Source organism: Pseudoalteromonas sp. MT33b, from assembly GCF_014117385.1.
GTDB classification, from domain to species: domain Bacteria; phylum Pseudomonadota; class Gammaproteobacteria; order Enterobacterales; family Alteromonadaceae; genus Pseudoalteromonas; species Pseudoalteromonas lipolytica.
This window is the reverse complement of record NZ_CP059831.1, coordinates 382,672-498,014: the sequence shown is the minus strand read 5'-3', so window position 1 is coordinate 498,014 and position 115,343 is coordinate 382,672. Positions and strand designations below refer to the sequence as shown.

General features: G+C 42.4%; 118 protein-coding genes, 5 tRNA genes, 1 other RNA gene and 1 riboswitch (2 of these 125 only partly in view). Of the genes, 46 read left to right on the top strand and 78 right to left on the bottom strand.

Annotated elements, in window-relative coordinates; all coding sequences use genetic code 11:
- Nucleotides 1-2,563 carry the 3' portion of a M1 family metallopeptidase gene (locus tag H3302_RS02410; RefSeq protein WP_182396103.1) on the top strand. The gene continues 8 nt to the left of window position 1, outside the view, so 2,563 of the gene's 2,571 nt are visible here — the last part of the coding sequence; the start codon falls outside the window, past its left edge; it ends in the stop codon at nucleotides 2,561-2,563.
- Between the two features lie 164 nt (nucleotides 2,564-2,727).
- On the opposite strand, the gene H3302_RS02405 is transcribed toward H3302_RS02410, so the two are convergent.
- Together H3302_RS02405 and H3302_RS02400 are read right to left on the bottom strand one after the other, a co-directional pair.
- On the bottom strand, nucleotides 2,728-3,093 hold the full coding sequence (locus H3302_RS02405; RefSeq protein WP_065978156.1) for a hypothetical protein: 366 nt from the start codon (nucleotides 3,091-3,093) through the stop codon (nucleotides 2,728-2,730).
- 64 nt (nucleotides 3,094-3,157) lie between these two features.
- Complete coding sequence (locus H3302_RS02400) at nucleotides 3,158-3,988, bottom strand: hypothetical protein (protein WP_182396102.1); 831 nt, start codon at nucleotides 3,986-3,988, stop codon at nucleotides 3,158-3,160.
- A gap of 207 nt (nucleotides 3,989-4,195) precedes the next feature.
- Here H3302_RS02400 and H3302_RS02395 point away from each other — a divergent pair, with 207 nt between their 5' ends.
- From H3302_RS02395 to yjjG, 3 genes are read left to right on the top strand one after another with little or no spacing between them, the layout of a single operon-like run.
- Complete coding sequence (locus H3302_RS02395; protein WP_036971173.1) at nucleotides 4,196-5,095, top strand: phosphoribulokinase; 900 nt, start codon at nucleotides 4,196-4,198, stop codon at nucleotides 5,093-5,095.
- A gap of 49 nt (nucleotides 5,096-5,144) precedes the next feature.
- Nucleotides 5,145-5,684, top strand: a complete 540-nt coding sequence (gene yjjX, locus H3302_RS02390; protein WP_065978158.1) for an inosine/xanthosine triphosphatase — start codon at nucleotides 5,145-5,147, stop codon at nucleotides 5,682-5,684.
- A gap of 12 nt (nucleotides 5,685-5,696) precedes the next feature.
- On the top strand, nucleotides 5,697-6,371 hold the full coding sequence (yjjG, locus tag H3302_RS02385; RefSeq protein ID WP_182396101.1) for a pyrimidine 5'-nucleotidase: 675 nt from the start codon (nucleotides 5,697-5,699) through the stop codon (nucleotides 6,369-6,371).
- Between the two features lie 114 nt (nucleotides 6,372-6,485).
- Here yjjG and lpxC read toward each other — a convergent pair whose 3' ends face one another.
- The 16 genes from lpxC to mraZ form a co-directional block, all read right to left on the bottom strand.
- Entirely contained in the window at nucleotides 6,486-7,397 is a 912-nt protein-coding gene (gene lpxC, locus H3302_RS02380; protein WP_036971181.1) for a UDP-3-O-acyl-N-acetylglucosamine deacetylase, read from the bottom strand.
- Nucleotides 7,398-7,499: 102 nt separating this feature from the next.
- The gene (gene ftsZ, locus H3302_RS02375; protein WP_036971183.1) at nucleotides 7,500-8,750 is read right to left on the bottom strand and encodes a cell division protein FtsZ; all 1,251 of its coding nucleotides are present in this window, start codon (nucleotides 8,748-8,750) and stop codon (nucleotides 7,500-7,502) included.
- A 21-nt stretch (nucleotides 8,751-8,771) separates the two neighbouring features.
- Nucleotides 8,772-10,004, bottom strand: coding sequence for a cell division protein FtsA (gene ftsA / locus H3302_RS02370; RefSeq protein ID WP_036971185.1), 1,233 nt, complete (start codon nucleotides 10,002-10,004; stop codon nucleotides 8,772-8,774).
- A complete protein-coding gene (locus H3302_RS02365; RefSeq protein WP_065978161.1) occupies nucleotides 10,001-10,780 on the bottom strand; it encodes a cell division protein FtsQ/DivIB in 780 nt (259 codons plus the stop codon). Before H3302_RS02365 ends, ftsA begins: the two co-directional genes overlap by 4 nt.
- Before the next feature lies 1 nt (nucleotide 10,781).
- Nucleotides 10,782-11,702, bottom strand: coding sequence for a D-alanine--D-alanine ligase (locus H3302_RS02360; protein ID WP_182396100.1), 921 nt, complete (start codon nucleotides 11,700-11,702; stop codon nucleotides 10,782-10,784).
- The gene (gene murC / locus H3302_RS02355; protein WP_206770699.1) at nucleotides 11,699-13,135 is read right to left on the bottom strand and encodes a UDP-N-acetylmuramate--L-alanine ligase; all 1,437 of its coding nucleotides are present in this window, start codon (nucleotides 13,133-13,135) and stop codon (nucleotides 11,699-11,701) included. Before murC ends, H3302_RS02360 begins: the two co-directional genes overlap by 4 nt.
- Nucleotides 13,136-13,149: 14 nt before the next feature.
- Nucleotides 13,150-14,226 (bottom strand): undecaprenyldiphospho-muramoylpentapeptide beta-N-acetylglucosaminyltransferase, encoded by a 1,077-nt coding sequence (gene murG, locus H3302_RS02350; RefSeq protein ID WP_036971193.1) that lies wholly within the window; start codon nucleotides 14,224-14,226, stop codon nucleotides 13,150-13,152.
- Nucleotides 14,223-15,398 (bottom strand): cell division protein FtsW, encoded by a 1,176-nt coding sequence (ftsW, locus tag H3302_RS02345; protein ID WP_036971195.1) that lies wholly within the window; start codon nucleotides 15,396-15,398, stop codon nucleotides 14,223-14,225. The genes murG and ftsW overlap by 4 nt, the downstream gene beginning before the upstream one ends.
- Nucleotides 15,395-16,720, bottom strand: coding sequence for a UDP-N-acetylmuramoyl-L-alanine--D-glutamate ligase (murD, locus tag H3302_RS02340; RefSeq protein WP_036971197.1), 1,326 nt, complete (start codon nucleotides 16,718-16,720; stop codon nucleotides 15,395-15,397). The genes ftsW and murD overlap by 4 nt, the downstream gene beginning before the upstream one ends.
- Nucleotides 16,721-17,803 carry a phospho-N-acetylmuramoyl-pentapeptide-transferase gene (gene mraY, locus H3302_RS02335; protein ID WP_036971198.1) on the bottom strand — a complete coding sequence of 361 codons (1,083 nt, stop codon included), beginning with the start codon at nucleotides 17,801-17,803 and terminating at the stop codon, nucleotides 16,721-16,723.
- Nucleotides 17,797-19,185, bottom strand: coding sequence for a UDP-N-acetylmuramoyl-tripeptide--D-alanyl-D-alanine ligase (gene murF, locus H3302_RS02330; protein ID WP_182396099.1), 1,389 nt, complete (start codon nucleotides 19,183-19,185; stop codon nucleotides 17,797-17,799). Before murF ends, mraY begins: the two co-directional genes overlap by 7 nt.
- A complete protein-coding gene (murE, locus tag H3302_RS02325; RefSeq protein WP_182396098.1) occupies nucleotides 19,182-20,660 on the bottom strand; it encodes a UDP-N-acetylmuramoyl-L-alanyl-D-glutamate--2,6-diaminopimelate ligase in 1,479 nt (492 codons plus the stop codon). Before murE ends, murF begins: the two co-directional genes overlap by 4 nt.
- Nucleotides 20,653-22,470, bottom strand: coding sequence for a penicillin-binding transpeptidase domain-containing protein (locus H3302_RS02320; RefSeq protein ID WP_036971205.1), 1,818 nt, complete (start codon nucleotides 22,468-22,470; stop codon nucleotides 20,653-20,655). The genes murE and H3302_RS02320 overlap by 8 nt, the downstream gene beginning before the upstream one ends.
- Nucleotides 22,467-22,793 carry a cell division protein FtsL gene (gene ftsL, locus H3302_RS02315; protein WP_065978166.1) on the bottom strand — a complete coding sequence of 109 codons (327 nt, stop codon included), beginning with the start codon at nucleotides 22,791-22,793 and terminating at the stop codon, nucleotides 22,467-22,469. Before ftsL ends, H3302_RS02320 begins: the two co-directional genes overlap by 4 nt.
- Nucleotides 22,793-23,728 (bottom strand): 16S rRNA (cytosine(1402)-N(4))-methyltransferase RsmH, encoded by a 936-nt coding sequence (gene rsmH, locus H3302_RS02310; RefSeq protein WP_036971210.1) that lies wholly within the window; start codon nucleotides 23,726-23,728, stop codon nucleotides 22,793-22,795. The genes ftsL and rsmH overlap by 1 nt, the downstream gene beginning before the upstream one ends.
- Nucleotides 23,729-23,757: 29 nt before the next feature.
- The gene (mraZ, locus tag H3302_RS02305) at nucleotides 23,758-24,216 is read right to left on the bottom strand and encodes a division/cell wall cluster transcriptional repressor MraZ (RefSeq protein ID WP_036971213.1); all 459 of its coding nucleotides are present in this window, start codon (nucleotides 24,214-24,216) and stop codon (nucleotides 23,758-23,760) included.
- A gap of 470 nt (nucleotides 24,217-24,686) precedes the next feature.
- Between mraZ and H3302_RS02300 the strand changes: the two genes are divergently transcribed.
- From H3302_RS02300 to H3302_RS02285, 4 genes are all read left to right on the top strand, one after another.
- On the top strand, nucleotides 24,687-25,025 hold the full coding sequence (locus H3302_RS02300) for a DUF883 domain-containing protein (protein ID WP_074988822.1): 339 nt from the start codon (nucleotides 24,687-24,689) through the stop codon (nucleotides 25,023-25,025).
- A gap of 5 nt (nucleotides 25,026-25,030) precedes the next feature.
- Nucleotides 25,031-25,477 carry a hypothetical protein gene (locus H3302_RS02295; protein WP_075594465.1) on the top strand — a complete coding sequence of 149 codons (447 nt, stop codon included), beginning with the start codon at nucleotides 25,031-25,033 and terminating at the stop codon, nucleotides 25,475-25,477.
- The gene (locus H3302_RS02290) at nucleotides 25,474-25,734 is read left to right on the top strand and encodes a hypothetical protein (protein ID WP_371915648.1); all 261 of its coding nucleotides are present in this window, start codon (nucleotides 25,474-25,476) and stop codon (nucleotides 25,732-25,734) included. The genes H3302_RS02295 and H3302_RS02290 overlap by 4 nt, the downstream gene beginning before the upstream one ends.
- 92 nt (nucleotides 25,735-25,826) lie before the next feature.
- The gene (locus tag H3302_RS02285) at nucleotides 25,827-26,402 is read left to right on the top strand and encodes an AAA family ATPase (protein WP_075594466.1); all 576 of its coding nucleotides are present in this window, start codon (nucleotides 25,827-25,829) and stop codon (nucleotides 26,400-26,402) included.
- Nucleotides 26,403-26,430: 28 nt separating this feature from the next.
- On the opposite strand, the gene H3302_RS02280 is transcribed toward H3302_RS02285, so the two are convergent.
- The 3 genes from H3302_RS02280 to H3302_RS02270 all read right to left on the bottom strand — a co-directional run bounded on the left by H3302_RS02280 (nucleotide 26,431) and on the right by H3302_RS02270 (nucleotide 29,311).
- A complete protein-coding gene (locus tag H3302_RS02280; protein ID WP_182396097.1) occupies nucleotides 26,431-27,408 on the bottom strand; it encodes a glutathione S-transferase family protein in 978 nt (325 codons plus the stop codon).
- Between the two features lie 9 nt (nucleotides 27,409-27,417).
- Nucleotides 27,418-28,260: a pirin family protein gene (locus H3302_RS02275; protein WP_036971229.1), complete on the bottom strand. Its 843-nt coding sequence runs from the start codon at nucleotides 28,258-28,260 to the stop codon at nucleotides 27,418-27,420.
- Between the two features lie 82 nt (nucleotides 28,261-28,342).
- Complete coding sequence (locus H3302_RS02270) at nucleotides 28,343-29,311, bottom strand: YihY/virulence factor BrkB family protein (protein ID WP_075594467.1); 969 nt, start codon at nucleotides 29,309-29,311, stop codon at nucleotides 28,343-28,345.
- A gap of 122 nt (nucleotides 29,312-29,433) precedes the next feature.
- Between H3302_RS02270 and H3302_RS02265 the strand changes: the two genes are divergently transcribed.
- Together H3302_RS02265 and H3302_RS02260 are read left to right on the top strand one after the other, a co-directional pair.
- Complete coding sequence (locus H3302_RS02265; RefSeq protein WP_036971234.1) at nucleotides 29,434-30,507, top strand: mechanosensitive ion channel family protein; 1,074 nt, start codon at nucleotides 29,434-29,436, stop codon at nucleotides 30,505-30,507.
- Between the two features lie 182 nt (nucleotides 30,508-30,689).
- Nucleotides 30,690-32,150 (top strand): Gfo/Idh/MocA family protein, encoded by a 1,461-nt coding sequence (locus H3302_RS02260; RefSeq protein WP_074988818.1) that lies wholly within the window; start codon nucleotides 30,690-30,692, stop codon nucleotides 32,148-32,150.
- A 130-nt stretch (nucleotides 32,151-32,280) separates the two neighbouring features.
- On the opposite strand, the gene H3302_RS02255 is transcribed toward H3302_RS02260, so the two are convergent.
- From H3302_RS02255 to rsmI, 4 genes are all read right to left on the bottom strand, one after another.
- Complete coding sequence (locus H3302_RS02255) at nucleotides 32,281-34,965, bottom strand: M14 family metallopeptidase (RefSeq protein ID WP_065978174.1); 2,685 nt, start codon at nucleotides 34,963-34,965, stop codon at nucleotides 32,281-32,283.
- Nucleotides 34,966-35,136: 171 nt separating this feature from the next.
- The gene (locus H3302_RS02250) at nucleotides 35,137-35,379 is read right to left on the bottom strand and encodes a YdcH family protein (protein ID WP_036971241.1); all 243 of its coding nucleotides are present in this window, start codon (nucleotides 35,377-35,379) and stop codon (nucleotides 35,137-35,139) included.
- Nucleotides 35,380-35,564: 185 nt separating this feature from the next.
- Nucleotides 35,565-35,930: RNase P RNA component class A (gene rnpB, locus H3302_RS02245), an RNA gene on the bottom strand.
- Between the two features lie 42 nt (nucleotides 35,931-35,972).
- Entirely contained in the window at nucleotides 35,973-36,830 is an 858-nt protein-coding gene (gene rsmI / locus H3302_RS02240) for a 16S rRNA (cytidine(1402)-2'-O)-methyltransferase (protein WP_036971244.1), read from the bottom strand.
- A 61-nt stretch (nucleotides 36,831-36,891) separates the two neighbouring features.
- Between rsmI and H3302_RS02235 the strand changes: the two genes are divergently transcribed.
- The 4 genes from H3302_RS02235 to dolP are packed head-to-tail and all read left to right on the top strand — an operon-like array spanning nucleotide 36,892 to nucleotide 40,351.
- Nucleotides 36,892-38,769 (top strand): penicillin-binding protein activator, encoded by a 1,878-nt coding sequence (locus H3302_RS02235; protein ID WP_065978175.1) that lies wholly within the window; start codon nucleotides 36,892-36,894, stop codon nucleotides 38,767-38,769.
- Nucleotides 38,770-38,794: 25 nt separating this feature from the next.
- Complete coding sequence (locus H3302_RS02230; protein ID WP_036971250.1) at nucleotides 38,795-39,166, top strand: YraN family protein; 372 nt, start codon at nucleotides 38,795-38,797, stop codon at nucleotides 39,164-39,166.
- Between the two features lie 31 nt (nucleotides 39,167-39,197).
- Complete coding sequence (locus tag H3302_RS02225) at nucleotides 39,198-39,785, top strand: SIS domain-containing protein (protein ID WP_036971252.1); 588 nt, start codon at nucleotides 39,198-39,200, stop codon at nucleotides 39,783-39,785.
- Nucleotides 39,785-40,351, top strand: a complete 567-nt coding sequence (dolP, locus tag H3302_RS02220; protein WP_036971254.1) for a division/outer membrane stress-associated lipid-binding lipoprotein — start codon at nucleotides 39,785-39,787, stop codon at nucleotides 40,349-40,351. Before H3302_RS02225 ends, dolP begins: the two co-directional genes overlap by 1 nt.
- Nucleotides 40,352-40,419: 68 nt before the next feature.
- Here the strand turns inward: dolP and H3302_RS02215 are convergent, their stop codons facing one another.
- The 8 genes from H3302_RS02215 to zapE form a co-directional block, all read right to left on the bottom strand.
- On the bottom strand, nucleotides 40,420-40,860 hold the full coding sequence (locus tag H3302_RS02215; protein WP_036971255.1) for a ClpXP protease specificity-enhancing factor: 441 nt from the start codon (nucleotides 40,858-40,860) through the stop codon (nucleotides 40,420-40,422).
- Complete coding sequence (gene sspA / locus H3302_RS02210; protein ID WP_036971257.1) at nucleotides 40,860-41,486, bottom strand: stringent starvation protein SspA; 627 nt, start codon at nucleotides 41,484-41,486, stop codon at nucleotides 40,860-40,862. Before sspA ends, H3302_RS02215 begins: the two co-directional genes overlap by 1 nt.
- A 79-nt stretch (nucleotides 41,487-41,565) precedes the next feature.
- Nucleotides 41,566-42,303, bottom strand: coding sequence for a cytochrome c1 (locus H3302_RS02205; RefSeq protein ID WP_036971260.1), 738 nt, complete (start codon nucleotides 42,301-42,303; stop codon nucleotides 41,566-41,568).
- On the bottom strand, nucleotides 42,300-43,565 hold the full coding sequence (locus H3302_RS02200) for a cytochrome b N-terminal domain-containing protein (protein ID WP_036971263.1): 1,266 nt from the start codon (nucleotides 43,563-43,565) through the stop codon (nucleotides 42,300-42,302). The genes H3302_RS02205 and H3302_RS02200 overlap by 4 nt, the downstream gene beginning before the upstream one ends.
- Nucleotides 43,565-44,155, bottom strand: coding sequence for a ubiquinol-cytochrome c reductase iron-sulfur subunit (gene petA, locus H3302_RS02195; RefSeq protein ID WP_036971266.1), 591 nt, complete (start codon nucleotides 44,153-44,155; stop codon nucleotides 43,565-43,567). The genes H3302_RS02200 and petA overlap by 1 nt, the downstream gene beginning before the upstream one ends.
- Before the next feature lie 690 nt (nucleotides 44,156-44,845).
- Nucleotides 44,846-45,238 carry a 30S ribosomal protein S9 gene (rpsI, locus tag H3302_RS02190; protein WP_095209788.1) on the bottom strand — a complete coding sequence of 131 codons (393 nt, stop codon included), beginning with the start codon at nucleotides 45,236-45,238 and terminating at the stop codon, nucleotides 44,846-44,848.
- Between the two features lie 8 nt (nucleotides 45,239-45,246).
- A complete protein-coding gene (rplM, locus tag H3302_RS02185) occupies nucleotides 45,247-45,675 on the bottom strand; it encodes a 50S ribosomal protein L13 (RefSeq protein ID WP_036971273.1) in 429 nt (142 codons plus the stop codon).
- Between the two features lie 332 nt (nucleotides 45,676-46,007).
- Nucleotides 46,008-47,096 carry a cell division protein ZapE gene (gene zapE / locus H3302_RS02180; protein WP_036971276.1) on the bottom strand — a complete coding sequence of 363 codons (1,089 nt, stop codon included), beginning with the start codon at nucleotides 47,094-47,096 and terminating at the stop codon, nucleotides 46,008-46,010.
- A gap of 177 nt (nucleotides 47,097-47,273) precedes the next feature.
- Here zapE and H3302_RS02175 point away from each other — a divergent pair, with 177 nt between their 5' ends.
- The 3 genes from H3302_RS02175 to H3302_RS02165 all read left to right on the top strand — a co-directional run bounded on the left by H3302_RS02175 (nucleotide 47,274) and on the right by H3302_RS02165 (nucleotide 50,374).
- A complete protein-coding gene (locus H3302_RS02175; protein ID WP_036971279.1) occupies nucleotides 47,274-47,717 on the top strand; it encodes a YhcB family protein in 444 nt (147 codons plus the stop codon).
- A 123-nt stretch (nucleotides 47,718-47,840) separates the two neighbouring features.
- Complete coding sequence (locus H3302_RS02170; RefSeq protein ID WP_074989677.1) at nucleotides 47,841-49,193, top strand: Do family serine endopeptidase; 1,353 nt, start codon at nucleotides 47,841-47,843, stop codon at nucleotides 49,191-49,193.
- Between the two features lie 98 nt (nucleotides 49,194-49,291).
- Complete coding sequence (locus H3302_RS02165; protein ID WP_036971284.1) at nucleotides 49,292-50,374, top strand: trypsin-like peptidase domain-containing protein; 1,083 nt, start codon at nucleotides 49,292-49,294, stop codon at nucleotides 50,372-50,374.
- A 53-nt stretch (nucleotides 50,375-50,427) separates the two neighbouring features.
- Here the strand turns inward: H3302_RS02165 and murA are convergent, their stop codons facing one another.
- The 7 genes from murA to H3302_RS02130 are packed head-to-tail and all read right to left on the bottom strand — an operon-like array spanning nucleotide 50,428 to nucleotide 55,084.
- Complete coding sequence (gene murA, locus H3302_RS02160) at nucleotides 50,428-51,687, bottom strand: UDP-N-acetylglucosamine 1-carboxyvinyltransferase (protein ID WP_036971287.1); 1,260 nt, start codon at nucleotides 51,685-51,687, stop codon at nucleotides 50,428-50,430.
- A 15-nt stretch (nucleotides 51,688-51,702) separates the two neighbouring features.
- The gene (locus tag H3302_RS02155) at nucleotides 51,703-51,960 is read right to left on the bottom strand and encodes a BolA family protein (protein ID WP_065978178.1); all 258 of its coding nucleotides are present in this window, start codon (nucleotides 51,958-51,960) and stop codon (nucleotides 51,703-51,705) included.
- A gap of 5 nt (nucleotides 51,961-51,965) precedes the next feature.
- Nucleotides 51,966-52,259: a lipid asymmetry maintenance protein MlaB gene (locus H3302_RS02150; RefSeq protein ID WP_036971292.1), complete on the bottom strand. Its 294-nt coding sequence runs from the start codon at nucleotides 52,257-52,259 to the stop codon at nucleotides 51,966-51,968.
- A complete protein-coding gene (locus H3302_RS02145; protein ID WP_074989675.1) occupies nucleotides 52,252-52,929 on the bottom strand; it encodes a phospholipid-binding protein MlaC in 678 nt (225 codons plus the stop codon). Before H3302_RS02145 ends, H3302_RS02150 begins: the two co-directional genes overlap by 8 nt.
- Before the next feature lie 2 nt (nucleotides 52,930-52,931).
- Nucleotides 52,932-53,480, bottom strand: a complete 549-nt coding sequence (mlaD, locus tag H3302_RS02140; protein ID WP_036971296.1) for an outer membrane lipid asymmetry maintenance protein MlaD — start codon at nucleotides 53,478-53,480, stop codon at nucleotides 52,932-52,934.
- Between the two features lie 13 nt (nucleotides 53,481-53,493).
- On the bottom strand, nucleotides 53,494-54,273 hold the full coding sequence (gene mlaE / locus H3302_RS02135; protein WP_065978179.1) for a lipid asymmetry maintenance ABC transporter permease subunit MlaE: 780 nt from the start codon (nucleotides 54,271-54,273) through the stop codon (nucleotides 53,494-53,496).
- On the bottom strand, nucleotides 54,266-55,084 hold the full coding sequence (locus H3302_RS02130) for an ATP-binding cassette domain-containing protein (protein ID WP_074989679.1): 819 nt from the start codon (nucleotides 55,082-55,084) through the stop codon (nucleotides 54,266-54,268). The genes mlaE and H3302_RS02130 overlap by 8 nt, the downstream gene beginning before the upstream one ends.
- A gap of 248 nt (nucleotides 55,085-55,332) precedes the next feature.
- On the opposite strand from H3302_RS02130, the gene H3302_RS02125 reads away from it, so the two are divergent.
- From H3302_RS02125 to mgtE, 12 genes are all read left to right on the top strand, one after another.
- Nucleotides 55,333-56,301, top strand: a complete 969-nt coding sequence (locus H3302_RS02125) for a calcium/sodium antiporter (RefSeq protein WP_036971303.1) — start codon at nucleotides 55,333-55,335, stop codon at nucleotides 56,299-56,301.
- Between the two features lie 3 nt (nucleotides 56,302-56,304).
- Entirely contained in the window at nucleotides 56,305-57,276 is a 972-nt protein-coding gene (locus tag H3302_RS02120) for a KpsF/GutQ family sugar-phosphate isomerase (protein ID WP_036971306.1), read from the top strand.
- Between the two features lie 2 nt (nucleotides 57,277-57,278).
- Nucleotides 57,279-57,830 (top strand): 3-deoxy-manno-octulosonate-8-phosphatase KdsC, encoded by a 552-nt coding sequence (gene kdsC / locus H3302_RS02115; protein ID WP_036971309.1) that lies wholly within the window; start codon nucleotides 57,279-57,281, stop codon nucleotides 57,828-57,830.
- A complete protein-coding gene (gene lptC, locus H3302_RS02110) occupies nucleotides 57,827-58,381 on the top strand; it encodes an LPS export ABC transporter periplasmic protein LptC (protein WP_065978180.1) in 555 nt (184 codons plus the stop codon). The genes kdsC and lptC overlap by 4 nt, the downstream gene beginning before the upstream one ends.
- Nucleotides 58,371-58,892 (top strand): lipopolysaccharide transport periplasmic protein LptA, encoded by a 522-nt coding sequence (gene lptA / locus H3302_RS02105; protein WP_036971315.1) that lies wholly within the window; start codon nucleotides 58,371-58,373, stop codon nucleotides 58,890-58,892. The genes lptC and lptA overlap by 11 nt, the downstream gene beginning before the upstream one ends.
- A complete protein-coding gene (gene lptB / locus H3302_RS02100) occupies nucleotides 58,889-59,614 on the top strand; it encodes an LPS export ABC transporter ATP-binding protein (RefSeq protein ID WP_036971319.1) in 726 nt (241 codons plus the stop codon). Before lptA ends, lptB begins: the two co-directional genes overlap by 4 nt.
- 114 nt (nucleotides 59,615-59,728) lie before the next feature.
- Complete coding sequence (locus H3302_RS02095) at nucleotides 59,729-61,225, top strand: RNA polymerase factor sigma-54 (protein ID WP_036971323.1); 1,497 nt, start codon at nucleotides 59,729-59,731, stop codon at nucleotides 61,223-61,225.
- A gap of 26 nt (nucleotides 61,226-61,251) precedes the next feature.
- Nucleotides 61,252-61,539 (top strand): ribosome hibernation promoting factor, encoded by a 288-nt coding sequence (gene hpf / locus H3302_RS02090; protein ID WP_036971325.1) that lies wholly within the window; start codon nucleotides 61,252-61,254, stop codon nucleotides 61,537-61,539.
- 3 nt (nucleotides 61,540-61,542) lie between these two features.
- Entirely contained in the window at nucleotides 61,543-61,995 is a 453-nt protein-coding gene (ptsN, locus tag H3302_RS02085) for a PTS IIA-like nitrogen regulatory protein PtsN (protein ID WP_036971327.1), read from the top strand.
- Nucleotides 61,996-62,844: an RNase adapter RapZ gene (gene rapZ, locus H3302_RS02080; protein ID WP_036971328.1), complete on the top strand. Its 849-nt coding sequence runs from the start codon at nucleotides 61,996-61,998 to the stop codon at nucleotides 62,842-62,844.
- A gap of 9 nt (nucleotides 62,845-62,853) precedes the next feature.
- Nucleotides 62,854-63,126 carry an HPr family phosphocarrier protein gene (locus H3302_RS02075; protein WP_036971331.1) on the top strand — a complete coding sequence of 91 codons (273 nt, stop codon included), beginning with the start codon at nucleotides 62,854-62,856 and terminating at the stop codon, nucleotides 63,124-63,126.
- 215 nt (nucleotides 63,127-63,341) lie between these two features.
- Entirely contained in the window at nucleotides 63,342-64,700 is a 1,359-nt protein-coding gene (gene mgtE, locus H3302_RS02070; protein ID WP_036971332.1) for a magnesium transporter, read from the top strand.
- A gap of 40 nt (nucleotides 64,701-64,740) precedes the next feature.
- On the opposite strand, the gene H3302_RS02065 is transcribed toward mgtE, so the two are convergent.
- Complete coding sequence (locus H3302_RS02065) at nucleotides 64,741-66,918, bottom strand: YgiQ family radical SAM protein (RefSeq protein ID WP_065978184.1); 2,178 nt, start codon at nucleotides 66,916-66,918, stop codon at nucleotides 64,741-64,743.
- Between the two features lie 121 nt (nucleotides 66,919-67,039).
- Nucleotides 67,040-69,235 carry an EAL domain-containing protein gene (locus H3302_RS02060; protein WP_182396096.1) on the bottom strand — a complete coding sequence of 732 codons (2,196 nt, stop codon included), beginning with the start codon at nucleotides 69,233-69,235 and terminating at the stop codon, nucleotides 67,040-67,042.
- A gap of 254 nt (nucleotides 69,236-69,489) precedes the next feature.
- Between H3302_RS02060 and H3302_RS02055 the strand changes: the two genes are divergently transcribed.
- Both H3302_RS02055 and H3302_RS02050 read left to right on the top strand, forming a co-directional pair.
- A complete protein-coding gene (locus H3302_RS02055) occupies nucleotides 69,490-69,996 on the top strand; it encodes an SRPBCC family protein (RefSeq protein ID WP_075594346.1) in 507 nt (168 codons plus the stop codon).
- Nucleotides 69,965-70,852, top strand: a complete 888-nt coding sequence (locus H3302_RS02050; protein ID WP_065978187.1) for a TIGR03899 family protein — start codon at nucleotides 69,965-69,967, stop codon at nucleotides 70,850-70,852. The genes H3302_RS02055 and H3302_RS02050 overlap by 32 nt, the downstream gene beginning before the upstream one ends.
- A gap of 17 nt (nucleotides 70,853-70,869) precedes the next feature.
- On the opposite strand, the gene H3302_RS02045 is transcribed toward H3302_RS02050, so the two are convergent.
- The 9 genes from H3302_RS02045 to H3302_RS02005 form a co-directional block, all read right to left on the bottom strand.
- Complete coding sequence (locus H3302_RS02045) at nucleotides 70,870-71,637, bottom strand: TIGR04219 family outer membrane beta-barrel protein (protein WP_075594345.1); 768 nt, start codon at nucleotides 71,635-71,637, stop codon at nucleotides 70,870-70,872.
- Nucleotides 71,638-71,641: 4 nt separating this feature from the next.
- Nucleotides 71,642-72,628 carry a DUF2333 family protein gene (locus tag H3302_RS02040; RefSeq protein ID WP_065978189.1) on the bottom strand — a complete coding sequence of 329 codons (987 nt, stop codon included), beginning with the start codon at nucleotides 72,626-72,628 and terminating at the stop codon, nucleotides 71,642-71,644.
- A gap of 8 nt (nucleotides 72,629-72,636) precedes the next feature.
- Complete coding sequence (locus H3302_RS02035; protein ID WP_075594344.1) at nucleotides 72,637-73,143, bottom strand: copper chaperone PCu(A)C; 507 nt, start codon at nucleotides 73,141-73,143, stop codon at nucleotides 72,637-72,639.
- A gap of 80 nt (nucleotides 73,144-73,223) precedes the next feature.
- Entirely contained in the window at nucleotides 73,224-73,550 is a 327-nt protein-coding gene (locus H3302_RS02030; protein WP_182396095.1) for a hypothetical protein, read from the bottom strand.
- Nucleotides 73,551-73,559: 9 nt separating this feature from the next.
- Nucleotides 73,560-73,766: a PspC domain-containing protein gene (locus H3302_RS02025; protein WP_036971358.1), complete on the bottom strand. Its 207-nt coding sequence runs from the start codon at nucleotides 73,764-73,766 to the stop codon at nucleotides 73,560-73,562.
- A gap of 10 nt (nucleotides 73,767-73,776) precedes the next feature.
- A complete protein-coding gene (locus tag H3302_RS02020) occupies nucleotides 73,777-74,451 on the bottom strand; it encodes a PspA/IM30 family protein (protein ID WP_036971361.1) in 675 nt (224 codons plus the stop codon).
- Between the two features lie 241 nt (nucleotides 74,452-74,692).
- The gene (dusA, locus tag H3302_RS02015; protein ID WP_075594343.1) at nucleotides 74,693-75,670 is read right to left on the bottom strand and encodes a tRNA dihydrouridine(20/20a) synthase DusA; all 978 of its coding nucleotides are present in this window, start codon (nucleotides 75,668-75,670) and stop codon (nucleotides 74,693-74,695) included.
- Between the two features lie 223 nt (nucleotides 75,671-75,893).
- The gene (locus H3302_RS02010) at nucleotides 75,894-76,373 is read right to left on the bottom strand and encodes a hypothetical protein (protein WP_075594342.1); all 480 of its coding nucleotides are present in this window, start codon (nucleotides 76,371-76,373) and stop codon (nucleotides 75,894-75,896) included.
- 95 nt (nucleotides 76,374-76,468) lie between these two features.
- Complete coding sequence (locus H3302_RS02005) at nucleotides 76,469-77,089, bottom strand: MarC family protein (RefSeq protein ID WP_036971394.1); 621 nt, start codon at nucleotides 77,087-77,089, stop codon at nucleotides 76,469-76,471.
- A 95-nt stretch (nucleotides 77,090-77,184) separates the two neighbouring features.
- On the opposite strand from H3302_RS02005, the gene H3302_RS02000 reads away from it, so the two are divergent.
- From H3302_RS02000 to H3302_RS01990, 3 genes are all read left to right on the top strand, one after another.
- Nucleotides 77,185-77,619: a transcriptional repressor gene (locus tag H3302_RS02000; RefSeq protein WP_036971396.1), complete on the top strand. Its 435-nt coding sequence runs from the start codon at nucleotides 77,185-77,187 to the stop codon at nucleotides 77,617-77,619.
- 77 nt (nucleotides 77,620-77,696) lie between these two features.
- A complete protein-coding gene (locus tag H3302_RS01995) occupies nucleotides 77,697-78,164 on the top strand; it encodes a chemotaxis protein CheX (RefSeq protein WP_065978232.1) in 468 nt (155 codons plus the stop codon).
- Nucleotides 78,161-78,586, top strand: a complete 426-nt coding sequence (locus H3302_RS01990) for a secondary thiamine-phosphate synthase enzyme YjbQ (protein WP_036971402.1) — start codon at nucleotides 78,161-78,163, stop codon at nucleotides 78,584-78,586. The genes H3302_RS01995 and H3302_RS01990 overlap by 4 nt, the downstream gene beginning before the upstream one ends.
- Nucleotides 78,587-78,825: 239 nt before the next feature.
- Here the strand turns inward: H3302_RS01990 and H3302_RS01985 are convergent.
- From H3302_RS01985 to orn, 5 genes are all read right to left on the bottom strand, one after another.
- Nucleotides 78,826-78,901, bottom strand: a tRNA-Gly gene (locus tag H3302_RS01985).
- A gap of 122 nt (nucleotides 78,902-79,023) precedes the next feature.
- Nucleotides 79,024-79,099 (bottom strand) — tRNA-Gly (locus H3302_RS01980).
- Between the two features lie 128 nt (nucleotides 79,100-79,227).
- Nucleotides 79,228-79,303: transfer RNA gene (locus H3302_RS01975), tRNA-Gly, on the bottom strand.
- A 203-nt stretch (nucleotides 79,304-79,506) separates the two neighbouring features.
- Nucleotides 79,507-79,582: transfer RNA gene (locus tag H3302_RS01970), tRNA-Gly, on the bottom strand.
- Between the two features lie 186 nt (nucleotides 79,583-79,768).
- Nucleotides 79,769-80,314 carry an oligoribonuclease gene (gene orn, locus H3302_RS01965; RefSeq protein ID WP_036971404.1) on the bottom strand — a complete coding sequence of 182 codons (546 nt, stop codon included), beginning with the start codon at nucleotides 80,312-80,314 and terminating at the stop codon, nucleotides 79,769-79,771.
- Nucleotides 80,315-80,436: 122 nt separating this feature from the next.
- On the opposite strand from orn, the gene rsgA reads away from it, so the two are divergent.
- Nucleotides 80,437-81,495, top strand: coding sequence for a small ribosomal subunit biogenesis GTPase RsgA (gene rsgA, locus H3302_RS01960; RefSeq protein ID WP_036971407.1), 1,059 nt, complete (start codon nucleotides 80,437-80,439; stop codon nucleotides 81,493-81,495).
- An 18-nt stretch (nucleotides 81,496-81,513) separates the two neighbouring features.
- Entirely contained in the window at nucleotides 81,514-82,380 is an 867-nt protein-coding gene (gene asd, locus H3302_RS01955) for an archaetidylserine decarboxylase (protein ID WP_182396094.1), read from the top strand.
- Nucleotides 82,381-82,414: 34 nt separating this feature from the next.
- Here the strand turns inward: asd and H3302_RS01950 are convergent, their stop codons facing one another.
- From H3302_RS01950 to H3302_RS01915, 8 genes are all read right to left on the bottom strand, one after another.
- Nucleotides 82,415-83,170: a HesA/MoeB/ThiF family protein gene (locus tag H3302_RS01950; protein WP_182396093.1), complete on the bottom strand. Its 756-nt coding sequence runs from the start codon at nucleotides 83,168-83,170 to the stop codon at nucleotides 82,415-82,417.
- Complete coding sequence (gene thiE / locus H3302_RS01945; protein ID WP_182396092.1) at nucleotides 83,167-84,696, bottom strand: thiamine phosphate synthase; 1,530 nt, start codon at nucleotides 84,694-84,696, stop codon at nucleotides 83,167-83,169. The genes H3302_RS01950 and thiE overlap by 4 nt, the downstream gene beginning before the upstream one ends.
- Nucleotides 84,697-84,709: 13 nt before the next feature.
- Nucleotides 84,710-85,492 carry a thiazole synthase gene (locus tag H3302_RS01940; protein WP_075594336.1) on the bottom strand — a complete coding sequence of 261 codons (783 nt, stop codon included), beginning with the start codon at nucleotides 85,490-85,492 and terminating at the stop codon, nucleotides 84,710-84,712.
- Nucleotide 85,493: 1 nt separating this feature from the next.
- The gene (gene thiS / locus H3302_RS01935; protein ID WP_065978234.1) at nucleotides 85,494-85,691 is read right to left on the bottom strand and encodes a sulfur carrier protein ThiS; all 198 of its coding nucleotides are present in this window, start codon (nucleotides 85,689-85,691) and stop codon (nucleotides 85,494-85,496) included.
- Between the two features lie 9 nt (nucleotides 85,692-85,700).
- Nucleotides 85,701-86,705 (bottom strand): FAD-dependent oxidoreductase, encoded by a 1,005-nt coding sequence (locus tag H3302_RS01930; protein ID WP_182396091.1) that lies wholly within the window; start codon nucleotides 86,703-86,705, stop codon nucleotides 85,701-85,703.
- A gap of 75 nt (nucleotides 86,706-86,780) precedes the next feature.
- The gene (gene thiC / locus H3302_RS01925; protein ID WP_259369875.1) at nucleotides 86,781-88,733 is read right to left on the bottom strand and encodes a phosphomethylpyrimidine synthase ThiC; all 1,953 of its coding nucleotides are present in this window, start codon (nucleotides 88,731-88,733) and stop codon (nucleotides 86,781-86,783) included.
- Between the two features lie 150 nt (nucleotides 88,734-88,883).
- Nucleotides 88,884-88,985, bottom strand: a riboswitch (TPP riboswitch).
- Between the two features lie 85 nt (nucleotides 88,986-89,070).
- Nucleotides 89,071-89,475 carry an META domain-containing protein gene (locus H3302_RS01920; protein ID WP_075594334.1) on the bottom strand — a complete coding sequence of 135 codons (405 nt, stop codon included), beginning with the start codon at nucleotides 89,473-89,475 and terminating at the stop codon, nucleotides 89,071-89,073.
- A 124-nt stretch (nucleotides 89,476-89,599) separates the two neighbouring features.
- On the bottom strand, nucleotides 89,600-89,989 hold the full coding sequence (locus H3302_RS01915; RefSeq protein WP_036971432.1) for a thioesterase family protein: 390 nt from the start codon (nucleotides 89,987-89,989) through the stop codon (nucleotides 89,600-89,602).
- Between the two features lie 151 nt (nucleotides 89,990-90,140).
- On the opposite strand from H3302_RS01915, the gene H3302_RS01910 reads away from it, so the two are divergent.
- Nucleotides 90,141-92,240 (top strand): TonB-dependent receptor, encoded by a 2,100-nt coding sequence (locus H3302_RS01910; protein WP_182396090.1) that lies wholly within the window; start codon nucleotides 90,141-90,143, stop codon nucleotides 92,238-92,240.
- Nucleotides 92,241-92,386: 146 nt separating this feature from the next.
- On the opposite strand, the gene epmA is transcribed toward H3302_RS01910, so the two are convergent.
- Both epmA and efp read right to left on the bottom strand, forming a co-directional pair.
- Complete coding sequence (gene epmA, locus H3302_RS01905) at nucleotides 92,387-93,361, bottom strand: elongation factor P--(R)-beta-lysine ligase (protein WP_182396089.1); 975 nt, start codon at nucleotides 93,359-93,361, stop codon at nucleotides 92,387-92,389.
- 63 nt (nucleotides 93,362-93,424) lie between these two features.
- Nucleotides 93,425-93,991: an elongation factor P gene (gene efp, locus H3302_RS01900; RefSeq protein ID WP_036971443.1), complete on the bottom strand. Its 567-nt coding sequence runs from the start codon at nucleotides 93,989-93,991 to the stop codon at nucleotides 93,425-93,427.
- Nucleotides 93,992-94,032: 41 nt separating this feature from the next.
- Here efp and epmB point away from each other — a divergent pair, with 41 nt between their 5' ends.
- Nucleotides 94,033-95,046 (top strand): EF-P beta-lysylation protein EpmB, encoded by a 1,014-nt coding sequence (gene epmB / locus H3302_RS01895; RefSeq protein ID WP_036971447.1) that lies wholly within the window; start codon nucleotides 94,033-94,035, stop codon nucleotides 95,044-95,046.
- 3 nt (nucleotides 95,047-95,049) lie between these two features.
- On the opposite strand, the gene H3302_RS01890 is transcribed toward epmB, so the two are convergent.
- Nucleotides 95,050-95,262: a hypothetical protein gene (locus H3302_RS01890; RefSeq protein WP_054554124.1), complete on the bottom strand. Its 213-nt coding sequence runs from the start codon at nucleotides 95,260-95,262 to the stop codon at nucleotides 95,050-95,052.
- Between the two features lie 72 nt (nucleotides 95,263-95,334).
- Between H3302_RS01890 and H3302_RS01885 the strand changes: the two genes are divergently transcribed.
- Entirely contained in the window at nucleotides 95,335-95,625 is a 291-nt protein-coding gene (locus H3302_RS01885) for a prephenate dehydrogenase (RefSeq protein WP_065978238.1), read from the top strand.
- Nucleotides 95,626-95,775: 150 nt separating this feature from the next.
- Here the strand turns inward: H3302_RS01885 and H3302_RS01880 are convergent, their stop codons facing one another.
- Nucleotides 95,776-96,279: a DUF3016 domain-containing protein gene (locus tag H3302_RS01880; RefSeq protein ID WP_036971457.1), complete on the bottom strand. Its 504-nt coding sequence runs from the start codon at nucleotides 96,277-96,279 to the stop codon at nucleotides 95,776-95,778.
- Between the two features lie 297 nt (nucleotides 96,280-96,576).
- Nucleotides 96,577-97,080 carry a DUF3016 domain-containing protein gene (locus tag H3302_RS01875; protein WP_036971460.1) on the bottom strand — a complete coding sequence of 168 codons (504 nt, stop codon included), beginning with the start codon at nucleotides 97,078-97,080 and terminating at the stop codon, nucleotides 96,577-96,579.
- Nucleotides 97,081-97,311: 231 nt separating this feature from the next.
- Between H3302_RS01875 and galE the strand changes: the two genes are divergently transcribed.
- A complete protein-coding gene (gene galE / locus H3302_RS01870; RefSeq protein WP_036971461.1) occupies nucleotides 97,312-98,325 on the top strand; it encodes a UDP-glucose 4-epimerase GalE in 1,014 nt (337 codons plus the stop codon).
- A 442-nt stretch (nucleotides 98,326-98,767) separates the two neighbouring features.
- On the opposite strand, the gene H3302_RS01865 is transcribed toward galE, so the two are convergent.
- Nucleotides 98,768-98,844 (bottom strand) — tRNA-Ile (locus H3302_RS01865).
- Nucleotides 98,845-99,117: 273 nt separating this feature from the next.
- Between H3302_RS01865 and hemN the strand changes: the two genes are divergently transcribed.
- Nucleotides 99,118-100,491, top strand: a complete 1,374-nt coding sequence (gene hemN / locus H3302_RS01860) for an oxygen-independent coproporphyrinogen III oxidase (RefSeq protein ID WP_182396088.1) — start codon at nucleotides 99,118-99,120, stop codon at nucleotides 100,489-100,491.
- 62 nt (nucleotides 100,492-100,553) lie between these two features.
- Here hemN and H3302_RS01855 read toward each other — a convergent pair whose 3' ends face one another.
- From H3302_RS01855 to H3302_RS01845, 3 genes are all read right to left on the bottom strand, one after another.
- Complete coding sequence (locus H3302_RS01855; protein ID WP_036971469.1) at nucleotides 100,554-101,069, bottom strand: DUF2489 domain-containing protein; 516 nt, start codon at nucleotides 101,067-101,069, stop codon at nucleotides 100,554-100,556.
- Nucleotides 101,066-101,668, bottom strand: coding sequence for a Der GTPase-activating protein YihI (gene yihI / locus H3302_RS01850; RefSeq protein WP_036971473.1), 603 nt, complete (start codon nucleotides 101,666-101,668; stop codon nucleotides 101,066-101,068). Before yihI ends, H3302_RS01855 begins: the two co-directional genes overlap by 4 nt.
- A 750-nt stretch (nucleotides 101,669-102,418) precedes the next feature.
- A complete protein-coding gene (locus H3302_RS01845) occupies nucleotides 102,419-103,051 on the bottom strand; it encodes a cytochrome c (protein WP_036971475.1) in 633 nt (210 codons plus the stop codon).
- 283 nt (nucleotides 103,052-103,334) lie between these two features.
- Between H3302_RS01845 and yihA the strand changes: the two genes are divergently transcribed.
- Nucleotides 103,335-103,994 carry a ribosome biogenesis GTP-binding protein YihA/YsxC gene (gene yihA, locus H3302_RS01840; protein WP_065978240.1) on the top strand — a complete coding sequence of 220 codons (660 nt, stop codon included), beginning with the start codon at nucleotides 103,335-103,337 and terminating at the stop codon, nucleotides 103,992-103,994.
- A 4-nt stretch (nucleotides 103,995-103,998) separates the two neighbouring features.
- Here yihA and H3302_RS01835 read toward each other — a convergent pair whose 3' ends face one another.
- The 3 genes from H3302_RS01835 to polA all read right to left on the bottom strand — a co-directional run bounded on the left by H3302_RS01835 (nucleotide 103,999) and on the right by polA (nucleotide 108,367).
- Nucleotides 103,999-104,517 carry a DUF1285 domain-containing protein gene (locus tag H3302_RS01835; RefSeq protein ID WP_036971479.1) on the bottom strand — a complete coding sequence of 173 codons (519 nt, stop codon included), beginning with the start codon at nucleotides 104,515-104,517 and terminating at the stop codon, nucleotides 103,999-104,001.
- The gene (locus tag H3302_RS01830; protein ID WP_075594321.1) at nucleotides 104,517-105,104 is read right to left on the bottom strand and encodes a YceI family protein; all 588 of its coding nucleotides are present in this window, start codon (nucleotides 105,102-105,104) and stop codon (nucleotides 104,517-104,519) included. The genes H3302_RS01835 and H3302_RS01830 overlap by 1 nt, the downstream gene beginning before the upstream one ends.
- Nucleotides 105,105-105,631: 527 nt before the next feature.
- Nucleotides 105,632-108,367 (bottom strand): DNA polymerase I, encoded by a 2,736-nt coding sequence (polA, locus tag H3302_RS01825; protein WP_075594320.1) that lies wholly within the window; start codon nucleotides 108,365-108,367, stop codon nucleotides 105,632-105,634.
- 511 nt (nucleotides 108,368-108,878) lie between these two features.
- Here polA and elbB point away from each other — a divergent pair.
- The 3 genes from elbB to H3302_RS01810 all read left to right on the top strand — a co-directional run bounded on the left by elbB (nucleotide 108,879) and on the right by H3302_RS01810 (nucleotide 112,884).
- Nucleotides 108,879-109,529, top strand: a complete 651-nt coding sequence (elbB, locus tag H3302_RS01820) for an isoprenoid biosynthesis glyoxalase ElbB (RefSeq protein ID WP_036971490.1) — start codon at nucleotides 108,879-108,881, stop codon at nucleotides 109,527-109,529.
- Between the two features lie 181 nt (nucleotides 109,530-109,710).
- The gene (locus H3302_RS01815; protein ID WP_065978244.1) at nucleotides 109,711-110,103 is read left to right on the top strand and encodes a cytochrome c5 family protein; all 393 of its coding nucleotides are present in this window, start codon (nucleotides 109,711-109,713) and stop codon (nucleotides 110,101-110,103) included.
- 201 nt (nucleotides 110,104-110,304) lie between these two features.
- On the top strand, nucleotides 110,305-112,884 hold the full coding sequence (locus tag H3302_RS01810) for a diguanylate cyclase domain-containing protein (RefSeq protein ID WP_182396087.1): 2,580 nt from the start codon (nucleotides 110,305-110,307) through the stop codon (nucleotides 112,882-112,884).
- A 24-nt stretch (nucleotides 112,885-112,908) separates the two neighbouring features.
- Here H3302_RS01810 and rep read toward each other — a convergent pair whose 3' ends face one another.
- Nucleotides 112,909-114,921, bottom strand: a complete 2,013-nt coding sequence (gene rep, locus H3302_RS01805; protein WP_036971502.1) for a DNA helicase Rep — start codon at nucleotides 114,919-114,921, stop codon at nucleotides 112,909-112,911.
- Between the two features lie 110 nt (nucleotides 114,922-115,031).
- Between rep and ubiK the strand changes: the two genes are divergently transcribed.
- Complete coding sequence (ubiK, locus tag H3302_RS01800; RefSeq protein ID WP_036971505.1) at nucleotides 115,032-115,295, top strand: ubiquinone biosynthesis accessory factor UbiK; 264 nt, start codon at nucleotides 115,032-115,034, stop codon at nucleotides 115,293-115,295.
- A 46-nt stretch (nucleotides 115,296-115,341) separates the two neighbouring features.
- Here the strand turns inward: ubiK and can are convergent, their stop codons facing one another.
- On the bottom strand, nucleotides 115,342-115,343 hold a 2-nt sliver of the coding sequence (can, locus tag H3302_RS01795) for a carbonate dehydratase (RefSeq protein WP_036971509.1). It continues 661 nt past the right edge of the window; only 2 of the gene's 663 nt are visible here; its start codon lies off the right edge, out of view; the stop codon is cut by the window's right edge — 2 of its three bases fall inside, at nucleotides 115,342-115,343.

Genomic DNA, 115,343 nt, shown 5'->3' with positions numbered 1-115,343 from the left:
AAAAAGCCTATTAACTGTGAGTGTTGCACTTGCGGTTAGCTCAGTCCATGCCAATGAATATGTAATAGAAAAACTAGCAAAACCTAGCTCACAACAGGTAGAGCTGACACTTGATCCTGCGAAAGACACTTTTTCTGGCCACACTGAAATTGCCATCGAAGTACTCAAAGCAACGAACTATATTGAATTAAACGGTATTGATTACGCGGTCAGTATGGCAAAAATTCTAGGTGACGAAAATTGTGACCTAAGTGCAGACATGCTGAAAACAGGCAAAGTAAAATTTTCGTGTGATGAAAAAATCCAACCTGGAAAGTATACGCTAACGGTTGATTTTACTGCGCCTTATAACCGCCAAAGTGTGGGCTTATATAAAACGCTTGATCAAGGTACTCCCTATTTATTTACTCAATTTGAAATGAGTGATGCACGCCGTGCCTTCCCTGTTTTTGACGAACCGAGTTATAAAATTCCATTTCAGTTAACGATTACTGCACCGACAACACAAAAAGTGTATGCCAACACGCCGGTATTAAAAACCACGGTCAATGGCGATATGACAACACACTATTTTGATAAAACGCCTCCTATTCCCTCTTATCTTGTAGCAATGGCGGTCGGTCCTTTTGAAGAGCTAGAAATTAAAGGCATGCCAATTCCTGGCAGAGTATTAACGCCACAAGGTAAGATTCATCTTGCGGATTACGCCAAAGAAAATATGCCTCGCGTTCTCAAAGCACTGGAAGATTACTTTGGTATCCCTTACGTTTATAAAAAATTAGACTCTGTTGCAGTGCCTGAGTTTCCATTCGGTGCAATGGAAAATGCTGGTCTTGTAACTTATCGTGAAGACATTCTATTAGTTGACTTAGCGACCGCGACTCGTAGCAAAAAAGAACGTAATGTATCAATCATTGCACACGAACTTGCACACCAATGGTACGGTAACCTTGTTACCATGAAGTGGTGGAATGATTTATGGCTAAATGAAGCATTTGCAAGCTGGATGGCGGCAAAAATTACGGCACAAATTAACCCTGAATTTGAATCACACTTAAATTTACCGCAAAACTATGTGATGGCATTAGATGCACGCTTAAGCACGAAACCCATTCGTAAACCGATTAAAACTGAAGCTGATATCATGGATGGCCTTGGCCTTGCTTACAGTAAAGGGAGCGCGGTACTGTCTATGGTTGAAAACTGGATAGGCGAAGATGCTTTTCAGCAAGGTATTCAAGCCTACTTGAAAAAATTCTCGTATAAAAATGCTGAAGCAGCTGACCTGTGGCAAGCATTAGGTGAAGCTTCAAATAAAGATGTGGCGAGTGTATTAAAGTCATTTATTGAGCAATCTTCTTTTCCACTTATCAAAGTAACCCAAGACGGTAAGAAAATTACTATCAGCCAGAGCCGTTTTGTGAATGCAGGTGTTGAAGCCCCTGCTCAACTGTGGAACGTGCCTGTTGCTATAAAATATGGTGCAGGTGATAAAGTAAAAACAGCTAACTTGCTGCTAAACAAAAAAATACAACAGCTAACACTTGATTTTGAACCTGAGTGGATTTACCCAGATCAAGGAGCTATGGGCTATTACCGTTGGTTACTAGACGATGCGCAGTTTAATGCCCTGCTAGATAACGCAGCTGACAAATTAACAGTCCGTGAGCGTTTGGCACTCCTTTCTGCCGCTGACTCTTTACTTGATGCCGGTGTTATTTCAGCGGCCCGCTTAATGCAAACCCTAGAAACATTTGTGAGCGATGCACACCCACTTGTAGCGAATACAGCATTGGGTTACTTAGCTTCGCAAAAACGTGTTTTTGAAGATGATAGCAACCGCGACTTATGGCCTAAGTTTATCCGTAAGAGCATTGCTCCTGCCGCGAAGCAATATGGCTTAACAGCCAAAGCTGATGAAGATGCTGCAGTATCTCAGCTACGAGCACAAGTGATCAGCCGACTAGGTTTTGATGGTGAAGATCGCAAAGTCATTGATACGGCTAAAGCACAAGCCGCACTTTACTTAAACAATCCTGAAAATGTTGACCCATATTTAGCATCAACCTACTTAAACCTTGCAGCTTATCATGGTGATGAAAAACTACTCGCGAAGTACAAAGAAACGTTCAAAACCACTAAAGATCCGCAAGTACGCACAAAAATGCTTGCTGCAATGGGTTATTTTGGTAAACCAGAGCTACAAAAAGCAGTCCTTGAGTACAGCCTAACTGATGAAGTAACGGCCTCAGATATGCGTACTTTATTAGGGGGTCTAAGTTATGGTAAAGAACGCCAAGCGTTGTTCATTGATTGGATTTATAACAACTACGATGCCATCACTAAAAACTTACCGCCATTTTTTGTACCGAACTTACCGTTTTTCACAACGGCAAGTTGTGATGCTCAAAGCTTAGCCACAACAAAAACCTTCTTCACTGATAAAATCTCTGAAGTACCAGGGTATGAGCGCTCACTCAGCAAGCTTGAAGAAAGCGTCAATGACTGCCTTTCGCTTAAAAAGCGCGAGCTGGCCTCGGTGAATAGTTTTCTTAAACGTTAACAGCACAATGTGAAAAAGGGTCACATTGTGACCCTTTTTTATTACCATAACTCTTAACGAGTCCGCACTTATAGCCGTGTCTGTCATTAACTTATAATGCAATTAACCAACTGCATTCATTAAAATAGCGACACTATTATTACGTTAAAATTATTGCGCTAAAATTATTGCGCTAAAATTTTATTAAATTGCTTAATAAACTGCTCTGCCGCTAACACTGAAGTAACTTTAAATGCGAGCCCATAATGAATAGGCTGGGCACTTTTGTAAATACGTGTAGGAAAACGTGTCATTTCACTGCTATGGAAATAATCTTTAATGCGAGAGATGCCGTCCAATGCTTCAAAGTCGTCACTAAACACCTCAAAAACAGGCCTAATGACTAATTTAGCCTGCCCGCTTTGTTCATGCACATAAAATGCTTCTTTGGAATTAGCGGGCATAAACTCATTAATATTTTTTATTTTAAAGTTACTACGACAGCCAAGTTTTATCAGTTGTTCAGTAAGTTGTTCTGCAGAGAAAGACAAATGCGCGCCTATTTTAAAACGAGAAGTAGTAGCCACATTACAGTAATCCCTTAAAAAGCGTTACTTATTTATCACAAACAAAGGCAAGTTTTTTATTATGGTAACTCAAACGTGTTATCTTGGTTTCACAATAAGACGTTAAATCTAACCATTGAGAAACCGGCTCTGGATTCATTAAATCTCGCTTATAAATGCGATTATTAATCGCATAAATAACTGTCTGCTCATCCAACAAGGTGAAATCTTGTAATTGTGCCGGTAGACGTAAAATATCTGTTACTTGCTCAAATTGGGGTGTAAAACGCGCCAGCCAATGTTGCTTATCTTTGTGGTAGCTAAATAAGTAGCTATTCGTTTGCGCATCAAAAAGTAAGGTTCGGCCAATAGCATTCGCAACGACCTTCGGTTTAGCAGCTGCAACCGTGGTATATTGTAAGGTATGTGGTTCGCCCAAAATAAACATTACAAGGTCGTTGTCGGCGCCCCATGCATGGTAACCTACAGGCTCAATCCACTCGAAGATACGCGCAGCAGATTGTTCACCCTGCAACGGATATTGCCAGAGCTTTTGCTTACCATCTTCTTCCACAACGATGGCTGATAACGCCTGCTTGTTAGGCATTAATGTGGGTGAATATTCGCTAACAGCAGAGTGCGTTAAATTTGTTGCTTGCTGAGTTGTAAAATTATAGAAATATAAATCTGTTTGCGATTGTCCATCATCGCCAAGCACCTCATGCGTGTAATAAAGCCCCTCATCAATTAAGAACGGTTGGTTATTGTAACTTTTATTATCCGTAATTCTTGTTACCTTCATACCATAAGGGGTCTCAAGATCAGCCAGTAACACTTCGCTTTTAGGCATAGCTGCGTCCGCTTGGCTGCTTAAAAACATTCCAAATGCGCCAAAAAGGAAAGAGGTAAGTAATCTTATTATGTTCTCTCGTTTTAATTTTTATTGGCTCATGATAGCGTTATTTAATCAGGCAGTCACTTGACCTTACTATGCTCGACCTTTATAACTAGGACGTGTTCGTTTTTTATCAGTTTTTCTGATTGGTAAAAGTAACACTGCACGGCTTAACAAATAACGAGAACAACTATGTCAGCTAAACACCCTATCATCGCAATTACCGGCTCATCTGGCGCTGGCACCACCACCACCACCAATGCCATTAAGCATATTTTTAGAAGTTTAAATATAGATGCGGCCTTTATTGAAGGCGATAGCTTTCATCGTTATACACGACCAGAAATGGATAAAAAAGTGCGAGAAGCACAGCAAGAAGGCAAACATATCAGTTATTTTGGTCGTGAAGCGAATGACTTTGGTGCGCTTGAGCAACTGTTTTATCAATACGGCGAAACAGGCCAAGGTAAAATCAGACGTTACTTACATACCTTTGATGAAGCCGTTCCTTATAATCAGCTACCGGGGACTTTTACACCGTGGCAAGACTTAGAATCGAATACAGATATACTCTTTTATGAAGGCTTACACGGCGGTGCAGTAGACCAAGATCACGATGTCGCAAAGCATGTTGATTTATTGATTGGTATGGTGCCAATTATCAATCTTGAGTGGATCCAAAAACTAATCCGCGACACCTCAGAGCGAGGTCACACGCGTGAAGCGGTAATGGGGTCTATTATTCGTAGTATGGATGACTATATAAACCAAATCACCCCTCAGTTTTCTCGTACTCACATCAATTTCCAGCGCGTACCGACTGTAGACACTTCAAACCCATTTAGTGCAAAAGATATTCCCTCGCTTGATGAAAGCTTTGTAGTTATTCGCTTTAGAGGTATTGAAGATGTGGACTTCCCCTATTACTTACGCATGATAGAAGGCAGCTTTATGTCACGTATCAATACGCTAGTGGTGCCTGGAGGAAAAATGGGCTTAGCCATGGAGCTGGTACTAACACCACTCATTAAAGATATTATTCTAAAAAAACGTGCCCTTGAAAATTTAGCCCCCGTTGACTTGCCGATTTAAATGACTCGGGTACACTGCTGACTCAGCCTGGAATGATGGAGTAGTCAGCTTGAAAACGACATTAAATGTAATAGTGGGATCTAAAAATCCTGTAAAAGTGAATGCTGCTAAACATATTTTTAGCCTTTACTTTCCTGAGCACACCATTCAGTGCCAAGGTGTTCACGCACCGTCTGGCGTCCCCGACCAACCTTTAGGTGAAGATGAAACCCGCATAGGGGCAGAAAATCGCGTAAAATACTGCCAAGCGCATTACGAAGCCGATTTCTACACAGCAATGGAAGGTGGCGCAGAGCAATTTAGTTACGGCGCAGCAACGTTTGCATTCGTCGTTATTGCCAATAGCGAACAATTCAGTGTCGGCCGCAGCAGCAACTTACCTTTACCACCTCCTTTCTTCAAGGCATTACTTGCGGGTAAAGAGTTGGGCGATGTGATGGATGAAGCCTTCAATACCGTCAATATCAAACAGCAAGGTGGTGCAATTGGCTTATTAACCAATCACAATGCAACACGCGAAAGCACCTATATACAAGCGCTTACATTGGCTATGGCACCGTTTTTACACCCTACACTTTATAACCAATAAACTTGGAATATCATGAAGTATACACATGTTTTATTTGATGCCGATGAAACCCTGTTTAGTTTTAACGCATTTGCAGGTCTTAAAGTAATGTTCGCCAATTACGGCGTAGACTTTACAGAGACAGATTATCATGAATATCAATTAACCAATAAACCACTATGGGTTGCCTATCAAAAGCATGAAATTACTGCCAATGAGCTACAGATAACCCGTTTTACCGAATGGGCAAACAAACTCAATGTGCCCGCTCAAACGCTTAATGATGCCTTTTTAGAAGCGATGGCATCTATTTGTGTGCCATTGCCCGGTGCCGTTGAGCTACTCAATAAGCTAAAGCCTCACGCAAGATTGGGTATCATTACCAATGGTTTTGCCAAACTTCAGCAAAAGCGCCTAGAGCATACAGGACTGCAAGACATGTTTGATTGGCTGGTGATTTCTGAGCTAGTGGGTAAAGCCAAACCCGCACCCGAGATTTTTCAACACACTTTTCAGTTAATGGATAATCCACCGAAAGAACAGATTTTAATGGTGGGTGACACCGCAGCCAGTGACATTCTCGGTGGCCATAATGTTGGCATTGATACCTGCTGGCTTCAGCACCCTGGCGTTGAGTTACCTGAAGGGATTACACCCACCTACCAAATAAATCAGTTATGTGAACTGGAAGCTATTCTTGGTTTATAGCAACTCAAAATGATTAAGTATTTTTGCGGATTGGTAATACAAGTTATGCTTATCGTAAAGCAAAAAAAATGACGCTTTAAAGCGTCATTTTTTATAACTGTAATATGCGTGCGATTAAGCTGTTGCTACTTCTAGGCCTGGTGCTGGCATCGTCACTGGCGTATCGAATGTTGCCCATTCCCATGCTGACTCAGTCGCCATAATTTTACGAAGTAACTTATTGTTTAAATCATGGCCTGACTTATAAGCCGTGATTTTACCTAGAATGTTATGGCCCGTCATAAACATGTCGCCCACACAGTCTAAGATTTTGTGTTTAACAAACTCATCGCTGTAACGTAAGCCGTTTGGATTCAATACTTTAAATTCATCCAAAACAACTGCGTTATCCATGCTACCACCTAAGGCTAGGTTGTTTGCATGCATATATTCAATGTCTTTCATAAAGCCAAAAGTACGCGCACGGCTGATTTCTTCAGTGAAGCTTTGTGCCGTAATATCTAAACCAATACGTTGGCGACTTTCATTGATAGCAGGATGATCAAATGCGATCTCGAAATCGATGTGAAAACCATCGTATGGTTCGATCTCAGCCCATTTATCACCTTCTTCAATACGTACTTTTTCTTTAATACGAATAAAGCGCTTAGCTGCATTTACTTCTTTAATGCCGCCTTTTTGTAACAAGTAAATGAATGGTAATGCACTACCATCCATAATAGGCACTTCTGAGCTGTCTAATTCAACAATTAGATTATCAATACCCATTGCCGCTACCGCAGCAATTAGGTGCTCAGTCGTTGATAAGCGAACGCCATCTTTGTTTGTTAAACAGGTACACAATTGCGTATCACCAACGGCTTCAGGTGTTGTTTCAAAATCAACAACCGGATCAAGGTCCACACGACGAAATACTATCCCAGTATTTGCGCTCGCAGGTCGGAGAGTAATAGTGACCTTCTCACCTTTATGAAGTCCAATTCCTATGGCTTTGACTACTTCTGCAATCGTACGCTGTTTAATCATAGGTTCGCTCACTTATAGTTACAGTTAGACGGCGGATTGTATCATAAATACATCCAGCTGCCAAATTTGTTTATTTATCGAACAAATTACCAGTAAAAAGTCTTAGTCAGCTTGCTTTCTTAAGAAAGCGGGGATGTCAAAATAATCGCCACCCTCTGATTTATCAGACTTTTTATTGCTCTCAGCTGTCTTTGACGAGACAGAGCTGCTTGTTGTGCTTTGCTTTACAGGCTCTTGCTTTTCAGATGTTGCTGACATGCTCACATCATCACTGCTGCCTTGACTTGCAAAGCTTGGTACATACATGCTGCTAGTCGTTTGGTTCATTGAGCTTTGTACATCAGAGCCTGATGCTTTCTTAAAGCCATTATCAACGATGCCAAACTGTGGACGACGATCGCCCCCTAAACCTGTTGCAACAACAGTTACACGTAACTCGTCGCTCATTTCTGGGTCAATTACCGCACCAACAACCACGGTTGCATTTTCAGACGCTAATGCTTTAACGTGGTTACCCACAATTTCAAATTCTTCAATCGCAATATCCATGCCCGCAGTGATATTAACAAGAATGCCTTTAGCACCTGTTAAATCAACATCTTCAAGTAATGGACTTGAAATAGCGGCTTCTGCTGCTTCTTGTGCACGGTCTGGGCCAGATGCTGACGCTGTGCCCATCATCGCAGTTCCCATCGCTGACATTACAGTACGTACGTCGGCGAAATCCACGTTGATTAGACCTGAGCGTGTGATTAATTCTGCAATGCCTTGAACAGCACCAAATAACACGTCATTTGCTTTTGCGAAGGCATCTAATAGTGTAGTCCCTTTGCCTAAAACTTTAAGCAATTTATTGTTCGGAATTGTAATAAGAGAGTCTACAATTTCTGACAATTCATTAATGCCTTGTTCAGCCGCTGCAGCACGCTTTTTACCTTCAAAATCAAACGGACGAGTAACCACTGCAACCGTTAAGATCCCTAACTCTTTTGCAATTTTTGCAACCACAGGCGCAGCCCCCGTACCTGTACCGCCACCCATACCGGCTGCGATAAAGACCATGTCAGCGCCTTCAAGGCTAGCACGGATAGTTTCAGCGTCTTCTTCTGCTGAATTACGGCCTACTTCAGGGTTTGCACCCGCACCTAAACCAGAGGTGATCTGTGTACCTAGTTGCACGGTTACATCGGCAGATGAATTACGTAATGCTTGTGCATCCGTATTTGCCGCAATAAAACGTACACCTTCAATTTGTTGTTTTACCATGTGTTCAACAGCGTTACCGCCGCCGCCGCCCACACCAATTACTTTAATGACAGCTTCTTCGCTGTGCTGTTCCATCATATCAAACATCTTTACTCTCCGACTTGAGCTTTAAAACTCACCTTGGAACCACTTCGTAATACGGTTCCACCAATTATTATCACCTTCAGCTTTCGATTTTTGTGCATTCATCGATTGCATAGTACGGCCGTATTGTAACAAACCAACCGCGGTCGCGTACGAAGGATCATCCACATAATCTGTCAAACCAACAATCCCGATTGGTTTGCCAATTCTGACTGGCATTTGGAAAATGTCTTCTGCCACTTCCATTGCCCCTGTCATTTTTGCTGTTCCGCCAGTGATGACGAGACCCGCAGCAATTTGGTCTTCTAAACCTGAGCGGCGTATTTCTTCCATAGCCAGCTCAAATAATTCTCTAAAACGCGGCTCAACAACCTCAGATAAGGTATGACGAGACATAATACGCGCAGGTCGCCCACCCACACTTGGCACTTCAATCGTGTCTTCGTTGCTCGCCATTTGGCTGCTTGCACAGGCATATTGTACTTTGAGTGACTCTGCATGTGATATAGGTGTTCTAAATATTTTTGCAATATCACCCGTTACTTGATTACCCGCAACAGGAATAACGGCTGAGTGACGAAGCGCACCATTAATATAAATGGTGATATCCATTGTACCGCCACCAATATCCAGCACCGCTACCCCTAACTCTTTTTCATCATCAGTCAGTACGGAATAACATGACGCTAATGCAGTAAAGATAAGTTGGTCCACTTCAAGACCACATCGCTCTACACATTTTTCAATATTTTTTGCCATGTCGTTTGAGCAAGTAATAATGTGGGCTCGCGCTTCCATTCTCACGCCACTCATACCCAATGGGTTTTTAATGCCTTCTTGCATATCAATGCTGTATTCTTGCGGTAATGCATGCAGCATTTTGCGCTCTGCCGAAATTGGCACTGAACGCGCAATATGAATCACATTTTCAATGTCTTCATCTGTCACCTCGGTGTTGTTAATAGCAACCACACCGCTTTCATTCTGACACTGAATATGCTTACCAGAAATACCTAAGTACACTGAACTAATGCGGCAATCGGCCATCAGTTCTGCTTCGTCAATAGCACGACGAATCGATTCAGAAACAAGGTTAAGGTCGTTTACGCCGCCTTTATCCATACCATGCGATACCTGGCTGCCTACCCCCACAATACTGAGCTTATTATCTGCGGTGATTTCACCAACGGTGGCCACTACTTTTGAGGTGCCAACGTCTAATCCAATCACTAGGTTTCTTTCTGCTGACTTAGTCATGCCTTACTCTTATTTTCTAATTGTTCTTCTTGAAGTGGCTTCCAGCTCACTGCAAGACCGGTATCGTACCGTAAATCAACAACATCAATTTGTGCATCTGCACGTTGTTCCATGCGCGGATAAACGTCAATAAAACGTTGTACACGCTTCGCTTTTTCTTTGCGGCCTAAATTCAGGCGTATGCCGTTATCAAGCCATAACTGCCACGAAAAACGCTCAGAGAGCGCTAAACTTGTCAGCTCTAAATCATTCACCCTTAGCATTGCTTGAAACTGACGAAAAGCCGTCCAAGCTTCTATTTCACTGCCTTCAGGGCCATATAGCTGCGGTAGCGTATCAGGTAATTTATCACTACTTGCTTGGAACACTTCCCCTGATTGATTCAAGAGTAAATCACTGTTCCAATGGGCTACCGCTTGGTGCTCAACCACATACACTTGTAAGGTATCTGGCCACTGTTTTCTTACTGATGCCGTTGCGACCCATGGCAGACTTTGTACCAAGCGTTGCACATGTTTGACATCCAATTCAAAAAAACTCGATAAGTCGGCTTTTTTTATCGCACTAATAATTGCTTTTTCATCAGTGTATTGAGGCTGTCCAAGCACTGATAAATGCTTAATTTGCGCATCTTTGTTTTCAACCAACCAATCAGACACCCCTGTGGTAATCTTTACTAAAGAAAAAATGACCACCAGAAAAAAGCTCACACCAAAAATCAGCGACCAATTAAGTTGCTGTTTTAACTGTTGCGCTTTCTTCAAAAAAGGATGCATATTAAAGTGTTTGCTCCAGAATGCGAACAACTAATTGTTCAAAACTTGCACCATTGGCTTTAGCCGCCATTGGCACCAACGACTTTTCGGTCATGCCTGGGACTGTATTCACTTCTAATAAGTAAAAATTCCCCTGTTCATCACGCATTGCATCAACACGCCCCCAGCCACTCGCGCCAACTAAATCAAAGGCTTTAAGAGCCATATCTTGCAATAATTCTGTTTCTTGCTGAGATAAATCTGCAGGGCAATGGTACTGCGTGGTATTTGATTGATACTTAGCCTGATAGTCGTAAAAACCATTCGGTGTTGTCATTTCAATAACAGGCTGAACATCTTGACCTAAAACAGCGACGGTAAATTCACGCCCCGTAATCCATTGCTCTACGAGTACTTGGCTGTCAAATTTAAAGGCCGCATTTAAAGCGGCATCTAACTGCTCAGCCGTATGCGCTTCAGCCATACCAATGCTTGACCCTTCGTGCGATGGCTTAACCATCACCTTACCTAATTCATTTATGATTGCTTGGCTATCAAACTCATGGCGGCTATCAACAACGGTGTAAGGTGCTGTGCTTAAACCCATTGCTTTAAATAAATGCTTACAACGCACTTTATCCATAGCCAATGCAGAGCCCAATACATCACTGCCAGTATAAGGAAGTCCCATAAATTCAAGCGCACCTTGAATCGTACCATCTTCACCGCCTCGGCCATGAAGTGCGATAAATACTCGTTCAATATTGCGCTCTTTTAATTGCCAAAGAGGCTGTTCTTTAGGATCAAATGCGATGGCATCAACGCCAACACTCTGCAATGCGTTCAATACGGCTTGGCCTGATTTAAGCGAGACTTCTCGTTCAGCTGATGTACCGCCAAAAAGAACTGCTACTTTGCCAAATTTGTCGCTTGTCTGGCTCATACATTTACCTGCTTAAGTTGTTCAATAGACAAGTTGCTTGCTGCTAACTTTTTCACTAATTGGCCTATGTTACCAGCGCCTTGCGTTAAAACTAAATCATTATCTTGCATTACATCAGCAAGCACACCCGCAAGCTCTGCACTGCTTGCTACATGCAATGGCTCTTTGCCGCGTTGGCGTAAACTACGACATAAACTCTTACTGTCGGCACCGACTATGGGCTCTTCACCTGCAGCATAAACATCAAGCAGTAATAACTGATCGACATCGGCAAGTACTTTAACGAAATCTTCGTATAAATCTCTAGTACGGCTATAACGATGCGGTTGGTACACCATGACTAACCGTTTATCTGGCCAGCCTTCACGTACAGCAGCAATGGTTGCGGCCACTTCTGATGGGTGATGCCCATAATCATCGACTAACATCACATTACCGCGTTCATTTTCAAATGTGCCGTAATGTTGAAAACGACGGCCTACACCTTCAAATTTTACCAGCGCTTCTAAAATTGCATTATTTGCAATATTTTGATCTTTTGCCACCGCAATCGCAGCGGTTGCATTTAATGCATTGTGCTTGCCTGGCATATTCAAGCTAACAGCTAAGCTTTCACCGTGTTTATTCACTACATTGAATGAACAGGTATTGGCTGTCTGGCTAAAATCAACCATGCGGTAATCAGCATCGGCCGATTCACCGTAGGTGATCACTGGGCGACCAAAACGAGGAATAAGCTCTGCAGCCACCTCAGAATCTATGCAGACAACCGCTAAACCGTAAAATGGCAAGTTATGAATAAAGTCGACATAGGTGTCTTTCATTTTCTCAAAACTGCCACCATAGGTATCCATATGATCTTCTTCGATATTTGTGATCACCGACACCATCGGCTGTAAGTGTAAAAACGACGCATCACTCTCATCGGCTTCGGCAATTAAAAAATCACTTTTACCAACCTTCGCATTACTACCCGCACTGTTTAGCAGGCCGCCAATAATAAAAGTGGGATCAAGCCCTGCTTGTGCATAAATGCTCGCAATTAAACTTGTTGTCGTGGTTTTACCATGTGTTCCTGCCACGGCAATGCCATGACGAAAGCGCATTAATTCTGCAAGCATCTCTGCGCGGCGAACAATCGGAATACGCGCCGCTTTTGCTGCTTTAATTTCTGGATTTTGATCGTTAATCGCACTTGATACCACGACCACGCTGGCATCTTTGACATTATTTTCATCATGCCCGATAAACACTTCTGCGCCGACATGAATCAAACGTTCTGTCATGGCACTGTGTGCGATATCTGAGCCGGTAATACGGTAGCCTTCAAAAGCAAGTACTTCGGCAATGCCACCCATCCCAGCGCCACCAATACCAATAAAGTGGATGGTGTCAATTCGACGCATCGCAGGACGAGTGCTGTTTTCTTTCATCGTGCTTTCTTTCACTACTTATCTCTTCTATTTGCTAGCTGCTCACAGCACTTCGCAACATTGGCTGTGGCATCTAAAATGGCAAGCTGTTTTGCTTTACTTGCCATAGTTGAAATTTTTTCTGGTGCGTTTAAGTAAGGTGATAACACATTCACAACCGCATCTTTTGTAAACTCACTTTGCGGCATCAGCAAAGCAGCTTGCGCGGCGACTAAATACCCTGCATTAGCCGTTTGATGGTCATCCACTGCATGTGGAAACGGCACAAATAGAGCCATTCGACCCGCCGCAGCGATTTCACTTACTGTCAATGCACCAGCACGGCAAATTACCAAATCGGCCCATTGATAAGCGCTATCCATATCATCAATAAATTCAGTCACTTTGCTAAAATCAGCTAACCCTAACTGTTGATAGCTCGCGGTGACATTAGGTTCATTATTTTTACCCGTTTGGTGCCATATATTAAGCGTTGTTTGCGCTGAAAGCTCACTGAATACAGCCGGTAAAGTCTGATTCAATACTTGCGCCCCCAGCGAACCACCAACCACTAGCACATTAATCGGCGTTTGCGTTTGCTTAGCCGTTACCGTCGCAACACTAGCGCGCACTGGGTTACCAACGATTTCACACTGCCCTTTAGCAAAAGCCGAAGGAAAAGCAGCCAAAACCTTATTCGCACACTTTGCTAACCAACGGTTACTCATACCTGCCACTGCATTCTGTTCATGAATAACCAGAGGGATCCCTAAGCTTTTTGCTGCAATTCCTGTTGGGCCTGTCACATAGCCGCCCATGGCGAGTACGACATCAGGCTTTTGCGCTTTTAAAATTTTACGCGCTTGCAAAATGGCATTTATCACCATAAAAGGGGCTTTAATCAAGCGCTTTATACCATTACCGCGCACACCTTTTACGTTAATAAAGTCAATTTCAATATTGTGTTTGGGCACAACATTGGCTTCCATTCTATCGGGTGTTCCAATCCAGCTTACCTGCCAACCTTGCTGCTTTAAAAAATCTGCAACCGCAATGCCAGGGAAAATATGCCCACCAGTGCCACCAGCAACTACAAGTAATTTTTTACTCATCGTTTGCCTCCGCGTGAGGTAGCTTGCTTTGTCGCCATTTTGGTTTCAAAATCAATTCGCAAAAGTACACCTGTTGCGATGGTCATAATTAATAAACTAGAACCACCGTACGAAATAAACGGCAAGGTTAAGCCTTTGGTCGGTAAGATCCCCGCACTTGCGCCGACATTTACCATGGTTTGAAAGGCAAACCAAATACCAATCGCAAAGGCAAAATAACCTTCATACTCTTTACCGCACTTCAACGCTTTTTGACCAATAAGCAAGGCTCTAAAAACAAATATTGCAAGCACCACTAAAATACTTAACACCCCAAAAAACCCTAGCTCTTCACCTATAACAGCGAAGATAAAGTCATTGTGTGCTTCGGGAAGGTACTGTAGCTTTTGCACACTATTACCTAAGCCTTGACCAAACCAGCCACCTTGACTGTATGCCATTAGCGACTGTACTAATTGGTAACCTTTTCCGAACGGGTCTTCCCAAGGTTCAAGAAAGCCTGTAACACGTGCCATACGGTAAGGTTCAGCAATAATCAGCACGACTACCGCAGCAATCCCCGTTAATATAAGACCAAAGAATTGCCATAGTTTTGCACCCGCTAGAAAGAGTAAGCCCACCGTCGTAACAAACAGAACCACTACGGTGCCTAAGTCAGGCTGCATCAATATCAATAAAGCATACACACCAAACACGGCTAACGGCTTAAAGAAGCCTTTCAGGTTTTCTTGTACTTCTGCGCGCTTACGCACTAAATAGCCGGCAATATAACTAAAAAAATACAGCTTAGCGGCTTCTGCTACCTGAAAACCAATGGGTCCTACTGGTATCCAGCGCTTTGCACCATTGACCTCACGACCAACTATCAATACCAGTACCAGTAAAGCTAAGCCCAGCAAGAGTAAATAAGGGTTACTGCGTTTCCACCAATCCATTGGGACATTGGTGGCTATCCAGAATAAGAAAAAGCCCATAATTAAGAACATGCTATGGCGAATAATGATGTGATAAGGATTATCAAATAAACGCTCAGCGGTGGGCATCGATGCACTGGTCACCATCACAAAGCCAACCCCAATCAACATCAACATGCAATACATCAACGGCACATCATAAAGTTGTGCAGATTGTTTAGGTGTAAGCGCGTCACGAATATCAGCAAATGCAATCATACTGCCTCCGCCAATACGCACTGGGTAAAATCATCCCCACGCTGCATATAGTTGTTATACATATCTATGCTGGCACAAGCGGGGGCAAGTAATACGATATCGCCCTGATCACTCAGCTGTTTTGCAAGTAGCACTGCTTCATGCATGTTGCTAGTAAGGTGGCCTTTATCTGAAAGCGCCACTAATGCTTTTGCATCTTTACCAAAACAGACCAAGGCTTTTACTTTGTCGTTCAAATACGGTTTTAGGGCATCTAAATCAGCCCCCTTCGCATCGCCACCGGCAATGACAACTAATTGCTTAGCTTGATCGGCTAGGCTTTCAATTGCGGCGATAGTCGCGCCAACATTCGTTGCTTTTGAGTCATTAAAATACTTTACACCACTAATTTCAGCGACAAACTGACACCGGTGCGCAAGTCCAGTAAAGGCACTAAATGCTTGCTGATAGTGCTCGGCTGTGATTTCAAATGGGCTTAATAACGCCATCACTGCCAATGCATTTTGTTGATTATGCGAGCCCACAACATTTAAGCTGCTTACAGGTAACAGAGGCTTACCTTGTGCTGCAAAATATTGTTCACCCTGTTGATCAACTAAAGAGTAATCGGCATTACGAAGTGCAAAGCTTAACTGCGGCTGCTTTGCAGTGTGTGTTGCCGCATCAATGGCATTCACAACACAAAGCGCTGCGCCATTATAGATACGTTGCTTCGAGTCGATATAAGCTTGATAGCTTGGGTAGCGATCTAAATGATCTTCACTCACATTGAGTACACACGCACTGTGTGCTTTTAAGCTCTGGGTGGTATCAAGCTGAAAACTGGATAACTCAAGCACAAAAACATCGTAGTCATGCGCTAATAAATCAAGTACAGCTGTGCCTATATTACCGCCAAGGCCCACTTTATAACCCGCAGCTTTGAGTACCTCAAATGCCAGCGTCACCACGGTTGATTTTCCGTTTGACCCCGTCACTGCCACAATAGGCTTATCTGTTAAGCGCGCGAAGAGCTCAACATCACCAATCACTTCCACCCCCGCAGCCATTGCTTTTGCGACTGCTGGCGTTGTTAAACTAAGCCCAGGGCTGATAATAATGATGTCGGTATTGCTAAGCGCTGCATTATCTAAATCACCAAAGTGGGTAACCAGCTCACTCGCATGCTCAGCTAGCCAATCAGCACCTGGCGGCTGCTCTCGGCTATCCACAACCTTTGGCTGAATATTCTGAGACAATAAAAAACGCACAATGCCCAGACCGGTTACACCGAGTCCGAGCACTGTTATGTGTTTATTTTTAATCTCGTTAATTACTGTCATTTACCTGATCTTCAATGTCGCAAGGCCCGCAAGCACGAGCACAATCGAAATAATCCAAAAGCGCACAATCACACGTGGTTCTGGCCATCCCTTTAACTCATAATGGTGATGAATAGGCGCCATTCTAAAAATGCGCTGCCCACGTAACTTATATGAACCGACTTGTAAAATTACCGATAAAGCTTCCATCACAAACACACCGCCCATAATAATGAGCACTAATTCTTGGCGAACTAATACCGCAATAATGCCCAGTGCGCCGCCAAGCGCAAGCGAGCCTACATCGCCCATAAATACTTGTGCTGGGTAAGTGTTAAACCATAAGAAACCAAGCCCTGCCCCCACAATCGCAGTGCACACTACAACCAGTTCGCTTGCCAGCGGTAAATGAGGAATATGTAAGTAGCTAGAGAAATTCACGTTACCCGTTAAATAAGCAATAATGGCCAGAGCCGACGCGACTAAAATAGTCGGAACGATTGCTAAACCGTCAAGCCCATCCGTTAGGTTTACCGCGTTAGATGTGCCGACAATAACAAAGTAAGTCATGACGATATAAAACAAGCCAAGTTGTGGCAGTACATCTTTAAAAAACGGCACTACTAACGATGTTTCAGTGCCTTGCTGCGCAGTAAAATAAAGTGCGCTTGCCACAACTAAGGCGATCACTGACTGCCAAAAGTACTTCCACTTAGCGATGAGACCTTTGGGGTCTTTACGAATTACTTTACGGTAGTCATCAATAAAGCCCACTACGCCTAATGATCCCACAACAAATAACGTTGCCCACACATATTTATTTGATAAATCAGCCCACAACAGCGTACTGGTAAAAATCGCACCAAGAATCAAAATTCCGCCCATAGTAGGCGTGCCTTTTTTAGACAGATGAGATTCCGGACCATCATGGCGAACCACTTGACCAATCTGCATTTTTTGTAAACCGCGAATAAGCTTAGGGCCATAATAAAGTGAAATAAGTAAGGCGGTTAAAATACCTAAAATCGCTCGCAGCGTCAGGTATGAAAACACATTAAAGCCGCTGTAATACTGTGTTAAATACTCTGCCAACCACACTAACATGACGTTACCCCATTGTTGCCATCTTGCTGGCTGTTAACTAAATCTGCTACCACAAGTTCCATACGAGAACTTCGCGATCCTTTCACTACAATGGTGGTCTTTTGCTGAGATTCAGCGAGCACACTTTGTAATTGTTGTAATAATTGCTCACGGCTTGAGAAATGACGATTTGGCTTTTCAAAAACATCACTGGCCGACTTACTCAATACGCCAAGGCTGTAAAGTTCATCAATGCCCTTTTGCTGAGCATACTCACCCACTTGTTGGTGATAAAAACGTGCTTCTTCACCAAGTTCGCCCATATCACCCAAGGCGAAAATACGGCGTCCGGGCATATCGCTCAATAAATCAATGGCTGCTTTAACTGACTGCACATTTGCGTTGTAAGTATCATCAATTACCGTTAGCTTATCTGATACTTTCAGTACATTAACACGTCCCTTTACTTCGCCCATGGATGCAAGCGCAGTTGCAATACTGTCTAAACTCACACCTAATTCAGTGGTTAACGCGGTAGCGATAAGCGCATTAGCAATATTGTGCTTACCAGGCAAAGCAAGCGTTACAGGGACTTTGTGCTCTGTTGTACACAGCATAAATGAAGCGCGCGCTTGTTCATCAAGCACTATATCTTCAGCCCAATAATCTAACTGTTGTGTGGTAGAAAAACGCTTTACTGTTCGGTGAGTCAGTTTATCTAACCAATAATCAGCAAAGTCGCTATCACAATTAACAATGGCAACCCCATCCGGTTTTAAGCCATCGTAAATTTCACCCTTCGCTGTCGCTACGCCTTGTAACGAGCCAAAACCTTCTAAGTGCGACGCGGCAACATTACACACAACAGCCACATCTGGTTTTGTCATGGCAACAGTGTAAGCAATCTCACCAATATGATTAGCACCCAATTCAATCACGGCATATTCATGCTGAGGCTCAAGACGCAACAATGTTAGCGGCACACCAATATCGTTATTAAAGTTGCCTTTAGTCGAGAGCACTTCACCGTGGCCTGACAGAATTGCTGCACACATTTCTTTTACGGTCGTTTTACCAACACTGCCTGTTATTGCGATGGTTTTTGGTGAGACTTCTGCCATCACCGCCGCCCCAATATGACCCAGCGCAATGCGAGTATCTGCGACAACAAACTGCACAATATCAACGTTAACAGGGCGCGCAACAATGGCTGCAATCGCCCCTTTTTCTTTTGCTTGCGCTACAAATTTATGGCCATCAAAGTTAGGCCCTTGTAATGCTAAAAATACTTCACCCTCGCACAGTGTGCGCGTGTCGGTATTTATATTTTTCACTTTGTGATTACCACCGTGGTAATCGGTTGCTAGAACCTGTGCTAGCCAATCAAAATCCATCGGGATCATAACTGCGCCCCTTGCGATTTTTCTTTTAGTTGTTGTTGTACATATTGGCGGTCGCAGAAGTCGATACGCTGATCGCCAATAATTTGATAGTCTTCATGGCCTTTGCCTGCAATAAGAATCACATCACCGGCATTTGCTTGCTCTATTGCATAACTAATTGCACGAGCACGGTCTGCTTCGCAGTGCGCGCGCTCTGGGTGCTCAAGCCCTGCGACCACGTCAGCAATGATTGCATTTGGGTCTTCACTGCGTGGGTTATCGCTGGTGACGATAATACGATCAGCATTACCTTCAGCCGCTTTTGCCATCATTGGACGCTTGCCTTTATCGCGGTCACCGCCACAGCCAAACACACAGCTCACGCCCCCGGGGACATGCTTTTGTAAAGCCTGCAATGCCAGTGCAAGTGCATCTGGTGTATGTGCATAGTCAACAATACAAGTTGGTTGACCCGGTGCGCTAAACGCTTGCATGCGCCCAGCAACCGGTTGCAATGATTTACATGCGTCTACTAACTGTGAAAGCGGGTAACCCATACCTAATAGCGTGGCCATTGCTGCTGCTAGGTTATAGAGGTTAAATTCACCAAATAATGCAGATTGCACCTCAGCGTGACCCCAGCTTGTTTCGAACGTTGCCGAAATACCGGTGTTGCTATAAACGACATCACTAAAATAGACATAGCGTGCGCCTTTCGGTGCTAAATTTTTATGGCCATAACAAATTAGGTTATTGAAGTCGTACTTTTCTAACCACTGTTCGACTTGTGCATCGTCTTGATTAAGCACAACAGTTTCTGGATTATGATCACGCAGCAACATCAATTTGGCATCGCCATACGCATCCATTGTGCCATGATAATCTAAGTGATCACGCGACAAATTGGTAAAAACGGCGGCTTTAAACTGACAATGATCAACGCGCTGTTGCACCAGACCATGCGATGAAACTTCCATTGCAACCACATTCATGTGTTGATCACGTAGTTCAGATAAAATACGTTGTAAATCAACACTTGATGGAGTGGTATTGGCTAAGGGTGTTAGCTGTTCAGGGTGACCATAACCCAGCGTACCAATAACCGCTGCAGATTTATAGCATTGCTGCGCTAAATGCGCGATCATTGCCGTCGTTGTTGATTTGCCATTGGTGCCTGTTACGCCCACTAAATCTAACTCAGCAGAGGGCTGTTGGTAGAATGCAGCAGCGAGTGCTGGCAGCTTTTTAGCTAAGTCAGACACTAAGTAAAGTGGTTCGAAATGACTTTCAAACTCACATAAGCGATCAGCAATCACAGCAACCGCACCATTTTCAATGGCTTTCTTTATAAACTGGCCGCCATCAAGCTGATGGCCTTTAATTGCCACAAATACATCACCGGGATGAACATCGCGACTATCTAGACGCAGTTGATTGACTAATAAAGAATTAGCCTCCACGTCAATATGATTAAGAATGGGTTTTAAATCACGCATCGTTATCTTTGCCTTCCACGTACGCAACCGCATCTTTGTCCGGTGCGACGTTTAAAATTCTTAAGGCATTGGAGACAATCTCTGCAAATGCAGGACCTGCCGTCGCTCCGCCATAATAAACATCTCCACCCGGTTCATTTATCATTACCACAACAGCTAAACGAGGATTGCTGGCTGGCGCTATACCTGCAAAATAACCGACATATTCGTCACCATAACCACCCACAGCGGCCTTTTTAGAGGTCCCTGTTTTACCCGCTGCACGGTAGCCATCTACGTGAACTTTTTGTGCCGTACCGCCTTTTTCAAATACACTTTCCATCATGTGCACAACGGCTTCAACATCCTTTTGTTGAAAAACACGCTCGCCTTCAGGAATTGAATCTTGCTTCAGCACAGTCAAAGGACGCATAACGCCACCCGACCCTAACATGGCATAAAAACGCGCCATTTGTGCCGTGCTTACCGCTAAGTTATAACCAAACGATAAAGCGGCAATTTCGTGATCAGACCAACGACGGTGTGGATAAAATAAGCCACTACTTTCACCGACCATTCCGGTGCCGCTGTCACTGCCAAAGCCAACTTTTTCATAAAGGCCCACAAAATAGTCTTTCGGTACGGTTTGGCTGACCTTCGTCACACCCATATTACTTGAGTACTTTAAGATTTCTCTTAAGCTCATTTCGCCGTGATTACGCGTGTCTTGTACTAAGCTCCCGCCAACGCGCATCCAGCCTGGGTAAGTATCAATAATTTCATCCGGTTGGATTGAGCCGTAGTCTAAACCAGCCAAAATGGCTAGTGGCTTAACAGTCGAACCCGGTTCAAACAAATCGGTAATGGCACGGTTACGGCGTTTGTGTGGTGCTGCGTCTGATAAATTATTCGGGTTGAATGAAGGGCTATTAACCATTGCCAGTACTTCACCGGTTTTTACATCTACGACCATAGCCGAGCCCGATGTTGCTTTGTAAGATAATACGGCTGACTTCACCGCTTTATAAGCAATGGCTTGAATACGTTGATCAATACTTAAATGGATATTCTCTGGTTCTACACGCTCACGCTCATCAAGTACTTCAACTTCGCGGCCTTGGGCATCTTTACGAATAGTACGCTGGCCTTCAACACCGGTTAGTTGTTGTTCGTATAGTTTTTCGATTCCTTCGATTCCATGACCGTCGATATTCGTAAAACCAATCACGTGCGCTGTCACTTCGCCAGCAGGATAATAACGTTTTGATTCGTCGAGTAAATGAATACCAGGCAAACGTAAATCACCAATATAATTAGCAACCGCAGGCGTTACCTGACGCTTTAAATATACAAATCGGCGTTTCGGATTATCGCGCAGGCGCGCATTGATTTTAGTTGGCTCAATACGCAGTACATCCGCCAGCTCACGCCAACGAATATCATTGCTGTAATAAGCGGCAATGCGTCTATTTAATTCTGCGGTGTTCTCTGCCAGTGCATTTTGATCTTCACCATTTTTACGCGCTTGGCGAAGCACTTTGCTGACCAACGATTTATGCAAGGCTTTGGGATCTGCATACACACTAACCACAGGCACACTTACCGCCAGCTCTTTGCCATTGCGATCAAAGATCATACCGCGTTGTACATGTTGCTTTTCAACACGTACTGTGCGTTTATCACTTTCTGAACGCGCTTTGTCTGGTTCAATTACTTGCAAAAATGCGGCACGCGCTACCAGCGTCATAAAGACTAAAAATACAACCGAGCACACCAGCATAAAGCGCCATGTGATCAAGGTATTAGTTGGCTTTTTCCTTCTGCTTATCATTGCAGTATTACCACCTTTTCGTCTTGGCTGGTTGGCCGTTTCATTTCTAATTGCATGGTTGCAACTTCTTCGATACGTGCATGCTGTGAATAAAACTCTTCTTCTACCAACAAGTAGCGCCATTCAAGGTCTAGTTCATCACGCTCTTGCAATAACTTATCTTGTTCTATTAACTGTTGACGAGCTAAGTGAGTTACCTGCACGACACTCAAGCTCGATGCGAGAATCACAACCAACAAGGCCAAGGTCAGCTTATTAGCTCCTAGGCCTTTGAAAATCTCTACAAATAAATTTGGTTGGCGATGTGTCGCTTTTGCTTTCATTACAACCTCTGTGCAACCCTTAGCACCGAGCTGCGCGAACGAGGATTTAATTCAATTTCTTCCTTGCTCGGCTTAATGGCTTTACCCACTGCTTTTAACGTCAGGTTTTTATTTATTTGTGCATCTGTTAAAGGCAGACCTCTGGGTATCGCCTCTCCCTTACTCTGTTTCTTAATAAACTGCTTAACAATACGATCTTCGAGTGAGTGGAACGAAATAACCACCAGCCGTCCACCCGGCTTTAATACTTCAACAGCAGCTTGAAGCGCCGTTTGAATTTCTTCGAGCTCACTGTTGATATAAATTCGAATCGCCTGAAAGGTGCGTGTTGCAGGGTGCTTATGTTTATCTTTTACTGGCACGGCTTGATCAACTAAATCAGCCAATTGTTTGGTACTCGTAATCGGTGTGTGCTCGCGAGTTTCAATAATTTTATGAGCAATACGACGACCAAATTTTTCTTCACCAAAGGTTTTGATCACATGGGTAATGTCTTCAAGTTCCGCTTCGGCTAACCACTGTGCAGCACTGCGACCGCTGGTTGGGTCCATGCGCATATCAAGCGGGCCATCTTTCATGAAACTAAAACCGCGTTCTGCATCGTCTAGTTGAGGTGATGACACACCAATGTCTAATAAAATGCCATCGACTTTACCAATTAAGTCATTGTCTTCCGCCACCGTTTTTAAATTAGAAAAACGGGTATGGGCAATTGAAAAACGGGCATCATCAGCAAATTTTTCGGCAGCTTTAATAGCTTGCGGATCTTGGTCGATTGCTTGTAAGCGACCGTGATCATTTAGACGCGCTAAAATTTGTCCTGAGTGTCCACCGCGACCAAATGTGCCATCCATGTAAATACCTTCGGGCTTTATGTCCAAAGCATTTATGGTTTCTTCCATCAGTACAGAGACATGTTCAAATTGCGCTGTCATTAGCTATTTTTTGCCTTTTTTATTTGTGGTTAGAGTGAGAAATTATCGAATTCGGGATTCGCCTCAAAATCGCCTAGGCGTTCTATCTCAGTATCTTGGCGCATTTGTTCATGCCAACGATCTTCATCCCAAATCTCAAACTTATTCATCAAGCCAACCAACATGATTTTTTTTCCAAGTTCAGCATGTGCACGTAAAGACGGTGCAAGCAAAATTCGGCCATTTTTATCGAGTTGATACTCTGTAGCGTTACCAAGCAACATGCGTTGCATTCGGCGTGCACGTGGATTCATATTAGAAATTTTTAATAACCGCGATTCAATTTCAAGCCACTCAGCCAACGGATATAACCACAAACAAGGCTCATTAAGTGCTACGGTGCAAATAACGGTGCCCTGATCTTCAGACAAGATCGCATCTCGGTACTTAGTCGGTACCGCAAAGCGTCCTTTATCATCCAAACTCAGAGAGCTCGCACCCCGAAACATAGCTTGCCTTAAAATTAGGTTGTAAATCGTTAACGATTATTACTGATCCAATTTGATCCACTAAAAACCACTTTTTACCACAGTGCTCCAGTTTAGGGCTTGACAAGCTATTTTGTCAAGTAAGCAGATCATCATAACTTGCTTGTAAAGCCAGAAAAAATAAGGCTTCAAGCAAAGCTACTGAATTACGTGGGAAAAAGTGGGAAACAAAGAAAAAAATCTTTTTTGCAGTTTTCTTGGCAAGCTATTGGGTAAAAATGGCTAATGAATGACCAATGAATAATTACAAATTAGTAGAATAAAATCGAATTCGGTAATTTTTACGCAATAACCCTGCAATAGTTACGGGTAATACCGACTTATATGAGCCATTAATTTCATAACAACCTGATATTAAATAATATTATTTGTTGGTACGAAGGTTGCGACAGTGTACTTACCAATTTAATGGCAATTTTTAAGGAATGATTATGACTACCGCAACAAACAAATCGAATTCAAGCACCACAAGCAGTGCAGATACGAAAGCGGCTCAAGTAGAGGCGCCATTTACTGAAAAAGCAACCGAAGCAGCGCATCATGCCGTTGATGCTCTATCATCACGTGCAGCAAGCGCTGAACACAGTGTTCGAGAGGGAGCTACTAATTCGGCAAAAACATTGTCTGAAAAACAAGCGGTTGCGCGTGAAAAAATAAATGAATACAGCGGCAAAACACGTCAACTAGCATCTGAAAACCCATTAGCGACAGCAGGTATTGCATTTGCAGCAGGTATGCTAGTGAGCGCACTAATCCGTCGTAATAAGTAACGATTATGTCGCACTCTCACCCTACTGATGAGAAAACGCAAGAAACCACTGATCAGCAACTCCATGCTGATCAGTGGCAAGATCATCTTGCCAAACTCACTGACTACACTAAACAGCTTTACGTTGATTACCGTCAACAAATGGGGATCTGCAAAGATTTAGCTGCTGCTGAATGGCGTTTGTCAATGCGTTCACTGGCACTCACCATAATATTGATCGTCTGTTTTGCTGGGGGATTGGTGTTACTTTGGGCTGGACTATTAGCATCCATCGGTCTTGCTATATTTAGTCTAAGTGAATCAATTTGGCTGTCAGCGGTGTCGCTGTTTACCATGCAAATACTTTGCTTAATTTGGCTGTGGAAAAATATTGGTTATATCAGCAGCAAAATTGGCTTTGATAAAACCATAACAAGTATTCGACAGTTACTAAACCTCAATAAGGAAAAATGATGTTTATTGATTACTTCATAAAAAAACCGCAGAAAAAGGTTAATAACTTAAGCCAGCAAATGGATTTACTCGATGAATTGAAACGCCAACATCACCAAGCATTTAATTATCGCTTAAAGCGATTCGCCGTTACTAAAGTCGGGCTTGCGAGTGCCTTTTCGGCGGGTGTAGGTTATGGGGCTTTAAAAAATGATGATCATCAGCATGGAAAGCTTAAACAACTCAGTCAATTTAGCTGGCTGTTACGACTGTTGTGATCTTTATCACAAAAAATACGCTTTTTACTTCTCATTTGTTAGTCTTTTCTTTACCGTGTAAATAAGTTTTGCGTGTTAACAGGATAACCTAATTGAAAAAACGGATTGTATTAACCGGTGGCCCCGGTGGCGGTAAAACAACAGCAATCGACTTATTACGACGCGAGTTCTCGAAACAAATTGTGGTAGTGCCTGAATCGGCAACCATGTTATTTGGCGGCGGAATAGAACGGGGTAATGCCCCTCACCTTGTAAAAGCTCACCAGCAAGCTATCTTCAGCTTACAGAAACACCTTGAACATATTCAACGTACTATACACCCTGATCGTTTAATGCTGTGCGATCGTGGTAGCTTAGATGGTCTCGCATATTGGCCAGGTGATCAGGCGGAGTTTTTTCAATGCTTAGGGACCGATCTTCACACTGAACTTAATCAATATGATGCTGTGATTTTTTTTGAAACCGCGGCCAAGTCAGGGCAAAGTATCCACAGTAACAACCCTGTTCGTAACGAGTCTGACCAGCAAGCAATTTTGCTAGATGATAAATTACAAGCAGTATGGTCACAGCACCCGCATTTTAATCTCGTAAAAAGCGCTGAGTCGTTTATTCAAAAAGTCATGTTTGGTATCGACACTATTCGCGACGTAATGAAAGGGTATCAGTAGCAGCTCACATGAGCTGCTACTCTGAGTACTATAATTGGTCACGATTGTGCGCTCGGCCATAGTCTATATCGGGTCCTTTTGGCACCACTTGCGTCGGATTTATCATCGTATGGCTGAAGTAATAGTGACGTTTTATGTGGTAAAAATCGACCGTCTCACTCACCTTTTCAATTTGGTATAACTCGCGTAAATAATGACTAATTGCAGGGTAACTTTCGATGGTGCGTAAATTACATTTAAAATGACCCACATAAACACTGTCAAAGCGAATTAAGGTCGTGAATAAACGCCAATCAGCCTCTGTGAGTGTGTCGCCCACTAAGTAGCGATTATGAGTCAAACGCTGTTCTATTTTATCAAGAGCGGCAAACAAATTATCAAACGCTTCGGTGTACGCTTCTTGCGTTGTTGCAAAGCCTGCACGGTACACACCGTTATTGATATTGTGATAAACAAACTCGTTTATTTCATCAATTTCAGTACGTAGCGCTGCAGGGTAAAAATCGCGTTCATTGTTAGTAAGTTCATTGAATGCACTATTAAACATCCGAATAATCTCTGCAGACTCATTACTGACAATGCGCTGGGTCTGTTTATCCCAAAGTACAGGTACCGTCACTCTGCCAGAATAATCAGCTTTGTTACGTGTATAAATTTGATGCATATAGTCGCTATCAAATAAAGCATCACCTGTGCTGTGATTATCTTTATCGAATGTCCACCCATGCTCTAGCATGTCAGGACTCACAACCGAGACACTAATGTAGTCTTCAAGGCCTTTTAAATGGCGAAAAATCAGCGTGCGATGAGCCCATGGGCACGCTAATGAAACATACAAGTGATACCGACCTTTCTCAGCCTTGAATCCCCCATCGCCACTTGCCCCTTTGCTACCATCAGCCGTTACCCAGTTACGCAACTGCGCTGATTCACGCTTAAATTCACCTTGGTTGTTGTCTGTGTCGTACCATTTATCTTGCCATTGGCCGTTTACAAGTAATCCCACGATAACCTCCTAGAGTGTGCCAAATTTACCTTGTTGATAATCTCGTACAGCCTGATGTAACTCTGCTTGCGTCGTCATAACAAAAGGTCCCATATGAGCAATCGGCTGCTTTAGTGGTTCGCCCGCAAGCACCAAGACACCCGCCCCCGTTTGCGAATTAAATTCAATGTCACTGCCAGGCTCTAAAATTAACAAGCTCCCCGCTTTAACAGGCCCTCCCTGTTCAGTATTAATTTCTCCCGTGTGTATATACAACATCACTTTAGTTTGCTTAAGAGGCGCGTGTTTAAATTCAGTGCCGGCAGGCAAAGTCACATCAGCTAACATGCCATTAGCGGCTAAATCTTGTAAGCTTGAAACCTGCTCTTCACTGGCAAACTGCCAACTACCTGCAAGCGCTTTTAACTCAACCCCTTGATCATTACGAGTCACCGGTGCGGGGGCTTCTGTTGTATCTTGGTAACGCGGTGCTCTGAGCTTTTCTGCACTTGGCATATTTAACCAGATTTGGAATCCATGCATGCCTTCTTTTGCATCTGCTAACGGCATTTCACTGTGGATCACACCAAAGCCAGTACTCATCCATTGCACATCACCTGCACGAATCGCTTTTTTGTTACCCATTTGATCTTGGTGCTCAAACCCTCCTTTAATAATATAAGTGAAGGTTTCAATGCCACGATGAGGGTGTGCAGGAAAGCCCCCCATAAAATCACTGTGATCGTCAGACTTAAGCTCATCGATCATTAAAAATGGATCTAAGTATTTTCCATCAAAGCCTGGGATACGGCTAATATTGACACCATCACCATCTTGAGTGGCATGGCTATTTAATTGTTGAATCACTTTCATAACGTTACTCCCGTAAATTATATGAAATGATTGTAGACGCCAATTTAACTAACAACCATGCGTAAAATTAGCGCCAATCGTTCTATTCAGAAGAATGTTTAGTCTGCTGTGTCATCAATGTATCTGCTACGGTTGCTCCGCGCTCTCCGACTTCTTTTTCGGGGCCGACAGTACTATCAATGACCGTTTGCTGTTCAGCACTGGCATTAATTGCCGCCCCAAAAATAATGATATAAGCACTGATATAAAGCCACATCAGCATAATAACCACGCCCCCTAAAGAGCCATAGGTTTCGTTATAACGTGCAAATTGCGAGACATAAAATGAAAAACCAACCGATGCCCCGATCCATAATACAGTCGCGAGCATTGAACCCGGTGTGATCCAACGCCACTTAGCGGGGTTTCGATGAGGTGCGTAGCGGTATAAAAATGCCAATGCACCGTTAAAAATGATTGCCAGCAGCGGCCAAGTTATCAGCGTGATCATTAAATCTATTAGCTCTGTTAGGCCAACCAGGTTAAGCACAATAGGTAAAATACCAATAATTAATAACGCCACGAGAGCGACGATTATAGCACCCAACGAAAATAAAAAACGGACCAGTAACGCCACAAAAAATTGCCGTTTGTTATGCTGATGGTATGTAATATTACAGGCCGTGATCAGCGCTTGGCAGCCCTTACTGCTACTCCAGACTGTTAACAATAAAGTGCCTATAGCACTCATACTCAAGACTTTTTGCGATTGCTGCGTCACTTCACTCACTTGCAGTAAAATAATATCGCGACTACTGGCAGGTAAAATTGCAATCACTTTAGATAACTGCTCATGAATGTCCGTTGGTGAAGCAAAATAGGCATAAATAGACACAATGGCAGCCAGTGCAGGAAAGATTGCTAGCAGTGCATAAAATGCGACACCTGCCGCAACAAACGATAAATTATCTTGTGATAAATTATGATATACCCGTTTGCTTATATCCCACCAACCCCGTAATGGAATTTCCAGCGGCGAGCGAGCCTGAAAACCGCGATTGCCATGAGACATATTCTTCCTCACTTTCTACTTAGCTTAAGGTGTCGTTGCAAACTACTTGCCACTAATAATGGCGTCTAACTTGCATTGAGCTACGCTTATAACTGCCCGGCTATAATCCATGGAGTGGTGCAATGAATTTTTATTTATATCTTACTAATCAAGTAACTAATTTAATCACACCCATACTATCAACCACGACGTCGACGCCAATTGAAAGCCTTACGTGGTACGATTTAAACTCACAAGTTACGCAGTTTTTACACACTGCTTGGCAAATGTTACCGGCTCTCACACTCGGTATTGTCGCCATTATTATTTGCTACTTACTGGCTCGCCCTTTGTCATATGTACTGATTAAACCACTGGGTTTTGTGAGTGAAAGTAAGCTTTTACATGTCGTTACACGGCGCTTTTTTAGCATCGTTATTATTTTGTTTGGGGTGTACTTATTTTTACGTCTTGCAGGGCTAACCAGTTTTGCCGTCGCTATCATGAGTGGTACAGGATTGGTGGGCTTGATCCTTGGCTTCGCATTTCGTGATATCGCCGAAAATTTTATCTCGAGTATGCTACTCAGCGTACAGCGACCGTTTCGGATTGACGATGTAATAGAAGTAGATGGCCGCTTAGGGGTAGTAAAAAAAGTCACAGCTCGCGCCACTACTTTGGTGGATTTTGATGGTAATCATATTCAAATACCGAATGCTACCGTCTATAAAAATGTCATTAAAAACCTTACTGCGAACCCCAAAATGCGCGGCCATTTTACAGTAGGCATTGGCTACGATAATGACATTCGCTATGCTCAGCAATTAGCCATGCAAGTCGTAAGTCAAAACCCTGCCGTTATTAATGATCCCCCCAGTCAGGTTCTCATTGAATCGCTTGGATCTGCCACGCTTAATTTAACCATTTATTTTTGGGTAAACAGCAGTGAACATAGCACGGTTAAAGTAGCATCTCAGCTAATGCGAATGTTAGTAAACACCTATTTAGCAGAAAAAATTAGTATGCCAGATGATGCTCGCGAACGAATTATTTTAAATACCGATGCCGAGCACACCAGTCATCACACCACTTCGCCCCCACAAACATCAAACACTCTCGACGACCATAGCTTGGATGATATAAGTAGTGATGCAGATGATATTCGTGAACAAGCCGATCAGTCTCGCGATCCTGAGCAAGGCAGTAATATTATTTAATACTTATCCTGTAAATTAAATACATCTATTACACCAAGATTGAACTGTGTTAGTTGTATATATTATTGCGGACATGCTGCAATTTTGATTACCTGTTAACTTTTGTAATTGTCTTTCAATTAAGATAAAAAGAAACAACTGAAACCCACTATTAAAATAATCTCAGTGATTTAGGTATCGTTATGACAATAGATAGACGACGTTTTTTAAAATCTGCCGCAGCTATTACCGCCGCGACAGTCGTGACTGGCTGTGCGAAAAGCCAACAAGGTGATAATCAAAGCACACCACTTGCGTCACAAGGTAAAAGCGTAATGGGCTTAGCTGTGCCTGCGATGGATGTGGTACGTGTTGGTTTTATTGGCGTTGGTCAACGTGGTAGCGGCCATGTAAAACACCTTTGCCACATTGAAGGTGTTGAAATTAAAGCTATCTGTGACACAGATCAGCTAATGCTCGAGAAATCAATTAACTATGTTGTTGAAAAAGGCTTACCTAAACCAACTGCTTACACGGGGTCTGATAAAGCCTATTTAGACATGCTGGCTCGCAATGACATCGACATCGTGATCATTTCAACACCTTGGCGTTGGCACACACCAATGAGTGTTGAAACCATGGAAAGTGGTAAACATGCCTTTGTTGAAGTACCCGCAGCAACCACTATGGAAGAGTGCTGGCAACTAGTAAACACTGCTGAGCGCACTCAAAAGAACTGCATGATGATGGAAAACGTTAACTACGGCCGTGACGAGTTAATGGTTCTAAACATGGTTCGTAAAGGCGTATTTGGCGAGTTACTGCATGGTGAAGCCGCTTATATTCATGACCTGCGTTGGCAAATGAAAGAAATTGACCGCAGTACCGGCTCGTGGCGTACTTACTGGCATACAAAAGTAAACGGTAACTTATACCCCACTCATGGCTTAGGCCCCGTTTCTCAATATATGAACATCAACCGGGGTGATCGCTTTGATTTCGTAACATCAGTCAGCTCACCTGCACTTGGCCGTGCAGCCTACGCAGAACGTGAATTTCCTGCAGGCCACGAACGTCGTTCACTGAAATTTACTGCTGGCGACATGAACACCAGCATTATTAAAACAGTGAAAGGCCGAAGCATTATGGTTCAGCACGACACCACAAGCCCACGCCCGTACAGCCGCCATAACCTAATTCAAGGTACTAATGGGACATTTGCAGGTTTTCCTAACCGCATTGCCCTAGAAGATGTACCACCAGCCATTGCAAAAATCTACCAGCAGCAATATGAAGCTGAAGTAGCAGCATGGGAAAGTGCGGGCTCACAAGGCCGTAAACCACATATGCAAAATTTCCATCGCTGGGATCACGATATGGAAAAATGGCGTGCAGAGTTTGATCATCCATTATGGCAACGTATGGGTGAAGAAGCCGTTCGCAACGGTGGTCACGGCGGCATGGATTTCATAATGTTATGGCGCATGATTTACTGCTTGCGTAACAATGAACCACTGGATCAAGATGTTTACGATGCTGCAGCCTGGTCATCTATCTTTCCACAAAGTATGGCATCGGTTGCAGACAGAAGTAACAGCAAAACGATACCAGACTTTACCCGTGGCGCTTGGCAAACAGGTAAGCCACTCGGGATTGTGTCTTAACACTTCCTCTCCATGGAACACTAAAAAGCCCGCCCTTTGCCCTGCGGGCTTTTTTATTTTAGATGTTGAGAGAAGCTTTAAACACGAAAAAGCCCGCAACTTGGCCGGGCATTTCGATTTGTTCTAAACCTTACTGAGCATGAGCTGCAGCACGGAAAATCGTGTTAGTGAGCAATACATTCATGCCTTCAAGGTAGGCGCGATACGTCGGTGATTGTGTAAAGCCTATCACCATGCCTTTACCTAGTGGTTGATGAACAAGGAGCGGCTTGTAAGCTAGCTGAGCTTTGTTTTGCTGCCACAAATAACCACTCGCCAGTACATCGTCTTTACCTGTGAACCACGCTAAGTTTTTGCCTGAGTTAAGTTTAATTGGCGTGTAAATATCATTACCGTAAGCCACCGCCACTAAATTTTTATCGACGCCTGCGGTTAACCAATGCTCTTGGTCTACTTCAACATTAGCAAGTACACCGGCTACATAGTCTGGCGAGGTGTGTGGTTCGATGCTCGCTGCTTTTAAATCATCACGAGAAGCGAATAACTGCCCTGCCACTTTACTGCTTTTATCATCGCTGCTGTCGGCTTTTTCTTCTCGGTAGGCTTGCTCGCGCTTAACATCTAATAAGCCGTAATCAGCATGGGTGGTAAAGCGGTTTGCATTACCGAGTGCAATCAACACGCCACCAGCTTCAACCCAGCTTTTTAAATTAGCCGCGCCCGATTTACCTAATGCTTGCTCGTAATTACCTTCCGGTAAAATCAACACTTGGTAATCACTTAAATCAGCCCATGCAAGCATTGGTGTACGAATAGCCGTTACCGGATAGCCGAGCTGTCTTTCTATAACAAAACGGGTGTTACCAGCGCTTAGCTCACTAGTAGGTACATCCCATGCAATCGCCACTTTTGGCGCCACCATTGGCACTGTTTTATTACTACCAAAACTGGGGCCATCAATCACCCAGCTTGAATCAACACCATCGACTATGGCACCTGTTTGCTCTGCAATTTGACTAATTTTAGTCAGTAAGTCTTTATCGTTTAAGCGCTTTTCAATCACTAAACTGCCCGCTGGGTAGTTAGTTTTATCACCTAATACAAATGCTTGGTCAGCACTTTTAAGCTTAACGCCTGCTTGCAGCGCTGCGGTTAAAAAGCGTGCAGCGGCCGTGTCGCCCCAAGCAACTATATAAGCCACTGAGGCTTCTGGGTTATTCACTTTACCAATCAGTGTGTCGTTAGCCTGAACCGCTTTACTGTCAGCGCTCACAGCCTTACTACAGCTATCGCTATCAACATTAAACATCATTGGCAGCGACCAGCCTGTGACATCATAAATTTCGTCGCCTAGGTTACGAGCACGGCGTCTTTCTTGTTCTTTCACAAAGGCTTCAGCCATATCAACTTGGTCTGTAAATGTAGTACGAACAAATACACCACGCGGCTGCGCTGTATCAATAAAGTAGCTACCCGCTTTGTATTTAACACCGCATGCTTTGAAATCTTCATTTGCTTGTTGAACTTCTACGCCGTGTTCAGCCATTAACGTCGCAAGTTTATGCGTTCCTTCACGGTTACTTTGGTTCGGTAAAATATACACACGTTCTTTACTCTTCTTACCTGAATCAATTGCATCAACTTGATATTGGTAAAAGTCATTAAGTAGCTTCTCACGTTGATTAGCTGCACCTTCGGCGGTAGAAATTGATGCCACAAACTGACGCTTCACTGTATTAAAATAAGTGAGAAGTTCACCGGTGTTTTTTTCAAAAACATGGCCGCGAGCAGAGCCTACTTCGTAGGTTGATGCTGACGCACCATAAAATACAGGCCAACTATCACCGTACCCAGGATAAAAAGCATCAAAAATTTCGCGGGTAAAATAATCAAAGCCAAACTCATCAAAATATTTAGCATGATTTTGGCCAATAGCATCCATATTGGCTATTTGCGTTTTTGTCATATGGGGATTGAATGGCTGAGCAGCCGGCGCAAAATAATATGATTGATCGCCGCCCATTTCATGAATATCAACCACTACTTGAGGTTTATATTTATTAATTGCAGCTACTCTACCCTTTGTTTCAGGCTGAGTAAGTGCTAACCAATCACGATTCATATCGAACAGATAATGATTAACTCGACCTCGAGGCCAAGGCTCATTATGCTCTGCACTTAAACGGTCTGCGCTGTGCTCTAATCCGACAGTGGCATAATAGCGAGAAACAAAGCGCTCACGACCATCAGGGTTTTGTAGGGGATCAATAAATACAACGGTGTTCTCTAATATTTTACTGTTAATGGTATCGTTCGGTGCCGCTAATAAATGGTAAGCGGTGAACAGTGCCGCATCGGTCGAGCTAATTTCATTACCGTGTACTGCATACTGCAGCCACACTGAAGTGGGTAAGTTTTTGATGAGTGACTTTGCATCTTTCGCAGATGTACTTCGTGGGTCTGCCAGCGATTGCGTGTTTTTTGCAAGGGTTTCTAATGAGCGAATATGCTCAGCGGTGCCAACAACCGCATAAACAAGCTCACGACCTTCCCAGCTGTTTGCATACTTAAAAACTTTAATACGCTCAGGAGCGGCTTGCTCAAGGGCTGTTAAATAACGACGCATATCGTTGTAATTAGTAATGCGCTCACCTACATCATAACCAAGAACCTGCTTAAATGTAGGTATATCCGTGTTGTAAACCGTGCCTGGCCACATAGTCTCTGTATTGTTGATACTTGCTGCGGCACTCAGGCTGACAGACATAGCCATAATACACAGTGAGACGGCTTTGATTGCTCCCTTCGCAAACATATAAATTCCACCCATTTAAAAAATCTGAATAAACAGTTACTAACATATAAAACTATTGAAAATAAGGGAATTAAAAGCGTTAGAAAGGTATAAATTAGGGTTAACTGGGAAATAACACCCCTTGTCAGCGAGAGTCATAAGAGCAAGGGGCATTAGGTGTCATTTTCTGTTTTATGCTTTCGCTTTTAAGAAATCATAAAGTTCGTCTTTCAGCGCAGCTCTTTGGTGTTTCTTTTCATGCATTTCACTGTCATCAATCGGAGAACTATTAAGCTCAAGCTCTCTAATTTCTTTATCCATGTCATCGTATCGTTGCATGGTATTTTTAAAATGGGCATCGCTTTTGGCAAGGTTGTGGATTAATTCATTAAACTCTGGGAATTCATTCAATAACGAGTGTTTTTCGCCTAGCATGGGCAGCTCCTTTGGCTAGAATTAAAGTTCAAATTCACTGTATCATTCTGTGAAACAGAGTCAACGTAGCAACCTTGTTCAAGATCAATAATGATGGCGATTAGGGAATGATTATACTTGGTTAAAAATTGCTTGTGATTTAGAAAGCAAAAAGCCCACAGTTTTCACTGTGGGCTTTCATTAATTTGGTGAGTCAGCCAGTAAGCCGGGTTCTGTCGTGGATAATCATTCGTCTAGGCCATAAATCGCTCTATGGCTCAAGCAACCTACCCGGTTCTCACGTGGGCCACGTGTTCATTATTTAAAATGATAGAACCCTATTTGGTCTTGCTCCGGGTGGAGTTTACCTTGCAACCAACTGTTACCAGTGGCCCGGTGCGCTCTTACCGCACCCTTTCACCCTTACCAACCGAAGTTGGCGGTCTCCTCTCTGCTGCACTTGTCGTAGGCTCGCGCCCCCCAGCCGTTAGCTGGCACCCTGCCCTGTGGAGCCCGGACTTTCCTCCCCCTGCGCATTTTCGTTGCAGGCAGCGATTATCTCGGCTGACTCGGCGCGCAGTATACCTGAGCATGCAGCCGAGTGCAGTAAAGAATTAGTCTTTTTCGTCAATAATTGCTTTATAAAGCGCGTTTTTCTTTAAACCGAAATACTCTGCAACCACGCCACAGGCTTTTTTAAGTGGCATTTCGGCTTCGAGTAAGCCAAGCATACGGCGGGCATCTTCTGGGATATCATCGCTTTGCTTCGCTTTACCCGGCAGCATTAATACTATTTCGCCGCGCTGCTTTGTTGGATCATTCGTTAAAAACTGCTTTAGCTCAGCAACGCTGCCATTGAAAAAAGTTTCGAATGTTTTGGTCAATTCTTTGGCAAATACCACCGGTTGGTCTGAGCCTAATGCGGCTTCTAAATCATCAAGGCTTGCCATGATGCGGTGGGTACTTTCGTACATAATGCTCGTGATACCTGAATTAACAGCCTCAATAAAAAAAGTTTGTCTGGCTTTACTTTTCGCAGGTGTAAAACCGATAAACTGAAAGCGGTCGGTCGGCAAACCAGAACAACACACTGCCGTAATGGCTGCACATGCACCAGGTACTGGTGTAACATGTGCACCTTGCTCACGACACAAGTTTACCACGGCATAACCCGGGTCACTGATCAGTGGCGTGCCCGCATCTGAAACCAACGCGATATTCATTCCTTGCTCTAGCCAATCGACGATTTGCTGGGCTTTTTGTTTTTCATTGTGATCATGCAAAGCAAAGGTTTTTGCTTTGATATTAAAGTGGCTTAGCAACTTTCCTGTGTGACGAGTATCTTCAGCGGCTATTAAGTCAACCTCAGATAGGGTTTGTATGGCACGCTGGCTGATGTCATCAAAGTTGCCAATTGGTGTGGCTACAATGTAAAGAGTGCCGATTTTATCTGAATTCTCCTCATTTAACATTGAGGTCTCCTGCGTCAGTCAGTAATATAAGCAAATCGCGTTAACGTATTGGGAAATCATTGTGCGACTTAAACTTGTTAGTCTATTAATTGTATTGTCGGGGTTATCGGCTTGTAGCACAACCGAAAAACCATCAAATACGGCAGAAAATCAGTCGGGGCAAGCAAACACAGCCCTATCACAACTAACCGATGCGCAATCAATGTACCAAGCAGCGTTAAATCGCCAAGGTGCCGATAAAATTCAATTACTTTATACCGCTCGCGATGCAGCAATTACTGAGCAGCGCTGGTCATTGCTTGAAACAATCTGTTTTGAGCTCGAGAGCACACCAAGCGTAGATCAAATTCAAAACAAGCTTTACATTGCTTTAGCACAAGAGAAACAAGGTAAAAGTGATCGCGCATTAGAGCAACTACAGTTGCTCGAATCACAACTCACCTTGCCAGAGCATAAAGCATGGCATCAATATTTAACGGCTCGCGTTTATGCATCACAAGGCATGCCTAAACAAGCAATGCCTTATTACTTTGCAGCATCAACCATTAGCAACGAAAATAATTTCACGGTTGCTGATTTAAATAAAGACTTATGGGCAAGCCTTACTCAACTATCTTCTTATGCGCTTGAGCGCTTTAATCGCGGCTCGGTGGTACAACAAGGTTGGGTTAATCTGGCGCTTTATCACCAAGTGTATTTAGGGGCGCCGGTTGAATTGCATCAAGCGATGAATAACTGGATGCGACGCTATCCAGGTCACCCTGCAGCAGAGATTTTACCTAAGAAAGTCACTGAGCTTGTGCAAGTTGAGCCTCTTAATGTCAATCGTTTAGCGGTGCTTATTCCACTATCAGGCGCTAACGAACGCTTAGGCGACGCATTAAAAGCGGGTGTACTTGCCGCACTTGATACTCATCCACTTGAACAAACACTGTTTATTGATGAATCACTTTCTGCCGCTGAAATCAGCTTAAAACTCAGTGAATTTAAAGCTGACTTTGTGATTGGCCCATTGCTTAAAAGTAATATTGAAAAGCTAAGCACAGCACAAACGCTGATTGATTACCCTGTTATGCATCTTAATAGTTTTGAGGGTGAGCGTATCTCACAGCAGCATTTTTTCTTTGCATTAAGCCCTGAACACGAAATACAACAAGCATTAGAGCGCTTTTTAACCGCTGGTTACCAAAAGCCAATGCTACTTGCTCCAAACAACAGTAACGGCCAGCGCCTCGTTGAGTACTTTAACCAACAATGGCAACGTTACAGTGAAGTGAAACCACAAGTTGGTTTTTACGCAGGTAAAGATGACATGCCAAAAACTATCACGGGCTTGTTAGAAGTGGACCAAAGTAAAGAGCGGATCCAAGTGGTTAAGTCGCTCTTTAAGCAAGAAGTCGAAAGTGAAACTCGCTCGCGTAGCGATATTGATGTTATTTATATTTTAGGTGATGCAACTGAAACTCGCCTCATCAAACCGTACTTAGATGTTAATGTAAGTACTTTCGCAGATCGTATTCCGCTATACGCAAGCTCTAAAAGCCATAGCAAACAAATAGACAGTACCGATAAAGGTGATCTAGAAGGGCTGTATTTTACTGAACTACCTTGGATGCTTGACGGTCAGATAAAGCAGCATAACTTGCGTCAGCAATACGAACGCTTATGGCCTGAAAATACAGATATAAGTCAGCGCTTATTTGCCATGGCATATGATGCAACCAGCCTATTAGGTGATGTTAAGCAACTAAGTATGATTCAAGGAAAACGTTTTGCTGGCATCAGTGGCGAATTAAGTATTGAAACGAATGGGTATGTTACCCGTACGTTAGATTGGGCGCAGTACAAAAACAAACAAATCATTGCCGTTGAATTAGCAACAGAGCAACCGATTCCGTTATTTATGCAATCGGCAACAGGGATTAATTCGGCTGATTAAGTAACGACAGCACAAGGATGAAAGCATGTCGTGGTTTAAACAATTGTGGCACAATAGCCGCGAAAAAGGCCTGTACTATGAACAACAGGCTGAGCAGTATTTAAAGCAATATGGCCTAACAGCCATTGGGCGTAATTATTTATGCCAATATGGTGAGCTTGATCTCATTATGCGCGAAGGGCAAACCTTGGTGTTTGTTGAAGTGAAATTTAGAAAAAACAAACTTCGCGGTGGTGCAAATTACGCGCTCAGTAAGCAAAAACAGCAACGGCTTAGACGAACGATCGCCCATTACCTTGCTGAAAAAAAATTATCAAATCAGGCTATGCGAATTGATTATGTTGCCATAACAGGTGAACTAAATAGCGAAATAAACTGGTTTAAAAATGTGTACTAACGCCGCTTGGCGTCGGCTTAATTGGTAGGTTATGCAAGATACAATAAAAAAGATTTTCACCGAGAATATTCAAGTTCAAATTGCGGCTGGCGAGGTGCTCCCAAGCGCCCTTGAATCAGCGGCATTTACCATTGCACAAAGCCTTATCAATGGTAATAAATTGTTATGCTGTGGTACCGCGAGTTGCCATATGCTTGCACAACATATGGCTGGTTTATTAATTAACTTTTACGAAACTGAGCGTCCGTGTCTACCTGCAGTAGCCTTGGCACAGGAGCAAGTTAACTTAGGTCCCAACAACAATATTGATGATCACGAAACCTTTGCAAGGCAAATCCGTGCTTTCGCACAACAAGGTGACTTACTGCTAGCTATCGCCGTCAATGGTAATGAAAAGCAAATAATTTCTGCCGTAGAAGCGGCGTTAACTCGCGATATGAAAGTGATTGTGTTAGTAGGTGACGATGGGGGTGAATTAGTTGGCTTGCTTGGCCCTAACGATGTTGAAATCCGCGTGCCATCAAAACGCCCTAGCCGCATTGTTGAATCTCATTTAGTGAACTTGCACTGCCTGAGCGAGCTTATCGATTTAACCTTATTCCCACAGGAAGAAAATTAATGTTTAAACAGTCTCTTATTGTACTTGGTACCATTTTATTGCTGCAAGGCTGTGCAGCTGCAGTTGTTGCTGGTACCGCAGGTGCTGTCACTGCGGCCAATGACCGTCGTACTATTGGCTCGCAAATTGACGATAATAATATCGAAATAAAAAGCTCTATCGCACTGAGTGAAAACGAGCGCATACATAAATACGCGAATGTGAATGTTGTGAGCGTTAATGGCATTGTGTTGATGATAGGCCAAGTCGCCAACCAAGAAATGAAAGACGAAGCGCAACGAGCAATCGAAGGTGTTGACGGTATTCGTAAAATTCATAATCAAATTCGCATCAGCTCAAATATAGGCATGAGTACGCAAACTCACGATTCGTGGTTAACCTCAAAAGTTAAAACGCAGCTTATTACCGCAGAGAACATCAGTGCCAATAACATTAAAGTTGTCACAGAGAATGGCGAGGTATTTTTAATGGGCTTAGTGAGCGATACGGAGGCTAATTTAGCGGTTGATGTTGCCCGTAACATCTCAGGTGTAGAGCGTGTCATTAAGGTGTTTGAGTATTTATAGTTAATCACTCAATATTCATTAATAAAAAACCCGCATTTAAGCGGGTTTTTTTTGAGCATTTGAAAAGGCTACTTGATCACTCGTAAGTGAGCACCCTTCTTTTTCTCAGGCTTAGCAGGTGGCTCATCATCTGGCGAAATATCGTCAGGCGTTTCAACACTTTCTAATACCGGAGCAAACTCTTCTTCGTCCTCGATGAATTCTTCTGCAGTAAATACAGTCCCTTCACCATTCTCACGTGCATAAATTGCGAGCACAGCTCCCATAGGCACATACACCTGCATTGGTTGACCACCAAAGCGCGCATTAAAGCTTAGCTGTTGGTTATCCATAGCAAAGTTTGTAACTGCCGATGGGCTAATGTTTAAGACAATTTGACCGTCTTGAACAAATTGCGTTGGTACTTGTACAGCAGGAAAATCAGCGTTCACAACAAGGTGCGGTGTACACTGATTATCAACAATCCAATCAAAGAAAGCGCGTAGTAAATAAGGACGATTTGGCGTCATTATAAACGGATCTCACGTTCTGCTTCAGTCAATGAAGCTTGGAAAGATTCACGCTCAAATAAACGCAGCATGTATTCTTTAAGTTCTTTAGCTCCCGAACCTGAAAGCTCAATGCCCAGTTCAGGTAAACGCCATAATAGCGGTGCTAAATAACAATCAACTAAGCTGAATTCTTCGCTCATGAAATAAGGCGCTTCAGAGAAGATTGGTGCAATTGCAAGTAATGCTTCAGTTAGCTCTTTACGTGCTTGTGCTGCTTCACTGCTACCGCTTGTGATTTTATTCGCTAAGCTGTACCAATCAGTATCAATACGGTGCATCATTAAGCGACTACGGCCACGCATAACCGGATAAACAGGCATTAGTGGAGGATGAGGAAAACGTTCATCAAGGTATTCCATGATGATGTTTGCCTGATATAAACCAAGCTCACGATCGATCAGTGTGGGTACTGTACCGTAAGGGTTAATTTCATGAAGTGCTTCTGGCAGGTTATCCTTTTCAGCCAGGTGAATGTCAACACTTACACCTTTTTCAGCAAGTACAATGCGTACTTGATGGCTATACATACAGTTAGCACCAGAAAACAGGGTCATTACAGGGCGCTTATTGGCAGCTACGGCCATGCCTACCTCCATTATATTACAAAAACAGCAATAGGGGCTTAAGCCCCTATCACAAAATTACCTTTCAAAACGTCCAGAATTAGTGAACATCTCTCCAGTATTCTTTCTTCAGCATGAATGCCAAGATAAATAGAATCACTAAGAAACCAATTACCTTAAGACCTAACGCTTCTGACTCTAAACGTGACGGTTCGCCTACGTAAGCTAAGAAGTTAGTTAAGTCACGAGCAGCACGATCGTACTCGTCGTCACTCATTTCACCTGTACCATCTGTTTCAGTGCCAACAACCTTAGTCACTGTGTGACCATGTTCCTCGACTTCTTCAGTGATAGGTGTCGGTAAACCTTGTAGTTCTTGAAGAACGTGCGGCATACCTACCGATGGGAAAACAATGTTGTTTACACCAAACGGGCGAGATTCATCTTTATAAAATGACTTCAGATACGTATAGATCCAGTCAGTACCACGAACTCGCGCTACAAGCGTTAAGTCCGGTGGCGCTGCGCCAAACCATTTAGCTGCGTCATCTTTCGCAATTGCATTCTTGATGTGGCTACCTACTTTTGAACCGTCAAAAATAAGTTGCTCTTGACCAATCTCAGTAGGAATACCGATATCGCGGAACGTACGCTCATAACGTTGATACTGCATTTGGTGACAACCAAGACAGTAGTTCATGAACAATTTAGCACCACGTTGCAAAGACGCATTGTCTTTTAGGTCAATGTTCGCGTCCATTAAAGGAACCGAAGGACCTGCTGCCATCGTCAACGTTGGCAACAATGCGAATAAACCGATAATTAGCTTTTTCATCATTTCGTCAACCTCGTTGGTAATGGCTTAGTTTTCTCGTTCTTGCTGTAAACAAATAACAATACGAAGAACATAAAGTATGTCACAGTCGTGATTTGCGATAACAACGTTTTGAAATCAGTTTGTGGTGTTGCACCAACCCAACCTAAGATAACAAACGTTACCACGAATTGAGCAATGTTTAACTTGTGTAAGCCACAACGATAACGAATAGAACGAACCGAACCACGGTCAATCCAAGGTAGTAACGCAAGCACTACGATAGATGCACCCATCGCGATAACACCAATTAGTTTATCTGGGATAGCGCGCAGAATCGCATAGAATGGCGTGAAGTACCAAACAGGGAAAATGTGCTCAGGTGTTTTCAGTGGGTTCGCTGCTTCGAAGTTTGGCGCTTCTAAGAAGAAACCATTCATCGCAGGCATAAAGAATACAACCCAACAGAATAAGATTAAGAAACCAACCACACCCACAATATCTTTAACTGTGTAGTAAGGGTGGAACGGAATTGCATCAACAATGTCTTTCTTGTTGGTGTAATACTCGTGGAATTTAAATTTAGGCTTATCTTCTTCAGCCACAGAGCCTTTCTTACGCTTAATTTCAACACCGTCTGGGTTGTTTGAACCCACTTCGTGTAACGCAACAATGTGTAAGAACACTAAGATAACGATAACTAAAGGAAGCGCGATTACGTGTAGTGCAAAGAAGCGGTTAAGCGTCGCACCCGAAATTACGTAGTCACCACGGATCCAAAGCGTTAAATCATCACCAATAACCGGAATCGCACCGAACAGTGAAATGATTACCTGCGCACCCCAGAACGACATTTGTCCCCAAGGTAGTAAGTAACCCATGAAAGCTTCAGCCATTAGCGCTAAGAAGATGAACATACCGAACAACCACAGTAACTCACGTGGTTTTTGGTAAGAACCGTAGATCATGCCACGGAACATGTGCAGATAAACAACGATAAAGAACGCTGATGCACCTGTCGAGTGTAGGTAACGAAGTAACCAACCGTATTCAACATCACGCATGATGTATTCTACTGATGCGAATGCACCTTCAGCTGATGGTACAAAGTTCATTGTTAACCAAATGCCTGTTACGATCTGGTTAACAAGCACTAACATAGCTAATGAGCCAAAGAAGTACCAGAAGTTAAAGTTTTTAGGTGCTGGATACTGTGCAATGTGCATGTTCCAAACACGAGTCATTGGAATACGATCGTCGATCCAACCAATAATTTTACCAAACATTACGCCGCTCCTTTTTCTTCACCGACTAAAATAGTCGTGTCATCAAGGAAGGTATACGGAGGAATCTCTAGATTCAATGGTGCAGGTACAGATTGGAATACACGACCCGCCATATCAAATTTAGAACCGTGACACGGACAGAAGAAACCATCATCTGTGCCTTCAACTTTCTCACCAAAGCCACCTTGTAAGAAGCTTGGTGAACAACCTAAGTGCGTACAAATACCAACAGCAACGAAAATTTCTGGACGTTGCGAACGGTATTCGTTCGTTGATGATTCAGGTTGTTGAGGCTCTTCAGACGCTGGATCACGAAGTTGACCTTCGTGAGCTTTCATCTGCTCAAGCATTTTTGGTGTACGATTGATAACCCAAACAGGTTTTCCTCGCCACTCAACACGAATTAATTGTCCTGGCTCAAGCTTGCTGATATCTACTTCTACAGGCGCACCCGCAGATTTAGCTCGCTCACTTGGATTCCAAGACGCAATAAAAGGAACAGCAGCCCCAGCCGCACCAACACCACCAACAACAGAGGTAGCTATGGTTAAAAAGCGACGTCGGCCATTGTCTACAGGCGCATTGCTCATCCACTTATCTCCACTATGATTCCCAACACTTGCCATATTGAGAACATCAGTTACAGCAGGTTAATTTTTAGAAATTTTAAAATAGACGCGATCATAATTAAAACCCTTGATTAAAACAAGGTTATTCACAGTCCCATGCTCGAATAAACCCCATTTAATGAATTATTAATTTGGGTAAGCTCGAGTATGAAGCCGTTGGTTATGATAACGCATATAAAAAACAATATACTGACCAAGATCAACCTCACTAAGAGGAAACAGAAATCTGCATTAGCTGTTGTTGAACTCACTCACATTACTTGCCCCCCAATTGTAGCAAAAAAATTCATCAATTAACTGATGGATTTGAGCTTATTTTGCGAAATCGTGAAGTTTTTTTAATGTAATACGAAGGAATTGCCAAGACCGGTTAAATATCGAACGAAAAAAACGGACCATACGCAGGTTACAACTTTCTCTGTTTGATCCCTATTCACATCAGTAATCGTAAAATCGAGGAGTTAAAAGTAATTTTAGTGGTTAGTGGTTAGTGGTTAGTGGTTAGTGGTTAGTGGTTAGAACAAAATAAATCACTTTAACCTCAAACACGCTTTTTATGTGTGTGATCTAATTTCTAATTTCTAGAAGAAATAGCTAAAAACAAAAAACCCAGCCGAAGCTGGGTTTTTGAAATTCTGATAAACGTAAATATTAACGTTTTGAGAATTGTGGACGCTTACGAGCTTTCTTAAGACCCACTTTCTTACGTTCAACTTTACGCGCATCACGAGTAACGAAGCCTGCTTTACGAAGTGTAGGACGTAATGACTCGTCAAACTCCATAAGTGCACGAGTGATACCGTGACGGATAGCACCAGCTTGACCAGTAGTACCACCACCTGAAACAGTGATGTGTAAGTCAAACTTTTCAGTCATTTCAACGTGCTCTAATGCTTGACGAACAACCATGCGAGCAGTTTCACGACCGAAGTACTCTTCTAGAGAGCGCTTGTTAATTACGATGTTACCAGTGCCTGGGCGTAAGAATACGCGAGCACTTGAACTTTTACGACGACCTGTACCGTAGTATTGATTTGCCATGATAGTGCTCCTTAAATGTCTAGAACCTGAGGCTGTTGTGCAGCATGGTTGTGCTCAGTACCCGCGTAAACTTTAAGTTTACGGTACATAGCGCGGCCTAAAGGACCACGTGGCAACATGCCTTTAACAGCTTTTTCGATGATCATTTCAGGCTTTGCAGCTTGAAGCTTGTCGAAAGTAGTAGACTTAAGACCACCTGGGAAACCAGTATGTGAGTGGTACATTTTGTCTTTTGCTTTATTACCAGTAACAGTAACTTTCTCTGCGTTGATAACGATGATGTAATCACCAGTATCTACGTGAGGAGTGTACTCAGCTTTATGCTTACCGCGTAGGCGACGAGCGATTTCAGTAGCGATGCGACCTAAAGTTTTACCTTCAGCGTCAACTACGTACCAGTCACGTTTTACTGTTTCTGGCTTAGCAACAAACGTTTTCATTTATTAAAATCCAATGTTTTTTAATTTAAAACCACAGGTAATTATTTTTAATTACCGCTCTAAGTTGAATGCTTTAACCCCTTCGAGTTTAAGACTTTGCGCCATCAATTAGAGGCTAAACTAATATCTGGCAATAGAACGCAACGTGGCAGACGCGGGAGTATACCAGCACTTAAACCACATTGCTAGATGATGGTTGTTTTTTATTCTAAGAAATCAGAATGAATATTTACGCACTTAATGTGAGCAATGGCTTTTTTATCAACTTGTAAAGAAAGCGTCATCTCAAGTGGCTAATTTCTGAAAACTCACAATAAACAACTCAACAATGACTATGCTAAATGCTCTCGCGCTAAATATTCGAGCGACTGCATTTCTTGTAATCGGCTAATACAGCGCTTAAATTCAAAATTTAAGTTACCTTCACTGTAAAGTTCAGTGATCGGTTTTTCTGCAGAAATAATAAGCGTCACATTGCGCTCGTAAAACTCATCAACCAATGCAATAAAACGACGTGCGGCATCGTCATTTGCTTGTCCTAATGCTTTTACATTCGAGAGTATGACGGTGTTGTATAAACGGCTGATCTCCATATAGTCGACCTGACTACGGGCTGTTTCACACAACTCGCTAAAATCAAACATCACGATACAATCAGACACTTTACGGGTTTTTATCATGCGCCCTTCTATTTCAATAGCGGTATCTAAAATGCCGGGCTCAGGTGAAAGCTTATCAAAGTATTCAAATAAGTTTGCGTCTGCTTGCGCATCGAGCGGACTATGAAAAATTTCGGCCTGCTCTAAGGTCCGTAAACGGTAATCAACCCCTGAATCAACATTTACTATTTCAGTATTTGCTTTTACTAATTCAATTGCTGGTAAGAATCGCGCACGCTGCAAGCCATTTCTATATAGCTCATCTGGAACAATATTCGACGTTGCCACAAGCACAATACCGCGCTCGAACAAGGCTTCCATCAGGCCGCCTAGCAACATTGCATCCGTGATATCTTGTACAAAAAACTCATCGAAACAAATAATATCTGTCTCCGACTTAAAGATATCAGCAACGACGTTCAGTGGATTACTGGTGTTTTTTAACTTTTTAAGCTCATCATGTACACGGTGCATAAACCGGTGAAAGTGCACACGCATTTTACGCTCAGTAGGCAGTGCTTCGTAAAATGTATCAACCAAATAGGTCTTACCTCTACCAACACCGCCCCAAAAATAAAGCCCTTTTATAGCTGGCGTGCTATCTTTAGAAAAGAGCTTGGCAAACCATCCCTTGGCGGCTGGCTTGTCAGCAGTTAAGTCATCATAGAGTCTTTGCAAATGACGAACCGCATTTTCTTGCGCTGCATCATGTACGAAGTCTTCACGTTGTAAATCTTGTTGGTATTTCTGCCAAGGAGTCATAGGTCGTTACAATAAAACACAGTTAAATTTGCACAGTATATTAACACGCATCGTATCTCAGGGTATATTAGCCCGCAGTATGATTTCACAATCAAATTAAGCATATTTTAATAAAGATTGGACTATAAATGCTTTTAAGGCATAAGTTTTAGTTATTTTTCCCAAAGGGGTGGATTTATGGGCACAATTACCTGGGTAGGTATTTTAATCATCGTTGCAATCGCAGCATTCTTTATTGGTGCATTTGTAACCAAAAAGCAATTTAAACAAGACGAGCTAGAGCATCAAGTAGAACAAGCCAACAATGCACTTGAACAATATCGTCAAGACGTTGCCGATCACCTTGCCAGCACTGGCAAACTGGTTTCAAAAATGAAAGACAACTACGATCAATTGCTCAATCATGTTGAAGAAACAAATAAGTTACTCCTAACAGATAAAAAGCAGCACCCTAATGAGCCGTTTTTTTCAAAAGAAACCACGGAGCAATTACAACATTCATTACAAGACCGCCAAAGCGATCGCTCAAACGCAGAAGCGCAGCCTGCCGACTATGTAGTAGGTGAAACAGGTCTATTTGCTGGTTCAAATAAAGTTTCAGAACATTCTAAAGCCTCTTGATGAACTTTTTTTTGACCCCATAGTCTTTAGATATAACAGCTTTATATCTAAACGAAGAAAAGGGCTGCTTATGCAGCCCTTTTTAGTTTTTGCTTTATCTCTGAAGTGGAGTAAACCCAGACTATGAAAATGAAATTATCTGTTATTAGTGCTGCTATTTTATCTACTAGCTTATTGTTAACCCCTGCAATTTCAATGGCCAAACTTCCGGTGGCTGTCAATGGTCAACAACTGCCAACGCTCGCACCAATGCTTGAACAGATCACCCCAGGCGTCGTGAGTATTCAAGTATCAGGGTCTAAAGAAGTCCGCCGTAGAGCAACCCCTTTCGATGACTTTTTTGGTGTGCCGCGTGGGGGCAGTCAAAAGCGTCAATTTAGTGGTCTTGGTTCTGGTGTGATTATCGATGCCGATGAAGGTTATGTAGTGACCAATAATCACGTTGTTGAAGATGCCGAAAAAATGGTGGTCACGCTTGAAGATGGCCGTGAGTATGAAGCAACAAAAATTGGCAGTGACAAAGAGTCTGATATTGCCTTGTTACAAATCGATGCTGAGGATTTAACCGCTTTAAAAATTGCAGATTCAGATAAGCTTCGCGTCGGTGATTTTGCTGTCGCGATTGGTAACCCGTTTGGTTTAAGCCACACTGTAACCTCTGGGATCGTAAGTGCCCTTGGCCGCAGTGGTCTAAATATAGAGGGCTATGAAGATTTCATCCAAACCGATGCTGCGATTAACCAAGGTAACTCGGGAGGCGCGCTTGTTAATCTAAACGGCGAGTTAATCGGTATTAACACCGCAATTTTAGGTGCCTCTGGCGGTAACGTGGGAATTGGCTTTGCCATTCCATCAACAATGATGAAAAACCTTGTTGATCAAATTATTGAACACGGTGAAGTACGCCGCGGCTCACTCGGTATTTCAGGCCGTCCGTTGGATGCAGGGCTTGCAAAAGCGCAAAAGCTTGATGTTAAGCAAGGTGCCTATGTCATGCAGGTAATGGATGACACCGCAGCGAGTAAAGCGGGCATAAAAGCCGGAGATGTTATTATTAGTGTTGATGGTACTGAGATCAGTGGCTTCCACGAACTACGCAGTAAAATTGCGACCCTAGGTGAAGGCAAAAAAGTGAAGCTCGGTATCTATCGTGATGGCAAAGTGAAAATAGTAAATGTCACACTTGATGGCGCCGCGACTTCTGTTTCAGCAGGTGAAGAAACACACCCTGCATTCCAAGGCGCAACGCTTGAAAACACGCAAAAGAGCGATGGGAAAGGTGTTGAAGTTGCCTCAGTAGAAGCACGCTCACCTGCCGCACGTGTGGGCTTAGAAGAAGGTGATGTGATCATGCAAGTGAACCGCCAACGTGTTGAGAATATTCGTGACATGAATAAAATTATCGAAAACACGCAAGGTAACATCGTACTCGGTGTGAAACGCGGCAGAGAGCTTGTTTTTGTTCTGATCCAGTAAACTTAATTGATAAATCATGAAAAAATAACAGCGGTGCTTGCCGCTGTTATTTTTTTTGTGCCATCATTAGGGGATTGCTCACTGATAATAAGAATATTGTGCTAAAACTATTTAAATTTATTCTTCCACCACTTTTTACCGGATTAGGGATTGCTTTTTTGGTGGTGTTATTTAGCCCCAGTTTACGCAGCGCACTTTTTCCTAATGTAAACTTACCAGCCGCGATGTCGTCTGAGCATATGAGCTTTTCTAGCGCTGTGCAAAGAGCCGCTCCTTCGGTGGTGACCATCTTTTCTGAGAGCATTTCAAACCAACCGCGATACAAACGTCAAAACACGATTCAAGAGTTAGGATCTGGCGTGATCATGTCGCAAGATGGCTACATATTAACCAATTACCATGTAATCAATAATGCGGACCAAATTATTGTGATCTTAACCGATGGCCGTCGCTTTTACGACGTTCAACTAATTGGTTTTGATACCATAACTGATTTAGCCCTCCTAAAAATAAATTCTGATCATTTACCTGTGATCCCCGTCAACGATAACTTCAAGCCCCGAGTAGGCGATGTTGTGCTCGCAATTGGTAACCCACTCAATTTAGGTCAAACAATTACCCAAGGGATTATTAGCGCTACCGGCAAACAAAAAATCACCGACAGCCCCTACAATAACCTATTACAAATGGATGCGGCCATAAATGTGGGGAACTCAGGGGGAGCATTAGTTAACTCACGAGGCGACCTTGTGGGTATCACATCAGCGCAATTTAAAACCCGTGAAAACTTAGATATTCAAGGTATCTTCTTTGCTGTTCCCTACTCTCTTGCAAAAGATATTATGGAAAAGCTAATTAAACATGGCCGTGTCGTCCGTGGTTATCTAGGCTTTACTGGAACCGCTGTGGACAGCACCGGAAAAGATGTAAGCGACAGCTACACTCCAGTAACGGGTATGCGTATAAATAACCTAGATCCCCTTGGTCCTGCATGGCAAGCGGGTATAAAAGAGCAAGATATTGTCATTAAAATTGCCGGATTATCGGTTGCAAACCCACAGCAAGTGCTTGAGAAAATAGGCAATACAGAGCCGGGTAAAGAAATTGAATTTGAGCTGTACCGTGATGGCAAGATTCTAAAAATAATGGTCACCGTCGCAGAACTCGAAACCAAGTTATAGCAATAAAAAAGGCCTATATAATATAGGCCTTTTTTAAACAAGCAGTGCTGCTCTTAACTCGAACGACGCTTAATATTAGCACCCAATGCACTGAGCTTATCTTCTATGCGTTGATAACCACGGTCAACGTGATAGATTCTATCAACGATTGTTTCACCTTGTGCCACAATCCCCGTCAGTATAAGACTGGCTGACGCACGTAAATCCGTTGCCATCACTTGTGCACCCGATAACCTTTCGGTATCACCACAAATCGCCGTGTTGCCCTCTAAGCGGATATTGGCTCCCATACGCTGTAACTCAGGGACATGCATAAAACGATTTTCAAATATCGTTTCGGTAATTGTTGCACTGCCCTTCGCCACAACATTAAGCGCGGTAAATTGTGCTTGCATGTCTGTTGGGAAGCCAGGATGTGGCATGGTCTTAATATTCACCGCTTTTAATTCACGGCCACGCATATCTAAGTAAATACTGTTATCGGTTACTTCTACGAATGCATTTGTCGCACGCAGTTTCTCAATAACAGGGTCAAGGCTATGGTGATCGGTGTTTTTACAAAGCACTTCACCACCGGCCATCGCAGCAGCAACCAAAAAAGTGCCCGTTTCGATACGGTCAGGTAAAATACTGTACTCGCAGCCTGACAGTGATTCGACACCTTCAACTTCAATTCGGCTCGTACCGGCTCCGGTTATCTTTGCCCCCATGGCAATTAAACAGTTAGCAAGGTCCGTGATTTCAGGCTCACGTGCTGCATTCTCAAGCACCGTTTTGCCATCAGCCAGTGTCGCTGCCATCAATAAATTTTCTGTGGCCCCTACACTTACCATTTCCATGAAAATTTCAGCACCTTTCAAACGACCGTCTACTTTGGCGTTAATGTAGCCGTTTTCTACTTTGATAACCGCCCCCATACGCTCAAGGCCTTGGATATGGATATCAACAGGACGTGCACCTATCGCACAGCCGCCAGGCAGCGATACTTGTGCTTCACCAAAACGTGCCACAAGCGGGCCAAGTGCAAGCACTGATGCACGCATTTGCTTTACTAACTCATACGGAGCGAGTGTTTTATTAACGGTTGCACCGTCGATAACCAGCGTATCTTGTTGCCATTCAACATTAGCACCTAAGGTCTTTAATAAAGCCTCTGTGGTACCAATATCGCGTAAACGAGGCACATTGCTAAAAGTACTTTTACCCTGCCCTAAAAGCGCAGCAAAAAGAATTGGAAGAGCGGCATTTTTAGCGCCAGAGATAGTAACTTCACCTGCCAGTGAGGTACCACCTTGAATAACGAATTGATCCATAAGTGGAGCCTACGACTATTGAGGTAAAATGAATTTTTGTTCGCGTTTCCATTCAGTGGGTGTGAATGCTTTAATTGACACCGCATGAATTGTACCGTCTGAGATAGTTGACATTAACGGGGCATACACCAATTGCTGTTTTTTAACGCGAGTTAAACCGTCAAAACACTCACCCACTGCAATCACTTCATAGTGGCTACCATTTGCTTTAACAATGACTTCATCTAATTTTAGTTCGTCGCGTAATAACGTTTCGACTTGGCTTGTTTCCATAAATCTCACTCAAATAAGTTTGTGACCTGCCCCAACTGCATTAACTTTTGCAATTGCTCAGGTGTATTTTGCAGTTCAAGGCGAATACCTTGCTGCTTTAATTCTGCGAAAGAGTGAATTAACCAAGCTAAGCCCGCTGTGTCAACCCTCGATACATCAGAAAGGTCAAAATACCATGTTTTATGCTTAGATTCTGGCTTAGCGTTAAGAAGGCGTTCATGGCCGATTGAATTTCGAGTCAGTTCACCACTGACTCGAAACTGGTTATCTTCAAGCTGAGTAATCGATATTTTACTCATCACCACCTTCGCCTCTAAACTGAACAGGTAGCTGGCTCTTTTGCTCAAGTAAGTCACTCACATACTCAATACCTTGCTGGCGAAGGATACCTTGCATTTCGCTTTGCTTAGCATCTAGTAAACTGATGCCTTCAGCAATCATATCGTATGCACGCCAATTTCCATCTCTGTCTTCGCGTACTTTAAAATCGATTTTAATATCAGGTTTACCTGGTTCAACAATCTTCGTTTTTACAACGACAACATCTTGGCCTTTAAACGGCTGCGCAGGTGCAAACTCGACACTTTGATTGGTGTACTGAGTAAACACACCGGCGTATGTGGCAATCAAATATTTTTGAAATACATCGATAAAGCGCTGAAGCTCTTTAATCGCTTTGGCTTTTTCTTCTTTATCTTCAATCGCACGCACTTTTGAGACATGATTACCTAATACACGCAATGCCGCGTATTTGTAATCAATGTAGGGCATTAACTCTTCTTCAACAATGGTACGAAGATACTCTTTGTCTTTCTCTATTAGTGGTTGATCGTTGGTGATTCTTGCAAAAGTGTTATCAGACACTTTACGCACCATTTTATAAGGGTCTTTTAAATCAACCTCGGGTTCAGCGGCCTGTGTATTAAACGCAAATACCACAGCCAAACAGATTAAAAATTTCTTAAACATAATTATTCACCACCCTGGTTGAATAAGAACTGACCAATCAACTCTTCTAATACTAACGCTGATTTTGTATCGGTAATAAAGTCACCATCGGCGAGCGCTCTACTTTCAACACCGAACAAATCATCCAATCCTGCATCTTGCTCATCCACAGTCACATCTTCACCCATACAACGTTGTTCAGCAGATTGCGGTGCAATAACAGGATTAATCCCCAAATACTGCTCACCCAAAATCCCTGATGTTAAGATAGAGATAGACGTTGTGTCTGAAAACTTACATAAATAATTGGCGTCAATGGCCATATTAACCACTGGCACAAACTCTTTTGGGTGAATTGAAATAGACTCAACACGTCCAATCACCACGCCCCCGACTTTAATTGGGGCACGGGCTTTTAAAGAGCCAATATTTTCAAACTTTGCATTCAGTTGGTAAGTTTCACCGTTACCACTAATGCCAGCGTTAGCCACTTTAAATGCTAATAAAGCAAACGCAGCAATACCAAGGGCTACAAAAAAGCCAACTAAAATTTCTAATTTCCGTGAATTCATCTTTATACCCTAATTAGCTGGTAAACATTACCGCTGTTAAAATAAAGTCAAAACCTAAAACTGCCAGTGACGAGTGCACAACGGTTTCTGTTGTCGCTTTGCTGATCCCCTCAGAAGTAGGAATACAGTCATAGCCTTTGTAAAGCGCAATCCACGTCACAATCATGGCAAAAACAAAACTTTTAATCATGCCATTTACAATGTCTTCTTGAAATGACACTTGTGATTGCATAATCGACCAGAAACTACCTGAGTCAACACCTAGCCAATCAACCCCCACTAAATGCGCCCCAATAATAGCGACGGCAGAAAAAATAAGAGCCAACAATGGCATGCTTATAAAACCCGCCCAAAAACGCGGTGCAATAATGCGTTTCAGTGGGTCTATCGCCATCATTTCTAAGCTTGATAATTGTTCTGTGGCTTTCATTAAACCAATTTCAGCGGTCAGCGCACTGCCTGCTCGACCTGCAAATAACAAAGCGGTGACAACAGGCCCTAACTCACGAAGCAAACTCAGCGCCACTAAGGGACCTAAACTGTCTTCGGCGCCATAGCCAACTAATACGGTGAAGCCCTGCAGCGCGAGCACCATACCGATAAATAAGCCAGATACCATGATAATGAGTAATGACTGTGACCCGACCATATACAATTGGCGGATCAGTAATGGCGTGCCTTTTTTAACGTTTGGCACACTCACCAAAGCACCAAACAGCATTTGCGTAGAGCGACCAAGCGCAGCAAAACGCCCTAGCGTTTTGTGACCTAACCTCTGTAATAGATCAAGCATGGTGTACCCCTAACAACTCTTCTTCATACGCAGGAGCAGGATAATGAAATGGGACAGGACCATCCGACAACCCTTTTAAGAACTGCTGAACAAGCTCTGATTGATGATTTAGCATTTGCTCAGGCGAGCCTTCACCAATCACGCCTTGATCAGCAATAATAATGACATGATCAGCAATACTGAGTACCTCTGTCACATCGTGCGTCACAATTAATGAAGATAAACCTAACACTTGGTTTAATGACTTTATTAATTTAACCAACACCCCCATTGAAATTGGGTCTTGGCCAGCGAATGGCTCATCATACATGATAAGTTCGGGGTCAAGCGCAATAGAGCGCGCTAACGCCGCACGGCGTGCCATTCCTCCAGATAACTCTGAAGGCATTAAGTCTTGCGCACCACGCAAACCAACCGCTTGTAATTTCATGAGCACGACAAGGCGAATAAGATCTTCACTAAGTTGAGTATGTTCACGCAAAGGAAAAGCGATATTGTCAAATACAGACATATCGGTAAATAAAGCGCCGCTTTGAAACAGCATACTCATTTTGGTTCGGGCAGCGTACAGCTCCTTGCGCGACATGCTTGGAATACTGTTGCCCTCAAATAAAATGTCACCAGAATCAGGCTTAAGTTGACCGCCAATTAAACGCAACATGGTGGTTTTACCAATGCCGCTGGGTCCCATGATAGCGGTTATTTTGCCTTTCGGAATGTTAAAACTCATATTTTTATATATGATTCTATCGCCCCGTGAAAAGGTTACATCCTTGATTTCTACTATTGATTGCGACAAGTCGCTCTCCATAACTTTTTTCACTAGTTCTGCCATTTTAAGGGTTTTTTAGTCAAGATGGAAAAAACAAATCGTAAAATTTTGTAATATTTACTATCAAATGAATCTAAGACTAATAACGTATGGCTTAACCCCCGCTTAAATTAAGATTGTAACAACACCGCCCTTAATCATTGCCAGCTCATTCTTTTACTTATACTTTCAGGTTCGGTTTTGTTACTATTTGCAGTCATCTGTTTAAGTAATATTGGCGTATCACAATGGTGACTTCTTTTGTCATTTTAATTATTGGTTTTGCAGCACTCGTTTGGAGTGCCGATCGTTTTGTTTATGGGGCAGCCGCGCTGGCAAAAAATATGGGGATCCCCACCCTAATTATCGGTTTAACGGTTGTGGCTATGGGGTCATCAGCACCTGAAATGATGGTGTCGGCATCTGCAGCACTTGCAAACAAAACGGATACCGCTGTCGGAAACGCTATTGGCTCTAATATTACCAACATTCTGCTTGTACTGGGAGTCACGGCCCTATTACGTCCTCTGTCTGTTTCTTCAATGACGCTAAAACGCGAAATGCCACTTGTGTTAATCGTATCGATTGGCGCGTGGTATGTATTTTCAGACAACTATTTTTCATTCGCCGAAGGGATTGCTTTAATACTTGCTTTTGCCGTATTTATTGCCGGATTAGTGATCATTTCATTGCGAGCAAAAAATCAAGATGACCCTTTTGTTAGTGAAGCCTGTGAAGATGTGCCCGATAATGTCAGCACGCGTTCGGCAGTATTATGGCTTGTGGTCGGCATGATTTTGCTACCAATTAGCTCACACTTTCTAGTGGGTTCGGCGGTTGATATTGCCAAATATTTTGGTCTTTCTGATCTGGTTATTGGTTTAACAATTATTGCTATTGGTACCAGTTTACCTGAGCTTGCTGCCTGTATTGCAGGTGTCTTAAAAAATGAAGACGATTTAGCACTGGGCAACATTGTTGGCTCAAATATTTTTAATTTGCTGGCTGTACTGCCACTGGCAGGTATTATTAATCCATCGGTTATCGACCCATCAGCCGCTAACCGCGATGCACTTATTATGATAGCGGCCACCATTGTGTTAATTGCCATGTCATTGAACTTAAAAGGTGCACGTCGTATCAATAGAATTGAAGGTGGCTTTTTGTTAGTCGCATTTATTGCATATCAAGGCTATATTTTCAGCCAAATAGGATAATCAATGACGCAACATAGCTTTATCGCGCAAGGCAAGCGCGTACTCGAAATTGAAGCGCAAGCATTAAAAGAAATTGATCAATACATTGACCAGCATTTCAATAATGCCTGTCAATTAATGTTCCAATGTACTGGGCGAATTATCGTTATTGGCATGGGCAAGTCAGGCCACGTAGGTAATAAAATTGCTGCCACACTCGCCAGCACAGGAACACCTGCATTTTTTGTTCACCCAGGTGAAGCAAGCCACGGTGACCTTGGTATGATTACCCGTGATGACGTGGTTATGTGCATTTCAAATTCAGGGGAAACGAGCGAAGTTGTCAGTATTATTCCTGTCATTAAGCGCATTGGCGCAAAAATGATTTCGCTAACAGGCAACCCAGACTCAACAATGGCCACGCTTTCTGACGTACATGTGTGTATTAAAGTAAGCAAAGAAGCGTGCCCACTGGGCCTTGCGCCAACAGCCAGCACAACGGCAACGCTAGTCATGGGCGATGCAATGGCTGTAGCACTGCTTGAGGCAAGAGGCTTTACAGCAGACGATTTTGCACTTTCTCACCCAGGCGGAAGCTTAGGAAAACGTTTATTGCTTTGTCTTAGTGATGTTATGCACGCAGGTGAGGCCACTCCCATTGTTAATGAATCGCAAAGTATCAAAGATGCATTAATTGAAATGTCGGCAAAAGGCCTCGGTATGACTGCAATTGTTGGTGATGACAACACACTATCGGGACTTTTTACTGATGGTGATTTACGACGTATTTTAGAGCAACGGGTTGATATTCACAGCACCGCAATTAGCCAAGTAATGACTCGCTCATGCACAACTGCACACGCTGATATGCTGGCCGCAGAAGCGCTTAATATTATGGAACGTAAACGTATTAATGGTTTGATTGTAATCGACAAAAGCAACACCCCCATTGGCGCGCTTAACATGCAAGACCTTTTAAAAGCAGGAGTACTTTAAGCATGACATTTGCTGAGCTTTACCAACCAGTAAGCACAGACGTGAGTCAACGTGCTCAAAAAATAAAACTGCTTATTTGTGATATTGATGGTGTTTTTTCAGATGGCCGTATTTATTTAGGCAATCAAGGCGAAGAGCTTAAAGCTTTCAATACAAAAGATGGATTCGGCATTAAAGCCCTTATCAATAGTGGTTTTCAGGTGGCCGTTATCACGGGACGCCATTCACAAATAGTTCAGCAGCGAATGACTAGCCTTACGGTACAACATATTTATCAGGGCCAAGAAAATAAGCTCATTGCTTATCAAGAGTTAAAAGATAAACTTAGCTTAACAGATGAGCAAATTGCCTATATTGGTGACGATGGTCCAGACTTACCGGTTATGGAAAAAGTCGGATTTGCCGTTGCTGTTAATGATGCTCATCCATTAATCAAAAAACTGGCTCATTACACCACCCTGTTACCTGGTGGCTTTGGAGCTGTGCGTGAACTAACTGATTTATTAATGCTAGAAAATGGCAAACCGCTAACTAGCGATGGAACGAGCGCATGAATATAGCCCGTATTTTACTAAGTGTTGTTTTTGTTTGTAGCATGGTTTGGTTATGGTATCCGTACTTTAATCAACCGACAAACACAGTGCTCAGTGAAGACGAGATTATCGCTACACCTGATTATACCGCAATCGCATTAAAGCAAACAGCCTATGATGATCAAGGTAAAATCAGTCATAAAGTGGCCGCTGCTAAAATGGAGCTGTATCAACAGCTCGGGTTCACCTTTTTTGAGCAACCCATTTTCACCATTTACGGTGATCAGCAAGTTTGGCAAGTAAAAGCCAAAGAAGCCACGTTATATGAAAACGATCAGCTTGTATTCGAAGGGGATGTAGTTGCTAAAAACCTTACCCATAATGGCATGATCGAAGATATTAAAGCTGAGAACATTAACATCGACATTGACAAAATGACCATGTTTTCTAAGCAACCTGTCACGCTGACAGGACCGAATTTAAAAATTACCGGTAAAGGTTTAAAAGCCGATTTAAAAGCCGAAATTGTTGAGTTAACTAACCATACACGAACCATATACTATGACCAATAAACTTAAGAAATTACTCCTGATCCCAAGCTTATTGATTGCGTTTTCTGGCGCAGCTGCTGAGCAGGCTGGCACACCAATCAGCATTAGCTCTGATCGCCAAGAAGGTCAGCTAAAAAATGGCATTGGTATCTTCGAAGATAATGTCGAGATCATACATGGTAACCGTCGTATTACAGCGGATCGACTCGAAGCACATGCAGGTGAAGTTGAAGGCACGGTTGAATTAATTATTGCCACAGGAAAGCCCGCTTACTTTGAAGAAAAACAAGCTGACGGCACTATTATGAGCGCCAGTGCTGAAGAAGTTCGTTACGATGTTGCTAAACGCTTATTAACACTCGTTGGCAATGCACAAGTGACTCAAGCAGGCCAAAAAGTCAGTGCCAAGAGCATTACATACGATATGGAACAGCAACTGATAAGTGCCGAGAAAGATGAAAACTCGACCGATCGTGTACACACTATTTTAGTGCCTGTTGATAACAAAAAGAACGATGAAGGCCAGCCATGAGCACACTAAAAGCAGAGCTATTAGCTAAAAGCTATAAGGGTCGCCAAGTTGTAAAAAATGTAGGCCTTGAGGTAGAAGCTGGCAGCATTGTCGGTTTACTTGGGCCAAATGGCGCAGGTAAAACAACCACCTTTTACATGATTGTGGGATTAGTGCCCAGTGACAAAGGTAAAATAAGCATTGATGATAACGATATCACCTTATTGCCAATGCACAGCCGCGCTCGCTTAGGTATTGGCTATTTGCCACAAGAATCATCGATTTTTAGAAAACTGACCGTTTATCAAAACTTAATGGCCATTTTAGAGACCCGTAAAGATCTCAATAAACAAGGCCGCGAAGAAACACTTAACAGCTTACTTGATGAATTTAGCATTCAACACATTCGTGACAGCCAAGGTATGGCATTGTCAGGGGGTGAACGCCGTCGTGTTGAAATAGCACGCGCACTGGCCGCTGACCCTAAATTTATTTTGCTCGATGAGCCTTTTGCTGGTGTTGATCCTATTTCAGTGTTAGATATAAAGAAAATTATTGAGCACTTAAAAAATCGTGGTATTGGTGTATTAATTACTGACCACAATGTGAGAGAAACCCTTGATGTTTGTGAAAAAGCCTACATTGTTTCTCATGGGGAGCTAATTGCATCAGGTACACCTGAACATGTGTTAGCCGACCAAACTGTACGCGATGTGTATCTAGGCGAGCAATTCAGGCTTTAAATACGCCACCGACTAGAGCATCTGCTAGACTTATAACAATGACAATAAATCAAATAAATAGTTAACGGCATCGTGCTATTGTTTGATAAGACTAAAAAGGATTGTTAGGGATACATGAGGCAATCATTACAGCTGCGCATGGGCCAGCAACTTACAATGACTCCACAACTGCAACAGGCTATCCGTTTGTTGCAGCTCAGTACATTGGATCTCCAGCAAGAAATTCAAGAAGCGTTAGACTCTAACCCTTTGCTTGAAGTTGAAGAAGCAGATTATGCAGAAGAGAGTATTGGCAAGAACGAGCAGAAAGCCGAATCTGACGATACCCAACTAAGCGCGTCGGCTGACGAAGCTGCAAGCGAGTACGAGCAAGAAAGCAGTGATGCCCTCAACAAAGACACCGTAAGTGACGACTTAGCAATGGATGTTACGTGGGATGAGTACATGAGTGCTGCCCCATCAAGTTCCTCAGGTCCAATGCCTGAAGATGAATCAATTTACCAAGGCGCATCAACCGAAACTCTCCACGAATACCTAATGTGGCAGTTACAACTGACTCCATTCAGCCCAACAGACGAAGCGATTGCCGTTGCGATTGTTGAGGCAATTGATGATTCGGGTATTTTAACCGTAAGCTGCGAAGACATTGTTGAAAGCTTCAATCAAAATAACGATGAAGAAGAAATCGAACTTGATGAAGTCGAAGCTGTCTTAAAAAGAATCCAATTATTCGATCCTGTCGGTATTGGCGCCCGTAGTTTACAAGAATGTTTGTGTATTCAATTACGCCAATTCGATGCTGACACCCCCTATTTAGCTGAAACTAAAATGGTGTTATCAGAACATATTGAATTATTAGCGAGTCGTGACTATCGCACTTTGATGAAAAAGACTAAGCTTAAAGAAAGTGAGCTGAAAGAAGTCATGACATTGATCCACAGCTTAAATCCAAAGCCTGCGGATACCATTGTTAGAGAAGAGTCTGAATACGTGATACCCGATGTATCCGTAAAAAAAATAAAAGGCCGTTGGGTAGTTGAACTAAACCCAGACTGCATGCCGAAAATCAGAGTGAATAGCCACTATGCGGCGATGTCACGTTCTGTAAAATCAAGCAGTGATAGCCAATTTATTCGCTCTCATTTACAAGAAGCAAAATGGTTTATTAAAAGCTTAGAAAGCCGTAATGACACGTTATTAAAAGTGACTAACTGTATTGTTCAACAACAACAGGCTTTCTTTGAACATGGTCCTGAGGCCATGAAACCCATGGTATTAAATGATGTCGCAGAAATGGTCGAAATGCATGAATCAACAATTTCGCGAGTAACAACACAAAAATACATGCATACCCCGCGGGGAATTTTTGAGTTGAAATATTTCTTCTCCAGCCATGTAAGCACTGAAAATGGGGGTGAGTGTTCATCTACGGCAATTCGCGCTTTAATCAAAAAGCTAATCGCCGCAGAAAACACAGCTAAACCATTGAGTGATAGCAAAATTGCAGATATATTGGCTGAGCAAGGAATTAAAGTAGCTAGACGGACAATAGCAAAATATCGAGAGTCTCTAGCAATACCTCCGTCGAATCAGCGTAAGAGTCTGATTTAGACGTTTTACATAGAAGGAAAATGCTTATGCAACTAAATTTAACTGGTCGTCATGTAGAAATCACAGATTCATTAAGAGACTATGTAAACACCAAGTTTGCGAAACTAGAAAGGCATTTTGACCACATTAATAATGTTCATGTCATTCTAGATGTAGAAAAACTAAGCCAAAAAGCAGAAGCAACTTTACATGTAAACGGAGGCGAGTTATTTGCCTCTACTGAACACCAAGATATGTATGCAGCCATCGACTCGTTAATCGATAAACTTGATCGTCAAGTAATTAAACACAAAGAGAAATTAGCTCGACACTAAATTATGAAACTTAGTTCACTTACTAACCAGGACTGCAGCAAAGCTGCGGTCCTTTTTAATAGCAAAAAAAGAATTCTCGAATTTATCAGCGAACTGGCTCATGAGCAGCTCCCTCATTTATCTCAGCAAGATATACTCAATGCCCTATTGAACAGAGAAAAATTGGGCAGCACGGGTATTGGCCGAGGTATTGCGATTCCACATGGTCGTATGAGCGGTGCAGATCAGCCACACGCATTTGTAATTGTGAGTGAGTCACCTATAAATTTTGATGCAATTGATAATCGTCCAGTGGATATTTTTGTCGCACTCATCGTACCAGATGGTGACTGTCAGCTTCATCTAAAGACCTTATCAACAATTGCTGATAGACTTAAAGACAAAGAATTTTGTAAACAGCTACGCAGTGCTAAAACAGATAGTGATCTGTTTAAAGTCATTGCATCAGAGGCATAAATGGAATTAATTATTATCAGCGGTCGCTCTGGTTCAGGTAAATCAGTCGCTTTACGAGTACTTGAAGACTTAGGCTATTACTGCGTTGATAATATTCCTGTAAACCTGCTTCCTTCGTTAGTACGCAGTGTGTCAGATAATTACGACAAAATTGCTGTAAGTATCGATGTGCGTAACCTGCCGAAAGAACAGCAAGAATTTAACGATATTCTTGAGTATTTACCGGGCTTTGCAAAACCTACGTTGTTTTATTTAGATAGTGATGATCAAACACTGATCAAACGATTCTCTGAAACACGCCGCTTACACCCATTATCGATTGACTCGCTGCCGCTTGATTTAGCGATTAAACAAGAAAAAGTATTACTGGATGTTTTGATCACCCGTGCCGATTTTATGATTGATACGACCGATCTCAGCGTGCATCAGCTTGCCGAATCTATTCGCGAAAAAATACTGGGTAAAAAAGACAAAAAGCTCATTATTACTTTTATGTCGTTTGGCTTTAAGCACGGTATTCCAAAAGAAGCTGATTACGTATTTGATGCTCGCTTTTTACCGAATCCACACTGGGAACCGGATCTAAAACCACTGACAGGCTTAGACCAACCAGTAAAAGATTACCTTGCTAGTCACAGCATAGTGCAAAAGTTTACATGGCAAATTCAAACCTTTGTACAAACATGGCTCCCTCACCTAGAGCGAAATAATCGCAGTTATTTAACCATTGCGATTGGCTGCACAGGTGGACAACATCGCTCAGTTTACTTAGCGCAAACCATTGGTGAGAGCTTTTCGAAAAGTCACGCAAACGTGAAAATACGCCACCGCGAGCAAGATACCCAATAGGCAACGACGATGCATGCTGAAGACACTTTTTTAATCCAAAATAAGCTAGGTTTACATGCACGAGCAGCCACGGTTTTAGCACAACTTGCACTGCAATTCGATGCTAAAATAACCCTTTACCAAGACGATAAAGAAGCCGAAGGCGATAGTGTATTAGCCTTAATGTTACTCGAGAGCAGCCAAGGCAAAGAAGTCCGTGTGGTGTGTGAAGGCCCCGATGCTGACGCAGCACTCAATGCAATAGGCGAATTAATTGCACAACGCTTTCATGAACAAGAATAGCATTTGCTAAGCCTTGACTGTTTACGTTAAACTTGCATTGGGTATTTAAAATTCCTGTTAAATATCCTACTTTTATATCGCTCGCTTCTCTAAAATACATTTTTCTTAGTAAATTTATCTCAGTGCGGCGATATCCCTGCAAATACTAAATTTAGCAACTATGCTGTATTTGCTGAGTCAGATTTTAAGCTATTTTTTCAGTTGTAAGGACGCCAATGCCAGAAGCCTTTGAACAAGATTACCCGCTACAACAACTAAAACAGGTGACCAAGTCACTCAATAGTGGTCAATTTGTTCAAGTGCGTGGCATGTTAGCAAAAACAGCACCGTGTGATACCGCACTCCTTTTAGAATCATCCCCGCATAAAATTCGCCGTATGCTTTGGCAGCTGGTAGACCCTGATGTGCGTGGTGACGTATTAGAAGAGCTCTCAGAAGATGTACGTTTAGGCATTATTGCCCAAATGGAACCTGAGCACATTGCTGCCGCAACCGAAGACATGGACGACGATGATTTAGGTGAGGTTCTTCGTAGCCTACCTGATACAGTCTACCAAGACGTTGTCGGCGCCATGGACTCGCAAGATAGAGAAAGAGCCACCCAAGCCCTGTCTTATCAAGAGCGCTCAGCTGGTGCCTTGATGAACAGCGATACGGTAACTATTCGCCCAGACGTCACACTAGATGTTGTTTTACGCTACCTGCGTTTACGCGGCGATTTACCTGAAGGCACCGATGATTTATACGTCGTTGATAAACATAATTGCTTTTTAGGGGCATTATCTTTAACGACGTTGTTGACCAATCCCTCAGATAAAGTGGTTCGCGACCTGATGGATGAAGACTGTGAATCTATCTTAATATCTATGGATGAAAGCGACGTGGCACAATTATTCGAACGCCATAACTGGATTTCAGCCCCCGTTGTAGATGATAACGCGCACTTACTAGGGCGTATTACCATCGATGATATCGTTGACGTTATCCGTGAAGATGCCGAACATAGCTTATTAAGCTTAGCGGGTCTTGATGATGAAGAAGATACTTTTGCTCCCGTATTGAAAAGCTCGCAGCGCCGCTCTATTTGGCTAGGAGTCAACTTATTAACTGCTTTACTCGCTGCAATAGTCGCTAGTTTTTTCGAGAATACATTAGCTATCTTACCTATTCTTGCTGTACTAAATGGTATTGTTCCCTCAATGGGAGGCGTAGCAGGCAGCCAAACGCTTACACTTGTTATTCGTGGTATTGCTGTTGGCCATATAAACCAAACTAACCAACGCTTTTTATTACTCAAAGAGCTCGCTATCGGCGCGCTAAACGGGGTAATTTGGTCTATTTTAATTGCGGGTGTTGTCGCGCTGTGGCAGTGGGACTTTAAACTCGGTGCGGTGCTTGCCTTTGCTATGTTCATGAACTTAGTGGCAGCAGGTATTGCAGGGGCCAGTATTCCGCTTATTTTAAAGAGAATGAAAATTGACCCTGCATTAGCAGGCAGCGTAGTGCTTACGACGGTGACAGATATAGTGGGTATTTTTGCCTTTTTAGGCACTGCGACTTGGTTACTTATTTAAACTAAAAACGGCCCTTGTGGGCCGTTTTTCTTTGTATAATCTATGTTGCTCGTTGCTTATTTTTACCAACACGCGGTTTGGTGTTCGCCTTCTTAAATTGGCTAAAACCTGTGTGGCGGGTTAGTGCAGCTCGGCCTGTGCGCCCTTTCCCTTTCGCAGCCTTTTCATTGCGCCCTTCCTCAGGAACTAAACAATGAGGGCCTTTACCAATGAGATTCGCTTTACCCATTTTTTTAAGAGCTTCACGGATCATCGGCCAACCTGCCGGATCATGGTAACGCAAAATTGCCTTATGCAGACGACGCTGACGTGCCCCTTTTGGAACAGGTACTTGCTCCGTGTTATTTTTAATATTACGCAACGAGTTCATCTCGGTATGATAGATTGTCGTCGCATTCGCCATGGGTGAAGGATAAAAGTTCTGAACTTGATCAAGCTTAAAGTCATTCGATTTTAACCACAGCGCCATATTCACCATGTCTTCATCTTTGGTGCCTGGGTGAGCTGAGATGAAATACGGGATCAAATACTGCTTTTTACCTGCCTCTTTCGAGTATTTATCAAACAACTCTTTAAACTTGTCGTAAGCGCCCATACCTGGCTTCATCATTTTCGATAACGGGCCATCTTCGGTGTGTTCCGGTGCGATTTTCAAGTAACCACCAACATGGTGAGTGACCAGCTCTTTAACATAGCGAGGGTCTTCAACGGCTAAATCGTAACGCACACCCGATGCAATTAAGATCTTTTTAATCCCTTTTACATCACGTGCTTTTTTGTATAACTCAATCGTCGGCGTGTGGTCGGTGTCCATATGTTTACAAATATCAGGGTAAACACACGATAAACGACGGCATGTACTTTCTGCTTTTTTACTCTTACAACGTAATTTATACATGTTCGCTGTTGGGCCGCCTAAGTCAGAGATAACCCCTGTAAACCCTGGCACCTTGTCACGAATTTGTTCAATTTCGTCAATGATAGATTGCTCTGAGCGACTTTGGATAATACGTCCTTCATGTTCAGTAATCGAACAAAATGAACACCCACCAAAACAGCCTCGCATGATATTCACGGACGTTTTGATCATCTCGTAAGCAGGAATTTTTTCATCACCATAACTTGGATGTGGAATACGTTGATATGGCAAACCAAAAACGCCATCCATCTCTTCTGTTTCAAGCGGAAAAGCCGGCGGATTAACCCAAATAGAACGATCGCCATGGCGCTGAAATAATGCACGTGCACATCCGGGATTTGTTTCTTGGTGTAAAATACGTGATGCATGCGCATACAAAGGCTTGTTTACACTTACTTGCTCATAAGCTGGCAACTTAACATAGGTTTTTTCCCAAGGCTTAGGACGCGCAGGCTGAATTGTTATCGGCTTTGCCGCCTCAGCACTTAAATCAATACCGGCTTGTTTAAATTCAGATTTACTGCAGCCAACATCATCCGCACCATACGGATTAGGGATCGGGTCAATTTTGCCAATTTTATCGATGGCTGTTGAATCACTGCCGCGCCACCCTGGTAATGGCTCTTTACGAATAACCGCGGTACCACGAATGTCTTGAATTGAATCGACACTCTCACCGGCTGCAATACGATGAGCAACCTCGACCAATGGACGCTCAGCATTACCGTAGATCAAAATATCAGCTTTGGCGTCGAACAATATGCTTCGGCGCACTTTTTCTTGCCAGTAATCATAATGCGCAATACGGCGTAAACTCGCTTCAATACCACCAATCACTAATGGCACATCTTTATACGCTTCACGACAACGCTGACTATAAACAACAACTGCACGGTCAGGACGCTTTCCCCCAACATTACCAGGTGTGTAAGCATCGTCATGACGCATACGTTTTTCGGCAGTATAACGATTGATCATTGAGTCCATATTGCCCGCAGTCACCCCAAAAAAGAGGTTTGGTTTTCCAAGTGTCATAAAAGCATCTTTAGAATTCCAATCTGGCTGGGCAATAATACCAACGCGAAAACCTTGTGACTCAAGCATGCGCCCGATAACAGCCATTCCAAAGCTTGGGTGGTCTACATAGGCATCACCACTGACAATAATAACATCACAGCTGTCCCAGCCTAGCGCATCCATCTCTGCTCGGGTGGTTGGTAAAAATGGCGCTGTGCCATAGCATTCGGCCCAATACTTAGGGTAAGAAAACAGGCCACGCTCGGCTTTTAATGCGCTCATAAAATGTACTCTGCTACCAAAAAGGGGCGAATTATACCCCACTCTTAAGGATTATTATAGAAAACAAAACGCCCTTCAAATGGAAGGGCGCTTTTAAATCGTTGAGTTTTATCAAAGCCAATTAGTGCTTAGCTTGTAAATACGTAATTAACTCTTTCTCTGGCATAGGTTTAGCGTACATAAAGCCTTGCACTTCATCGCAACCAAGTTCACTCAAATAGTCTGCTTGGGCTTGTGTTTCAACTCCTTCAGCAATCGTTTTCAACCCTAATCTTGCGCCTAAAGAAATAATTAACGCTGCAATGGCTTCACAATCTTCACCGGGAAGGTCTTTGATAAATGCCCTGTCTATTTTTAGTCGATCGAGTGGTAAGCGTTGTAAATAACTTAATGATGAGAAGCCCGTACCGAAGTCATCGATAGCAATTTCGATCCCAAAGTCTTTAAGCTCCTGCAACGTCGTAATAACATTACTAAGTTCGTCCATTACAACGCTCTCGGTTACTTCAAGCTCAATAAACTTTGGTTCAACTTGGTAATTAATTAAGGTGTCTTTTACACGCTGCGCATAACCTTTCACTTTAAATTGCGGCACCGAGACATTAACTGCAATGCTAATTGCAAAACCGAGTTGCTCCAAACGCTTTTGCTGCATGCATGCTTGCTCTAATACCCATTGACCTATTTCGACAATTAAACCCGAATCTTCAGCCATCGGCACAAATATGGCGGGTGAAATGTACTGGCCATTACCTGAGGGCCATCGCAATAAAGCTTCACATCCTATGATGTCTAATGTTTTCAAATCGAGTTGTGGCTGAAACCACACTTCGAGTTTACGCTGTTCAAAATCTTGGCGAAGCTGTCTGATAATGCCTAACCGCCATGCCATTTGCTCTTCCATGTCAGGCGTATAAGTAATAACAGCTTCCATCGACTGTTTTTTTGCTTGGTTTAATGCAATATAACCGAGCTTTAGGGTTTCGATACCTGATGGCTTGAAATCCCCTTGGCAGCACATACCAATTTTAAAATTGATCAGCAAAATGTGCTCACCCGCATTGAATGGCAAGCTTAAATGCTCACATAACATCTCAATGTCACATTGCTCTTTTGGCAGTAATAAGCCAAATACATCGGCACCAATTCGCGATATCAACTCAGCTTGAGGGTACTCTTGACGTAACCTGTCAACGATAGCAACGAGTATTAAATTGCCAATTTCTTGGCCTAACCCATTGTTAATATCTGAAAACTGCGCAACGTCGATCAGTAAAAAAACATTATCATTTTTACCAGGATGATAAAAACGCTCAACCTTGTTCATAAAATCATTGCGATTAGAAAGGCCGGTTAACGTATCTTTATAAGCCGCATCACGTAAACGGTTAAACAAACGCACATTATCAAGTCCCACACTCACATTGGTGAGAAATATTTCTGCAAATTGTAACTGCGACTCACTCGGGATATGTGCGGTCTCTAAGTATATAGCGGCTTGGCGATTTTTACTTTTTAGTAGGTAAGTGCTATCAATTTCAGTGTGTTGATGTGTGCCCTGCTCTAAACAGTTTTTCACCTGTAAAATGATACGCCCATTGTCTAACTGCTCAACACCTTGGCCAATAAACTCGTTGTATTCGACACAACCACCAAGCACACAGACTTGGTTATCATCGTCTAATGATCCGCATAGCAACCCTTGTGGCTCACACTCTAAAATAAATGAAAGCTGCTTTATTACCGCCATGGTAAACGCTTTGATATCTGTGAAACCTAAAATAGCTTTTGAGGCATAGAGGATGTTATTGAGTGCTCGACTTTGAAACTCCAGCTGACAGACCTGCTCATAAGAACGAATCGCCGTCACGAGCGCAGTAATAAGCTTACTGCGGGTAAGCTCTGTTTTTGTTTTATAGTCGTTTATGTCGTATTCACGAATTACTTTTTCTTCTGGTGCGTAGCCTGGTTGACCCGTGCGCAAAATAATGCGCACATTATGATTATTGAGGGACTCTCTAACTTGCTTCACAACTTGCAAGCCCGCATCATCAGATTCCATAACTACATCCAGTAATACAACGGAAATTGAATGATTATCTTTAAGCACAGAAAGTGCTTCTGCTCCGGAATACGCATGATGAAAACGCAGACCTTTATCCCAAAACTCAACGCCTGAGAGTGCCAACTTTGTTACTGAATGTATTTCTGGATCATCGTCAACAATTAAGACATCCCAAAACTCTGAGGCTGTTTCGCTCAATAGTGGCTCATCATCTTGGTCACTAAACAAAAAGTCGTTAGATTCTGATGCCATTAATAATTCCTTAGACAAATCAGCGTAAAACAGTAACGATGGCTCAATTCCGGTTTACAGTGTTGCTTAAAATTCTATCACTTATTCGGCTATGATACATTAGTGATAACTTATACTGTGTAGATTATAGTCTATGATACGTATAATGTTATGAAAGCTATCAAATTATTGCCTGAGGTGGGATCATTAAATTATTCATTTTATGCCTAAAATCGCTGTTTATCAGTGCGCTAATCGCCTTGGTAATTGGCCTAATGCTGTCACAAAAATACACCGTTAATAAGTCGGTTAACGTCACAGCAGCGCCGGATGAAATAGCCAGCTTAGTGAGCGATTTCACACAATGGCCACGCTGGCAACCATGGCAAGCAGTTGATCCCAGTATTAAGTTTACTGTCGCTGAGCCAAGTAAAGGCGTTGGAGCTCATCAATTTTGGCAAAGTAAGTTTGGCTCAGGTGAAATGACAATCACCCAGTTAAGTCCAGATAAAATGACTTTCAATATTTTGTTTAATCAGGAACATATCGCCCAAGGTACGATAAGCTATGTTGGTAAAGGCAGTGAAGTTGAGATTATCTGCACCCTACATGGTGAAGTAAATACCCCTATTATTGGCGGCTACCTCGCTTTGCTAAGCCAATATATTCTTAACAACACAGTTAAACTGGCGCTCAATAATATTAAGACCACTGCGCAGTTAGCTACTAACAACAAGGCCATTGCTCCCGATGACAGTCAAAGCGGCTCAGGCAAGAGTTAATCTTGCTAATATCATTGAAAACCAGCTTGGTTATCCCATTCATAAGTCATCGACTGTCAAAATCAACAGTCCCAGCGATGACAGCTACTCTTCACAAGGGCAGCAGCAGTTAGCGTATAAAATAAATGCAGAAGCCAGCTTACTGCAACGAGCGCAAACACGCCAAGAAATTCAATTTATTAAGCGCCAAGAGAATATTGAAACCATCATGGCAATGGCGATGGCATTTTGCCCAGATGTTACAGGCCAACAACAGCCTGATTCAGACTGGATAGAACGATTTATTAGCTTATGTGAAGATACCGCAAACATCTCGATGCAAAAACTATGGGCTAAAATACTGGCTGGTGAAACCGTCTCACCTGGCACATTTTCAATCAAGAGTTTGCAAACGCTTAAGTACATGACACAACGTGAAGCAGATGCACTGCAACGCAGCACGTCGCTATGTGGCTACAACGAAAAAGACAACAGTCACCTAATTTTGTTAGGCTTTTATAAAAAACCATCCTTGTTTGATTTACTCAGAAAAGGTAACAAGGTCTCCCTTAATTTGGGTAAAACCCCTGTTAGTTTCCCTGACATTTTAACGTTGATGGATATCAACTTATTGTATCGTAAAGAAATAGAGTCAGCAGTATTGAAAGCTGGCCAAGAACTCTCACTAAGCTTTATGAATCAACGACTCATTTTAAAAGCAAAAAGTAATGACCTTGTATTGAGCTATTATAAGTTTACACAAACGGGGGATGAATTAAGAAAACTGATCGTCTCACCTATCAATAAGGCTTATAAGCAAATACTAACAACCTCATTAGACGATGAGTTTGAAATAAGCTGGCAAGCTACAAAATAACCTGCCAGCATACTCAATTAAAAGTGAATTTGGATACCCGCAAATGGGCCTGATGCATCTAAATCCGTATAGATATCATCAATATCATCCAATTCTAATGTCATTGAACGGTAGCCCGCTTTAACATCTAAATCGATAGCAAGATTATCAAGCAACGCATACGCAATACCGGCTTGGTAGTCTTGTACTTTGCTGTCATCAATCGCTAATAAGCTGCCTTCAAAGAAAACACTTAAACCTGTAAACGGTAAACCCACTTCTGCGCGGCCGTATACAAGTGGGACAAAACCAGAGAAATCAACACGTTCTGTTGTGCTTGGGCCCCCGTCTTGCGAGGTGCCTGTCACGACAATATCACCGTCAAATTGCTTGGCGTTCACACCTAAATCAATCGACACTAAATCATTATCGAAAATTTCGTAGTAAAGAATGTAATCTACGTGAGAAAGATCACTGACAGTGCCTACTTGTGTACCAACAACATAATCTGAACCACCAAAACTAAATGACTCATCCAACATGGTTGAACCATTCAGCTCAAGCTCGGTGTATTTTAATTTAATGTTAGGTACTAAAGGCACTGGGTGCTCTAGTGCTGCATAGTAGCTTGTGAAAGTCTCATCTTCAAAATTAAAACTTTGTAAATTACCGTCTTGAGCAAAGCTACCGCTATTATCTGATTGCCAGCCATCGACCCCAAGGTATAAACCTAATAGGGTGTCAGCTTGAGCTGTAGGAGCTAAACAGGCCATCGAAAGCGCGGCCGCTAAACAGTACTTTTTCATCATTTTATCCTTGCGCTAAAAGTTCGCTAAGTTCAATTAGAGCCGCATTGGCTCGAGAAATATAATTTGCCATTACCAGTGAATGATTGGCAACAAAACCAAAACCACTGCCATTTAAAATCATTGGGCTCCACACCGTTTCTTGTGTGGCTTCTAATTCACGAATAATTTGTTGTAGGCTAACACGGGCATTTTTCTTTTCTAAGACATCTGCGAAATCGTATTCAACAGCCTGTAAAAAGTGTAACAGCGCCCACGTGGCTCCCCTTGATTCGTAAAATACATCATCAATTTCCCACCACGACGTTTTCACTTGGTTTTGTAATGGTGCATAAGTTGCTTGGTGGGCAGCCGTATCACCGGCCAAGTCAGTGTTTAGGCGTTCTTGGCCAACACTTGCACTTAAACGCTGACTTAAACTGCCTAAGCGCTTTTCGGCTTCTTTTAGCCAACCACGTAAATTATCAGCGCGTGCATAAAATTGACTGTCTCTGTCATTTTGGTCGGCAATTTGGCTGCGATAAACAACAAGTAAATCAATGCCTTTTTGATATTCAGCTTCAGCGCTTGGCCACGCCCATGCTTCGGAACTGATGTTAAACTGCGGCTGCGCTTTTTTAAGTGCTTCATGCTCTGTTGATTGAGACTGAGAACGACTAAAGTCCTTACGCATTGATAATACAAGGTCACGCGTCATTTCAAGCGCCCCATATTCCCATGCAGGCATATTATCCATCATGACACTGGGTGGCATAATATCGTTAGACAAGTAACCACCGGGCTTATTCAATAATGTACTAGCTACATTAATTAACGTTGTCGTAGTGGTGTACCCCGTGACAAACTTTTCGCCACGCATTTGTGCTTCTTGCTTTGCCTTACCTACAACATCCATACGGTCAGGTTCACTACTCCAGTAAACCGAAACCGCGTAAAAAATAATTAAGATAATAAGTAATGCACTGGCTATTTTTCCTTTATGCTCAGACATGGTACCTCCTAGTGATGTGAGTGCTCTTTACTTTTTTGTGATGCCTCTTTAGACATATCATGTAAAGAGACAACTTTGGCTTGAGTAAATACTCGGTTGCCATCTTTAAAATATAGCGTGAGTTTTCGTTCTTGCCCTGCTTTTAACTCATCTTCAGGGTCAAACACCATCAAATGATAACCACCGGGTTTGAATTCAATGCTGCTGTGAGCATCTATCTCTAACGAAATAACCTGTTCCATTTTCATCATGCCATCAACATGGGTATGTTGATGAATTTCAACGCGCCCTAAACCATCCAGTGTTGCCTTTGTTAATGTTGTAGCCTGCTGACTCGGATTGGTAATCGTAAAATAAGCGACACTGGCCTTACTGGCAGGTAAAAATTCGCGAACTTGGGCATTGCTCACGGTTACTTCTGCAACATCGTTATGGTCATGACCGCTGTGGGCAGATGAAAAAGTACTATAAAATAAACTTGTGATAAGAAAAGAGAATGCGGGCAACAGTTTCATTATGTTTTAATCCTTGTTAAGACATCAACTTACCCGCTAAATTTAGCATACTTTATTTATTAAGGCAGTTTATTCGTACCTTAAGCTGGTGATTTCTTGTTATCAGCAATCATCCAACACAAAGCTGCAATTAATAATAAGGGCCATGCAATCACCACAGAACCAAATAAAAACGCAAGCACTACCCCGACTAAAGCAACCACACCTGCACCAATTAAGCCTATGGTAAATAAAGCAACCCCAGCAACTAGAGCAATAACAGCGACAAGTGCACCAACCACCTCAAGCCCAGCCCAGCTCATATCGGCTATTGATAAAGGCAGCTGCCATGAATCAAAGGATACAAATGCAAATGTATCTGTGCACAGTAGTAAAATTGCTAAGACAATAATAGCTAACGTTTTCATGACCAGCTCCTAATAACCTTTTACTGGCAAGCTACAATGTGCAACAAGGTAACCCACCCCAACAATGAAAGGCATATGTAAAAACAGTATGATCATGAGCAAACGCGTTGACCATACAGGGAAGCCCAATCGAGCAGCTAAACCGCTGCACACTCCAGAGATTTTCTTATTAGTTAAATCTCTAAACCAACGTGATGATGTATGATAAGTATTCATCGTTTTCCTCCTAAGCCGACTGTTTCATTGTGGCTTTTAAATCGGCCAGCTCTTTGTCTATAGCATCATTTTTTTCTAACGCAGCAATTTGCGCCGCTGTCGAATTTGCAGCATCACTGTGTGTAAGCTCATAGGCTTCAACTTGCGACTCGATGTTTTCAACGCGCTGCTCTAAATAATCAAATCGCGCTAACGCATCCGCAACTTTGTTACTATGAAGCTGCTCTTTGACTTTTAAGCGTGCCGTAACCACGCGCTCTTTTTGCATGTAAGTCAGTTGCTTTGCTTTGGCATCTGCAAGCTTATTTTGCAAACGCTGACAGTCGTCTGTTAACTTCGCTAATGAATCAGCCACTTTATCCATTTCACGTTGCTGCGCTTCAATCTCTGCGTTTAAACGCTGTTTCTCAATTAATGCTGCTTTAGCAAGATCATCTCTGTCTTTACTAAGTGCTTTTTCAGCTTTCGCTTGCCAATCAGCTTGCTTTGCTTGTTTTGCTGCAATTTCACGCTTTATTTGCTTTTCTTGAGTTAAGAATGTTGCAGCAGTTGCACGACACTCATTAAGTGCATCCTGCATTTCTTGCACGAGTAAATTAAGCAGCTTTTCAGGATCTTCTGCTTTATCGAGTGCAGCAGATAAATTAGCCTGAATAATGTCGTTTACGCGATTTAATACACCCATGTGATTCTCCTGTTGATAATTGGGTTAATACACCGAGGAGATTCCAATTCTTATGCCAACTACAAAAAATTTTAAAATAACCATTAAAATACATAAGGTTAATTAGTTTTCACGTAACTAAACACTGACTTTAAGCTGAATGGAAAATAACTAATTTGACTAAAAAACTAACTTTTAAACCAAATTTTAGGATCAAAAAAAGCCACAAAATAGTGGCTTTTTTTCTGTTCCAATTTGAACATTAAATTTCTGGTACAAAGCTCAATGCTTTATCCATAACACTTAAATCGGCCGTTTTGCCATGACCATTTTCTGAAAGGTGGCGTCTAAAGCCTCGCGCGCCCGGCTGGCCTTGGAAAATACCCAACATATGGCGAGCAATATGCCAAAAATTCGCGCCTTGGCTCATCTCATCTTCAATGTAATCATACATAGCTCGCACAACCTGATGACGATTAAGAGTAAACGGGGTATCACCGTAAATTTTTTCGTCAACGTCACTTAAAATGAATGGATTACTGTATGCCTCACGACCAATCATAATGCCATCAACATAATCAAGGTGCGTAATTGTATCAGCAATCGTTTTCACGCCACCATTTAGACTCAAGTGCAGTTGCGGATAGTCTTTTTTGAGTTGATAAACTCGCGGATAATCAAGCGGCGGAATTTCACGGTTTTCTTTCGGGCTTAACCCATTTAGCCATGCCTTACGGGCATGAATAATAAAGTCATCACAGCCTACATCGTGGCTTGCTTCAATCAGAGCACATAAAAACTCATACGAATCTTGCTCGTCAATTCCGATCCGTGTTTTAACGGTCACTGGAATCGATACTTCAGCCTTCATCGCCGCGACACACTCAGCAACAAGCTTTGGCTCAGCCATTAAACACGCACCAAAACGACCGTTTTGCACGCGATCAGATGGGCATCCTACATTAAGGTTAACCTCGTCATAACCGCGCTCTGCCGCTAACTTAGCACATTTAGCAAGTGCGTCAGGGTCAGACCCACCCAGCTGCAACGCAACAGGACCTTCATGTTGATTAAAGTGTAAGTAATCACCCTTACCAAATAAAATAGCACCTGTTGTCACCATTTCGGTGTAAAGCACAGCATGTTTTGTCATTTTACGATGGAATGTTCGACAATGACGATCAGTCCAATCGAGCATGGGTGCCACCGACAAACGGCGATTTAATGTCGTCGTGCTCATAGTATGGCCCCTTTAAATATCAATGCGTTCACTTGCAACTTGATTACCTAATACATTAACGCTTATTAAAGCAGTAACGGCTAAGATAATTAGCCATCACAATAAAAATAAAGTTTGCGTGATTATACCACTTAACAAAGCTGACGGCATGACTTAATCGTAGATCAGATAATGAAGAAGTGTGTAACTAACACACTTCATCTGGGAGGAAATAAAGTAATGACTAAATCTCTACTTTATTTAAGAGATTTTCTAAATTTTGGCCGGTAAGTTCAAATAGTGTAATTTCGAGTTCTTTATAATCTTCATTTTTTAGATTAACGAGCTTAGCACCCACTGCAATGCGTGCCACTTTCTCTACAGGATCGATTTCTACAATTTCAATTGATGCGTGCGTGTCATGATCTTTTGATTGCACATAATATTCACTGAAGAATGTACCATCAGCGCGCACATTCGGGTTACTGTCAGACACCGACTGCAACAGAGTGCCTTTTTTAAGATCGCTCTTGCGAAGTGAAAAGCTATATTCAGCTACATTGGCATGACCGATGATCAAGGTTACTGCACTTTCATCATTGATTTTAAAGTCATGATCTGTCACTTCGATCACTTTTAATTTGCCACTATCATAGGTCGGCTCCATGCAAGCAGCTAAACTAAAAAGCAGAAAAACAGATAAAACAACATGTTTGAGTCGCATTCTTTGTTCCTTAAATTATATTGCCTCCTTTTAAGTTAGATAATAGAAGGCAATAATTCAAAGTTTAAATGACTGAAAATGCGCTTTAATTTTTACTATACCGCAACCGTTAAGCCAAAATAATGAGCAATACCACCCAGAATATTTGTTACCGCAACCGAAGATAAAATTAATCCCATCACACGGCTTATGATACTTGCACCACTATCACCGATGAGTTTATGTACATGCGTTGCAAGTAACAGTAAAACCAACACTATAATCAACACCGATAACATCACTGATGACGTGATTAACTGCTCCAGCCATGTGTATTCATTGTTTCGAGTCATTAGTACTGCAGCAAGCATTGCTCCGGGGCTTGCTATTGACGGAATAGCGAGTGGAAAAATAGCCGTTTCGGTACTATTGCGGACACTTTTTATTTCACTTTCAGGCTTACTTTCACCAAAAATCATCGACAAGGCAAATATCAGTAACACAATTCCGCCGGCAATTTGAAAAGCAGACAAAGGAATCTTAATTGCGTTTAAAAGTAGTTCACCCGCGAGTACAAAAAACAATAAAACCAGTGCCGACACTCCCACCGCTTTTAATGCTACTTTTCGTTTAAACTTAGCGTCTTCGCCTCGTGTAACCGCGATAAAGACCGGTACAGTACCAATTGGATCAATGACAGCAAAAAAGAAAATGAACGCAGCAAGCAATTCACTCATACCGAAAACTCCCAAGAAAACCTGCTAGCGAATAAAAACGCTGCAACTACAATACAGTATGATAGTATATCACGGTAGCGTAAGGATAAGAGAAGATGAATACAGAATCACTCGTCAGTAAAGCAAAACAAGTATGTGATAATCGTGGTGCACGTTTTACACCTATCCGTGAAAAAGTATTCCGCCTGCTAGCGAGCGCGCAAGGTGGTGTTGGTGCTTATGACTTATTAGAACAACTCAAATTAACTGAGTCAGGAGCAAAACCAGCAACAATTTATCGCGCCTTAGACTTTTTGTCGGAACTGGGCTTTATTCACAAAATAGAAAGCACAAACTCATTTATGTTGTGCCATCATTTTGATCACATTCATCCAGTACAATTATTAATTTGTGATAGCTGCGGTTATGTAAAAGAGCTGCATTCTACTGTTATTTCGCACGAGCTTAATAACTTAGCAGCTGAAAGCGGCTTTATTGTCTCAGGACAAACAATCGAAGCACACGGAAAATGTGAAAATTGCAAAGATTAAGTGCACTGTTTTATACAGCCACTACAATTAAAGTTAGAACAGCAGCCTCGCTGCAATAACCTAAGGGAAAATAAACAATGAATGTGGAGTTCATCAACCCTTTTTTATCGTCTTTACTCAATGTATTGAGCACCATGGCTCAAACAGAATTAAAACCCGGTAAACCTAGCCTCAAAAAAGATGAGATTGCGCGCGGTGATGTCTCTGGTTTAATCGGTATGGTTGGCCCACAAACTAAAGGTTCACTTTCAATCACCTTTGATGAAAGTTTGGCCTTAACTATTATGGAAAGAATGCTGGGAGAGCGACCAGATTCAGTTAACGAAGAAGTGACTGATATGGTAGGCGAAATAACCAACATGGTCACCGGGGGCGCTAAAAACCTTCTGGGCGAAAAGGGCTATGAATTTGATATGGCAACACCGATTGTTGTATCAGGTAAAGGACACACCATTACACATAAGTGTGAAGGTGCTAAAGTACTCATTCCGTTCACCTCAGAGGACGGGAATGCCAATATAGAAGTTAGTTTTGATAAGCTATGAGTTGGCAACAAAAAACCATTCAGCTAAAGCCTCGCACACGAGGCTTTCACATCATTGATGACGAGTTACTTCGTCAACTACCTGAAATCAGCCAGTACAAAGTCGGTTTATTGCATTTGTTTATTCAGCACACTTCTGCCAGTTTAACTATTAACGAGAATGCAGATCCGACAGTGCGTATGGACATGGAAAGCCACTTCAACCACTTTGTCCCAGAAAGGCAGAGTTATTATCGCCACGATTATGAAGGTGACGATGACATGCCTGCACACATAAAAAGCAGTACATTAGGCTGCGAACTGACAATTCCAATCCATCAAGGACGCCTTCAACTCGGTACTTGGCAAGGTATTTATTTAGGTGAGCATCGCGACCAGGGCGGTTCAAGACGCATTGTTGCCACAATCCAAGGTCAACTATAAAACAAATAAATAAACAGGCGTGACGTAGCTGAAATGTTTTTAAATGGGAGTTATACCATTACGCTTAATTAAGTGGTCTATTTTGAGGCAATAAAACCGCGTTGATAACAAGGCAAAAATTTAGTTATTTAGTTGTTCTAAATCAGAAATTTTTAACGCAGGTAGCGACTGGTTTAATCACTCAAAATGATTAAGTATTTTTGCGGAATGGTATTATTTATAAAGAATAATTTAGAATTTGGAGCGGCACACGAGGCTCGAACTCGTGACCTCAACCTTGGCAAGGTTGCGCTCTACCAACTGAGCTAGTGCCGCATTCAAATAGTCAGTAATTTGTCCGTTGGTGCACAACCAAAGGTTGCGGTAAAACGTTCTGGCAACTGAGCAAGTGCCGTATAATTTGAAATTTTTTATAACAATTTCTTTTGGTGAGAAATTGGAGCGGCACACGAGGCTCGAACTCGTGACCTCAACCTTGGCAAGGTTGCGCTCTACCAACTGAGCTAGTGCCGCATTCAATTCAAAATAGTCAGTAATTTGTCCGTTGGTGCACAACTTAAAGGTTGTGGTGAAACGTTCTGGCAACTGAGCTAGTGCCGTATAATTTGAATTTTTTATAACAATTTCTTTTGGTGAGAAATTGGAGCGGCACACGAGGCTCGAACTCGTGACCTCAACCTTGGCAAGGTTGCGCTCTACCAACTGAGCTAGTGCCGCATTCAAATAGTCAGTAATTTGTCCGTTGATGCACAACCTAAAGGTTGCGGTAAAACGTTCTGGCAACTGAGCTAGTGCCGCATTCAAATAGTCAGTAATTTGTCCGTTGCTGCACAACCTAAAGGTTGTGGTGAAACGTTCTGGCAACTGAGCTAGTGCCGTATAATTTGAATTTTTTATAACAATTTCTTTTGGTGAGAAATTGGAGCGGCACACGAGGCTCGAACTCGTGACCTCAACCTTGGCAAGGTTGCGCTCTACCAACTGAGCTAGTGCCGCATTCAAATAGCCAGTGATTTGTCCGTTGATGCACAACCTAAAGGTTGCGGTAAAACGTTCTGGCAACTGAGCTAGTGCCACAAATTTCAACTATAAAGTTTAGCTAAAGACACACTAACCCCGCGAGGGTTAACGTCTTAAGCGGGGCAGGATTCTACAATAATCCGATGTGTTTGCAAATGTTTTTTACAAATTAAAGAATTTTTCTTGGTAAACCTTTAATTCCATAATTGAATCTTTTATATCATCAAGGGCAAGGTGTGAACCTTTTTTGTTCACTTGAGCAAGAACCTCAGGCTTCCAGCGGCGCGCAAGCTCTTTAATAGTGCTTACATCAAGGTTGCGATAATGAAAATAGTCTTCCAATTCCGGCATGTACTTATTCATGAATCGACGGTCTTGGCCGATTGAATTTCCGCACATAGGCGATGCGCCAGCAGGTACCCACTGTTTCAAAAACGCCAATGTTTGCTCAATGGCATCTTGCTCAGTGAAAGAACTTGCTTTGCAGCGGGCTGTTAAACCTGATTGACCATGTTGGGTCGTACACCACTCGTCCATGCCATCAAGTAATTCATCGCTTTGATGAATAGCAATAACAGGGCCTTCAGCCAAGATGTTTAACTCGCTGTCGGTGACAACAGTGGCAATTTCGAGTATTTTATCTGTTGCTGGTTCGAGGCCAGTCATTTCCAGGTCGAGCCAGATAAGATTTGATTTATGAAAAGACATAGTTACCTTAGCGGTGCTTTCCTTTAGATCCAACGCATTTAGATATATCATATTAGTATCATCAGTCGACCTAAAGCTTTTTTTTCAAAAAGCCCGACATTTAATCAAGTTATAGGCCAAAAGTGGCAAAACAAAAGAAATTAAGTAAAGGCCAGTCTCGTCGGATTAAGGCCAATCATCAAAAACGTTTGTCTAATGCTGATAAAAAGCAAGACAAGGGCGCAGCCGTGCAATGGCAAAACGATAATTTAGGCCCTGCTGAAAATGCCGTTGTATTAAGCCGTTTTGGACAACATGCAGATATCGAAACGGACTCTGGTGATGTGCTGCGCTGTAACATTCGTCGCACTGTATCAAGCCTTGTTTGCGGGGATGAAGTGATATTTCGTCGCGCCAAAGTGAGTGAGGGTGACTTAGCCGGTGTCATCGAAGCAACTCACGAACGTCGCTCGCAGCTTACACGTCCAGATTTTTATGACGGAGTGAAAGTCGTTGCAGCTAATATCGACCAAATTTTAATGGTGTCAGCGGTATTACCTGAGTTTACTCCTAATATTATCGACCGTTATTTAGTTGCCTGTGAAGACATGGGCATAGAGCCGATTTTAGTGCTCAACAAAATCGATTTAATTGACGATGAAGGACTCGCCTATATTAATGAAATTCTCGATATTTATCGTGAACTGGGCTATCAAGTATTACTCGTCAGTAATAAAACAGGCCAAGGTATTGATGAGCTTAAACAAACGTTAATAGATAAAAACAGCATCTTTGTGGGTCAAAGTGGTGTGGGTAAATCAACGTTAGTTAATACTGTTTTACCCGACGCCGCTATTTTAACTCAGGAAGTCTCTGAAAATAGTGGTCTTGGGCAACACACAACAACCGTATCACGTTTACATCACTTACCCTCTGGCGGTAATCTTATTGATTCACCAGGGATCCGTGAGTTTGGCCTATGGCATTTAGATGTTGAACGCGTAACTTGGTGCTTTAAAGAGTTCCGTGACTTTATTGGCGGCTGTCGTTTTCGTGACTGTAAACATCTAAATGATCCGGGCTGTATCATTCGCCAAGCGGTTGATGATGGAGATATTTCAGAACTTCGTTTTGACAGTTACCACCGAATTTTAGAAACTATGGCCGATGGCCGTGCGGGTGCACGCGCTCCTCGCGTATAACTATTTAGGAAATAACAAGTGAGTTTAGATAAATTCAAAATTGCCATGCAGTATGCCATGCCAAAACATTTCATTTCGCGCATGGTCGGCAAGTTAGCAGCAGCGAAAGCGGGTGGCTTAACCACGGCGTTAATCAAGCTATTCATCAAACAATATAAAATTGATATGAGTGAGGCTAAATACCCCGATCCAGCTCATTACAAAACCTTTAATGAATTTTTTACTCGCCCTTTAAAGGAAGGTATTCGCCCACTTGCAGAAGAAAAAGACATTATTGCTCACCCAGTTGATGGTGCGATTAGCCAATTAGGTGACGTAGTAGATGGTCAAATAATTCAAGCTAAAGGGCACGACTACAGCTTACAGGCATTACTAGGTGGTAACGAAGACGATACCGTGCCATTTTTGGGTGGTAAGTTCGCAACAATCTATTTAGCACCGAAAGACTATCACCGTATTCACATGCCGATTGATGGGACGCTGAGTAAAATGATTTATGTACCAGGTGATTTATTCTCAGTGAATCCGCTTACGGCGCAAAACGTCCCTAACTTATTTGCGCGTAATGAACGTGTGGTTGCAATTTTCGAAACTGACATAGGCCCACTTGCGATGGTACTGGTAGGTGCAACGATTGTAGCCAGCATCGAAACCATATGGGCAGGTACCGTTACACCACCTGCCGGTAAAGATGTATTCAGCTGGAACTACCCTACCAAAGGTGATAACGCAATCACTTTGAAAAAAGGCGAAGAAATGGGTCGCTTTAAGTTAGGGTCTACCGTGATTTTAGCCTGGGGTGCAAACCAAGCTGAGTTTTTATCTGACCAACACCCAGAAACAGTCACTCGCATGGGCACACCATTTGCGACAATCAAAGACTAACCATCTTAGTTATACAAAAATTAAAAAGCAGGCTTCAAGCCTGCTTTTTGCATTCTGCGCATTCGCTATCTTTGTGAGGTGTAAAACGTAGCTGCTGTAAAGTCAGCCCATCAAATTGAATAAACTCGCTGCCTGTTTTATGGCCTAACAGTATATTAACCGCCAGTAAGCTTTGCATACTGCCCATAACTCCCAGTAATGGGCTTATTACACCCGCGTTATCACAGTTTAATACTGGTTGATCATCTGTTTGCGGGAATACGCAGCCATAACAGGGGCTGTCGGAATTGCGAAAGTCAAAGCACATTAGTTGCCCTTGTGTGGCAATCGCAGCGGCTGAAATGAGCGGGATTGTGTGCGCTAAACAATAGCGATTAATTAAGTAACGAGTGGCAAAGTTATCACTGCAATCGAGTACGATGTCGGCCCCTTGTAAAACGTCTGCAAGGTTTTTTTCATCAAGTCTTTGGCAAATGGGCTCAATACTAATTTGGTTATTTAAGCTTGCTAACACTTTCGAGGCTGCCTGTGTTTTTGCTTGCCCTAAGTGATTAACTTTATACAAAATTTGTCGCTGTAAATTTGAAAGCTCGACATTGTCATTATCAATCAACGTGAGCTTACCCACCCCAGCCGCAGCTAAATAAAGTAGCGCTGGTGAGCCAAGCCCACCAGCACCTACTACCGCAATATGTGCGGCCTTTAATATTTGCTGCCCCTCCAATCCCACTTCTTTAAGCATTAAGTGGCGGCTGTAACGTATGCGCTCTTTATCGCTTAACGCACTCATGCTTCGGAGTCGCCTTCAACACATTGTTTGAGTTTAGCAATCGCAGCGGGGTAATCTTCGGCTTCGGTAATTGCTCGCACCACAGCCACACTGCCTACCCCGGTATTTGCCACTTGCTCTGCACGTGACACATCAATGCCACCAATGGCAACTGTTGGGTAGTCGGCCATTAACGGGACAAATTTTTCAAGCTTTTCTAGGCCTTGAATTTGCCCTGTCATGTCTTTTGTGGTGGTTAGGTAAATTGCACCAAATGCCATGTAGCTCGGGCGATAATTATGGGCGCGCAGCATTTCATAAAAACCATGGGTCGAGACGCCTAAACGCAAGCCAGCCTCTTTTATAGCAATTAAATTAGCCGTTTGTAGGTCTTCTTGGCCTAAATGAACTCCATATGCACCGTGCTTAATCGCCAGTTGCCAATAGTCATTAATATACACCTGCGCATCGTATTTTTGACCAAGCATAACAGCACTGGCAATGGCCTCATCTAGCGTTGCATCATCTGTATTTTTGATTCGTAGCTGTACGGTTTTAACGCCTTCAGCTAAACACTTTTCTAACCAATCAACACTGTCGACTACTGCATATAAACCGAGCTTTTTAGATTGACACTCAGCAAAACCAGCCGCCATAGTAAAATTGCTAGGGTGATCAAAGTCGAGTTCATCACCAAGCCAACTCCCCGCTTCAATCACTTGTGGATAATCTGCTAAATTAACCGGAAAATGAGTGTGTGCAACAGGGCCAATTCCTTCACCGTAACGCACTGCCGCTTTTAAACCTTGGTTTATATACGCTTTTGCGAGAATAAAAGCGTCTTTCAGTGGATAACGCTTTGCTAGGCAAGCAGCAATCACTGAGGCCATACTACACCCGGTGCCATGGCTATGCGGTGTTTGAATTTTTTCATTTCCAAGCCAGTACTCGTGTGTATCTTGCAGGCAGTAATCGATGCAATAACCACTTGGGTAGTCCCAATGACCACCTTTGATGATGACCGATTTTGCGCCATAACTTTGCAGCTTTTGCGCAGCTTCTTTTACTGCACTTGGACCAATTAAATACACTCCGGTCAGTAACTGCGTTTCGTGGGTATTGGGTGTAACAACATCTACCCACGGTAATAAACACTCTTTAATTGCACTCACGGTATCTTCTTCTGTGAGTAAGTCGCCACTGGAGGCTATCGCCACAGGGTCATAGACAACCAAAGGCGGCACTTCCCAGGTGTTTTTATAATGTTTTAAATGTTCACTTATTAACTGAATTTGCTGCACATTCGCCAACATGCCGATTTTTATCACCGTGGCGGGCATATCGGTTACTAAAGCTTGTAATTGAGATTCAATCACCTCAGTTGAAATGGGATTTAAGGCCTCAACACCTAAACTATTTTGTGCTGTTAAAGCCGTGATCACGGTGCAGCAATGCACTGAAAAGCTTTGCATCGCTTTAATATCGGCTTGAATTCCAGCCCCGCCGCCGGAATCAGATCCCGCTATGCTCCATACAACCTGATTCATGTTTTCCTCTTCTTTAATTTTGATGCCAAAATGGCATGCCCATAGTAGGTGTTGATGGGCTGGCTACGTCTTTTTCGGGCATCGCTTTGGCTAAATAGCTGTATCTGCCTGCCTCAACGGCACTGCGAAATGCATGGCTCATTGTAACTGGGCACCCAGCTCCAGCGATTGCCGAATTTAATAATACCGCATCATACCCTAATTCAAGGGCTTGGCAGGCATGCGAAGGTAACCCTAATCCAGCATCAACGATTAAGGTATGACTAGGCAAACGCTCTCGGATCATTCTTAGGTTATAGGGGTTCAGTAACCCTTTACCTGTTCCAATAGGCGCACCCCAAGGCATCAGCACTTCACAGCCTAAATCAGCAAGACGCTGGCATAACACTAAGTCATCGGTGCAGTAAGGCAGTACTTTAAAGCCCTCATCTAATAGTATTTTTGTTGCTTCGAGTAACGCAAAAGGATCGGGCTGCAAATTATATTCATCACCAATCAGCTCAAGCTTGATCCAATCAGTGGCAAAAACCTCACGGCACATTTGAGCCAGAGTAACCGCTTCTTTCACACTGTGACACCCTGCTGTATTTGGGAGCACTTTAAGCCCGGTGTTTTTTATTAACTGCCAAAAATCATCGCCGGCTTGCGCACTTTGTTGGCGCCTTAATGACACGGTAACAATATCAGCCCCAGAGGCCACAATTGATTCTGTCATTATACTGGGCGAAGGATACAATGCAGAACCAATGAGTAAGCGGCTGCGTATTTGTTCACCATAAATAGTAAAACTATCCATGCTAACCTCCTTGAATGGGTGACAAAAGCTCAATGCTGTCACCCTCGTTAAGAGTTTTTGTTTCGCATTGGCTGCGTGGTACAAAGTCGCCGTTTACAGCCACAGCAAATGGCGGCCTAGCCCCATAGTTTGCCAACGCCTCGCTAAGCGATATTTGCTCAGCCACAACAGCTGATTGACCATTTATTACTATTTTCATTATGACCCCCTAAGCCATTAAGCTAATTGCTTCATCGACAACATAAGGCGCTAACAAATAACCATGACGATATAAGCCATTAAGGCTTATAACTCTCCCTTCTCGGGTCACCTGTGGACGGTTATCTGCAAATGCAGGACGAAGCCCTGATTGCAAACTTTCAATACGCGCTTCAGCAAAACCACTGTGAACCGTATAAGCTGCCGACAATAACTCAAGTGCTGAGCGCACGGTGACTTTGCCTGTGTCGTGCGATTCAATTTCAGTCGCGCCAATCACAAACTGATGATTCGGTTTAGGTGCAATATAAATGGGGTAGCGCGGATGCATAAGGCGCACTGGCCGAGACAGGTTTACTTCTGGTGCATATAAGCGTGCCACTTCTCCTCTCACACCACGAAGGCTAGGTAAAGCTGTTTTTGCCCCTAATCCCCGACAATCAAAAACAAAGTCATAACTTTGTCCATTCACCTTATGGCCTGTTAAAGTAATGTGTGAGTGCCAATTAAAGCTGACTTGACGAGCAACTAATTGGTTATAGCTCGCAGCATAGAAGGCCTGGTTATCGAGCTGGCCTTCGCAGGGTAAATACACCCCTTGGTGAAAGCGTCCAGCAAGCTCAGGCTCAAGATCTGCTATTTGCGCGCTGCTCACTGTGTCCGCTGTATGCTCGGCTAATGGTTTTAAGCGGCTAATAAAACTGTGTAAATCGCCTTTATCTTGCTGATGAGCAACCACCAAACTGCCCGCTTGCTGAAAATACACACGCTCATCCAGTTCACTAATAATCTGCTGCCAGCGTTGAATGCTCGCCAGCCCCTGCAGCGCTATATCTTGCTCACATAATACCGACTCAGCCAGCGGTGCGAGCATAGCCGCAGCAACATTTCCGGCACTGTTTGCTGCGTGTTGATCATCTTGCTCATACACGCTGACTTGATGCACTTTAGAGAGTGCTAAAGCAGTAAGTCGTCCTGTTAAACCAAATCCCAAAATTGCTATTTTTAAAGACATAAACGTTCTAGATGCTAGATAATTCGCGCGAGATAATCATTCTAGCGCCTCGTTTTCTAGCACCTAGCTCCTTGGTTAAATTGCTTTATGATAAATTTCAGAACCCGTTTTTTTGAACTCGTCGGATTTCACTTTCATCTCTGCTTCAACATCGACCATCTTAATTTCGATAGCATCGCCTACATTGTTAGGGTCGATACCTCGCGCTTCTAGATCTTTCGCGTAATCACGTACTTCTTGGGTTATTTTCATCGAGCAGAATTTAGGACCGCACATAGAGCAAAAATGGGCTATTTTGCCAGACTCTTGTGGCAGAGTTTCATCATGATACTCACGGGCGCGTTCAGGGTCTAAACCTAGGTTAAATTGGTCGTGCCAACGGAACTCGAAGCGTGCCTTCGATAACGCGTTATCACGCTCTTGTGCCCCTGGATGGCCTTTGGCTAAATCGGCTGCGTGTGCGGCAATTTTGTAGGTGATAAGACCTTCTTTTACATCTTCTTTATTCGGTAAGCCTAAGTGCTCTTTAGGGGTGACATAACACAACATGGCACAGCCATACCACGCAATTTGTGCAGCCCCAATACCCGAGGTGAAATGGTCGTAACCCGGTGCAATATCAGTCGTTAATGGGCCAAGCGTATAAAAAGGTGCTTCTTCACAATGCTTTAGTTGCTCTTCCATGTTTTCTTTAATCATATGCATTGGCACATGACCTGGGCCTTCAATAAACACTTGTACATCATGCTTCCATGCAAGCTTAGTCAGCTCACCTAGTGTACGTAATTCGCTAAACTGTGCTTCGTCGTTGGCATCGGCAATTGAACCTGGACGCAAACCATCGCCCAATGAAAAACACACATCATATTGTTTTAAAATTTCACAAATTTCTTCAAAGTGCGTGTATAAGAAGTTTTCTTTGTGATGTGCTAAACACCACTTTGCCATGATTGAGCCGCCGCGCGATACAATACCCGTGACACGCTTTGCAGTCATTGGCACATAACGAAGTAACACCCCAGCATGGATAGTAAAATAATCGACGCCTTGCTCCGCTTGTTCAATCAAAGTATCGCGGAAAATCTCCCAAGTCAGGTCTTCGGCAACCCCATTTACTTTTTCAAGTGCTTGATAGATTGGTACGGTACCAATTGGCACGGGTGAATTACGTACGACCCATTCACGGGTTTCATGAATATAACGACCCGTTGATAAGTCCATCACCGTATCTGCGCCCCAACGAGTCGACCACACCATTTTTTCGACCTCTTCTTCAATAGACGAAGTGACCGATGAATTACCAATATTCGCGTTCACTTTTACAAGGAAATTACGGCCAATGATCATTGGTTCGGTTTCAGGGTGGTTAATATTGTTAGGTAACACGGCTCTGCCACGGGCAATTTCATCGCGCACAAATTCAGGGGTTATAAAATCGGGGATACTGGCTCCGAATGACTCTCCCTTATGCTGTGCAGCAAGGAGCTCTTCACGAATTTTTGCACGGCCCATATTTTCACGAATAGCCACGTATTCCATTTCAGGCGTTACAATGCCTTGGCGTGCATAATGCATTTGCGTCACATTTTTACCTGCTTTCGCACGGCGTATTTTTGGGAGGTGCTCAAAGCGAATATGGTCTAAACCTTCGTCAGCCATTCGTTGCTGCGAAAACTGCGAGGTAACTGAATCAAGAATTTCCGTGTCACCACGTTTTTCTATCCACTGTTCGCGGTACTTTTCTAGCCCTTTGCGTACGTCGAGTTTAAAATCAGGATCGGTATATGGACCCGATGTATCATACACACGAATTGGCGCATTCGGCTCGAACACGGGGTTTTCTTCGGTTCCACCTATGAAGGTATCACTGAGGGTTATTTCGCGCATTCCGACACGCACGTTTTCTTGCGTGCCTTCAACATATACTTTGTGCGAATTAGGGAAAGGTTGCCCTGTTAAGTTATAAATATAATCAGATGCAGCCGCACGAATTTCGCGGCGAGACGGTTTAGTTGTAGTGTTTGACATGACTTACCTCATTGCTTTAAGGATTGTCTTGTCAGATATTGCAGGTGCAATAGAGAGTGGCAAACGCCATTGGATCGTTAGTAAGTTATTTCACTTACAATTGCAGCCTAAGCTTAGCAACTTATGCCCCATTTTTTGGCGCACAAGCGCCCTATGAGGCAGCTTGTTCCCTACGCAGGTGTTAGCCTGATCAGGTTCACGGATCCCGCTTTCGCGATCTCAGCCTTATTAAAGGCACTCCGACAAGTATAAATTCGTTGTTTTATAAAAACGTAATCAGTGTACGTTAGTTAAAAATTCGCTGCAAGCGCTTTAGTTTTAATACTAATTCGCCTTATTAGGGAGCCGTATTAATGAAAGTAAAATGGTGCGCCCCTTGCAAAGTAAGCTGCTCGCCATTTAGCGAAATGACCGCGCCTTGTTTTAGCGTCGACAGCAGTTTCTTTTCAAGTTCATCAAGTTGATCACCGCACGATTTACGTGTCATACCTAGCTTTTTCACTGTTAAGGTATCTTCAACAAGCTGACCTTCACCAAAAAACTTGTTACATCCAGCAAACCCATTAACTTGCATCGCTTCAATAAAACGCATTGACGCTTTTTGCGATACGCTAATGGCTAACCCGTTAACTTTTGATAATTGCCACTGTGTATATTTTAATTGCTCACTGGTGACCTTCCCTGTCGATGAGCAGCCCATGCAAAATAGTACAAAAAGAATAGGCAAGGCTACTAACTTCATATTTTTTTACGACCAAAATTTCAATGCGATAATAATAACAACATTTAACGACTTTGATCGTTAAAAAAACATGTTTTATCTGTAAAAAAATGTTCTAAGCTAGCTCTTAATAGAACAACGGGCGTTATTTAAATAAGTTATCGACTTCTTCTGGTAAAAAAGGACGCCCTTTTTCATTGACAGAGGTGCCGATTACTAAGGCGCTTAGCATCACTTTATCATCATGTTTACGGTAAACGGTCTGCTTAAAAGCAAACTTTAAACGACTCACTCTCTGCGGCTCAACGGCCACATAAAACTCATCGCCCGGCACTAAAGATGCTTTGTAATCCATTTCACTGCGAAGCACCACTAGGTTAATTTTTTCTCGCGCAAGCTTTGCAAAGTCGACCCCTTTAGCATGTAGGAACTCATGGCGGGCATGCTCTAAGTAATTAAAGTAAACACTGTTATTAACAATTCCTTGCAGATCGCATTCATAGTCTCGCACTTTAAAGTCAACTTTAAAGGTCATAGTCGTATTCCTAATCAATTTACGTATAATTGCCTGCGTTTATATCATAAATACCTAAACAAGCTAAAGATTCACTTTTTTTAGGTATAAATACTCATTTGGCCAGTAGGCTTGCTAGAATAGCAGTCCCTAAAATGGAGTTAAGAACCGCATGAAACGACGTTTATCATTATTATCAGCTGCTATTTTGCCATTATTTGCAGCTTCATCGATTGCTTACGCTGAAGACACAGAGCTTGAAACTATTTTAGTTACGGGCGATTTCAAAAAAGAAAGTATTCAAACGTTAAGTGCTAGCGCAAGCCTTTTTTCAGACCATGAAATTAATCAGCGTGGAGCGAAATTTTTAGATGAAATGCTAGCCAGTGCAGCCAATGTAAACTTTACTTCGGGTGCATCACGCGGTCGTTTTGTGCAAATTCGTGGTGTGGGTTTACGCTCACAATTTGTTGATCCCATTAATCCATCTGTTGGCTTAGTGATTGACGGCATAAACTACTCTGGCCTAGGGGGAAGCTCACTGTTATTTGATATAGACCAAGTAGAAATATACCGTGGCCCACAGGGGACACGTTTTGGTGCAGATGCTTTAGCAGGCATGATTCAAATGGAATCAGCTGCGCCAACGCTCAATCCGAGTGTAAAAGTGCAACTCGGTGCAGGTAATTATAATAGCTACGAAGCAGGCATTGCAGCAGGTACAGGTATTACTGACGATACAAGCGTACGCGCAAGTCTTTATCAACGCGAGTCTGATGGCTATGTTGAAAATATATATTTAAATAAAGATACACAACAGCAAGATGAACTTGTTTCTCGCTTTAAACTGCACAGCCAACTTACAAATAACTTACGCACAGAACTAAGTGTGCATTATATCGATATTAATAATGGCTATGATGCTTTCACCCTTGATAACAGCCGCTTCAGTGTAGCTGATGAGCCTGGTGAAGATAATCAAGAAAGCATTGCGGTGGGTCTGGCAAATATTTATACCGGTTTTGATTGGTTTGATGTCAGTCTGAACGTATCTGGCATCGACAGCGAACTGTTATACAGCTATGACGAAGACTGGGTTTGTAACGATGAAACACAGCCACAATTGTGTGCAGCTGGCTTACATGAATGGGGCTACAGCTCAACAGACGCCTATTTACGAGACCGTAAAGACCATGCAGCAGAACTCCAATTTAACGGTAAATCTGGCGACTGGGTGGCGGGTATTTATTACCAAGGACGCGAAGTTGACTTAGAACGCCAATATACATGGTTGGCACACCCTTTTGCATCAAATTATGAAACAACTAACCTTGCAGCATATGGCCAGCTAACAACGCCTATTGGCCCTAAAACAACCTTAATCACAGGATTGCGTGTAGAACAATATAAAGGTGATTACATTGACAACAATGGTTTTATTGAAGAAACCGATGATGTGATGGTCGGTGGTAAACTTGCTCTTGAATATCAAGTCATTGACCGCACCATGATTTACACCAGTATTACTCGTGGCTACAAAGCTGGCGGTATTAACTCTGAGGCGTTAGCAAAAGCGAAAGATGAAGGCTTAAATCTTGACGCTGACTTTTTTGCTAACCACACCTCATTCGCCCCTGAATACCTTTGGAGTGGTGAGTTTGGTGTGAAAGGCAGCTCACTTGACGATAAATTCGTCCTGCGCTTGGCAGCATTTTACATGTACCGTGAAGATATGCAGTTGAAATCATGGCAAGTCGAAGGGCAAAAGTTCACGGGCTATATTGATAACGCAAGCTCTGGTGAAAACTACGGGTTAGAAATAGAAGGCAGCTACCAAGCAACCGAGAATTTATTACTCACAGGGAGTGCGGGCTATTTAAATACTGAAATTAATGACTTTGTAGCCCAATCAGGCCTTGATCAAGATGGCCGCGACCAAGCACAAGCACCGAAGTATCAATATGCATTTACGGCACGCTATAACTTTACCCCTGCACTTTATGCATCGATTGGTGTTGAAGGCAAAGATGATTATTACTTCTCAGATAGCCATAACTCAAAAGCACCGAGCTCTAACTTAGTGAACGCATCGTTAGGTTATGAAAGTGAAAACTGGAGCATCAATGCCTGGGCACGAAACTTATTTGATGAAGATGTACCAACCCGTGGTTTTGAGTTTGGTAACGACCCACTGGATGGTTACACCACTCACACATACACACAATTGGGCGAACCGATGGTGGCCGGTGTGACATTTATTTACGAACTGTAAGTCGTGAAGGCGCTGGTTTTAACCAGCGCTTATTATCACCTGATTTTCGCGGATGAATCTGCTTCTACATAACCATGTAACAAGGGGTTCAACTGCGAATATCACGACTCAATGAATTATTCGGTGTGAGTTAAAGGTTCCTGCATTTAAGCTCGTTCCACATCAAAGGTGATCACGTCTTTAATCTTTTGCTTGTTCGTTGCAAGCATAATTAAACGGTCAATCCCCAGCGCCACACCTGCACATTGTGGTAAGCCATGCTCAAGCGCTGCAATCAAGCGCGTATCCATCGGTACCTGTTTTAAACCATTTGCTTGGCGATATTGATTATCTTCATTAAAACGCGCGGCTTGCTCTTTACCATCGGTAAGTTCATTGAAACCGTTAGCCAACTCCATATTTTTGAAATACAGCTCAAAACGCCCAGCAACGCGATTGTCATGCTGACAAATTTGCGCAAGTGCCGCTTGCGAAGCTGGAAAATGGTAAACAAAACAAGGCTTTTCTTGGCCGATAGTTGGCTCAACCTTCATGCAAAATAACAGCTGCAACAACGTATCGCGATGCGTTTCATGCGCGGCAATATCAGCAAACCCTTGTTCGCTTGCTACGTGCTGTAACGTACTCATGTCAGCAGTTAATGGATCTATACCTAATGCATTTATAAACGCGTGTTGATAGGTTAAACGCTCAGCCGCGTCAACACCCAGTACAAGCTGCATAAGCTCGTCCATTTCATCCATAAGCGCAAATTCGTCGAAACCTGGGCGATACCATTCAAGCATGGTAAATTCAGGGTTATGATGACTGCCCGCTTCTTCGTTGCGATACGCTTTACACAATTGAAAGATAGCACCCGATCCTGCCGCCAATAATCGTTTCATCGCAAACTCAGGCGAGGTTTGTAAATATAACGGCAAACCACCTGCATGACCTGGGCCCACAAACTCGGTACTAAAACTGGCTAGGTGTACATCGGTAACACTGGCCGCACTAAGAGTCGGTGTTTCAACTTCCATCACCTCACGCTCATAGAAAAATTCGCGAATACGGCGAATGATCGCAGCTCGCTCGCGTAAAGTAGCTATATCAGCGCTTGGTTGCCAAACAGCAGTGGACATACAGTCTCCAAAAAAAATCCCAGCAGAAGCTGGGATTTTATCAATTAAACTTTTTAAAGCCTATTACTTAACGCGGCTTACGTACTCACCGCTGCGAGTATCAACTTTGATCACTTCGCCAATTTGTACAAATAGAGGAACGCGTACAACCGCACCCGTGCTTAATGTTGCTGGTTTACCGCCCGTACCGGCTGTGTCACCTTTAAGACCCGGATCCGTTTCTGTGATTTCTAGTTCAACAAAGTTCGGTGGAGTAACAGCAATTGGGTTACCGTTCCAAAGCGTGATAGTACATACATCGTTTTCAACTAACCATTTAGCATTGTCGCCTAGTGCTTTTTCGTCAGCCGCGATTTGCTCAAATGTTTCGTTGTTCATGAAATGCCAGAATTCACCGTCAGTGTATAGATACGCTAGATCGGTATCCATTACGTCAGCACCTTCTACCGTTTCACCCGACTTAAATGTTTTTTCTAGTACTTTACCTGTGATAAGTTTACGAATACGAACACGGTTAAACGCCTGACCTTTACCTGGCTTTACCATTTCATTTTCTAGGATGCTACAAGGCTCGCCGTCTAACATAATTTTTAGGCCGCCCTTGAACTCATTGGTGCTATAATTCGCCATCGTTTCCTCTGTCTAAATAATTTCGAGTAATCTACGTGTCAATGATACAAAGAAATGAAGTAAATTTGCATAAAAACTGGCAAAAAGAATTAGCAAATGTTGTCACCTGCCCTGAACGTTTGCTAGAAATGCTAGGTTTATCAAGTGTAGTAGACGAAAAAGACCTCCAAGCTCGTAGTCTTTTTCCTGTACGTGTGCCTCTGCCTTTTATCAAAAAAATGCGTTTTGGTGATATAAACGATCCACTTTTGCTACAAGTGATGCCACGTCACCAAGAATTTTTAGCGCAAACAGGCTACGATAAAGACCCGTTAAAAGAGCAAGATAATAACCAACCGGGGTTATTACATAAGTACCGCTCTCGTGTTTTGGTCATGTTTAAAACCGGCTGTGCCGTGAATTGCCGCTATTGTTTTAGACGCCATTTTCCGTATCAAGAAAACCAATTAAATAAACGCAGCTTAATTGACGCTTTAGCCTACATAAAAGCCGATAAAAATATCAATGAGGTCATTTTAAGTGGTGGCGACCCATTAATGGCCAAAGATGATGCTGTTAACTGGTTTATGGATGAACTTGAACAATTACCACAAATAAAACGTTTGCGTATTCATAGTCGTTTGCCAGTGGTGATCCCAGCAAGAATTACCGATGAGCTGTGTGCGCGATTTGCAAGTTCGCCTTTAAAAGTGGTGTTAGTGAATCACATTAATCACGCGAACGAAATTGATGCTGACTTTAAAGCTGCGATGCAAAAATTAAAAGCTGCTAACGTCACGTTATTAAACCAAGCTGTATTATTAAAGGATGTTAACGACTCGAGCCATGCTCAAATAGCCTTGAGTGAAGCATTGTTCGAGGCTGATATCTTACCCTACTACCTACATTTACTTGATAAAGTAGAAGGTGCGAGTCATTTTGATATTACTGAGCAGCGCGCACGCGAAATAGTGGCACACATGCTCGAAGCATTGCCAGGGTTTTTAGTACCCAAACTAGTTCGTGAGATCGGCGGCGAGAAAAGTAAAACGCCTATCGATCTCAACCTGGTTTAATGCTTAAACGTAAACGTTTACGTTATTACCGAGTGTCGCAGTCACCGATTTAGCGGGTGTCTGTGCAGCGCTTGTGTTCATCGCTGCGCCTTCGATAAGTGCAAGTGCCGCAGCACCATCAGCTTTTTGCTGTTTTTTAGCAAGTGATGCGCTGTAAACTTCAGCGCTTTCGCCGCCGCCACTCATCGCCGGTAAGCTTGATCCTGATATATTCATAGTTCACTACCTGACTTTTTATTACAATCCACGTACTATATCGGCATTGCAGTCTAAAGCTTTAGGAAAAAAATGGATTCAATCATTGAACAGCTCAATGCTAACTTAAAAATCGTTTACCGTCAGGCACTTGATGCTGATAAAAAATTAGATGACTTACAGCAGCAAGGGCATGGCAAGTTCAAAGCCTTATTTGCAAAAGATGCCGGCTTTGATTTTGAAGCAAAACGCTTTAAGCCATATGTACTCGACGTTGCAGCCGATGTTGAGAGCCTAAGTAATGATGGCTTAGATGAAGAAAAGCTGAAAAAAACCGTTATTAAACTTCAACAGTTATTACAGCTGTTAGCGACGTTTAAGTAAGCAAATAATTGTAATCGATTAGTTTTAGCTATTTAGCCCTAAAGAGTTATAACTTTTTAGGGCTGTCTATCATCCTAAACATTTTTAAATCTGGTGCAAAAAGCAAGCATTCATAAACACAGTTATAGCGTATTTAACCACACTTTAGACTTATTCACTTAGATTCAAATTAGGCTGTAAATCATCTTCAAACCAGTCTGTAATTAAGCGCTTATCATAATAATAAGCTTCATCACGACCCATTTTGATACGATCCATAAACCGCATATCTTTTAATTTTACATCGTTAGCTTCACTAATAATGTTGCCAGCTTTGTCAGAAACGAAATAATTAAAATCTATGCGTGGAAAATAAATTGATTTAAGTACACGAAACTCATTCACTGTACCTAAATGAACATTACCAGCCAAGTCTAGCTCTGTTACTTCAACATTAAGAATATAGTCTTTAGGAAGTTCTTCCGCTAATTTATTAAAGTGTTTCTCAAAATGCGCAGCAACATCTTGATAATACTGTTCTTTAGGTAACTTATTTCCTGGGCGAACGTCACTATACTTATCGAAGCTATGCCATTTTACTTGCGCCTCACCTGAATAAGCGAACATAGGTAGAAACAAACCCATGGCTAAAAATATTTTATTTATCTTATACATCCTGTTTTCCTTTTGTATTTTATTTTCATCAATGAACACAACTGTGCAGTTATGAAACAGCACTTCCATTAAACTAGTATTTCAATTAATACAACGATAAATATGGTTTAAAAAACAAACAAAATCAAGACTAAACGCTTTCCATCGTTATTCACTTTTCTGTATCAGTTAAAATTTGCAGGTATAATAAAACCTAAGCAGATAGCTAGAGCTGGGCTAACACAAAACTCGTATTACAATTAAATGTCTTGATTTAAAAAAAGCGCTTCAAAAAAGCGCTTTTTTATATACTCATGTTTACTCTGATAAATTTAGTGTAGGTACTAACTCATTTTCAAACCAATCAGTGATTAATCGCTTATCATGATAATACGCTTCATCGCGACCCATTTTAATGCGATCCATAAAGCCCATATCTTTGAGTTTTACATCACTCGCTTCGCTAACCACCTTGCCGTCTTTATCTGTAACTGAGTAATTAAAATCAATACGCGGAAAATAAATAGGTTTAATGATTCGAAGTTCATTGATACCACCAAACTGGACATCTCCCGCTAAATCAAGGTCAGTTACCTCAACATTAAAAGTGTATCCTTCAGGAAGCTGCTCAGCTAATTTATTAAAATGTTTCTCAAAGTTTTTCGCTACATTTTTATGAAACGCCCCTTTCGGTGAGTTATTTCCTGGGCGCACATCTCTGTAGTCATTAAAATCATGCCACTTTACTTTTGCTTCACCTGCATGAGCAAAAGCAGGTAGAACAACAACCATAGCCAAGGCAATTTTTTTTACTGTATTCATCTTTCTCTCCACGTTACAGGTTGAGCCAATAGTTAAAAAACTAGCAGTAGAGAATTAACTATAGCTTAATACTCCCTCACTTTCGTGTTACTAATATGGTACAAAATGTAACCAAAAACAAGCTACCCCGCTTTTGCTTAATTTCCAAAAATAACAATTTATTTATGAAATTTTACACGGAATATGATGAAATAAGACTAATTCAACCTGGTATTAGTTCATGGAAAATTTATGACCATTTTAGTCACCGGCGGAGCCGGATACATCGGTTCTCACACCGTTTTAGAGTTATTACAGCAAGGCACAGAGGTTGTTGTGCTTGATAACTTAAGCAATTCATCAAATGAGTCGTTGACTCGCGTAAAGCAAATCACAGGTAAAGACGTTACTTTTTATGAAGGCGATATTCTTGATAGAGATTGCCTAGATAACATTTTCCGTGAACATACGATCGATAGCGTCATTCACTTTGCAGGCTTAAAAGCGGTTGGTGAATCGGTTATTAAACCTATTGAGTACTACCAAAACAACGTACAAGGCACGTTAACACTCGTTGATGCAATGCGCGATGCAGGTGTTTTCAAGTTAGTATTTAGCTCCTCTGCTACAGTGTATGGTGACCCAGCCAGCTTGCCTATTCGCGAAGACTTCCCCGTTGGTGGCACAACGAACCCTTATGGCACCTCTAAATTAATGGTAGAGATGATGCTGCAAGATATCGCCAAATCAGACGAGCGCTTTGCATTTGTTATTTTACGTTACTTTAACCCTGTAGGGGCTCACGAATCAGGCTTAATTGGCGAAGACCCGAATGGTATTCCAAATAACTTACTGCCTTATATTTCACAAGTAGCCGTTGGTAAGTTAGAAAAGCTGGGTGTTTTTGGTGATGACTACGACACTGTTGATGGCACAGGTGTGCGCGATTACATCCACGTTGTCGATTTAGCACTTGGCCATTTAAAAGCACTCAACCGCATTAAAAACGATACTGGTGCTCATGTATTTAACCTTGGCACAGGGAATGGTTATTCAGTGCTGCAAATGGTCACAGCCTTTGAAAAAGCCAGTGGTCAGGCTGTGCCCTATCAAATCTCACCTCGTCGAGCAGGTGACATTGCAGCGTGTTACGCAGCCCCAGAGAAAGCGCTTAACGAATTAGGTTGGCGAGCCGAGCGTGGCATCGATGAAATGATGCAAGATACGTGGCGTTGGCAAAGCAACAACCCTAATGGTTACAAATAAGTAAAGTGACTTAATCATACATGTTCAAAAAGCCGATGTTACACATCGGCTTTTTGTATCCACACGCTTAATTAAATAATCTATTTTGAGACAAGGAAGATACATCAATAACAAGGCTGTATTTTATTTAGTTGAGTTAGGTCATTTTTCCTTTATCACCCACGTTCCGAATCCATACACTCGTAAATGAGAAACTTCAAACACCCTCAAGGTCGGGGTTAGTCCTTAAAATTAACTAGGTATTATTGCGAGTAGGTGTTAGCTCAATAAGTCATTGTATCTATTAGTTTATATTATAAAAACAATGACGACACTTTCCCAAGAGAGTATGTAAATTATTATTTTTTAATTGAAGAAAAATTTGATGTATCAAAATAAGAGTGGAACAGCTTCGTATAGAATAGCTATCACGCATTGATTTTAAATAACTTGAAAAAGAAAATGGTGGCCCCTCCCAGACTTGAACTGGGGACCTAACGATTATGAGTCGTGTGCTCTAACCAACTGAGCTAAGGGGCCATTGTATTAGCCGAAGCTAATTTTTTGTGATGCGTTTAGGATGTTAAGTCTCTAAAGCGGGTTGCAGTATAAAAACTTTTTTTAACCTTGTCACTAGCAAAACTCTTTATTTTAACAATCAGTAAACTAACTGCTCAAATAGTAAACTTTTCGGTTTTTCAGTTACCTTAAAGCATGCCACTTAGTTTGTAGCCTCCGACATTGTTCTAGATCAAATAGCAAAATGCCTAAACTCGCTAAAATGGCCTCTTAATCAATTGCGGAGTGCTGACTGTGATAAATTTACCTAGCTGGGATCAATCTCTGATCAACAAGTACAATATTTCTGGACCACGATATACCTCTTACCCGACGGCATTGTCTCTTGTTGATGGTTACAACCAACAAAGTATGATTGACGCGATTACGGCATCTAAAAGCCGCTCTTTGTCGCTGTATATCCATATCCCTTTTTGCAGCCAGCTTTGTTATTACTGTGGCTGTAATAAGGTTATTACACGTCACCAATCAAAAGCGGATATCTATTTAGATAACTTGGCAATTGAAATTGCTGAACAAGCCACCTTATTTGCTGATTACCATGTTGAACAACTTCATTTAGGCGGCGGAACCCCTACCTTTTTATCTGCGCAGCAAATGAGCCGTTTAATGGCTTTAGTTGAACACCATTTTAATTTTGCCGATGACGCTGAGCGCGGTATCGAAATTGATCCACGTTCGCTGGCGGATGGCATGCTTCCGCACTTGCGCCAACTTGGTTTTAATCGCGTATCGTTTGGTATCCAAGATTTTAACGACGAAGTGCAGCTTGCGGTTAATCGCCCGCAGAGTGTGGACTCTGTAAAAGGTTTAATTAGTGAAGCACGTGAGCTTGGCTTTAAATCAATAAACGCCGACATGATTTATGGCTTACCGCTACAAACGCCTGAGAGCTTTAAAGAAACGATTGTTCAACTTATAGCATTGAATCCTGACCGCGTATCGGTATTTAATTATGCACACTTACCAGAACGATTTGCGGCTCAGCGGAAAATTAAGGATGCGGATTTACCTTCTGCGGGCGATAAGCTCACGATGTTTAAAAATACGCTAGAACAAATGTTAGCGGCTGGCTATCAATTTATTGGTATGGACCACTTTGCTCGTAAGGATAATGAACTCGCTATTGCGCAAAATGAGGGCAAATTACATCGCAATTTTCAAGGCTATACCACGCATGGTCAATGTGATTTACTTGGTTTAGGCGTATCGTCTATTTCGCAGATTGGTAATGCTATTTTACAGAATGAAAAAGAACTGAAGCATTATTACAAAGCAGTTCAAGAAAACGCTGGTAGTGCGTTGTGTAAAGGCATTATGCTCACCGATGATGACATTTTACGTGCCGCGGTTATTAAGCAGTTAATTTGTCAGTTTGAACTTGATATGCCGGCTGTTGAACAGCAATTTAATATCGACTTTAACGAGTATTTTAGTGATGCATTACATGCTCTTGCCCCCCTACTTGCTGATGGCTTAGTAAAAGTAAGCGACAATAAAATTATGGTTACAGCGAGAGGCAATTTGTTTATTCGTATTATTTGTATGTGCTTTGATGCGCACTTACAACAACAAATCAAACAAACACGTTTTTCGCGGGTTATTTGATATATCAATCATGCTCATACAAAAAAGCAGAGCTTCAGGGCTCTGCTTTTTTATGATGAAAGCTAGTTAAATACGACGTTTTCACTGCCTGGCGCGGCTTTAAACTCGTCTATTAACTTAACACAGTCCGCTTTAATTTCATCGCTGTGTTGCTCTTCAGCACGCCAACGCGTGGAATCCATCTTGAAGACCTCTTTTTTTGAGTACTTCTTACGTGCATCATGCGTTGGCATGTCTTTTACGACATTGTACATTTTATAAATGCCAGGGTAGCGTTCGCGTAAATCAAACTCTTCTGCGAAACTGTATTGAGAAATAAGAACCCAAATACGTAAGCAACCTTCTGAAAATTCACACTGCTCTTCATTCATTGCACGCGCAATTAAATGAATGCTGTCCGCTAACTTAGCATTTCGAGTCGCTTTTGACGCGGCAAGCTTTTGCTCATGCTCAGCTTGTTTTTTTGCGATAAGCTTATTTTGAGCATTTACCTTGTATAGTAATTGCCCTGCATAAAAAGCCAGTCCTGCGATAATTGCCGCCCCAATAACAATGGCAATAATCAAGGTTGTGCTCATCTATCATCCTCATCTTCGTCATCGTACCATTCATTTGCTAAGTCATCAGATAGGTACTTATCGAAATCAGAGCCGCCTTCAACATCAAAGTCATCTTCAAAGTCGTCTTCGTAGTCATCATCTTCGTCTTCGATTCCTAGCAGCTCACACAATGCTTGGTGACGAGCGATACGGCTATTGAAGTACTTCGCATCTTTGCCAGTCAATAACTCGCCACGCTCATGGCGTTCAACCAACTTTAATAAACGCTCATCATTTTCTAACGCTTCAAGCTCTTGCTCTGGTGTTAGCTCTGGCTCTGACACTTTTTTCAATTCAACCATTGGTTGTAAATTACGTTTCATTTCGACTTTAGGATCAGCCTTGACCGCCACTAATGAAACCGGTTTTTTACTACCAACACGCTTATCTTGCGATTGATTGTTTGTAGCAGCTTTATCACCCTTTTGAGCATCTGGCGCATTACGTGAACCAGGCTTAGCCCCTTTGGTTTTCTTAACTCGCTGCTCTTTTAGTGCGCGCATCTCTCTAAGCTTTTCCTTACTTAGACGTACTGGACCATTTGATGGAATTTTACGCGACTTTTTCTTTCTACTCATATATTGATCATCTCACTTAAGAGGTTGTGCACAACACCTTAATGGCATTGTAATGCTGGCATAACCAGAAGAATTCGGTGTGCGGATGAGGTTGGTCAACTTGACGAACTGCGCACTTTTCATACTTATAGTACAAACGGTGGCTATTGTAACAGGACAAATAAAAAGGCGGTAGAGAAAACATCTCTACCGCCTACTAATCTGAGCGCCAATTAACTGGACACTTCTCCCTTCGACTTTTTAGTCTTTATTATTTTTATTATTATTGTTTTTCCATTTTGTTGTTATTTTTACCTTCCATGTAGCATTCCATTTTGTTTTTATTATTAAACTTCCATGAGCTTTTATTATTCTCGGTCAATCCTGACACTTTTTTGTTATTTCCTTTAGGACACTAATCAGTGTCTTCCCCTAAAGATTTGCCGCAGTCACTTTCCTTATTACATTGTCCATGTTGTTTTGCTGTCTCAGCGACAGTGGTTAATTTACCCATTAATAATTTTGTTACAACTAATTTATATAATTTTTCTTACAACGAAGAGTTTGTAACAATACCATCTTAAATAATAACAAAGACTTACATAAAATGAAGAAATAAAAATAAGACTTAGCTTACAGTTGGATATAGTCAATGTCTCACAAGAAAGTAGGAAATTACGGCATGCTGCAAATGTAAAAAAAGCAGCTTGCGCTGCTTTTTTGTAAACTGAATAAATTATAATGCTAGTAATTTAAGCTAGCAATCAGACTTTAGTGTAAGCCACCTAAGTATTTTGAAAGTACTTCGATGTCTTTGTCTGTTAGCTTTTTAGCAATGTCTTGCATCATGCCATTTAAGTCGTTATTGCGCGTACCATCACGAAACTTTTCAAGTTGCGACTTAATGTATTCAGGATGCTGAAACGAAACTTTAGGGAATTTAGCAAGCGATGTGCCGTTACCACGCGGACCGTGACACGCTGCACAAGCTGGGATTCCACGCTCTGCATCACCGGCTTTATAAAGCTGTTGACCAACTTCAACAACATCTTTAGGTGTTACACCCTCAGACATGTTTAATGAAGAGAAGTAAGCTGCTAGGTCTTTCATATCTTGATCGCTAAGCGGCATAGCCATACCACTCATTACAGGGTCCATACGGCCCTCTTTGCCACCCGATGTCATACCTAGTTTAAACTCTTGTAGTTGTTTATAGATATAATCTGCGTGTTGACCTGCAATCTTAGGGTAGATATTAACCGGCGCATTACCGTCTGGGCCGTGACAGGCCGCACACGTTGCCGATTTTTCTTTACCTGCGTTTACATCGCCATCAAATGCTGTTGCGTTGCTTGCTGACAACGCACCAAGCAATATAGTTAAAGATAGTGCTATTTTTTTCATGGTGAATTCTCTGTTTCCGACCCTGTATCATCTACAATATGGATGTTGTGATTTCTATATTCTACACGATAATAAATTCTCTGGCACGTTTTCTGCCCACATTAAGCTTATAATTTATAGGGATTTGACTTAGATTAAGTTTCTACCTAGCAATTTTCCTTGTTCAAAGCCAAGTTAGCACGCTTAAATACGCTTTTGAATGCTGCTTTAATAGTATAAAATACGTGCCTTGAGTGGTTTTCGACCACTGACTGTTATTATTTATAAAAGATTAGGAGAGCCTGTGCTCAAATCTCGTATCAAATACAATACTGCGTCCTTTGTTACCAGCGCACCTGATATCTCTCGTTTACCTGCTGATACGGGGATTGAAGTCGCGTTCGCCGGTCGTTCAAACGCCGGTAAATCAAGTGCTCTTAACACCTTAACAGACCAAAAGTTAGCACGTACCTCAAAAACACCTGGTCGTACGCAACTTATAAACACCTTTGAGCTCGATGCCGACAAGCGCCTAATCGATTTACCGGGGTACGGTTTTGCGAAAGTCCCCATTGAAATGAAAAAGAAATGGCAAAAATCATTAGGTGAATATTTACAAAAACGCCAAAGCCTTAAAGGCATTGTTGTGTTAATGGATATTCGTCACCCACTTAAAGATTTAGACCGCGACTTAATCGACTGGGCGGTCGGGAGTGAAATTCCGGTTCTTGCGTTACTCACTAAAGCCGACAAACTAAAGCAAGGTGCACGCAAAGCACAAGTTTTACAAGTTCGTCGTGAACTAAGCAGCTTAGAGGGCGATATTACAGTTCATGCCTTTTCATCATTGAAAGGGACAGGCTTACCTGAAGTTGCTAAAAAGCTAGACGAATGGTTCTTAGGGCCTATTGAAATGCAAGAAGCAGAGTCTGAATCAGAATCAGATCAACAACCAGACGCTTAAGTTATTAAGCCAAGTAGTAGTGCTTGGATAATGACTCAATGAAATAGCCATCCTCATCAGAGCTGGCTATTTCAGCCCACTGATAATACACATTCCTCGATACTCTGGCAGCCAGTCCATGCGGCAATTTAAGGTATGGTACCGTCACGTTTTCAAATTCACGCAGTTGCAGTGGCTGACACGCAGTGACTAACCAAGTGCGCTGTAAATTATCAATACAACACAACGCGTTGCCTTGCTCTGTTTCTTCAAAGCGCCAATCTACGATAATAAAAGGCACATCGGCCACGGTGATAGCCATTTTCTCGACAGGCGTTTTTAGATAATAGCTGTCTGCTTCTTTGCAAAGAACAGAGGCAAACAGCTTAACCATCGCTTCTCGTTTTATTTCACTGCCCGCGTAGAACCACACGCCATGCACATCAATGCTAATTGGCAACTGACCACAATGGGTCGGTTGCCACTTATCAAATGGTTTGTCTGGCTGTGCAAGTGCGGTTTCTAGCTCAGCAAGTGACTGCATTACTTTTCTTTATCAAGAGTCAGTGAAAATGTAACCGGAACGGCAGTAGCAATTGACGGTAAACCAGCCAGTTTTTGTAATTCAGCAATACCTTCAGTCACTTTAAAATCAGCAGCATTAATAATCACGGGCGTAAACGATGACACAGTTACATCACCCGTTGGCGACATATTAGCAAGTACATCAAGTGTTAGTTCTTTTTTATTACCATGAAAATCAAGTTCAGCTTTAAGACCTTTTAATACATGCTGCCCAGGCACGAGCTTTGATAAAGCTTGGCTTAAATCAGCTGTTAATACGGCATTAGGAAACTGGGCTGTTTCAAACAGGAGCTTAGTCATGCGCTCGTTACGGATGGGGATCAGCGTTTCAACAGACGTCAGGTCGATCATTAACTTAAATTGACCTTGCTCGTTTAAGGTTCCTGATACGTTTTTAAAATGATGAGCTTCAGCGATTGCGTTTTTCTTTATTGAAACAAAGCTTACATTGCTTTGTTCATTATTAACTTGCCAATTAGCACTCGCCAATGGGGCAACAAATAAACTTGATAATGATAAGGCTGTAATAGCCAAAGATTTAAACATAACGCATTCCTTCGAAAGTAATTAAGAATCACTTTGATGGTATCACCTGCGCTAATTTGTGCAATGAATTGTATGATAAGAACAAGAAAAAACGGCTCACTCAATAAAGAGTGAGCCGGTATAGCAAACTGGGGAGAAGCTATCAATACGTTGCATCTTTTCAGATGCATCATCAACAGGATGTCCTACAGGATGAGGACGGCGCGGACTTTAGCAAATACCCACCTAAAAATAAATTAAATATGCAGCAAAAGACCATTAATTGATAAACATATAACGAAACTCTAAAACTGTCTTTTCTTGTTAACCTTAAGTTTACAAAAAAAGTGATCGTTCAACTGGCATAAGAGGTCATTTTTAATGGATCACACGCTCACTCTGTATGATCAAAATAACTGTGTGGTGAAGATTCAAAGTGCTCGTTTTACGTTTTGGCGGGTTAAAACATGGGCGGTATTAATGTGCAGGTTATCCTCATTGCCGAATACCCAGCATTAAGCAAGATATTCGGCATAAAATCAGCAAAACTAGTGAGCTTGCTGCCAGTTATCCCCACTGTCTGCTTCAACAATAAGGGGGACATCAAGGGTCGCAGCTTCTGACATCAGCTTACAGATTTCAGCTTTGAACTCATCAACACACTCTTCTTTAATTTCAAACACTAATTCATCGTGTACTTGCATAAGTAGCTTCACTGCGCCTTCGGCTTGGGCATTTACCCACTGATGCACTTTAAGCATTGCTTTTTTAATAATATCGGCGGCAGTGCCTTGCATTGGCGCGTTAATAGCAGCACGTTCTGCCGCTTTACGTCGTGCGCCATTACGCGCATTGATCTCTGGTAAATGTAAGCGTCGACCAAAAATGGTTTCTACATACCCTTTATCCGCCGCTTTTTGACGCGTCGTTTCCATGTATTCAAGTACACCTGGGAAACGCTCAAAGTACTTATCAATATAGTGCTGTGCTTCGTGGCGAGGCACATCTAATTGACGAGATAAACCAAATGCCGACATACCGTAAATTAAGCCAAAATTGACAGCTTTCGCTTTACGACGCATATCGCTGGTGACGTCCTCCAGACTAACACCAAAGACCTCTGCCGCTGTTGCACTGTGTACGTCTAAGCCATTGGCAAAGGCGGTCAGTAAGCCTTTATCTTGCGATAAATGCGCCATAATACGTAATTCAATTTGGCTGTAATCGGCAGCCACAATTTTATGGCCCGCAGCCGCAATAAATGCTTCACGGATACGACGCCCTTCTTCCGAGCGGATCGGAATATTTTGTAAATTAGGATCTGTTGAACTTAAACGCCCTGTTGCCGTTACCGCTTGATGATACGAGGTATGTACGCGTTTGGTACGCTCATTCACCATTAATGGCAGCTTATCTGTGTAAGTTGATTTCAACTTTGATAAACCACGATGCTCAATGATTACTTTAGGTAAAGGATAATCATGCGCCAGCTCTTGCAATACTTCTTCTGCTGTAGATGGCGCACCTTTTGGCGTTTTTTTAATTACTGGCAGTTCAAGCTTCTCAAATAAAATTGCTTGTAGTTGTTTAGGTGAGCCTAAGTTAAACTTTTCACCCGCCATGTCATATGCTTCTTGTTCAAGCTCGAGTAAACGTTCACCCAATCGCTGGCTATGGGCAGCTAACATGGTACTGTCAATCGCGACACCAGTACGCTCAATATCTGAAAGTACAGAGACAAGCGGTAACTCAATCTCTTCAAATACTGATTTAAGTTGGCTATCAGCTTCAATCTTCGGCCACAACACCTCGTGTAAGCGTAATGTAATATCAGCATCTTCAGCAGCATATGGCGCTGCTTTTTCAAGTTCAATTTGATTAAAAGTCAGCTGCTTTTTGCCTTTTCCAGCAATCTCTTCAAAACTGATATTTTTATGCCCTAGGTATTTAAGTGCTAACGAGTCCATATCATGACGACTGCCCACACTATTAAATACATACGACTCCAACATCGTGTCGTATTTTATACCGTTTAATTCAAACCCAGCATTAGCCAGTACACTTTTATCGTATTTTAGGTTTTGCCCCACTTTCGCTTTGCGCTCGTCGGCTAAAATTGGGCCAATTTTTGCCATTACCGTGTCGAGTGTTAATTGTTCTGGCGCATCGGGATAATCGTGAGCAACCGGAATATACGCCGCTTCGCCGGCCTTAACCGCAAAGCTCATACCAACTAATTGTGCCTGCATGTAATCAAGGCTGGTTGTTTCGGTATCAAAGGCAAATAACTCAGCCTCATTTAACTGCTTAACTAGCGTATCAAGTTGTTGCTCAGTAAGAATGGTTTCGTAATGAGCATCACTCACTTGTGGCAATTCATTTTCTTCGGTTGGTACATCTAAATGTGTATCTGCGTCTTTCGGGTTATCGAGTAATTCAGCTAACCAGCGACGGAACTCGCACTCACCGTATAAAGCAATTAACTCATCTCGATTAGGCTCTTGTAACTTGAAGCTTTCTAGGTCAGATTCAACCTCTACATCACATTTTATCGTTGCCAGTTCGTAACTCAGTGGTAAATGATCAAGCGCAGCTGCCAGCTTTTCGCCTATTTTGCCTTTGATCTCACCGGCATGATCGATTACGCCTTGTAACGAGCCATACTTTTGTAACCATTTCACCGCAGTTTTAGGGCCGCAACCATCAACGCCAGGAATGTTATCAACCTTGTCGCCCATCAGCGCTAAGTAGTCGATGATCAATTCAGGGCCTACACCAAACTTTTCAACCACCGTGTCAGGGTCTGAAATACTATCGGTCATGGTGTTAATAAGTGTGACGTGCTCATTCACAAGCTGCGCCATATCTTTATCACCTGTAGAGATCAACACATGGCGTTGTTGCTCAGAAGCAATGCGTGCAAATGTACCAATAACATCGTCAGCCTCGACCCCTTCAATACTAATAAGCGGAAAACCCATCGCCTTAATAATATTATGAAGTGGTGCTATTTGTGTGCGTAAGTCATCCGGCATAGGTGGACGATTCGCTTTATATTCACTGTACATATCATTTCTAAAGGTTTTACCTTTGGCATCAAACACCACCACCATATGCGACGGATCATATTGTCTGATTAGACTCTTAAGCATATTAACGACGCCATAAATAGCCCCTGTAGCCTCTCCTTTCGAGTTTGTTAGGTGAGGAGGTGAATGATATGCGCGGAATAAATAGGAAGAACCATCAACAAGAATAAGTGGATTTTCAGGGATCTGAGCCATGGTGAAATTGGATCCTAAATGAATAACAATAAATTGATTGTAAGCATGCCATAAGGCTATGAAGAAAACGACTGTGAATTATTGAGCAGTAACACATTCATAAATAGCAAGCTGTGGATAACTTTGTAGATAAAACCCACGAGCAATTCTCCCAAAATGTAAAAACATTTAGGAATTTTCTGTAAGCACATGTTTTGATTTAAAAAAGATAATACGAGGTTCTTTTTTTATTATTTTTATCCGATGTGGAAAACGGTTTTAGCTACTCATGTCCATTGCTTGCTTAACGATGAATAAATATCCCTTTTCATAACCGGAGGAGTATTCTAGCACAATGGATCAAAGATCATAGCGATCCTTTATACTTTTTTGTACGTTTGTATTTTATAAAAAGGCATAAACAGCAATTTACCAAGCGTCTCGAGCAGTCGACCCAGAAAACTTTTTTATTTTGTCGACTGACACGCATAATTGATACACTAACCAAAGTTGCATTAAGGAGGAATATCTAATGAAAAAAGTGGCTGTAATTTTAGCGGGTTGCGGTGTTTACGATGGCGCAGAAATCAATGAAGCAGTATTAACTTTGCTACACATAGCCAAAGCAGGTGCACGCTATCAATGTTTTGCTCCTGACATTGAGCAACTGCATACCATTAACCACTTAACCGGTGAAGAGATGACGCCAAATCGTAATGTTTTAGTGGAAGCAGCACGTATTGCGCGTGGCGAAATAAAAGCTATCACAGAACTAAACGTGAATGAATTTGACGCACTCATCATACCCGGCGGCTTTGGTGCGGCAAAAAACTTATCTGACTTTGCTGTAAAAGGCGCAGATGCTCAAGTACAAGATGATGTACTCCATGCGTGTACTGCGTTTGTTAAAGCAAATAAAGCAGCGGGATATATGTGTATTGCACCTGCCATGCTGCCACTTATTTATGGCCAAGGCGTAAAAACAACCATTGGTAACGACCAAGATACCGCAGCGGCTATTCAACAACTAGGCGGCGATCACCAATACTGTGCCGTTGACGACATTGTTGTAGATGAACAACATAAAGTGGTTACAACCCCTGCATATATGCTTGCGCAAAGCATTTTAGAGGCTGATGCTGGGATTGAAAAATTAGTCAGTAAAGTATTAGAACTGGCATAATAACACTGTAGCGATTCAGCACATAAAGCTGATTTTTATTGCGCTGGAGCAAAAAATGGCTTTTTTTATCAAGAAAAAGCCTTTCAGATCATTTTATAAATTGTGGCTTAGCGTTATAATCGTTCTAATTTCCGTCAGATATCGTGATTGATCACGTTCAAATCGAAGTGAGCAAGGCAAAATGAAAAAACTATCAGCTGCATTATTACTGCTAGCAACAACGGCATACGCACAAGCGTATGACAACTCTTTGACTGAAGACGCAATTAAGAAGCGTCTAGCGCCAATTGGTTCTGTATATCTAGAAGGTGATAAAGCTGCTGCGGCTGCTGAACCTACTGGTCCTCGTTCTGGCGAGCAGGTGTATCAAGCATCATGTTTCGCTTGTCACGGTACTGGCGCATTAGGCGCACCTAAATCAGCTGATGATTGGGCTCCTCGTATCGCTAAAGGCAAAGACACTTTACTTAATCACGCCTTAAATGGTTTCAATGCAATGCCTCCTAAAGGTACGTGTATGGACTGTTCTGATGAAGAAATCAGTGCTGCTATCGACTTTATGACAAGCAAATAACAGTTATAAACATAATACGAAGGGCTTAATTTATTAGGCCCTTTTTTTTATGCCTGAAATACGCACAAAAATAATAATTTAGTACTAGCAACCTTGTCTGTATAACCCCTTAATTAGCCTATCTGCTACTTGACGATCTACGAAAAAAGTGGAACTATAAAGAACAATATTTAAACAATAATAAAAACTGGTTCTAAATCATTGGAAGATTCAGCAACACACATTGATAAGCTAGTCCGTAGAAATGCTCGCTTAAAATCGCTTATACAAAAATATAAGCAATCTCATCACTTGCAACATGCTCTATTACAGTTATCAGAGCAAGCAAGCACTGTTGCCGAATTAACCCTTCTTTACCCCGCTATTCACGATATATTGCAAAGCTTTATCCCAAGTAAAAGCTTTTACGTTGTGCTGCACAACCCTGTGAACGATCTTTTAGAACTGTCGTATTTTGCAGACGAAAAAGATGGCCTTTCTGTGCCCTTAAAATACGATCAACACTTCAAAGAGGGGTTAACTGGTCATGTATTCAAACATGGTAAAACCAGCTACTTTACTAAAGAACAAACCCAACAAGCTGTTGAAAAGGGTCAATTTAAAGCTTTAGGGACCCCCGCAGAGCACTGGGTTGGCGTACCGGTCTATCGTGATAAAACCATCATTGGCGTGATGGTGGCGCAGAGCTACGATAAAGCGCAAAGCTATTCTGAGCAGCAAATTGAACTGTTAGAAGTGATGTCACTTTACCTTGCAACTGCTATAGAACGCGTTAAAAAGCGCGAACTTCTTGAGTCCGAAGTCAAAATTCGCACCCGCGCACTAACGCAAAGTAACCAGGCACTCAATGAAGAAATATTACACCGAAAAAAAGCATTAGAACGACAGCAAATACTGTTTAAGATCTCTGAGCTTGCAACACTGAGTGAAAATCTAGAAGACGTATATCAGCATGTACACAAAATAATAAAAACCATTACGTACGCAGATAACTTATATATTGCGCTGTATGACCAACAATCTCACTGGCTAAGCTTTCCTTACTGCGTTGATGAATACAGCGATAATGCCGAACCTCGGCCATTTGCTAAAGGTTACAGTGAGTTGGTACTGAGTACCGAAAAATGCCAAGTGATTGATGCAAAGCGCGCGAAAAGCCTCATAAAACAGGGGGTCATAGAAAGGCCTAGAGATATTCCGCCCGAAGAATCTGCCACCAGCTGGTTAGGAGCGCCACTAAAGACATCACAAGGGGTAATTGGCTTAATTGTTTGCCAAGCATATAACAATAAACATGAATTTAGCCAAGATGATTGTGAGCTCATCACCTTCGTTTCACACCAAATCGCCAATGTAATCCAAGCCCATTTAGCTAACCAAGAACTTAAGCAAAGCCACCAAAAGCTTGAACATCGCGTTGCTGAAAAGACCAAAGAATTGCGCCAAGCCAATATGCACTTACAAATGCAAATGGAAGAGCGTAAAAAAATTGAACAACAGTTATATCACGATGCACATCATGACTCGCTCACCAGCTTACCGAATCGAAGCTTGTTCTTAACACAGCTTGAAAAAACGCTGCAGCATTATCAACGCTATCCAGAGCAACAATTTGCAGTGCTGTTTATCGACTTAGATAAATTTAAAGATATTAACGATCAATTAGGTCACCAAGCTGGGGATCAGTTTTTAATTAGTGTCGCAGAATCATTTTCTCACTGTATTCGAGAACATGATTTACTTGCACGATTAGGCGGCGATGAGTTTGTTGTTTTGCTCACCCATTTAACAGAGCCGCAGCAAGCAGAAGATGTTGCAAAACGCATTATTGAAATCATGAAGAAACCTTTCTGCATGAAAGGTCAATGTATTCAAAGCGGTGCAAGTATAGGGATTACCTACTCAAAAACGAGTTACAAGCACACCGATGAGATTATTCGTGATGCTGATGCAGCCATGTATTATGCTAAAAACGCAGGGCGCAACCGCTTTGAGTGTTTTCATCCTTTACTCAATGCGACGACCTCACAGCATGAAGCTGAGAATATGCATCACCTTGATGATTTACCAATGCATTTTAGAAGCTCAGAAATCATTACGCTTGACGAGTCAGCACATGCTGAGTCGCTATTAGAGGCGTTTGGAGAACACCCTGTACTTGGCAGTACCAGCTTTGAAGTACTCAAGAAGTTTGCCACTGATCGTATTCAGCATTTCGAAGTTGAGCTGAGTTTACTCAAACAAGCTTTTTCATTAGCCGCCCAAACAAAGTTACAAAAGGTGTTATTTCCATGCTCAGGATTAGTGCTTGAACGCATCAACTTTAAAGCGCTATGTCACCTTCTCAAAGCGCATGATGCTAAAAAGATATGTTTATTATTTAATGAACAAGAAATTCGTTATGCATCGGCTGTACAAATAGAAAACCTAAAAAGTCTTGTGGCACAAGGGTTCTCGATAGGTTTGAATGAGTTTGCAAAAGATCGCTGTGAATTGAACTTACTGACCGAATTTAAGTTCGATTACTTATTATTAAGCTCAACTTTCAGTAAGCGTGTGCTACAACAAGAAAACTATCATTTACAGCTTCAAGGTGTACTGGCTATTACCCATATTCAAAATATCCAAGTCATAGCCAAAGGCCCATCGATTTTTAACTACCGTACCCTGTTAGATAAACACGGCTTATCGCTGTTTATTGGCAAACAGCATGCACTTGCGCCCTTCAATAAAGAGACGACAAGCACACACTCGACAATACCGCTTGATTTAAATATTTAAACATGTGCATTGAGCATAACGGCGTTACTTTTTAAGCATGGCACGCAAGTTAGCAACACGTGCTTGACCTTTTTCCATTCGCTCTGCTTGAGAAGAAGGCGGTTTCTTTGCTTCAAAGGCCAAGTCATCCTGTGGTAACTCCTGCACAAAACGACTCAGCTCTGTATCCGATGTTTCACCAAACTGACGGCGCAGCTTAGCGTATGTCATAACCAACTCTTGCTGGGCTCGTGTGATACCTACGTAAGCAAGACGACGTTCTTCTTCAACGTTATCTTCGTCGATGCTCACTTGATGAGGTAATAATCCTTCTTCCATTCCCACCATAAATACATACGGGTATTCCAAGCCTTTTGAAGCATGCAAAGTCAGGAGCTGTACCGCATCAGATTCATCTTCTTCTTCATTGCGCTCAAGCATATCGCGCAGCGTTAACTTGCTCACCACTTCTGCTAAATTCAACGGGGGGTTATCGGCATCACCGGTCAGCATATCGGTGATCCAACGATATAACTCCGACACATTCTTCATACGCATTTCTGCGGCTTTTGCGCTAGGCGATGACTCGTAAAGATACGCTTCGTAATTAATTTGCCTGACCAGCTCTTTTACCGCTTCGAGCGTGTCACCCCGCACTGCATTATCAGACAGTTCAACCACCCAACGAGCAAACCCTGCTAACGCATTAAAGCCCCGCCCTTTTAAACGATGCGCAAGCTCAGGCTCAAAGCAGGCAGCAAATAAACTAATGTGCTTTTCGTTGGCAAGTGTGCCTAATTTTTCGAGAGTGACGGTACCTATTTCTCGTCGTGGGGTATTCACGATACGTAAAAATGCATTGTCGTCGTCTTGATTAACCAACAAGCGTAAATACGCCATGATATCTTTAATTTCTGAACGTGAGAAAAACGACATTCCGCCACTAATTTTATATGGGATACGGTTACTCATCAGCGCTTTTTCGAATACGCGCGCTTGGTGATTCCCCCGATATAAAATGGCGTAATCTTTATAGCTGGTCCGCTTCATGAACTTATGCGAAATGATCTCTGCAACAACGCGTTCAGATTCATGCTCTTCGTCACGACAGCCAATGACTTTAATCGGTTCACCATAACCTAGTTCACTGAACAGTTTTTTATCAAACTCATGCGGATTATTAGCAATAAGAATATTGGCTGCTTTAAGAATACGCCCTGCACTTCGGTAGTTTTGTTCAAGTTTAATTAAACGCAAACCCGGAAAGTCTTTACTCAATAACACCAGATTTTGTGGTTTAGCACCACGCCACGAATAAATTGATTGGTCATCATCTCCCACCACCGTAAAGCGAGCACGTTCACCCACTAATAACTTAACCAATTGATACTGGCTCGTATTGGTATCTTGATACTCATCCACCAGCAAATAACGAAAACGCTGTTGCCAACGCTCACGTGCTGTCGCATTTTGTCCCAGTAGCAAGGTGGGGATCATGATCAGATCATCAAAATCGAGGGCATTATAAGCTCGTAGTTGATTTTGATAGCGGGCATACAACTGGGCAAACAGTGCTTTTTGTGGCTCACGCGCTTCACGAATCGCCCGTTCGGGTAAAATAAGCTCGTTCTTCCAACTGCCTATCTGCATTTTTAACAGGTTTAATAAGTCTTTGTCTTTTTTTAGTTCGTCTTCTGTAAGCTCGGTTAATAATTGATTGGTATCTTGATCATCAAACAATGAGAATCCTGGCTTAAAGCCTAATGTGGTTAATTCTTTTTTGATGATCTCAAGACCTAAGGTATGAAATGTCGAAACCCATAACCCTTTAGACTCTTGCTTACCAAGCGTTTGTGCAACACGCTCGCGCATCTCTTTTGCCGCTTTATTAGTAAAGGTAACGGCTGCTATGTTACGTGCTTGATACTCACACTTTTGCACCAAGTAAGCGATTTTGTTGGTAATTACACGCGTTTTACCTGAGCCTGCGCCGGCTAATACCAAACACGGTCCACTGATATACTTTACCGCTTCATCTTGTTTTGGGTTGAGTTTCATAAGCCCCTAAGAAATTATCCAAAGACAGAACCGGCAATTTTACCGTAATCACTACACTACGCCTAGCCAATAAGGTAAGATTGTTTTTTTACGTGACTCAAGGGACGAAGATGATCAACCCAGCAAAACTTGAAGAAATCGCAAAGCAAATCACTGATAACATGCCACAAGGCGTGAAAAACCTTGCCGACACCATTGAAGGTAAAACGAAGCAAGCTATTCAAAACAAACTTGCTGAGATGGACTTTGTAAGCCGTGATGAGTTTGATATTCAAAGCCAAGTACTTATTCGAACTCGTGAAAAACTCACGGAGCTAGAAGAAAAGGTTGCCTTACTTGAACAACAACTTGCTAGCAAACAAGACGAACAATAAAAAAAGGTGAGCTACTTAGCTCACCTTTTTTCTATCCAGTTAAGTCTT

Bases quoted from the DNA above. Each gene is read 5' to 3' on its own strand.
- H3302_RS01920 (WP_075594334.1), bottom strand. From the start codon at position 89,475: ATGAAGTTAGTAGCCTTGCCTATTCTTTTTGTACTATTTTGCATGGGC.
- yjjG (WP_182396101.1), top strand. From the start codon at position 5,697: ATGAAGTATACACATGTTTTATTTGATGCCGATGAAACCCTGTTTAGT.
- rplM (WP_036971273.1), bottom strand. From the start codon at position 45,675: ATGAAAACGTTTGTTGCTAAGCCAGAAACAGTAAAACGTGACTGGTAC.
- epmB (WP_036971447.1), top strand. From the start codon at position 94,033: ATGATACAAAGAAATGAAGTAAATTTGCATAAAAACTGGCAAAAAGAA.
- petA (WP_036971266.1), bottom strand. From the start codon at position 44,155: ATGAGCAATGCGCCTGTAGACAATGGCCGACGTCGCTTTTTAACCATA.
- sspA (WP_036971257.1), bottom strand. From the start codon at position 41,486: ATGGCCGTAGCTGCCAATAAGCGCCCTGTAATGACCCTGTTTTCTGGT.
- H3302_RS02130 (WP_074989679.1), bottom strand. From the start codon at position 55,084: ATGGAGAGCGACTTGTCGCAATCAATAGTAGAAATCAAGGATGTAACC.
- mlaD (WP_036971296.1), bottom strand. From the start codon at position 53,480: ATGAATTCACGGAAATTAGAAATTTTAGTTGGCTTTTTTGTAGCCCTT.
- H3302_RS02170 (WP_074989677.1), top strand. From the start codon at position 47,841: ATGAAAATGAAATTATCTGTTATTAGTGCTGCTATTTTATCTACTAGC.
- H3302_RS02020 (WP_036971361.1), bottom strand. From the start codon at position 74,451: ATGGGTGTATTAAATCGCGTAAACGACATTATTCAGGCTAATTTATCT.
- rep (WP_036971502.1), bottom strand. From the start codon at position 114,921: ATGAAACTCAACCCAAAACAAGATGAAGCGGTAAAGTATATCAGTGGA.
- dusA (WP_075594343.1), bottom strand. From the start codon at position 75,670: ATGAGCACGACGACATTAAATCGCCGTTTGTCGGTGGCACCCATGCTC.
- thiC (WP_259369875.1), bottom strand. From the start codon at position 88,733: ATGTCAAACACTACAACTAAACCGTCTCGCCGCGAAATTCGTGCGGCT.
- H3302_RS02000 (WP_036971396.1), top strand. From the start codon at position 77,185: ATGAATACAGAATCACTCGTCAGTAAAGCAAAACAAGTATGTGATAAT.
- H3302_RS02075 (WP_036971331.1), top strand. From the start codon at position 62,854: ATGCATGCTGAAGACACTTTTTTAATCCAAAATAAGCTAGGTTTACAT.
- ftsZ (WP_036971183.1), bottom strand. From the start codon at position 8,750: ATGTTTGATATGATGGAACAGCACAGCGAAGAAGCTGTCATTAAAGTA.
- H3302_RS02215 (WP_036971255.1), bottom strand. From the start codon at position 40,860: ATGACGCCAAATCGTCCTTATTTACTACGCGCTTTCTTTGATTGGATT.
- H3302_RS01930 (WP_182396091.1), bottom strand. From the start codon at position 86,705: ATGTCTTTAAAAATAGCAATTTTGGGATTTGGTTTAACAGGACGACTT.
- H3302_RS02250 (WP_036971241.1), bottom strand. From the start codon at position 35,379: ATGCTAGGCGAAAAACACTCGTTATTGAATGAATTCCCAGAGTTTAAT.
- H3302_RS01990 (WP_036971402.1), top strand. From the start codon at position 78,161: ATGAGTTGGCAACAAAAAACCATTCAGCTAAAGCCTCGCACACGAGGC.
- H3302_RS02230 (WP_036971250.1), top strand. From the start codon at position 38,795: ATGTCGTGGTTTAAACAATTGTGGCACAATAGCCGCGAAAAAGGCCTG.
- galE (WP_036971461.1), top strand. From the start codon at position 97,312: ATGACCATTTTAGTCACCGGCGGAGCCGGATACATCGGTTCTCACACC.
- lptC (WP_065978180.1), top strand. From the start codon at position 57,827: ATGAATATAGCCCGTATTTTACTAAGTGTTGTTTTTGTTTGTAGCATG.
- polA (WP_075594320.1), bottom strand. From the start codon at position 108,367: ATGGCTCAGATCCCTGAAAATCCACTTATTCTTGTTGATGGTTCTTCC.
- murE (WP_182396098.1), bottom strand. From the start codon at position 20,660: ATGCGTGATTTAAAACCCATTCTTAATCATATTGACGTGGAGGCTAAT.
- rsmH (WP_036971210.1), bottom strand. From the start codon at position 23,728: ATGACAGCGCAATTTGAACATGTCTCTGTACTGATGGAAGAAACCATA.
- H3302_RS02365 (WP_065978161.1), bottom strand. From the start codon at position 10,780: ATGCATCCTTTTTTGAAGAAAGCGCAACAGTTAAAACAGCAACTTAAT.
- H3302_RS02300 (WP_074988822.1), top strand. From the start codon at position 24,687: ATGACTACCGCAACAAACAAATCGAATTCAAGCACCACAAGCAGTGCA.
- dolP (WP_036971254.1), top strand. From the start codon at position 39,785: ATGTTTAAACAGTCTCTTATTGTACTTGGTACCATTTTATTGCTGCAA.
- epmA (WP_182396089.1), bottom strand. From the start codon at position 93,361: ATGTCCACTGCTGTTTGGCAACCAAGCGCTGATATAGCTACTTTACGC.
- H3302_RS02290 (WP_371915648.1), top strand. From the start codon at position 25,474: ATGATGTTTATTGATTACTTCATAAAAAAACCGCAGAAAAAGGTTAAT.
- H3302_RS02295 (WP_075594465.1), top strand. From the start codon at position 25,031: ATGTCGCACTCTCACCCTACTGATGAGAAAACGCAAGAAACCACTGAT.
- H3302_RS02095 (WP_036971323.1), top strand. From the start codon at position 59,729: ATGAGGCAATCATTACAGCTGCGCATGGGCCAGCAACTTACAATGACT.
- rsmI (WP_036971244.1), bottom strand. From the start codon at position 36,830: ATGTTAAATGAGGAGAATTCAGATAAAATCGGCACTCTTTACATTGTA.
- H3302_RS01815 (WP_065978244.1), top strand. From the start codon at position 109,711: ATGAAAAAACTATCAGCTGCATTATTACTGCTAGCAACAACGGCATAC.
- murD (WP_036971197.1), bottom strand. From the start codon at position 16,720: ATGACAGTAATTAACGAGATTAAAAATAAACACATAACAGTGCTCGGA.
- elbB (WP_036971490.1), top strand. From the start codon at position 108,879: ATGAAAAAAGTGGCTGTAATTTTAGCGGGTTGCGGTGTTTACGATGGC.
- murC (WP_206770699.1), bottom strand. From the start codon at position 13,135: ATGAAAGAAAACAGCACTCGTCCTGCGATGCGTCGAATTGACACCATC.
- H3302_RS02275 (WP_036971229.1), bottom strand. From the start codon at position 28,260: ATGAAAGTGATTCAACAATTAAATAGCCATGCCACTCAAGATGGTGAT.
- H3302_RS01890 (WP_054554124.1), bottom strand. From the start codon at position 95,262: ATGAATATATCAGGATCAAGCTTACCGGCGATGAGTGGCGGCGGCGAA.
- H3302_RS02035 (WP_075594344.1), bottom strand. From the start codon at position 73,143: ATGAAACTGTTGCCCGCATTCTCTTTTCTTATCACAAGTTTATTTTAT.
- H3302_RS01915 (WP_036971432.1), bottom strand. From the start codon at position 89,989: ATGACCTTTAAAGTTGACTTTAAAGTGCGAGACTATGAATGCGATCTG.
- yihI (WP_036971473.1), bottom strand. From the start codon at position 101,668: ATGAGTAGAAAGAAAAAGTCGCGTAAAATTCCATCAAATGGTCCAGTA.
- ftsA (WP_036971185.1), bottom strand. From the start codon at position 10,004: ATGACTAAGTCAGCAGAAAGAAACCTAGTGATTGGATTAGACGTTGGC.
- lptA (WP_036971315.1), top strand. From the start codon at position 58,371: ATGACCAATAAACTTAAGAAATTACTCCTGATCCCAAGCTTATTGATT.
- H3302_RS01845 (WP_036971475.1), bottom strand. From the start codon at position 103,051: ATGAAAAAAATAGCACTATCTTTAACTATATTGCTTGGTGCGTTGTCA.
- H3302_RS02200 (WP_036971263.1), bottom strand. From the start codon at position 43,565: ATGTTTGGTAAAATTATTGGTTGGATCGACGATCGTATTCCAATGACT.
- H3302_RS02060 (WP_182396096.1), bottom strand. From the start codon at position 69,235: ATGGCATCAGAATCTAACGACTTTTTGTTTAGTGACCAAGATGATGAG.
- mlaE (WP_065978179.1), bottom strand. From the start codon at position 54,273: ATGCTTGATCTATTACAGAGGTTAGGTCACAAAACGCTAGGGCGTTTT.
- H3302_RS02050 (WP_065978187.1), top strand. From the start codon at position 69,965: ATGACAGTCAAAGCGGCTCAGGCAAGAGTTAATCTTGCTAATATCATT.
- H3302_RS02270 (WP_075594467.1), bottom strand. From the start codon at position 29,311: ATGTCTCATGGCAATCGCGGTTTTCAGGCTCGCTCGCCGCTGGAAATT.
- H3302_RS02045 (WP_075594345.1), bottom strand. From the start codon at position 71,637: ATGAAAAAGTACTGTTTAGCGGCCGCGCTTTCGATGGCCTGTTTAGCT.
- H3302_RS01885 (WP_065978238.1), top strand. From the start codon at position 95,335: ATGGATTCAATCATTGAACAGCTCAATGCTAACTTAAAAATCGTTTAC.
- mraY (WP_036971198.1), bottom strand. From the start codon at position 17,803: ATGTTAGTGTGGTTGGCAGAGTATTTAACACAGTATTACAGCGGCTTT.
- ftsL (WP_065978166.1), bottom strand. From the start codon at position 22,793: ATGAAAGCAAAAGCGACACATCGCCAACCAAATTTATTTGTAGAGATT.
- lpxC (WP_036971181.1), bottom strand. From the start codon at position 7,397: ATGATTAAACAGCGTACGATTGCAGAAGTAGTCAAAGCCATAGGAATT.
- lptB (WP_036971319.1), top strand. From the start codon at position 58,889: ATGAGCACACTAAAAGCAGAGCTATTAGCTAAAAGCTATAAGGGTCGC.
- H3302_RS02065 (WP_065978184.1), bottom strand. From the start codon at position 66,918: ATGAGCGCATTAAAAGCCGAGCGTGGCCTGTTTTCTTACCCTAAGTAT.
- murA (WP_036971287.1), bottom strand. From the start codon at position 51,687: ATGGATCAATTCGTTATTCAAGGTGGTACCTCACTGGCAGGTGAAGTT.
- ubiK (WP_036971505.1), top strand. From the start codon at position 115,032: ATGATCAACCCAGCAAAACTTGAAGAAATCGCAAAGCAAATCACTGAT.
- H3302_RS02125 (WP_036971303.1), top strand. From the start codon at position 55,333: ATGGTGACTTCTTTTGTCATTTTAATTATTGGTTTTGCAGCACTCGTT.
- H3302_RS02055 (WP_075594346.1), top strand. From the start codon at position 69,490: ATGCTGTCACAAAAATACACCGTTAATAAGTCGGTTAACGTCACAGCA.
- ftsW (WP_036971195.1), bottom strand. From the start codon at position 15,398: ATGATTGCATTTGCTGATATTCGTGACGCGCTTACACCTAAACAATCT.
- H3302_RS02005 (WP_036971394.1), bottom strand. From the start codon at position 77,089: ATGAGTGAATTGCTTGCTGCGTTCATTTTCTTTTTTGCTGTCATTGAT.
- H3302_RS02155 (WP_065978178.1), bottom strand. From the start codon at position 51,960: ATGGAAACAAGCCAAGTCGAAACGTTATTACGCGACGAACTAAAATTA.
- H3302_RS01830 (WP_075594321.1), bottom strand. From the start codon at position 105,104: ATGTTTAAATCTTTGGCTATTACAGCCTTATCATTATCAAGTTTATTT.
- H3302_RS01950 (WP_182396093.1), bottom strand. From the start codon at position 83,170: ATGAGTGCGTTAAGCGATAAAGAGCGCATACGTTACAGCCGCCACTTA.
- kdsC (WP_036971309.1), top strand. From the start codon at position 57,279: ATGACATTTGCTGAGCTTTACCAACCAGTAAGCACAGACGTGAGTCAA.
- H3302_RS02150 (WP_036971292.1), bottom strand. From the start codon at position 52,259: ATGAGTAAAATATCGATTACTCAGCTTGAAGATAACCAGTTTCGAGTC.
- thiE (WP_182396092.1), bottom strand. From the start codon at position 84,696: ATGAATCAGGTTGTATGGAGCATAGCGGGATCTGATTCCGGCGGCGGG.
- rapZ (WP_036971328.1), top strand. From the start codon at position 61,996: ATGGAATTAATTATTATCAGCGGTCGCTCTGGTTCAGGTAAATCAGTC.
- H3302_RS02395 (WP_036971173.1), top strand. From the start codon at position 4,196: ATGTCAGCTAAACACCCTATCATCGCAATTACCGGCTCATCTGGCGCT.
- H3302_RS02400 (WP_182396102.1), bottom strand. From the start codon at position 3,988: ATGTTTTTAAGCAGCCAAGCGGACGCAGCTATGCCTAAAAGCGAAGTG.
- zapE (WP_036971276.1), bottom strand. From the start codon at position 47,096: ATGACTCCTTGGCAGAAATACCAACAAGATTTACAACGTGAAGACTTC.
- H3302_RS02010 (WP_075594342.1), bottom strand. From the start codon at position 76,373: ATGCGACTCAAACATGTTGTTTTATCTGTTTTTCTGCTTTTTAGTTTA.
- H3302_RS01995 (WP_065978232.1), top strand. From the start codon at position 77,697: ATGAATGTGGAGTTCATCAACCCTTTTTTATCGTCTTTACTCAATGTA.
- H3302_RS01835 (WP_036971479.1), bottom strand. From the start codon at position 104,517: ATGCAGTCACTTGCTGAGCTAGAAACCGCACTTGCACAGCCAGACAAA.
- H3302_RS02120 (WP_036971306.1), top strand. From the start codon at position 56,305: ATGACGCAACATAGCTTTATCGCGCAAGGCAAGCGCGTACTCGAAATT.
- H3302_RS02030 (WP_182396095.1), bottom strand. From the start codon at position 73,550: ATGAAAACGTTAGCTATTATTGTCTTAGCAATTTTACTACTGTGCACA.
- H3302_RS02025 (WP_036971358.1), bottom strand. From the start codon at position 73,766: ATGAATACTTATCATACATCATCACGTTGGTTTAGAGATTTAACTAAT.
- H3302_RS01875 (WP_036971460.1), bottom strand. From the start codon at position 97,080: ATGAATACAGTAAAAAAAATTGCCTTGGCTATGGTTGTTGTTCTACCT.
- mgtE (WP_036971332.1), top strand. From the start codon at position 63,342: ATGCCAGAAGCCTTTGAACAAGATTACCCGCTACAACAACTAAAACAG.
- orn (WP_036971404.1), bottom strand. From the start codon at position 80,314: ATGTCTTTTCATAAATCAAATCTTATCTGGCTCGACCTGGAAATGACT.
- H3302_RS02040 (WP_065978189.1), bottom strand. From the start codon at position 72,628: ATGTCTGAGCATAAAGGAAAAATAGCCAGTGCATTACTTATTATCTTA.
- efp (WP_036971443.1), bottom strand. From the start codon at position 93,991: ATGGCGAATTATAGCACCAATGAGTTCAAGGGCGGCCTAAAAATTATG.
- H3302_RS01855 (WP_036971469.1), bottom strand. From the start codon at position 101,069: ATGAGCACAACCTTGATTATTGCCATTGTTATTGGGGCGGCAATTATC.
- H3302_RS01910 (WP_182396090.1), top strand. From the start codon at position 90,141: ATGAAACGACGTTTATCATTATTATCAGCTGCTATTTTGCCATTATTT.
- H3302_RS02175 (WP_036971279.1), top strand. From the start codon at position 47,274: ATGGGCACAATTACCTGGGTAGGTATTTTAATCATCGTTGCAATCGCA.
- mraZ (WP_036971213.1), bottom strand. From the start codon at position 24,216: ATGTTTCGGGGTGCGAGCTCTCTGAGTTTGGATGATAAAGGACGCTTT.
- hpf (WP_036971325.1), top strand. From the start codon at position 61,252: ATGCAACTAAATTTAACTGGTCGTCATGTAGAAATCACAGATTCATTA.
- H3302_RS02255 (WP_065978174.1), bottom strand. From the start codon at position 34,965: ATGTTTGCGAAGGGAGCAATCAAAGCCGTCTCACTGTGTATTATGGCT.
- murF (WP_182396099.1), bottom strand. From the start codon at position 19,185: ATGATCCCGATGGATTTTGATTGGCTAGCACAGGTTCTAGCAACCGAT.
- H3302_RS02265 (WP_036971234.1), top strand. From the start codon at position 29,434: ATGAATTTTTATTTATATCTTACTAATCAAGTAACTAATTTAATCACA.
- H3302_RS02360 (WP_182396100.1), bottom strand. From the start codon at position 11,702: ATGAGCCAGACAAGCGACAAATTTGGCAAAGTAGCAGTTCTTTTTGGC.
- H3302_RS02320 (WP_036971205.1), bottom strand. From the start codon at position 22,470: ATGATAAGCAGAAGGAAAAAGCCAACTAATACCTTGATCACATGGCGC.
- H3302_RS02225 (WP_036971252.1), top strand. From the start codon at position 39,198: ATGCAAGATACAATAAAAAAGATTTTCACCGAGAATATTCAAGTTCAA.
- H3302_RS01940 (WP_075594336.1), bottom strand. From the start codon at position 85,492: ATGGATAGTTTTACTATTTATGGTGAACAAATACGCAGCCGCTTACTC.
- thiS (WP_065978234.1), bottom strand. From the start codon at position 85,691: ATGAAAATAGTAATAAATGGTCAATCAGCTGTTGTGGCTGAGCAAATA.
- ptsN (WP_036971327.1), top strand. From the start codon at position 61,543: ATGAAACTTAGTTCACTTACTAACCAGGACTGCAGCAAAGCTGCGGTC.
- H3302_RS02260 (WP_074988818.1), top strand. From the start codon at position 30,690: ATGACAATAGATAGACGACGTTTTTTAAAATCTGCCGCAGCTATTACC.
- H3302_RS02145 (WP_074989675.1), bottom strand. From the start codon at position 52,929: ATGTTTAAGAAATTTTTAATCTGTTTGGCTGTGGTATTTGCGTTTAAT.
- H3302_RS01880 (WP_036971457.1), bottom strand. From the start codon at position 96,279: ATGTATAAGATAAATAAAATATTTTTAGCCATGGGTTTGTTTCTACCT.
- H3302_RS02205 (WP_036971260.1), bottom strand. From the start codon at position 42,303: ATGATGAAAAAGCTAATTATCGGTTTATTCGCATTGTTGCCAACGTTG.
- murG (WP_036971193.1), bottom strand. From the start codon at position 14,226: ATGAGTAAAAAATTACTTGTAGTTGCTGGTGGCACTGGTGGGCATATT.